This is a genomic window from Variovorax ureilyticus (genome assembly GCF_050632185.1).
Classification (GTDB): Bacteria; Pseudomonadota; Gammaproteobacteria; order Burkholderiales; family Burkholderiaceae_C; genus Variovorax; species Variovorax ureilyticus_A.
Genome location: NZ_CP192579.1, coordinates 2540870 through 2652984, shown reverse-complemented (window position 1 = coordinate 2652984; position 112115 = coordinate 2540870). Strand labels below are relative to the sequence as shown.

At 66.5% G+C, this 112115-nt stretch carries 101 protein-coding genes, 1 tRNA gene and 12 pseudogenes (2 of these 114 running past the window's edge); 60 read left to right on the top strand and 54 right to left on the bottom strand.

The annotated features are described in order from the left end of the window. Window positions 1-853 carry the 3' portion of an acyl-CoA dehydrogenase family protein gene (locus tag ACQ858_RS13090; RefSeq protein WP_431273161.1) on the top strand. 311 nt of this gene lie to the left of the window's left edge, so 853 of the gene's 1164 nt are visible here — the last part of the coding sequence; its start codon lies off the left edge, out of view; the stop codon is at window positions 851-853. Between the two features lie 9 nt (window positions 854-862). On the opposite strand, the gene ACQ858_RS13085 is transcribed toward ACQ858_RS13090, so the two are convergent. From ACQ858_RS13085 to ACQ858_RS13070, 4 genes and pseudogenes are all read right to left on the bottom strand, one after another. Then, window positions 863-1711 carry a carbohydrate ABC transporter permease gene (locus tag ACQ858_RS13085; protein WP_431273160.1) on the bottom strand — a complete coding sequence of 283 codons (849 nt, stop codon included), beginning with the start codon at window positions 1709-1711 and terminating at the stop codon, window positions 863-865. Next, a complete protein-coding gene (locus ACQ858_RS13080) occupies window positions 1708-2577 on the bottom strand; it encodes a carbohydrate ABC transporter permease (RefSeq protein ID WP_431273159.1) in 870 nt (289 codons plus the stop codon). Before ACQ858_RS13080 ends, ACQ858_RS13085 begins: the two co-directional genes overlap by 4 nt. 31 nt (window positions 2578-2608) lie before the next feature. Further along, on the bottom strand, window positions 2609-3913 hold the full coding sequence (locus ACQ858_RS13075) for an ABC transporter substrate-binding protein (RefSeq protein WP_431273158.1): 1305 nt from the start codon (window positions 3911-3913) through the stop codon (window positions 2609-2611). 191 nt (window positions 3914-4104) lie between these two features. After that, window positions 4105-5116 (bottom strand): annotated as a pseudogene (locus ACQ858_RS13070) (ABC transporter ATP-binding protein). A 132-nt stretch (window positions 5117-5248) separates the two neighbouring features. Here ACQ858_RS13070 and phbB point away from each other — a divergent pair. The 3 genes and pseudogenes from phbB to ybaL all read left to right on the top strand — a co-directional run bounded on the left by phbB (window position 5249) and on the right by ybaL (window position 9176). After that, window positions 5249-5986, top strand: a complete 738-nt coding sequence (gene phbB / locus ACQ858_RS13065) for an acetoacetyl-CoA reductase (protein WP_431273157.1) — start codon at window positions 5249-5251, stop codon at window positions 5984-5986. Between the two features lie 135 nt (window positions 5987-6121). Continuing rightward, window positions 6122-7461 (top strand): annotated as a pseudogene (locus ACQ858_RS13060) (dicarboxylate/amino acid:cation symporter). A gap of 38 nt (window positions 7462-7499) precedes the next feature. Then, window positions 7500-9176, top strand: coding sequence for a YbaL family putative K(+) efflux transporter (gene ybaL, locus ACQ858_RS13055; protein ID WP_431273156.1), 1677 nt, complete (start codon window positions 7500-7502; stop codon window positions 9174-9176). Between the two features lie 18 nt (window positions 9177-9194). Here the strand turns inward: ybaL and ACQ858_RS13050 are convergent, their stop codons facing one another. Further along, window positions 9195-9599, bottom strand: a complete 405-nt coding sequence (locus tag ACQ858_RS13050; RefSeq protein ID WP_431273155.1) for a hypothetical protein — start codon at window positions 9597-9599, stop codon at window positions 9195-9197. A gap of 246 nt (window positions 9600-9845) precedes the next feature. Between ACQ858_RS13050 and ACQ858_RS13045 the strand changes: the two genes are divergently transcribed. Beyond that, window positions 9846-10064 (top strand): hypothetical protein, encoded by a 219-nt coding sequence (locus tag ACQ858_RS13045; RefSeq protein WP_431273154.1) that lies wholly within the window; start codon window positions 9846-9848, stop codon window positions 10062-10064. A 29-nt stretch (window positions 10065-10093) separates the two neighbouring features. Beyond that, window positions 10094-10669: a hypothetical protein gene (locus ACQ858_RS13040; protein ID WP_431273153.1), complete on the top strand. Its 576-nt coding sequence runs from the start codon at window positions 10094-10096 to the stop codon at window positions 10667-10669. A 15-nt stretch (window positions 10670-10684) separates the two neighbouring features. Here ACQ858_RS13040 and xylB read toward each other — a convergent pair whose 3' ends face one another. From xylB to ACQ858_RS12990, 10 genes and pseudogenes are all read right to left on the bottom strand, one after another. Continuing rightward, on the bottom strand, window positions 10685-12151 hold the full coding sequence (xylB, locus tag ACQ858_RS13035; RefSeq protein ID WP_431273152.1) for a xylulokinase: 1467 nt from the start codon (window positions 12149-12151) through the stop codon (window positions 10685-10687). Window positions 12152-12160: 9 nt separating this feature from the next. Further along, complete coding sequence (locus ACQ858_RS13030; protein ID WP_431273151.1) at window positions 12161-13099, bottom strand: AraC family transcriptional regulator; 939 nt, start codon at window positions 13097-13099, stop codon at window positions 12161-12163. A 27-nt stretch (window positions 13100-13126) separates the two neighbouring features. Further along, window positions 13127-13915, bottom strand: a complete 789-nt coding sequence (locus ACQ858_RS13025) for an L-iditol 2-dehydrogenase (protein WP_431273150.1) — start codon at window positions 13913-13915, stop codon at window positions 13127-13129. Further along, a complete protein-coding gene (gene dalD / locus ACQ858_RS13020) occupies window positions 13912-15330 on the bottom strand; it encodes a D-arabinitol 4-dehydrogenase (RefSeq protein WP_431273149.1) in 1419 nt (472 codons plus the stop codon). The genes ACQ858_RS13025 and dalD overlap by 4 nt, the downstream gene beginning before the upstream one ends. Before the next feature lie 9 nt (window positions 15331-15339). Further along, a complete protein-coding gene (locus tag ACQ858_RS13015) occupies window positions 15340-16374 on the bottom strand; it encodes an ABC transporter ATP-binding protein (RefSeq protein WP_431273148.1) in 1035 nt (344 codons plus the stop codon). Window positions 16375-16395: 21 nt separating this feature from the next. Then, window positions 16396-17189 (bottom strand): annotated as a pseudogene (locus tag ACQ858_RS13010) (carbohydrate ABC transporter permease). 39 nt (window positions 17190-17228) lie between these two features. After that, window positions 17229-18086 (bottom strand): carbohydrate ABC transporter permease, encoded by an 858-nt coding sequence (locus tag ACQ858_RS13005; RefSeq protein ID WP_431273147.1) that lies wholly within the window; start codon window positions 18084-18086, stop codon window positions 17229-17231. A 114-nt stretch (window positions 18087-18200) separates the two neighbouring features. Next, window positions 18201-19508 carry an ABC transporter substrate-binding protein gene (locus ACQ858_RS13000; RefSeq protein ID WP_431273146.1) on the bottom strand — a complete coding sequence of 436 codons (1308 nt, stop codon included), beginning with the start codon at window positions 19506-19508 and terminating at the stop codon, window positions 18201-18203. A 169-nt stretch (window positions 19509-19677) separates the two neighbouring features. Next, window positions 19678-20844, bottom strand: a complete 1167-nt coding sequence (locus ACQ858_RS12995; RefSeq protein WP_431276849.1) for an MFS transporter — start codon at window positions 20842-20844, stop codon at window positions 19678-19680. Between the two features lie 71 nt (window positions 20845-20915). Beyond that, entirely contained in the window at window positions 20916-22133 is a 1218-nt protein-coding gene (locus ACQ858_RS12990; RefSeq protein ID WP_431273145.1) for an MFS transporter, read from the bottom strand. A gap of 194 nt (window positions 22134-22327) precedes the next feature. Here ACQ858_RS12990 and ACQ858_RS12985 point away from each other — a divergent pair, with 194 nt between their 5' ends. From ACQ858_RS12985 to dusA, 3 genes are all read left to right on the top strand, one after another. Then, window positions 22328-23476 carry a DUF2235 domain-containing protein gene (locus ACQ858_RS12985; protein WP_431273144.1) on the top strand — a complete coding sequence of 383 codons (1149 nt, stop codon included), beginning with the start codon at window positions 22328-22330 and terminating at the stop codon, window positions 23474-23476. A 14-nt stretch (window positions 23477-23490) separates the two neighbouring features. Beyond that, on the top strand, window positions 23491-23889 hold the full coding sequence (locus tag ACQ858_RS12980) for a hypothetical protein (RefSeq protein WP_431273143.1): 399 nt from the start codon (window positions 23491-23493) through the stop codon (window positions 23887-23889). Between the two features lie 70 nt (window positions 23890-23959). After that, a complete protein-coding gene (dusA, locus tag ACQ858_RS12975; RefSeq protein ID WP_431273142.1) occupies window positions 23960-24964 on the top strand; it encodes a tRNA dihydrouridine(20/20a) synthase DusA in 1005 nt (334 codons plus the stop codon). 148 nt (window positions 24965-25112) lie between these two features. Here the strand turns inward: dusA and ACQ858_RS12970 are convergent, their stop codons facing one another. Further along, the gene (locus ACQ858_RS12970; protein ID WP_431273141.1) at window positions 25113-25778 is read right to left on the bottom strand and encodes a GntR family transcriptional regulator; all 666 of its coding nucleotides are present in this window, start codon (window positions 25776-25778) and stop codon (window positions 25113-25115) included. 107 nt (window positions 25779-25885) lie between these two features. On the opposite strand from ACQ858_RS12970, the gene scpA reads away from it, so the two are divergent. Genes scpA through ACQ858_RS12945 form a run of 5 tightly spaced genes read left to right on the top strand, consistent with a single transcriptional unit; the run spans window position 25886 to window position 33228 of the window. Further along, the gene (gene scpA, locus ACQ858_RS12965; protein WP_431273140.1) at window positions 25886-28045 is read left to right on the top strand and encodes a methylmalonyl-CoA mutase; all 2160 of its coding nucleotides are present in this window, start codon (window positions 25886-25888) and stop codon (window positions 28043-28045) included. A 2-nt stretch (window positions 28046-28047) separates the two neighbouring features. Then, window positions 28048-29103, top strand: coding sequence for a methylmalonyl Co-A mutase-associated GTPase MeaB (gene meaB, locus ACQ858_RS12960; protein ID WP_431273139.1), 1056 nt, complete (start codon window positions 28048-28050; stop codon window positions 29101-29103). Window positions 29104-29150: 47 nt separating this feature from the next. Continuing rightward, a complete protein-coding gene (locus ACQ858_RS12955; protein WP_431273138.1) occupies window positions 29151-30683 on the top strand; it encodes an acyl-CoA carboxylase subunit beta in 1533 nt (510 codons plus the stop codon). Window positions 30684-30703: 20 nt separating this feature from the next. Next, entirely contained in the window at window positions 30704-32752 is a 2049-nt protein-coding gene (locus tag ACQ858_RS12950) for an acetyl-CoA carboxylase biotin carboxylase subunit (RefSeq protein ID WP_431273137.1), read from the top strand. After that, window positions 32752-33228 (top strand): VOC family protein, encoded by a 477-nt coding sequence (locus tag ACQ858_RS12945; protein ID WP_431273136.1) that lies wholly within the window; start codon window positions 32752-32754, stop codon window positions 33226-33228. Before ACQ858_RS12950 ends, ACQ858_RS12945 begins: the two co-directional genes overlap by 1 nt. 12 nt (window positions 33229-33240) lie before the next feature. Here the strand turns inward: ACQ858_RS12945 and ACQ858_RS12940 are convergent, their stop codons facing one another. The 4 genes from ACQ858_RS12940 to ACQ858_RS12925 form a co-directional block, all read right to left on the bottom strand. Then, window positions 33241-33876 (bottom strand): LysE family translocator, encoded by a 636-nt coding sequence (locus ACQ858_RS12940; protein WP_431273135.1) that lies wholly within the window; start codon window positions 33874-33876, stop codon window positions 33241-33243. Then, window positions 33873-34484, bottom strand: a complete 612-nt coding sequence (locus tag ACQ858_RS12935) for an RnfABCDGE type electron transport complex subunit B (protein WP_431273134.1) — start codon at window positions 34482-34484, stop codon at window positions 33873-33875. Before ACQ858_RS12935 ends, ACQ858_RS12940 begins: the two co-directional genes overlap by 4 nt. Window positions 34485-34488: 4 nt before the next feature. Next, window positions 34489-35895, bottom strand: coding sequence for a polyhydroxyalkanoate depolymerase (locus ACQ858_RS12930; RefSeq protein ID WP_431273133.1), 1407 nt, complete (start codon window positions 35893-35895; stop codon window positions 34489-34491). A gap of 140 nt (window positions 35896-36035) precedes the next feature. After that, window positions 36036-37232, bottom strand: a complete 1197-nt coding sequence (locus ACQ858_RS12925; protein ID WP_431273132.1) for an amino acid aminotransferase — start codon at window positions 37230-37232, stop codon at window positions 36036-36038. 110 nt (window positions 37233-37342) lie between these two features. Between ACQ858_RS12925 and uvrB the strand changes: the two genes are divergently transcribed. From uvrB to ACQ858_RS12855, 14 genes and pseudogenes are all read left to right on the top strand, one after another. Continuing rightward, entirely contained in the window at window positions 37343-39475 is a 2133-nt protein-coding gene (gene uvrB / locus ACQ858_RS12920; protein WP_431273131.1) for an excinuclease ABC subunit UvrB, read from the top strand. 216 nt (window positions 39476-39691) lie between these two features. Then, the gene (gene iscR, locus ACQ858_RS12915) at window positions 39692-40228 is read left to right on the top strand and encodes a Fe-S cluster assembly transcriptional regulator IscR (protein ID WP_088957541.1); all 537 of its coding nucleotides are present in this window, start codon (window positions 39692-39694) and stop codon (window positions 40226-40228) included. Window positions 40229-40299: 71 nt separating this feature from the next. Beyond that, window positions 40300-41520, top strand: a complete 1221-nt coding sequence (locus tag ACQ858_RS12910; RefSeq protein ID WP_431273130.1) for an IscS subfamily cysteine desulfurase — start codon at window positions 40300-40302, stop codon at window positions 41518-41520. Window positions 41521-41538: 18 nt separating this feature from the next. Next, window positions 41539-41952 carry a Fe-S cluster assembly scaffold IscU gene (gene iscU, locus ACQ858_RS12905; RefSeq protein WP_431273129.1) on the top strand — a complete coding sequence of 138 codons (414 nt, stop codon included), beginning with the start codon at window positions 41539-41541 and terminating at the stop codon, window positions 41950-41952. Window position 41953: 1 nt separating this feature from the next. Further along, a complete protein-coding gene (gene iscA / locus ACQ858_RS12900; RefSeq protein WP_431273128.1) occupies window positions 41954-42277 on the top strand; it encodes an iron-sulfur cluster assembly protein IscA in 324 nt (107 codons plus the stop codon). Between the two features lie 150 nt (window positions 42278-42427). Further along, entirely contained in the window at window positions 42428-42946 is a 519-nt protein-coding gene (hscB, locus tag ACQ858_RS12895; RefSeq protein ID WP_431273127.1) for a Fe-S protein assembly co-chaperone HscB, read from the top strand. A 4-nt stretch (window positions 42947-42950) separates the two neighbouring features. After that, a pseudogene (gene hscA / locus ACQ858_RS12890) lies at window positions 42951-44806 on the top strand (Fe-S protein assembly chaperone HscA). A gap of 11 nt (window positions 44807-44817) precedes the next feature. Continuing rightward, entirely contained in the window at window positions 44818-45156 is a 339-nt protein-coding gene (gene fdx / locus ACQ858_RS12885; protein WP_431273126.1) for an ISC system 2Fe-2S type ferredoxin, read from the top strand. Continuing rightward, on the top strand, window positions 45156-45875 hold the full coding sequence (dnaQ, locus tag ACQ858_RS12880) for a DNA polymerase III subunit epsilon (protein ID WP_431273125.1): 720 nt from the start codon (window positions 45156-45158) through the stop codon (window positions 45873-45875). Before fdx ends, dnaQ begins: the two co-directional genes overlap by 1 nt. Window positions 45876-45912: 37 nt before the next feature. After that, window positions 45913-45987 (top strand) — tRNA-Val (locus ACQ858_RS12875). 146 nt (window positions 45988-46133) lie between these two features. After that, on the top strand, window positions 46134-46280 hold the full coding sequence (locus tag ACQ858_RS12870) for a stereocilin (RefSeq protein ID WP_431273124.1): 147 nt from the start codon (window positions 46134-46136) through the stop codon (window positions 46278-46280). 30 nt (window positions 46281-46310) lie between these two features. Beyond that, window positions 46311-47408, top strand: a complete 1098-nt coding sequence (locus tag ACQ858_RS12865) for an NAD(P)/FAD-dependent oxidoreductase (RefSeq protein WP_431273123.1) — start codon at window positions 46311-46313, stop codon at window positions 47406-47408. Between the two features lie 89 nt (window positions 47409-47497). Then, window positions 47498-47806, top strand: a complete 309-nt coding sequence (locus ACQ858_RS12860) for a glycine zipper domain-containing protein (protein WP_093161775.1) — start codon at window positions 47498-47500, stop codon at window positions 47804-47806. 72 nt (window positions 47807-47878) lie between these two features. Beyond that, complete coding sequence (locus tag ACQ858_RS12855; RefSeq protein ID WP_431273122.1) at window positions 47879-48559, top strand: phage holin family protein; 681 nt, start codon at window positions 47879-47881, stop codon at window positions 48557-48559. 12 nt (window positions 48560-48571) lie between these two features. Here ACQ858_RS12855 and ACQ858_RS12850 read toward each other — a convergent pair whose 3' ends face one another. Further along, window positions 48572-49639, bottom strand: a complete 1068-nt coding sequence (locus ACQ858_RS12850) for a quinone-dependent dihydroorotate dehydrogenase (RefSeq protein WP_431273121.1) — start codon at window positions 49637-49639, stop codon at window positions 48572-48574. Window positions 49640-49679: 40 nt separating this feature from the next. Here ACQ858_RS12850 and rpiA point away from each other — a divergent pair. Beyond that, a pseudogene (gene rpiA / locus ACQ858_RS12845) lies at window positions 49680-50380 on the top strand (ribose-5-phosphate isomerase RpiA). 24 nt (window positions 50381-50404) lie between these two features. Here the strand turns inward: rpiA and ACQ858_RS12840 are convergent. The 5 genes and pseudogenes from ACQ858_RS12840 to ACQ858_RS12820 all read right to left on the bottom strand — a co-directional run bounded on the left by ACQ858_RS12840 (window position 50405) and on the right by ACQ858_RS12820 (window position 57355). Then, a complete protein-coding gene (locus ACQ858_RS12840) occupies window positions 50405-51025 on the bottom strand; it encodes a glutaredoxin family protein (protein ID WP_431273120.1) in 621 nt (206 codons plus the stop codon). Window positions 51026-51083: 58 nt separating this feature from the next. Then, window positions 51084-53135, bottom strand: a pseudogene (locus ACQ858_RS12835) (M3 family metallopeptidase). Window positions 53136-53261: 126 nt separating this feature from the next. Next, a complete protein-coding gene (gene folD / locus ACQ858_RS12830) occupies window positions 53262-54113 on the bottom strand; it encodes a bifunctional methylenetetrahydrofolate dehydrogenase/methenyltetrahydrofolate cyclohydrolase FolD (RefSeq protein WP_431273119.1) in 852 nt (283 codons plus the stop codon). 72 nt (window positions 54114-54185) lie between these two features. Continuing rightward, window positions 54186-54815 carry a response regulator transcription factor gene (locus ACQ858_RS12825; RefSeq protein ID WP_028253580.1) on the bottom strand — a complete coding sequence of 210 codons (630 nt, stop codon included), beginning with the start codon at window positions 54813-54815 and terminating at the stop codon, window positions 54186-54188. Continuing rightward, window positions 54812-57355, bottom strand: coding sequence for a PAS domain-containing sensor histidine kinase (locus tag ACQ858_RS12820; protein WP_431273118.1), 2544 nt, complete (start codon window positions 57353-57355; stop codon window positions 54812-54814). The genes ACQ858_RS12825 and ACQ858_RS12820 overlap by 4 nt, the downstream gene beginning before the upstream one ends. Before the next feature lie 227 nt (window positions 57356-57582). Here ACQ858_RS12820 and aceE point away from each other — a divergent pair. The 4 genes and pseudogenes from aceE to lpdA all read left to right on the top strand — a co-directional run bounded on the left by aceE (window position 57583) and on the right by lpdA (window position 64404). Next, window positions 57583-60298 (top strand): annotated as a pseudogene (gene aceE / locus ACQ858_RS12815) (pyruvate dehydrogenase (acetyl-transferring), homodimeric type). Window positions 60299-60343: 45 nt separating this feature from the next. Beyond that, window positions 60344-62005 (top strand): dihydrolipoyllysine-residue acetyltransferase, encoded by a 1662-nt coding sequence (aceF, locus tag ACQ858_RS12810; RefSeq protein ID WP_431273117.1) that lies wholly within the window; start codon window positions 60344-60346, stop codon window positions 62003-62005. Then, window positions 62002-62592 (top strand): MFS transporter, encoded by a 591-nt coding sequence (locus tag ACQ858_RS12805; RefSeq protein ID WP_431273116.1) that lies wholly within the window; start codon window positions 62002-62004, stop codon window positions 62590-62592. The genes aceF and ACQ858_RS12805 overlap by 4 nt, the downstream gene beginning before the upstream one ends. After that, a pseudogene (lpdA, locus tag ACQ858_RS12800) lies at window positions 62589-64404 on the top strand (dihydrolipoyl dehydrogenase). Before ACQ858_RS12805 ends, lpdA begins: the two are co-directional and overlap by 4 nt. 214 nt (window positions 64405-64618) lie before the next feature. Here lpdA and ACQ858_RS12795 read toward each other — a convergent pair. Further along, window positions 64619-65188, bottom strand: coding sequence for a C40 family peptidase (locus tag ACQ858_RS12795; protein WP_431273115.1), 570 nt, complete (start codon window positions 65186-65188; stop codon window positions 64619-64621). A 253-nt stretch (window positions 65189-65441) separates the two neighbouring features. Between ACQ858_RS12795 and ACQ858_RS12790 the strand changes: the two genes are divergently transcribed. Continuing rightward, window positions 65442-66542, top strand: coding sequence for a PQQ-dependent sugar dehydrogenase (locus ACQ858_RS12790; RefSeq protein WP_431273114.1), 1101 nt, complete (start codon window positions 65442-65444; stop codon window positions 66540-66542). A 50-nt stretch (window positions 66543-66592) separates the two neighbouring features. Next, window positions 66593-67192 carry an isochorismatase family protein gene (locus ACQ858_RS12785; RefSeq protein WP_431273113.1) on the top strand — a complete coding sequence of 200 codons (600 nt, stop codon included), beginning with the start codon at window positions 66593-66595 and terminating at the stop codon, window positions 67190-67192. A 6-nt stretch (window positions 67193-67198) separates the two neighbouring features. Here ACQ858_RS12785 and ACQ858_RS12780 read toward each other — a convergent pair whose 3' ends face one another. Continuing rightward, complete coding sequence (locus ACQ858_RS12780) at window positions 67199-68113, bottom strand: LysR family transcriptional regulator (RefSeq protein ID WP_431273112.1); 915 nt, start codon at window positions 68111-68113, stop codon at window positions 67199-67201. A 77-nt stretch (window positions 68114-68190) separates the two neighbouring features. On the opposite strand from ACQ858_RS12780, the gene ACQ858_RS12775 reads away from it, so the two are divergent. From ACQ858_RS12775 to ACQ858_RS12765, 3 genes are read left to right on the top strand one after another with little or no spacing between them, the layout of a single operon-like run. Next, the gene (locus ACQ858_RS12775; protein WP_431273111.1) at window positions 68191-69570 is read left to right on the top strand and encodes an acyclic terpene utilization AtuA family protein; all 1380 of its coding nucleotides are present in this window, start codon (window positions 68191-68193) and stop codon (window positions 69568-69570) included. After that, window positions 69567-69932, top strand: a complete 366-nt coding sequence (locus ACQ858_RS12770; RefSeq protein ID WP_431273110.1) for an AtuA-related protein — start codon at window positions 69567-69569, stop codon at window positions 69930-69932. Before ACQ858_RS12775 ends, ACQ858_RS12770 begins: the two co-directional genes overlap by 4 nt. A gap of 38 nt (window positions 69933-69970) precedes the next feature. Further along, window positions 69971-70930 carry a Bug family tripartite tricarboxylate transporter substrate binding protein gene (locus ACQ858_RS12765; RefSeq protein ID WP_431273109.1) on the top strand — a complete coding sequence of 320 codons (960 nt, stop codon included), beginning with the start codon at window positions 69971-69973 and terminating at the stop codon, window positions 70928-70930. 17 nt (window positions 70931-70947) lie between these two features. Here ACQ858_RS12765 and ACQ858_RS12760 read toward each other — a convergent pair whose 3' ends face one another. From ACQ858_RS12760 to ACQ858_RS12745, 4 genes and pseudogenes are all read right to left on the bottom strand, one after another. Further along, window positions 70948-71304 (bottom strand): tetratricopeptide repeat protein, encoded by a 357-nt coding sequence (locus tag ACQ858_RS12760; protein ID WP_431276848.1) that lies wholly within the window; start codon window positions 71302-71304, stop codon window positions 70948-70950. Then, window positions 71301-71780 (bottom strand): MerR family transcriptional regulator, encoded by a 480-nt coding sequence (locus ACQ858_RS12755; RefSeq protein ID WP_431276946.1) that lies wholly within the window; start codon window positions 71778-71780, stop codon window positions 71301-71303. Before ACQ858_RS12755 ends, ACQ858_RS12760 begins: the two co-directional genes overlap by 4 nt. Further along, entirely contained in the window at window positions 71777-72694 is a 918-nt protein-coding gene (locus ACQ858_RS12750) for a Ku protein (RefSeq protein WP_431273108.1), read from the bottom strand. Before ACQ858_RS12750 ends, ACQ858_RS12755 begins: the two co-directional genes overlap by 4 nt. A 100-nt stretch (window positions 72695-72794) precedes the next feature. Further along, window positions 72795-73295: pseudogene (locus tag ACQ858_RS12745) on the bottom strand (MarR family winged helix-turn-helix transcriptional regulator); the annotation flags it as partial. Window positions 73296-73443: 148 nt separating this feature from the next. On the opposite strand from ACQ858_RS12745, the gene badH reads away from it, so the two are divergent. The 5 genes from badH to ACQ858_RS12720 all read left to right on the top strand — a co-directional run bounded on the left by badH (window position 73444) and on the right by ACQ858_RS12720 (window position 78834). Next, entirely contained in the window at window positions 73444-74211 is a 768-nt protein-coding gene (gene badH / locus ACQ858_RS12740; RefSeq protein WP_431273107.1) for a 2-hydroxycyclohexanecarboxyl-CoA dehydrogenase, read from the top strand. Between the two features lie 34 nt (window positions 74212-74245). Next, the gene (gene badI / locus ACQ858_RS12735; protein WP_431273106.1) at window positions 74246-75028 is read left to right on the top strand and encodes a 2-ketocyclohexanecarboxyl-CoA hydrolase; all 783 of its coding nucleotides are present in this window, start codon (window positions 74246-74248) and stop codon (window positions 75026-75028) included. 167 nt (window positions 75029-75195) lie between these two features. Next, window positions 75196-76347, top strand: a complete 1152-nt coding sequence (aliB, locus tag ACQ858_RS12730) for a cyclohexanecarboxyl-CoA dehydrogenase (protein ID WP_431273105.1) — start codon at window positions 75196-75198, stop codon at window positions 76345-76347. Window positions 76348-76399: 52 nt separating this feature from the next. Beyond that, window positions 76400-78046 (top strand): cyclohexanecarboxylate-CoA ligase, encoded by a 1647-nt coding sequence (gene aliA / locus ACQ858_RS12725; RefSeq protein ID WP_431273104.1) that lies wholly within the window; start codon window positions 76400-76402, stop codon window positions 78044-78046. Beyond that, window positions 78043-78834 (top strand): enoyl-CoA hydratase, encoded by a 792-nt coding sequence (locus tag ACQ858_RS12720; protein ID WP_431273103.1) that lies wholly within the window; start codon window positions 78043-78045, stop codon window positions 78832-78834. The genes aliA and ACQ858_RS12720 overlap by 4 nt, the downstream gene beginning before the upstream one ends. Window positions 78835-78897: 63 nt before the next feature. Here the strand turns inward: ACQ858_RS12720 and ACQ858_RS12715 are convergent. From ACQ858_RS12715 to ACQ858_RS12690, 6 genes and pseudogenes are all read right to left on the bottom strand, one after another. Next, a pseudogene (locus ACQ858_RS12715) lies at window positions 78898-79437 on the bottom strand (Mut7-C RNAse domain-containing protein); the annotation flags it as partial. 33 nt (window positions 79438-79470) lie between these two features. Then, window positions 79471-79950 (bottom strand): aminoacyl-tRNA deacylase, encoded by a 480-nt coding sequence (locus ACQ858_RS12710; RefSeq protein ID WP_431273102.1) that lies wholly within the window; start codon window positions 79948-79950, stop codon window positions 79471-79473. Between the two features lie 126 nt (window positions 79951-80076). After that, window positions 80077-81008, bottom strand: a pseudogene (locus ACQ858_RS12705) (3-hydroxyacyl-CoA dehydrogenase NAD-binding domain-containing protein). A 23-nt stretch (window positions 81009-81031) separates the two neighbouring features. Further along, window positions 81032-81922, bottom strand: coding sequence for a 3-keto-5-aminohexanoate cleavage protein (locus tag ACQ858_RS12700; RefSeq protein ID WP_431273101.1), 891 nt, complete (start codon window positions 81920-81922; stop codon window positions 81032-81034). Window positions 81923-81972: 50 nt separating this feature from the next. Then, entirely contained in the window at window positions 81973-83340 is a 1368-nt protein-coding gene (locus tag ACQ858_RS12695; RefSeq protein WP_431273100.1) for an MFS transporter, read from the bottom strand. Window positions 83341-83470: 130 nt separating this feature from the next. After that, window positions 83471-84175: a Crp/Fnr family transcriptional regulator gene (locus ACQ858_RS12690; protein WP_431273099.1), complete on the bottom strand. Its 705-nt coding sequence runs from the start codon at window positions 84173-84175 to the stop codon at window positions 83471-83473. A gap of 122 nt (window positions 84176-84297) precedes the next feature. On the opposite strand from ACQ858_RS12690, the gene ACQ858_RS12685 reads away from it, so the two are divergent. Further along, window positions 84298-84711 carry an acyl-CoA thioesterase gene (locus ACQ858_RS12685; protein WP_431273098.1) on the top strand — a complete coding sequence of 138 codons (414 nt, stop codon included), beginning with the start codon at window positions 84298-84300 and terminating at the stop codon, window positions 84709-84711. A 37-nt stretch (window positions 84712-84748) separates the two neighbouring features. Then, complete coding sequence (locus tag ACQ858_RS12680; RefSeq protein ID WP_431273097.1) at window positions 84749-85522, top strand: SDR family oxidoreductase; 774 nt, start codon at window positions 84749-84751, stop codon at window positions 85520-85522. A 60-nt stretch (window positions 85523-85582) separates the two neighbouring features. Here the strand turns inward: ACQ858_RS12680 and ACQ858_RS12675 are convergent, their stop codons facing one another. Next, entirely contained in the window at window positions 85583-86761 is a 1179-nt protein-coding gene (locus ACQ858_RS12675) for an MFS transporter (protein WP_431273096.1), read from the bottom strand. Further along, window positions 86754-87629, bottom strand: coding sequence for an alpha/beta fold hydrolase (locus ACQ858_RS12670; RefSeq protein ID WP_431273095.1), 876 nt, complete (start codon window positions 87627-87629; stop codon window positions 86754-86756). Before ACQ858_RS12670 ends, ACQ858_RS12675 begins: the two co-directional genes overlap by 8 nt. 121 nt (window positions 87630-87750) lie before the next feature. On the opposite strand from ACQ858_RS12670, the gene ACQ858_RS12665 reads away from it, so the two are divergent. From ACQ858_RS12665 to ACQ858_RS12610, 12 genes and pseudogenes are all read left to right on the top strand, one after another. Next, window positions 87751-88656, top strand: coding sequence for a LysR family transcriptional regulator (locus tag ACQ858_RS12665; protein WP_431273094.1), 906 nt, complete (start codon window positions 87751-87753; stop codon window positions 88654-88656). Window positions 88657-88817: 161 nt separating this feature from the next. Then, window positions 88818-89012 (top strand): annotated as a pseudogene (locus ACQ858_RS12660) (helix-turn-helix domain-containing protein); the annotation flags it as partial. Window positions 89013-89015: 3 nt separating this feature from the next. Next, window positions 89016-89639: a transcriptional regulator gene (locus ACQ858_RS12655; RefSeq protein ID WP_431273093.1), complete on the top strand. Its 624-nt coding sequence runs from the start codon at window positions 89016-89018 to the stop codon at window positions 89637-89639. A gap of 188 nt (window positions 89640-89827) precedes the next feature. Next, the gene (locus ACQ858_RS12650; protein WP_431273092.1) at window positions 89828-90979 is read left to right on the top strand and encodes an efflux RND transporter periplasmic adaptor subunit; all 1152 of its coding nucleotides are present in this window, start codon (window positions 89828-89830) and stop codon (window positions 90977-90979) included. Further along, window positions 90972-93104, top strand: coding sequence for an efflux RND transporter permease subunit (locus ACQ858_RS12645; RefSeq protein ID WP_431273091.1), 2133 nt, complete (start codon window positions 90972-90974; stop codon window positions 93102-93104). Before ACQ858_RS12650 ends, ACQ858_RS12645 begins: the two co-directional genes overlap by 8 nt. Next, window positions 93101-94066, top strand: a complete 966-nt coding sequence (locus ACQ858_RS12640; protein ID WP_431273090.1) for an efflux RND transporter permease subunit — start codon at window positions 93101-93103, stop codon at window positions 94064-94066. The genes ACQ858_RS12645 and ACQ858_RS12640 overlap by 4 nt, the downstream gene beginning before the upstream one ends. Before the next feature lie 7 nt (window positions 94067-94073). Continuing rightward, window positions 94074-95594, top strand: coding sequence for an efflux transporter outer membrane subunit (locus tag ACQ858_RS12635; protein ID WP_431273089.1), 1521 nt, complete (start codon window positions 94074-94076; stop codon window positions 95592-95594). Window positions 95595-95785: 191 nt separating this feature from the next. After that, window positions 95786-96004, top strand: coding sequence for a Rid family hydrolase (locus ACQ858_RS12630; protein ID WP_431273088.1), 219 nt, complete (start codon window positions 95786-95788; stop codon window positions 96002-96004). Next, a complete protein-coding gene (locus ACQ858_RS12625; RefSeq protein ID WP_431273087.1) occupies window positions 96001-96345 on the top strand; it encodes a hypothetical protein in 345 nt (114 codons plus the stop codon). Before ACQ858_RS12630 ends, ACQ858_RS12625 begins: the two co-directional genes overlap by 4 nt. Before the next feature lie 49 nt (window positions 96346-96394). After that, entirely contained in the window at window positions 96395-96856 is a 462-nt protein-coding gene (locus tag ACQ858_RS12620) for a methyltransferase family protein (RefSeq protein WP_431273086.1), read from the top strand. Between the two features lie 112 nt (window positions 96857-96968). Then, entirely contained in the window at window positions 96969-97487 is a 519-nt protein-coding gene (locus ACQ858_RS12615) for a hypothetical protein (RefSeq protein WP_431273085.1), read from the top strand. A gap of 64 nt (window positions 97488-97551) precedes the next feature. After that, window positions 97552-97767 (top strand): hypothetical protein, encoded by a 216-nt coding sequence (locus ACQ858_RS12610; RefSeq protein WP_431273084.1) that lies wholly within the window; start codon window positions 97552-97554, stop codon window positions 97765-97767. Window positions 97768-97776: 9 nt separating this feature from the next. Here the strand turns inward: ACQ858_RS12610 and ACQ858_RS12605 are convergent, their stop codons facing one another. Both ACQ858_RS12605 and ACQ858_RS12600 read right to left on the bottom strand, forming a co-directional pair. Next, window positions 97777-98046, bottom strand: a complete 270-nt coding sequence (locus ACQ858_RS12605; protein ID WP_431273083.1) for a hypothetical protein — start codon at window positions 98044-98046, stop codon at window positions 97777-97779. A gap of 92 nt (window positions 98047-98138) precedes the next feature. Further along, the gene (locus ACQ858_RS12600; RefSeq protein WP_431273082.1) at window positions 98139-98351 is read right to left on the bottom strand and encodes a 4-alpha-glucanotransferase; all 213 of its coding nucleotides are present in this window, start codon (window positions 98349-98351) and stop codon (window positions 98139-98141) included. Window positions 98352-98462: 111 nt separating this feature from the next. On the opposite strand from ACQ858_RS12600, the gene ACQ858_RS12595 reads away from it, so the two are divergent. Then, window positions 98463-99744, top strand: a protein-coding gene (locus ACQ858_RS12595) for an IS3 family transposase (RefSeq protein ID WP_431273081.1) whose coding sequence is annotated in 2 segments (ribosomal slippage) — window positions 98463-98803 and window positions 98802-99744 — 1284 coding nt in all. Because the reading frame shifts where the segments join, the coding sequence is not laid out codon by codon here. Here ACQ858_RS12595 and malQ read toward each other — a convergent pair. The 3 genes from malQ to ACQ858_RS12580 form a co-directional block, all read right to left on the bottom strand. After that, on the bottom strand, window positions 99677-101728 hold the full coding sequence (gene malQ, locus ACQ858_RS12590) for a 4-alpha-glucanotransferase (protein WP_431273080.1): 2052 nt from the start codon (window positions 101726-101728) through the stop codon (window positions 99677-99679). The two genes, ACQ858_RS12595 and malQ, sit on opposite strands and share 68 nt — an antisense overlap. Window positions 101729-101743: 15 nt before the next feature. Continuing rightward, a complete protein-coding gene (locus tag ACQ858_RS12585) occupies window positions 101744-103171 on the bottom strand; it encodes a trypsin-like peptidase domain-containing protein (RefSeq protein ID WP_431273079.1) in 1428 nt (475 codons plus the stop codon). A 154-nt stretch (window positions 103172-103325) separates the two neighbouring features. Then, a complete protein-coding gene (locus tag ACQ858_RS12580) occupies window positions 103326-104120 on the bottom strand; it encodes a Crp/Fnr family transcriptional regulator (RefSeq protein ID WP_431273078.1) in 795 nt (264 codons plus the stop codon). A gap of 166 nt (window positions 104121-104286) precedes the next feature. Here ACQ858_RS12580 and ACQ858_RS12575 point away from each other — a divergent pair, with 166 nt between their 5' ends. Then, window positions 104287-104868, top strand: coding sequence for a CBS domain-containing protein (locus ACQ858_RS12575; protein WP_431273077.1), 582 nt, complete (start codon window positions 104287-104289; stop codon window positions 104866-104868). On the opposite strand, the gene ACQ858_RS12570 is transcribed toward ACQ858_RS12575, so the two are convergent. The 9 genes from ACQ858_RS12570 to ACQ858_RS12530 all read right to left on the bottom strand — a co-directional run bounded on the left by ACQ858_RS12570 (window position 104846) and on the right by ACQ858_RS12530 (window position 110749). Further along, a complete protein-coding gene (locus ACQ858_RS12570) occupies window positions 104846-105211 on the bottom strand; it encodes a BON domain-containing protein (protein WP_431273076.1) in 366 nt (121 codons plus the stop codon). The genes ACQ858_RS12575 and ACQ858_RS12570 overlap by 23 nt on opposite strands. Then, window positions 105160-105495 carry a BON domain-containing protein gene (locus tag ACQ858_RS12565; protein ID WP_431273075.1) on the bottom strand — a complete coding sequence of 112 codons (336 nt, stop codon included), beginning with the start codon at window positions 105493-105495 and terminating at the stop codon, window positions 105160-105162. The genes ACQ858_RS12570 and ACQ858_RS12565 overlap by 52 nt, the downstream gene beginning before the upstream one ends. A 32-nt stretch (window positions 105496-105527) precedes the next feature. Further along, window positions 105528-105947, bottom strand: coding sequence for a hypothetical protein (locus tag ACQ858_RS12560; protein WP_431273074.1), 420 nt, complete (start codon window positions 105945-105947; stop codon window positions 105528-105530). Between the two features lie 16 nt (window positions 105948-105963). Beyond that, a complete protein-coding gene (locus tag ACQ858_RS12555; protein WP_431273073.1) occupies window positions 105964-106356 on the bottom strand; it encodes a CBS domain-containing protein in 393 nt (130 codons plus the stop codon). Between the two features lie 9 nt (window positions 106357-106365). Next, on the bottom strand, window positions 106366-107193 hold the full coding sequence (locus tag ACQ858_RS12550) for a universal stress protein (RefSeq protein ID WP_431273072.1): 828 nt from the start codon (window positions 107191-107193) through the stop codon (window positions 106366-106368). Window positions 107194-107243: 50 nt separating this feature from the next. Beyond that, window positions 107244-107795 (bottom strand): universal stress protein, encoded by a 552-nt coding sequence (locus ACQ858_RS12545; protein ID WP_431273071.1) that lies wholly within the window; start codon window positions 107793-107795, stop codon window positions 107244-107246. A 110-nt stretch (window positions 107796-107905) separates the two neighbouring features. Then, the gene (locus ACQ858_RS12540) at window positions 107906-108664 is read right to left on the bottom strand and encodes a hypothetical protein (protein WP_431273070.1); all 759 of its coding nucleotides are present in this window, start codon (window positions 108662-108664) and stop codon (window positions 107906-107908) included. A gap of 46 nt (window positions 108665-108710) precedes the next feature. After that, a complete protein-coding gene (locus ACQ858_RS12535) occupies window positions 108711-109562 on the bottom strand; it encodes an ATP-binding protein (RefSeq protein ID WP_431273069.1) in 852 nt (283 codons plus the stop codon). Beyond that, the gene (locus ACQ858_RS12530; RefSeq protein ID WP_431273068.1) at window positions 109514-110749 is read right to left on the bottom strand and encodes a PAS domain S-box protein; all 1236 of its coding nucleotides are present in this window, start codon (window positions 110747-110749) and stop codon (window positions 109514-109516) included. The genes ACQ858_RS12535 and ACQ858_RS12530 overlap by 49 nt, the downstream gene beginning before the upstream one ends. Window positions 110750-110930: 181 nt before the next feature. Here ACQ858_RS12530 and ACQ858_RS12525 point away from each other — a divergent pair, with 181 nt between their 5' ends. After that, window positions 110931-112115: the 5' portion of an efflux RND transporter periplasmic adaptor subunit gene (locus tag ACQ858_RS12525; protein WP_431273067.1), read on the top strand. It continues 150 nt past the right edge of the window; 1185 of the gene's 1335 nt are visible here — the first part of the coding sequence; it begins with the start codon at window positions 110931-110933; its stop codon lies off the right edge, out of view.

The window sequence follows — 112115 nt, the reverse complement described above, 5'->3', positions numbered from 1 at the left end:
CCATGATCAGAAGCGGCGCTGGCTGCCGCCGCTGATCCAGGGCAGGGATCGCGCCTGCTTCGGCGTGACCGAACCGGACGCCGGGCTCAACACGCTGAAGCTCAGGACGCGCGCGGTGCGCGAGGGAAACCACTACGTGGTGCATGGCCAGAAGGTCTGGATCAGCACGGCGCAGGTCGCGAACAAGATCCTGCTCCTCGCGCGCACCACGCCCGTCGAGGACTGCGAGGGTACCGAGGGCCTGAGCCTCTTCTACACCGACCTCGACCGCTCGAAAGTCGAGGTGCGCGAGATCGAGAAGCTCGGCCGCAAGTGTGTCGATTCCAACCAGGTCTTCATCGACGGGCTCCGCATCCCGGTCGCGGATCGCGTGGGCGAGGAGGGCAAGGGATTCGGCTACATCCTGCACGGGCTGAACCCGGAGCGCATCCTGATCGCGTCCGAGGCGATCGGCCTGGGCCGCGCCGCATTGAAGCGTGCCGCGGGCTATGCCAACGAGCGCGAGGTCTTCGGCCGGCCGATCGGCATGAACCGGGCCATCCAGCATCCGCTGGCGAAGTCATGGATGGAGCTCGAGGCGGCCCATCTCATGGTGCAGAAGGCTGCGTGGCTCTACGACCAGCGCCTGTCCTGCGGCGCGGAGGCCAACAGCGCGAAGTTTCTGGCGGCGGAAGCCTGCTATGCCGCGTGCGAGAACGCGATCTTCACGCACGGCGGCATGGGCTATGCCAAGGAGTACCACGTCGAGCGCTACCTGCGCGAAGCCTGGATTCCGCGTCTGGCGCCGGTGAGCCCGCAGCTCATCCTGTGTTTCATCGCCGAGAAGGTGCTGGGGTTACCGAAGTCCTATTGAGGCTGCGCCTCACTTGATGCCGGCGCGCATGAAGCTCTGAACGAACTGTCGCTGGAACAGCAGGAACGCGATCAGCAGCGGTGCGGAAGTCATCAGCGTCGCCGCGGTGATCACCGACCAGTCGACGCCCTGGTCGACCGACGAGAACACCTGCAGGCCCACTGTCAGCGGCCGCGCGTTCACGCTGTTGGTGATGATGAGCGGCCAGAGGAAGTTGTTCCAGTGGAAGCTGGTGGACACCAGCGCGAACGCGGTGTACACGGGTTTGGCGAGCGGCACGTAGACGCGCCACAGCGTCTGCATCGCGCTCGCGCCCTCGACGCGCGCGGCCTCGTCGAGCTCCTTCGGGATGCCCATGAAGGTCTGGCGCAGCAGGAAGATCGCGAAGGCCGAGGCGAAGTAGGGCAGGCCGATCGCGACGAGCGTGTCGACCAGGCCGAGCCGCGCCATGGTCTTGTAATTCTCGACCAGCAGGATGTCCGGCATGATCATGAGCTGCACCAGCACGAGCGCGAAGGCCACGTTCCTGCCCTTGAACTCATACCGCGCGAAGGCATAGGCGGCCAGCGTGCCCAATACCAGTTGGGCCGCCAGCACCATCGCCACCAGCAGCGTGGTGTTGAGAAAGTAGCGCGCGAACGGGGCGGCTTCCCAGGCGCGGCGGAAGTTGTCGAGCGTGAGCGGCGCCGCGAGCGCGAAGCGCGTCGAGTACTCGGCCGGATGGAACGCGGTCCAGACCGCATACGCCAGTGGGAGAACCCACATCAGCGCAAGCAGCCAGGCGGCCAGCGTGTCGAGCCACGTGGGTTCGTTGAAGGCGAGCCGGCTGGCGCGAGAGGCGGGCGCGGCGGCGCTCATTTGTAGTGCACCCTCTTGTCGAGCACGAAGAACTGGAAGAGCGCGATGCCTGCGAGCACCACCACCAGCACCACGGTGATCGTCGATGCGTAGGCCGTGTCCCAGAAGCTGAAGCCGACCTCGTACAGGTGGTAGAGCAGCAGGATCGATGCATTGTCCGGCCCGCCGCGCGTGAGCACGAACAGGTGATCGACCATGCGGAACGCATTGATGAACGCATTGACCAGCACGAAGAGCGTGGTCGGCATCAGGAGCGGCCACTGCACCCGCCGGAAGAAGTACCAGCGCGACGCACCCTCGATCGCTGCGGCTTCGCGCAGGCTCGGGTTGAGCGTCTGCAGCGCCGCGAGGTAGAAGATCATGAAAAAGCCGGCTTCCTTCCAGATCGCGACCACCGTCACCGCGCCGAGCGCGGTCGACGGACTGCCGAGCCAGTTGTGCGAGGGCAGCCCCAGCGCGCTGGTGATCTGCTCGAGCAGGCCGTACTGCGGCGTGTAGAAGAAGAGCCAGATGTTCGCCACCGCGATCATCGGCAGCACTGTCGGCGTGAAGTAGGCCATGCGCAGGAATGCGCGGCCCGCGATGCGTTCGTTGACCCACAGCGCCATCACGAGCGCGAGCCCGATCGACAGCGGAATGGTCGCGCCGGCGAACCAGAGGTTGTTGCGCACCGCCTTCCAGAACACCGGGTCGCCGACCATCGCCTCATAGTTCTCGAGCCCGACCCACACGCCCGGGCGCTTGCCCTTGGGCGTGGAGAAGAAGCTGTCGATCAGCGTCGAGATGGCCGGCCAATGCGTGAACGCGACCAGCAGCACCAGCGCGGGCAACAGCATCAGCCAGGCGTGGATGGTGCGCGGTCTCATCTGTGATGTCTGGTGCCAGGGCACCTGGGGGTCATTTGAAAGTCTTCAGGATGCGGTCGGCTTCCTTCTGCGAATCCTGCATCGCCTGCGCGGGCGCCTTGGTGCCGGTCAGCGCGGCCTGCAGGCCGTCGTTGAGCGCCTTGGTCACACGCTGGTTGTCATGCGTCGAGAACTCGGCGACCGAGAACGGCAACTGGTCGCGCGCCACCAGCGCGGCCGGGAAGTCGCGGCCGTACTTGCGCAGCGCATCGGTCTCGTAGGCGGCCGGCGAGACCGCGACATAGCCGGTGTCGATGCTCCATTGGGCGGCGCGTTCGGGCTGCGTGATCCACTTGATGAATTTGAACGAGGCCTCCTGCTGCGCGGGCGTCGACTTCTTGAAGATGTAGAAATTGCCGCCGCCGGTCGGCGAGCCCTTGCGCTTGTTGGCCGGGATCATGCCGACGCCGAAGTCGAACTTGGCGTTGGCCTTGATGTTGGTCAGGTTGCCGGTGGTCGTGTAGATGATCGCGGCCTTCTTCTCGAAGAAGTCCTTCGGCGTCGTGCCCCACTCGACCACGCCGGGCGGATGCACGCCGGCCTTGCCGAGATCGACCCAGTACTGCAGCGCCTCGACCACCTTCGGGTCGTCGAACCGGACTGCGGTTCCCGCGTCGTTGGCGAGGATCGCGTCGTTCGGCGTGGTCAGCGTCTGGAAGAGCCAGTACGGGAAGCCGCTCGACGGAATCTGCACGCCCCACTGCGTGACCTTGCCGCTCGCATCCTTCTTCGTGAGCCTGGTCGCGGCGTCCTTCAGTTCGGCCCAGTTGGCCGGTGCCTTGTTCGGGTCGAGGCCCGCTTCCTTGAACAGCTCCTTGTTCCAGTACATCACCACGGTCGAGCGCTGGAACGGAATGCCCCAGGTCTTGCCGCCGGTCTGGCTGTTCATCATGAACGCCTTGTAGAAGCCACCCAGCCAGGCCTTGTCGTCGGCGGTCTTCACGAAGTCGTCGAAGGGCACGATCGCGTCTTCGTCGATCAGCGTGAACATGTCCGTCGACAGCAGCACGGAGGTCACCGGCGGCGTGCCGGACTTGTGCGCGGTCAAGGCCTTGACGATGGTTTCCTGGTAGGTGCCCGCGTAGATCGGCGTCACCTTGATGCCGGGGTTCTCCTTCATGAAACCGGCGGCGAAGCCGTCGATGATCTTCGCGATCGGGCCGCCCACGGCAACGGGATAGTAGAACTGGACTTCCACCGGCGTCTGCGCGTGCAGCACGCCGGGAGCGCCGGCAAAAAGGCTGCCGGCAGCGATGAACTGGGCAGCGAGTGCCCGGATGAAGGTCTTGCGTTGCATGGTCTTCTTCTTCCTCTTGAGTTTGGAATCGAACAAATCAGTGCTTCCCAGCGATTCGAGAAGAACGCATCGCATGAATCCGGCGCGGCCAAGGCCGGGAATCCCGCGGATCCGGCTTGGCCGGGCCACCGGGATTGCCCCCGGAGAGGGGTGCCCGAGCCACACGAAGTGGGCGAGGCTGGGGGTGAGCCTCATAGCCTTTGGCCCGCGGCATCGAAGCCGTGGGCATCTTCCCGGGCCCAGCGCAGGCCAACGTGATCGCCGGTGTCGGCCGGTGCCGGCCATCCACCCGCACCAGCAGGCTCTGGGTGCCGACCCGGCAGCGCAGGACGAGGTCGGCGCCGAGGTACTCCACGCTCTGCACCGTGGCCGGAATGCCCCCGGGTCGAGCGTGATCGCCTCGGGCCGCACGCCCAGGATCGCGGCCGGCACGCCGGTATCGGCGTCGCTGCCGGCGATGCGTCCAGCGTCGAGCGCGACCAGGTTCATCGGCGGCGTGCCGATGAAGCGCGCCGAAAAAGTCGTGGCCGGTCTCGCATAGAGGTCGCGCGGCATCCCGGCCTGCTCGACGCGGCCCTGGTTCAGCAGCACGACCTGGTCGGCCATGCTCATGGCTTCGGCCTGGTCATGCGTGACGTAGACGACCGTGAGGCCGAGCTGCCGTTGCAGCTCGCGCAACTCGCGCCGCATGTCCTGGCGCAACTGCGCATCGAGGTTGGAAAGCGGCTCGTCCATGAGACACACCTTGGCCTGCGCGACCAGCGCGCGGCCGAGCGCCACGCGCTGCTGCTGGCCGCCGGAAAGTTGCCCGGGCTTGCGCTCGAGCAGGGCGCCCAGGCCGAGCAGCCCGGCCGCGTTTTTCAGGCGAAGCGCGGTTTCGGCGGCGGACACCTTGCGCACCGACAGGCCGAAGGTGATGTTGTCGGCCACGCTGAGGTGCGGGAACAGCGCATAGTTCTGGAAGACCATCGCGATGCCGCGCTGCGCCGGTGGCAGCGAGGTGACGTCGCGGCCATCGATGAGCACCTGCCCGCTGGTCGCCGTCTCGAGGCCGGCGACGATGCGCAGGGTGGTCGATTTGCCGCAGCCGGAGGGCCCGAGCAGCACGCAGAAGGAGCCGGGTTCGATCCGTAGGTTGACCGCGTGCAGGGCGGTGCTGTCACCCCAGGACTTGGCGACATCGATCAGCGCGATGGAAGACATCAAACCAGTATATGGAGCAGTTGTGACACCCAGTTGCAAAGAGGGGTCAGTGTTTTCCTGATCGGGCGTTGGTGAGAAACTTCGATAAAGTGGCCAACGCCTGTTCAGGCTTCACCTCTATAAGGAACACTCATGAGCAAGAAAGTCGCATACGTCACCGGAGGCATGGGAGGCATCGGAACAGCCATTTGCCAGCGCCTTTACAAGGACGGTTTCACCGTCATCGCAGGATGTGGTCCGACCCGGGACTACGCCAAGTGGCTGGCGGAACAGAAGGCCCTCGGCTTCGAGTTCCATGCGTCGGTCGGCAACGTCGGGGACTGGCAGTCCACGGTCGAAGCCTTCACCAAGGCCAAGGCAGAGCACGGCCCCATCGACGTGCTGGTCAACAACGCAGGCATCACGCGCGATCGCATGTTCGTGAAGATGACGCCCGAGGACTGGAGCGCGGTGATCGAGACCAACCTCAACAGCATGTTCAACGTGACCAAGCAGGTCGTCGGCGACATGGTGGAAAAGGGCTGGGGCCGCATCATCAACATCAGCTCGGTCAACGGCGCGAAGGGCCGGGCCGGCCAGACCAACTACTCGGCCGCCAAGGCCGGCATGCACGGCTTCACGATGGCGCTGGCGCAGGAGCTCGCCGGCAAGGGCGTGACGGTCAACACCGTGAGCCCGGGCTACATCGGCACCGACATGGTCAAGGCGATCCGCCAGGAAGTGCTCGACAAGATCGTCGGCACCATCCCGGTCAAGCGCTTGGGCGAACCGGGCGAGATCGCCTCGATCATCGCGTGGCTCGCCTCCGATGACGGCGGCTATTCGACCGGCGCGGATTTCTCCGTGAACGGCGGATTGCACATGCACTGAGGAGGCACGCAGCCTCGATGGACCGAAGACCCGCCCTGGCGGGTCTTTTTTGTTGGGAGGGACAAGGAGCCAGAATATGGGTTCAGGCGTGCGCAGTCGCGCCGATCCATAAAAACCAGATCAAGGAGTCCTTTCATGACCCCCGACGCACCGGCGCGCAAGAAGCCAGCGCTCTATCAATCCCTCTACGCACAGGTGATCACCGCGGTGATCATCGGCGTGCTTCTCGGCCACTTCTTTCCGGCGGTCGGCGAGTCCATGAAGCCGCTGGGCGATGCGTTCATCAAGCTGATCAAGATGCTGATCGCGCCGATCATCTTCTGCACCGTGGTGATCGGCATCGCGGGCATGGAGGACATGAAGAAGGTCGGCAAGACCGGCGGGCTGGCCCTCCTGTACTTCGAGATCGTGAGCAGCATCGCGCTGGTGGTGGGGCTGGTGCTGGTCAACCTGCTCAAGCCCGGCGCGGGCATGAACGTCGATCCGGCCTCGCTCGATACGCGCGGCATCGCGGCCTACACCGGGCCGGGCAAGATGCAGGGCACGGTCGAGTTCCTGATGAACATCATTCCGAACACCGTGGTCGACGCCTTTGCCAAGGGCGAGATCCTGCAGGTGCTGCTGATCGCGATGCTGTTCGGCTTCGCGCTGCACCGTTTTGGGGGCGCGGCACGCTGGTGTTCGATGTGATCGAGAAGGGCTCGCACGTGCTCTTCGTGATCATCAACTACATCATGAAGCTCGCACCCATCGGCGCCTTCGGCGCGATGGCCTTCACCATCGGCAAGTACGGCGTGGGCTCGCTCTTCCAGCTCGGCAAGCTGATGGGGACGTTCTATCTGACCTGCCTGCTGTTCATCTTCGTGGTGCTCGGGACGATCGCGCGCTTCCACGGCTTCAGCATCTGGAAGTTCATCAAGTACATCAAGGAGGAACTGCTCATCGTGCTCGGCACCTCGTCGTCCGAATCGGTGCTGCCGCGCATGATGGAGAAGATGGAGAACCTCGGCGCCCGCAAGACGGTGGTGGGGCTGGTGATCCCGACCGGCTACTCCTTCAATCTCGACGGCACCTCGATCTATCTGACGATGGCGGCTGTTTTCATCGCGCAGGCGACCAACACGCCGATGACGCTGATGCAGGAGATCACCTTGCTCGCGGTGCTGCTGCTGACCTCGAAGGGCGCGGCGGGCGTCACCGGCAGCGGCTTCATCGTGCTCGCGGCGACGCTTTCCGCGGTGGGGCATGTGCCCGTCGCAGGGCTGGCGCTCATTCTGGGCATCGATCGCTTCATGTCCGAAGCGCGGGCGCTGACGAACCTCATCGGCAACGGCGTGGCGACGATCGTGGTCGCCAAGTGGACCGATGAGCTCGACATGGCGCGGCTGCAGGCCGGCCTGAACAACGAGACCTGGGTCGAGGCGCAGGAGCCCGAAGACCTCGTCAACGCCCGCGACGAAAAAATGGCCACCTGAAACCGGGGCAAAAGCACCGCTCTGCAGAATGCAAGGCGATGCCCCACAGCGTTTCACTGATCAACACCCTTGCCGCCGGCCTCGGGCTGGCGCTGTTGTTCGGGTTCCTGGCGGCCCGGTTGCGGCTGCCGGCGCTCGTGGGCTATCTCCTCGCAGGGGTCATCATCGGGCCGTTCACGCCGGGGTTCGTGGCCGATGCGGGTATCGCCGCGCAGCTCGCCGAGATCGGCGTGATGCTGCTGATGTTCGGCGTCGGGCTGCATTTCTCGCTCGACGATCTGCTGGCGGTGCGCAGGATCGCGGTGCCCGGCGCGCTGGTGCAGATCGCGGTGGCGACGGTGCTCGGCGGCGCGCTGGCCACATGGTGGGGCTGGAACCTCGGCGCCGCGCTGGTCTTCGGCCTGTCGCTCTCGGTCGCGAGCACCGTGGTGCTGCTGCGCGCCCTGGAGAACCTCGGCCTCCTCGATTCCTTCACGGGCCGCATCGCGGTCGGTTGGCTGGTGGTGGAGGACCTCGCGATGGTTCTCGTGCTGGTGCTGATGCCGCCGCTCGCGAGTGCGTTGATCGGTGTGGACCCCGGGCAGCGGACCGGTCCGGTCTGGCAGACGCTGGGCCTCACTTTGCTGCAGGTCGGTGGGTTCGTTGCGCTGATGCTGGTGGTGGGGCGGCGCGTGTTCCCGTGGCTGCTGTGGCAGGTGACGCGCACCGGATCGCGCGAGCTCTTCACCCTCTGCGTGGTCGCGGCGGCGGTGGGCATCGCCTTCTCGGCCGCGGCGCTTTTCGGCGTGTCGTTCGCGTTGGGCGCCTTCTTCGCAGGCATGGTGATGCGCGAGTCCGAGTTCAGCCATCGCGCCGCGCAGGAATCGCTGCCGCTGCGGGATGCTTTCGCGGTGCTGTTCTTCGTTTCGGTCGGCATGCTGTTCAACCCCGCGGTGCTGGTCGAACGGCCGCTGCAGGTGCTCGCGGTGGTGCTGGTGATCGTGGTGGGCAAGTCGGTGGCGGCGTGCGCGCTGGTGCTGTTGTTCCGCTACCCGCTCGGCACCGCGCTGACGGTGAGCGCGAGTCTCGCGCAGATCGGCGAGTTCTCGTTCATCCTTGCCTCGCTGGGCGGCAGGCTCGGCCTGCTGCCGCTCGAGGGGCAGAGCCTGCTGCTTGCGGCGGGGCTGATCTCCATCGCGACCAACCCGCTGTGGTTCAGCCTGGTCGCGCCGATCCAGAAATGGTTGCACGCGCATTCCTCGTTTGCGCGCGGGCTCCAGGCGCGCGACGATCCGCTGGCCGAGCTGCCGACGAGCACGGCCGCGAAGTACCTGTCCAAGCAGGTGGTGCTGGTCGGCTACGGGCGCGTCGGCCGGCGCATCGCGGCGGCGCTGTCGACCCATGACATTCCCTTTGTCGTCGCTGAGCAGAACCGCGAACTGGTCGAGAAGTTGCGCTCGCAGGGCATGGCCGCGGTCTGGGGCGACGCAGCCGATCCCGGCGTGCTGATCCAGGCGCACATCGCACGCGCCCGGGTGCTGGTGGTGGCGACGGCGGATGCGATCAATGTGCGGCAGATGATCGAGACGGCCCGCACCCTCAATCCGGCCATCGAGACCGTCATCCGCAGCCACAACGAGGACGAGGCCCGCCTGCTCGCGCAGGAGGTCTCGGCCACCGTGTTTCTCGGTGAGCACGAACTGGCCCAGGCCATGGTCCGCGCCGTCTTGAGGTGACTCTCCGCGAGGGAGAGCCTACAAGTCCTCGATCACGAGCGTGCGGTAGCGCTGGGCGATCGAATAGGGCACGGTGCGCACGAACTCCATGAGCCTGTTCGCGGCCGCCTCGTCCCGGGTCCGCACGAGCAGCGCGGTATGTCCCTCGCGCGCGAGCCTGGTGTAGGTCCGCACGGTGGCCGCGTCCGTGCCGGCGGACGGCAGCGGGTTGGCGTCGTCGCGCACCGTGGGCGTGATCTGCTCGATGAGCACGTGCGGCGGGATCAGGTAGATCTCGTCGCCGCTGAAGCCGTGGTCGACGAGCTGGTGGCCCACGCGGCTGGCATCCGCGGCGTCCGGAAACATCACCATCGAATGGCCCGTGGGGTAGAAGGCGCCTCCGACGACGGCCGTCATGTGGGGGTCGAGGTTGAAATGCTTCATGTCTCCTCCTGATCGTGGATAGACATGAACCAGCTTAGGCGCGGCGCCCGCCGAGTGTTGTAGGGAAAGCTTGGTGAGCGCGCCTGAAGGCCGATTCCCGCCCGATTCTGGGCTCTGGTGCATCCAGGGGCTTGCCAAAAGTAAATCTTTTGGTGACATTTGTGACCAATCGTGAAATTGTACTTAGGCATTACTGCCGCGAGTTGACTAGCATCGAACGACCGACGAAGACCCGTGCCTAACCCTATGTCGCAATTGCGAAATATCGCGCTGACCGTTCAAGAACTCGAAGAGGGCGAGTTCTATTGGGTCCTGATGGAATCCACCGACTATGAGGTGGACGACGCCTTGCCTTATCTGCCCATCGAGGCCGCGACCGATCCGTACGTCAGCTATTCCAACGCCCTGGTCGCCGGTGTCGCCGCGATTCGGAAACTGTTCGGCAAGGATGGCCCGCGGAGCTGAGCGGAACGCCATCGATCCCTGAGGAAAGCATGCGAAAAGTTGGAGGAACGGCGATCGGCGCCGGCATAGGATTCCTGGTGGTGGTGGGCTGGTTCTTCCGGCCCACGACGTCGGCCGAATGGGCGGGCTGGGTGCAGACGATCGGTGTGCTGGCGGCCATTTTCTGGTCCGTGCGGCTGCAGTCGACGGCTTCGCGCCAGAGCCTGCGGCAGGCCGGACAGGTGGCCGCCATGTTTGCGAGCCACATGCACTGGGTTTTCCGCGAGCTCAACGATGCCTGCATCAAACGCAGCTGGGCGGATTACAGCGTGCATCGCCGCATCCTCCAGGAAGTGCTCATGCAGGGGCGCGAGGTGACGCTGCAACTGCTGGACGGCCGCTCGCTCGCCATGGTGAGCAGCCTGCGCACCATCGCGGTCGAGGCGCTGGAGAAAACCGAAGGCCACACCGAATCGGGCAACTGGATGCAATTGCAGCTGTATTTCGATCGTCGCCTGCCGAGCATTGCGGCGTGGCTGTCGGCGACCGGCAACCCTCCGGAGAGCAGCGGACCGACGGACTACGCGGGGTTGCGGACGTCGTTCGGGCCGCTCGGCAATCCCTGAGCCGGCAGCCGGGTTTCACGCGCCGGCTGTCGCGAAACCCGCGCGCAAAGCCGCGTACAGCGCCTTGAAGCGCAGGTGTCGCACGGCGTGGATATCCCGCGACGAGGCCTCCGGCTCGAAGCGCTGCCGCACCGGCGGCTGGAGGCAGACGGCCGCTTCCGATCCGCCATCCGCCAGCCGGGCGAGCCGCGCCGCGCCCAGTGCGCCGCCGGCCTCGCCGCCTTCGCACACCGCGAGCGGCACCTGGAGGATGTCGGCGAGCAGTTGTGCCCACCAGGCGCTGCGCGCGCCGCCGCCGACCAGCATCAGGTCGCCGGTGGCCTTTTGAAGCGTGTCCAGTCCGTCGCGAAGGCCGAAGCTCACGCCTTCCACCACCGCGTAGGCGATCTCCGCCGGCCCGTGCGCATGCGTGAGGCCGATGAGCACGCCCTGTGCATTCGCGTCGTTGTGGGGCGAGCGTTCGCCGGACAGGTACGGCAGAAAGATGGGCGCGCGACGCCGGCCGTCCGCGGCGACCGTCGCCGCCGCGGCCAGCAGCGCGCTTTCGTTGCCCAGCCCGAAACTGCGCGCGGCCCAGGTCACCGCACTCGATGCCGAAAGCATCACCGCCATCTGGTGCCACCGGCCCGGCAAGGCATGGCAGAAGGCATGCACCGCGCGCGCCGGATCGGGCGCGAAGCGGTCGCCGCACACGAAGATCACGCCCGAGGTGCCGAGCGAAACGAAGCCCTGCCCGGCCGACACGAGACCCATGCCGACCGCGCTCGCCGCGTTGTCGCCACCGCCCCCGGCGATCGGGATGCCGGCGGGCAGTCCCCAGCGTGCCGCCAGTTCGGGCTTGAGCCTGCCCGCGACCGCGCTGCCTTCGACGAGCGCGGGCATGTGTTGCCCGGCGAGTCCGCATGCGGCGAGGATTTCGTCCGACCAGTCGCGTGCCGCCACGTCGAGCCACAGCGTGCCGGACGCATCGGACATGTCGCTCGCGCGCGTGCCGCTGAGCATGTGGCGCAGCCAGTCCTTCGGCAGCAGGACCGAGGCCGTCCGCGCGAACAGATCGGGCTCGTGCTTGCGCATCCATAGCAGCTTCGGCGCGGTGAAGCCCGGCATCGCGAGATTGCCGGTGATGTCGGCCAGATGCGGCACGAGCGCCGTCAATTCATCGCATTGCGCGGCGCTGCGGCCATCGTTCCAGAGGATCGCGGGACGCAGCACCTGGCCGGCCGCATCGAGCGCGACCGCGCCGTGCATCTGGCCCGAAAGCCCGATCGCCCGCACCGACGCGAGCGAATCCGCGTTGGTCCGCCGCAGCGACGCCATCGCGGTTTCGAGGGCTTCCCACCACTGCGAGGGCGACTGCTCCGACCACAGCGGCTGCGGCCGGCTCACGGTCAGCGGCGCACGCGCGAGTGCCACGATGCGGTGGTCGTCGGCCAGCAGCAGCGCCTTCAGCTCCGAGGTGCCGAGATCGAGCCCGAGGTACATGGTCATCCTTCAGGCGAGATTGCTGTAGCGGCTGTCGCTCTGCCGACGGAACTCGGTCGGCGTCATGCCCTTGATTTCGAGGAATCGCCGATTGAAGTTGGCGACGTTGTTGAAGCCGACCTGGTAGCAGATGTCCGTCACGTAGTGGTCGGTCTGCATCAGCAGGTGGCAGGCGCTGTTGATGCGCACGCGGTTCACGAAGTCGGTGAAGCTGTTGCCCGTCGATCGCTTGAAGAAGCGGCTGAAGCGGCTTTCGCTCATGCCCAGTTCGGTGGCGATGTCGGACATCACGATCGGCTCCGCGAGGTTCGAGGTGATGCGGTTGACGATCACGTTGATCTGGTCGACCTCGGCATCACCTTCGACCCCCTGCATCTGCACGTTGGACAGCAGCCGGTAGTCGGTGCACTTCACCAGTTCGGCCAGGTATTCGAGGAAGCGCGCAAGGCGTTGCAGCCCATGCGTGGCCTTGACTTGTTCCCAGTGCTCGAGCGCGCGGTCCGCGAGACCGAAGAACTCGATGCCGTGCCGCGAGCGCTCCAGCAACTGCAGCACCTCGCGCAGCTCGGGGATGTCGGACGCCGCGCTCTCGATCGGCTCGTGCCGGAACTGGATCACGCGATCGCGCTCGGGCACGCCGCCTTCGGGCGCATCGAGCGACAGCCAGTTGTGCGGCAGCCGCGGCCCGCACAGCACCAGGTGGCCCGGCTGGAAGGGGCCGATCCAGTCGCCCACGAAGGCGCGGCCGGAGGTCTCGGTGATGAGGTGCAGCTCGTATTCTTCGTGGAAGTGCCAGCGCACGAGCGGGCTCGGAACTCCGTGCGCAAGGCACCGCACGAGGCCGGACTCCTCCGGCGCTTCGTAGCCGAGCGAGGGCGAGCGCGTGATCTCGCGCTCCAGCTCGGGCTCGCGGTGGCGGGGAAGGTGACGTTGGCGCGCCGATGTCATGGAACGTTCCCAGGCAGAACCCCTTCATCAATTCATGACGTTACCACCGTCGACATTGAGTGTCTGTGCGGTGATGTAGCGGGCTTCGTCGCTCGCGAGGAATACCGCGGCGCCCGCGATGTCGTCGGGTGCACCCATGCGGCCGAGAGGGACTTCCAGGCCCACCTGCCGCTTCTTCTCGCCGGGCGGGAGGTTCTGGAATTTCGCAAAGAGCGAATCGACATGGTTCCACATCGGCGTATCGACCACGCCTGGCGAGATCGCGTTCACGCGGATGCCGTGCGGCGCCATCGCGAGCGCGGCGCTCTGCGTGTAGCTGATCACCGCCGCCTTGGTCGCGCAGTAGTGCGACACCAGTGCTTCGCCGCGCCGCCCGGCCTGCGAGGCCATGTTGATGACCGAAGCACCTTTCACGCCTTCGTCGATCATGTGCTGCAGCACCCTCTGCATCACGAAGAACATGCCTTTGACGTTGACCGCGAACAGGCGATCGAACGAGGCCTCGTCGCTCTGCAGCAGCGGCGCCATGTCGAAGATCGCGGCGTTGTTGACCAGCGTATGGATCGGGCCGTGGGCCGCGCGCGCCACATGGAGCATGCCGCCGACCGAGGGCGCCTGCGTCACGTCGGTCTCGACGTAGACGAGCGCCTGCGGATATTTGCGGCGCAACCGCTCCACGCCCTCGGAAGGGTTCGCCGGCAAGTCCGCCAACGTGCAGCGCGCACCTTCGGCGAGGCAGGCCGCGGCGATCGCGAGCCCGATGCCGCCGCCCGCACCGGTGATCAGAACATGGCGCTCTGCGAGACGGCCGCTCATGCCGTGCGCCCCCGGATGAAGGCCTGCACCCGCGCATCGGCCTTGCGCAATGCCTCGACCAGCCGCACATCACCGGCCGTCTCGCCCCACAGGGTGCGGTTGGCGGCCAGCGCAGCCACCGGATCGGCGGCATCGCAGATCGCGTGCGCCGCCGCCTCGTCCATGCCCTGATCCTGATAGGCGTACGGCAGCGCGCCCCGGTGCCAACGTTGCAGGAAGGCGAGGAACAGCGCGGGCAGCATCGCGACGCCGTCGATGCGCTCGCCGCGCGCGAGCCGCTCGCGCACCGTCGGTGCGATGAAGCCGGAGGTCTTCGAGAACCCGTCCATCGCCACCCGCTGGTTGGTGTCGCGGATCGCCGGGTTGCCGAAGCGTTCGAGCACCACGTCGCGGTAGGCCGGCAGGTCGACCGGGCTCGGGCGCTCCGGCGAATGCAGGCAGGGGATCACGTCGTCCGTCACGTAGTCGAAGGCCATGCGGCGGATCTCGGCGTCGTAGGTGCCTTCGTGGATGTACCGGAAGCCCGCGAGCGTGCCGGCCCACGCGATGCAGCTGTGGCTGGCGTTGAGGATGCGGATCTTCGCTTCCTCGTAGGGCGCAACCGACTCGACCAGTTGAACGCCGACGCGGCCCCAGTCGGGCCGGCCGTTCGCGAAGTCGTCCTCGATCACCCACTGGATGAAGCTCTCGCCGGTGACCGGCGCGGCGTCGTCCCAGCCGGTGGCCTGCAGCACGCGCTGCCTCAGTTCCGGCGGCGGCCGGGGCGTGATGCGGTCGACCATCGCGTTGGGGCTCGTCGTCTGCGTGCAGACCCATTCGAGGAGTTGGGTGTCCCCCGCTTTCTCGATGAAGGCGAGCAGGCCCTTGCGGAAGCGCTCGCCGTTGTGTCGGAGGTTGTCGCAGTTCAGCAGCGTCACTGCGCCCGCGTTCGCGGCGCGGCGCGCGCGCAGGATTGCGCAGACCGCCCCGTAGATGGTCGTGCCGGCTTCGCCGCGTCGCGCGCGATCGAGGTCGGCTGCGAGATCGGCGGCGCCGAAGTCGAGTCGGTCCGCCGGGTCGAGGTAGTAGCCCGCTTCGGTCACGGTGAACGAGATCACCCGCGTGCGTGGATCGGCCCCGCACGCCGTCACCGCGGCGAGCGACGGGTCGAAGGCGAGCACTTCGCGGATCGATTCGATGCGCTGGTAGCGGTACTCGCCGGCCGGCGACACGGTTTCGAGCGTGTATTGGCCGCCCTGTTTGATGAGTGCGGATTCGACATCGGCCATGTCCGGCCGCAGGTTCGCGCCCGCGAGCGACCAGCGTGTATCGCCTGCGTCGATCAGCGCCTGGAGGTACATGGCCTGATGCGCGCGATGAAATGAGCCGAGCCCGAGGTGAAGCACCACGAGTTCGGAGGGAGCAGGATGGGCCATGGAAGCAGCTCAGGCGGCGACCGCACGGCCGTCGCGGTTGAAAAAGTGGAGCACGGACGGATCGAGCTCGACGCTGACCGCATCGCCGGGCTGGAGTTCGGTGCGCTCGTTCTGCCGCGCGATGAGCGGCACGCCATCGACGTTGACGTGGATCAGTGTGTCTGCGCCGAGCGCCTCGATGAGGTCGACTTGCGCCGACGCGCCACCGCCGTGGCCGTTGCGATGCACATGCAGCTGCTCGGGTCGCACGCCGAGGAACCCGTCCGAAGGAAGCTTTCCGCCCGTGAGCGCCGAGAAGCTCGGGATCGCCTTGGCCTGCACCATGTTCATCGACGGCATGCCGATGAACTGTGCGACGAACTGGTTCGCGGGGCGGTCGTAGAGCTCCATCGGCGTGCCGACCTGCTCGATGAGGCCGTCGCGCAGCACCACCACGCGGTCGGCCAGCGTCATCGCCTCGACCTGGTCGTGGGTGACATAGATGCTGGTTGCACCGAGCGCGCGGTGCAGCTTGTGGATTTCCACGCGCGTGTTGCCGCGCAGGGCGGCATCGAGGTTGGAGAGCGGCTCGTCGAAGAGAAACACCTTGGGTGCGCGCACGATCGCGCGGCCGATCGCGACGCGCTGCCGCTGGCCGCCGGAGAGTTCTTTCGGCGTGCGGCCCAGGTACTGCGTGAGGTTGAGCGTCTTCGCCGCGTACTCCACCTTGCTCTTGATCACGTCCTTCGACACCTTCGCGAGCTTGAGCGCGAAGGACATGTTGTCGTACACGCTCATGTGCGGATAGAGCGCATAGCTCTGGAACACCATCGCGAGATCGCGCTTTCCCGACGGCGTGTGCGTGATGTCCTTGCCATCCAGCGAGAGCTTGCCGCTGGTGATCGATTCGAGCCCCGCGATCAGCCGCAGCAGCGTCGACTTGCCGCAGCCCGAGGGACCGACGAACACGATGAACTCGCCCTTGTCGATCTCGAGGTTCACGCCCTTGATGACGTGCGTGTCGCCGAAGCTCTTCTGGATGTTGTCGAGTTGGAGGTAGGCCATCTTCATGTCCTCTCTGATTCGTTACTTCACTGCGCCGAAGGTCAAACCTTGGACCAACTGCTTCTGGCTGAACCAGCCGAACACCACGATCGGCGCGATCGCCATCACCGAAGCGGCGGAGAGCTTGGCCCAGAAGAGTCCTTCGGGGCTCGAGTACGAAGCGATCATGGTCGCCAGCGTTCCGGCCTTTGCGGAGCTGAGGTTGAGCGCCCAGAAGGCTTCGTTCCAGCTCAGGATCAGGCACAACAGGCCGGTGGAGGCGAGCCCGCCGATGGACAGCGGCAGCACCACGTGGCGGAACTCGGTCCACAGGTTCGCGCCGTCCATGCGCGCGGCTTCGAGGATCTCGGGGGGATGTCCTTGTAGCTCGTGTAGAGCATCCACACCATGATCGGCAGGTTCGAGAGCGTGAAGACGACGGTGAGCGCGGTGCGCGTGTCGAGGAGGCCCGCGGTCTGCGCGATCACGTAGATCGGCACCAGCGCGCCGACGGCGGGCATCATCTTGGTGGAGAGCATCCACATCAGGATGTCGCGTGTGCGCTTCGTGCGGAAGAAGGCCATTGAGTAGGCAGCCGGCGCCGCGATCGCGAGGCCGATGATCGTCGAGCCGATGCTGGTGATGACCGAGTTCTTCGCGAACAGCAGGTAGTCGCTGCGCCGCTGCACTTCGGCGAAGTTCTCCAGCGTGGGCTCGAAGAAGAACAGCGGCGGCACGTGGATCGCCTGCAGCTCGGTCTTGAACGAGGTCAGAACCAGCCAGCCCAGCGGGAAGAAGAGCAGCAGGGTGACGATCCACGCGCCGACGGTGCGCAGGATGAGGGGAGGCGGCTTTCGTCCATGGCGTCCGTCCCTTCAGTCGAGGTTCTTGCCGATGATGCGGATCAGGAAGGCCGCCACGATGTTGGCCAGCACCACCGCGAACAGTGCACCCGCAGAGGCCACGCCCACATCGAAGTTCATCAGCGACTGCTTGAAGATCATGTACGTGAGGTTCGTGCTCTCGTTGCCGGGGCCGCCGGCGGTCGTGATCGCGATCTCGGCGAACACGGAGAGCAGGAAGATCATCTCGATCATGATCACCACCGCCATCGGCCGTGCGAGGTGCGGCAGCGTGAGGTAGCCGAAGCGCTGGACGGCCGTGGCGCCGTCCATGCGAGCGGCTTCCATCTGCTCGCGGTCGAGCGATTGCAGCGAGGTGATGAAGATCAGGCAGGCGAACGGCAGCCACTGCCACGCCACCATCACGATCACCGAGAACAGCGGAAGGTCCGTGAGCCAGTCGATCGGCTCCGCGCCGAAGGTGCGCCACACGTCGGCGAGGATGCCGTAGATCGGGTTCATCATCATGTGCTTCCACAGCAGCGCGTTCACCGTGGGCATCACGAAGAAGGGCGAGATCAGCAGCACCCGCACGATGCCGCGTCCCGGAAAGGGTTCGTTGACCAGCAGCGCGAGCGCCACCCCGAGCACCACCGTGATGGCGATCACGCTGCCGATCAGCATCAGCGTGTTCCACACCGCGGGCCAGAAGTCCGGGTCGGTGATGAAGTACTCGAAGTTGGCAAGCCCGTTGAAGGTGCGCTCGCCGGGCTGCATGAGGTTGTAGTTGACGAACGAAAAGTAGATCGTCATCAACAGCGGCGCCAGCATCCAGAGGACCAGCACCGCCACGGCCGGCGCCATCAATGCGCGGGGCAGCAGGCGGTTCATTGGCGCGTCCAGTGATTTGGTCGGGAGCAGCCGCGGAACCGGCTCCGCCGGTCCGCTGGCTGCGCCCCCGGCAGGGGGTGGAGGAGCGACATGAAATGCGCGGAGCCTGGGGGGTTACTTGTAATACCCGGCCTTCTTCATCTCGCGCTCGGCCGTGGTTTGCGAAGTCTTCAGCGCCTGGTCGACCGTGACCTTCCCCGACAGCGCCGCGCTCATCTGCTGCCCGACTGCCACGCCGATCGCCTGGAACTCCGGAATCGCCGCGTACTGCACGCCGACGTAGGGCGACTTGGGCAGCGTGCTGTCGTTCGGGTTCGCGGTGTCGATCGCCTTCTTCTCGGCCTCGGCGAAGCGCGCGGCCTTGATGAATTCGGGCGAGGCATAGGTCGACTTGCGCGTGCCGGTCGGAACCGACCCCCAGCCTTCTTCCTTCGCGACGAGGTTGATGTAGTCCTTCGACGTGGCCCACTTGATGAAGGTCTGCGCCGCATCGACCTTCTGCGAACCCGCGGGAATCGCGAGCGCCCAGGCCCAGAGCCAGTTCGCACCCTTCGGCGTCACGGCAGTCGGCGCTTGCGCGAATGCGACCTTGTCGGCCACCTTCGACTGCTTCGGATCGCTCACGAACGAGGCCGCGATGGTCGCGTCCACCCACATGCCGCACTTGCCTTCGTTGAAGAGCGCGAGGTTCTCGTTGAAGCTGTTGGCCGAAGCGCCGGGCGGGCCGTAGGCCTTCATCAGATCGACGTAGAAGCTGATCGCGTCATGCCAGGGCTTGGTGTCGATCTGCGGCTTCCAGCTCGTGTCGAACCACTGGCCGCCGTTGGTGTTGACCATGGTAGTCAGGAGCGCCATGTTGTCGCCCCAGCCCGGCTTGCCGCGCAGGCAGATGCCGTAGACGCCGTTCTTCGGGTCGTGGATCTTGCCGGCGAGCTCCTTCACCTGCGTCCAGGTCGGCTGTTCCGGCATCTTGAAGCCGACCTTGTCCGCGAGGTCCTTGCGGTACATGAGCATCGAGCTCTCACCGTAGAACGGCGCGGCGTAGAGCTTGCCGTCGGCGGACAGGCCGTTGCGCATCGCCGGGAGCAGGTCGTCGACGTCGTAGGCGGCATCCGTGGCGATCGGAACCAGCCAGCCCTTCTTGGCCCAGATCGGCGTTTCGTACATGCCGATGGTCATCACGTCGAACTGGCCGCCCTTGGTGGCGATGTCGGTCGTCACACGCTGGCGCAGCGTGCCTTCCTCCAGCGTGACCCACTTCAGCTTGATGTCGGGATTCGCCTGCTCGAAGAACTTGCCGAGCTTCTGCATCTCGATCATGTGGCCGTTGTTCACGGTCGCGATGACCAGTTCGGTGGCCGCATGCGCCAAGCCCGTGCCCGCAATCGCGAGCGCCAGGCCCGCCTTCAGAAAACGCTTCATGTTTGTCTCCTTGGGATCGACGACAGCGGGTCGCCGTGGTCGGATTCTGGAGACTCCGAATTGCGGGTTTGGTACTCGGATAGCCGCTGCCAATACTCAGATGCACCAATTGATTGGTGACTTCCCTAGCTCGAGCAAGCAGGGATGTATCGGAGGTTCGAACGCCGGGTTAGGCGGCCTGCAGCGACGCGGTTGCGCGCTCGCCGAGGCGGCGGCTCCATGCGGCCAGCGCCAGAGCGCCCAGCGTGATCGCCGCGCCGGCCCATGGCAGGTCCGTCAGCGGCACGCCGGCCGCGAGCATGCCGCTGCCGATCCACGCGCCGGCGGCATTGCCGAGATTGAAGGCACCCTGGTTCAGGGTCGAGGCAAGATTCGGGGCCGCGCTCGCGTGATGGACGATGAGCGTCTGCAGCAACGGCACGAGTGCGAAGGACAACGTGGTCCACAGCAGCATCGTCACCACGGTCGGCGCGCGCATCGGGAGCACGAAATGCATCAGCCCGAGCACCGCCGCGTTGAGGCCCAGCACCAGCAGCAGCGAGGGGACGAGCCGCCGGTCGCCGAGCCGTCCGCCGACCGTGCTGCCGATGGTGAGCCCGACGCCCAGCAGAAGCAGGATCGGCGCGACCGCTCCAGTCGAGAAGCCACTCGCCTGCGTGAGCAGTGGCGCGATGTAGGTGAAGACGACGAACAGGCTCGCCGAGGCCAACGCGCTGGTCGCGAGCGCCAGCAGCACGCGCCCGTCCGCGAGCACGGTGAACTCGCGCAGGATGTCGCCCTTCTGCATCTCGATGTGCCGCGGCAGCAGCGCGACGAGCGAGACGACCGCGGCCAGCGCGATCAGCACGATGGCCGCGAAGGTCATCCGCCAGCCGTGGTGCTCGCCGATGATCCGGCCGAGCGGCACGCCCAGCACATTGGCGAGCGTGAGTCCTGTGAACATCAGCGCGATGGCCTGCGCGTGCTTGTTGGGCGCGACCAGTCCGGCGGCGACCACCGATCCGATCCCGAAGAAAGTGCCGTGCGCCAGCGCAGTGACCACGCGCGCGGCCATCAGCAGGCCGTAGTTCGGCGCCAGCGCGCACAGAAGATTGCCCAGCACGAACAGCGAGGCCAGTGCAATCAGCGTGGCCTTGCGCGGCAGGCGCGCGGTCGCGACCGCGAAGACCGGTGCGCCGATGACCACGCCCATCGCGTAGCCGGTGACCAGCAGGCCCGCCTGCGACAGCGTGACGCCGAGGTCGAGCGCCATGTCGGGCAAGAGCCCCATCACGACGAATTCGCTGGTGCCGATCGCGAACGCGGCGGCGGCGAGCGCCAGCAGGGCGATGGGCATGCGGGATGAAGCGGCGGGCGGCGTCTCGGCGGGGGTGGTCATTGGGCAGGGCGAACTAGGGTTAACCCTGATTATCCCGGGAGGCGCTCCGAGACGGCCCGCGAAAGGGCATTCCGGCGGAATTCCGTCGCATAGAACAGCAGCGCCACGACCGCGAAGCCGCCGCCGAGCAGGCTCAGGCCGTTCCAGCCGTGAAAGGCATAGACGGCCGCCGCCAGCCCGGAGGCCACCGCCGCGCACAGAAAGATGAAGGTGAGAAAGAGGCCATTGAGCCGCCCGCGCAATTCGGGCGCGAGCACGTAGAGGCTGCGCAGGCTGAGCACGTTGCACAGCTGCACGGCGCCGTCGAGCAGGATGCCGGCCGCGACCAGTGCGGCCAGCGACCTGAAATGCACCCCGACCGCGCCCAGTGCGAATGACAGCAGCGCGGTGGCCATGGCCCAGCCGGTCGCCGGCCGCGTCAGGCCCCGGTCCGCCAGGCGGCCGGCCCAGGGGGCGGCGAGCGCACCGGCCGCACCCGCGAGCGCGAAGAGCGCGATGCCGGCCTGGCCCATGCCGAACTCGCGTGCGAGCGCCAGCGGTACCGCGGTCCAGAACGCCTGGAAGCCCGCGAACATCATTCCCTGGTAGAACGCCCGGCGCCGCAGCAGCGGCGTGCGCCAGACGATGCCCGGCAGCGATGCCATCGTGCGCGCATAGCCGAACGAGGCATGCGGCCGGCGCTGCGGCAGCGCCCGCCAGAGCACGAGCGCGAGTGCCGCCATCAGCACCGCGGAGATCGCGAACACCGCGCGCCATCCGAGCGCCGAGGCGACGACGCTGGAGAAAGGCCGCGCCAGCATGATCCCTGCGAGCAACCCCGCCATGATGTTGCCGACCACCTTGCCGCGCGTCGCTTCGGGCACGAGATGCGAGGCCAGCGGAACCAGCACCTGCGCCGCCACCGCGCAGGTGCCGACCAGGAAGGACGCGGCGAGGAAGGTCGCCGCGGAATTCGACTGCGTGATCCCCACCAGCCCGAGCACGGCGCCGGCCATCGCGAAGATGATCAACCGGCGGTTCTCCACGACGTCGGCCAGCGGCACGAGCAGCAGCAGGCCGGTTCCGTAGCCGAGTTGGGTCAGGGTCATGATCAGCCCTGCAAGTCCCGCATGGAGCTGCAGCGTCGCGGCGATCGGGCCGATCAGCGGCTGTGCGAAGTAGATGTTGGCGACGCAGAGCCCGCATGCCACGGCGAACAGGAACGTGAGGCCGGTGGAAAGGCCGGTGGGGGTGGCGGTGTGCGGCAAGACGGACTCTTTCGACGCTTGTTGAGGGTTAACCCGAGGGGCCGGCACCTTAGCACTTCTGCCGCCAGCTTGCAGGGCCCCGGACGAACGCGCCGCGAGGCATACAGCGAATGGCGCATGGCCTGCCGCGTACGAAGCGGCGCACACTGCCTGTGCGCCGGGTGCGGCGCACTCAGGATGAAAGGGAGCGCGTCATGTCGAAGAACATCATCTTCTGCGCCGACGGCACATGGAACGGCCTCGGGCAGGGCGACGGCCAGGACGTGCAGGCCGATGCAACCAACGTGCTGCGCCTGTTCGCCACGCTTGCAGGCGACGTCACCGCCGATTCGCTGCGCAGGCAGGACGAGCAGGAAAAGGTCGCCGCCGGCCCCGACGCCAAGGTCACGCAGATCGCCAAGTACCTGCACGGCGTCGGCGATTCGCAGAACCTCATCCGCAAGATCCTCGGCGGCGTGTTCGGCGAGGGCTTCATCGAGCGCATCGTGCGCGGCTACACCTTCATCTCGCGCAACTACGCGCCGGACGACCGGATCTACCTGGTCGGGTTCAGCCGCGGTGCCTACACCGTGCGGGCGCTGGCCGGGATGATCGCCAGGATGGGCCTGCTGCCGCTGGACGCGATGTGCGGAGACGACGGGGCCTACGATTTCGAGAAGGCCTACAAGCTCGGCATCTTCGTGTGGGCACGCTTTCGCAAGGTGATGGGCAAGCAGAGCACGCTGCTCGGCTACCTGGAGGAGTTCAAGTCCGAGAAGATCGACCTGAACCGGCTGGTTCAGAACGTCGGCATCGAGGCCGTCGCCGTCTGGGACACTGTCGGCGCGCTCGGCGTGCCGACCTACGATCTGGCCGATGCGTCGAAGGTCGACATCTTCGAGTTCGCGGACCGGGCGCTGTCGGTCAAGGTCAAGTCGGGCTTCCACGCGCTTGCGATCGACGAGCAGCGCAGCGACTTCGAGCCGACCTTGTGGGACGACCGGGACGGCATCCGGCAGCGCTGGTTCGCCGGCGCGCATGCCGACGTCGGCGGCGGCTATCCGACCTGGGAGCTGCCGACCCTGTCGCTCGACTGGATGATCGCGCGCCTGCGTGACAGCGGCGTCGCGATCTCGCCGCGGTACGAGGCGACCGAGCCCTTCGCCTTCGGGCCGATCCACACGCCGTACCGCGACCCGCCCTTCGACATTCGGCCGCATGCGCCGCGCGTGCTCCCGGCGAATGCGCTGTTTCATCCGAGCGTGCAGGCGTACCTTGTCCAGTTCGCGGCCTACCAGCCGCCGGCGAACCTCGCGCCGCTGCTCAATGGCCGGCAACTCGATCCGAGGTTTGTCAAGGCGTAGGGAGTTCGCGCGTCGTGGCGCTGATTGAGGTACTTTTCGGCATGACCACGAAGAAACTGATCACAGCGGCCCTGCTGGCCCTTGCCGGCCTGACGGGCTCCGGGACCGCGATGGCCCAATGGCACAACAGCCCGCAGTTCGATCGCGATCTCCATTTCTGCAGCCGCAGCCACAACTTCGAGCGCTGCATGTGGGACCAGGGCTGGCAGCGCGGCCAGGGAAGGCGCTGGGTGCGCCGCGGGCCGGGTCAGAACTGGCATCAGCCGCCGCCGAACTGGCACCAGCCGCCGCCGCCCCGGCGCAACCAGCCAAGGCTGAGCGACATGCAGCGGCGAGCTTTGGAAAACTGCAACTTCCTGCCGCCCCAAGATCAGCCGAGGTGCCGCGCCACTGTCTGGTCGACGGTGCACTGAAGCCCGACGCCGGCATGGGCCGGTGCCGGGCTGGGACAATGCGGGGAACTGATCGCTTTTGAATTCCCCGATGATCGACAAGGATCAACCCAATCAACAGCTCGCCGCCATGCGCGTCAGCGTGGCGCCCATGATGGACTGGACGGACCGCCACTGCCGTTTCTTCCATCGCCTGCTCACGCGCCGCGCGCTGCTCTACACCGAGATGGTGACGACGGGCGCGCTGATCCATGGCGACGTTCCCCGTCATCTGCGCTTCAGCGCCGAAGAACATCCGGTCGCCCTGCAACTGGGCGGCAGTGAGCCCGCCGATCTCGCGCATTGCGCGAAGCTGGGGCAGGAATGGGGCTACGACGAGATCAACATCAACTGCGGCTGCCCCAGCGAACGGGTGCAGCGCGGAGCCTTCGGCGCCTGCCTGATGAACGAGCCGGACCTCGTCGCCGATTGCGTGAAGGCGATGGTCGACGTGGTGGACGTGCCGGTCACGGTCAAGCACCGCATCGGCATCGACAAGGTCGAAACCTACGAATTCGTGCGCGATTTCGTCGGCAAGGTGAGCGAAGCAGGGTGCGATACCTTCATCGTCCACGCGCGCAATGCGTGGCTCAAGGGCCTGTCGCCCAAGCAAAACCGCGAAGTGCCGCCGCTGCGCTATGAGATCGTGCACCGCCTCAAGCACGATTTCCCGGCGCTGCGCTTCTCGATCAACGGCGGGCTCAACGACAACGCGCAGATGCGCGCGCATCTGCGGCTGCTCGATGGCGTGATGGTCGGGCGCGAGGCCTACCACAACCCGTGGTGGCTCGCGGAGTGGGATGCGGTCTTCTTCGGCGAAGCACCGTCCGCTCTTACGCGCGAGGAGGTCGAAGCGCAGATGTGCGAGTACATGGCGCGCGAAGCCGCCGAGCACGGCACGCCGTGGTCGAACATCGCGCGCCACATGCTCGGCCTGCGCAACGGCCTCCCCGGTGCGCGGCGCTGGCGCCGGGTCTGGAGCGACCACCGGCTCAAGTCGCGCACGCCGCACGAAGTCATGGCGATCGCGCGCGAGCCGCTCGCGCAGGCCGCCTGAGGCGCACCGCTTCGATCAGGCCGCCATGAGATGTGCCTCGGGAACGTCCTCGATGGCGGTGCGGCGCAGTTCGTCTCGCTCGGTGGTGTCGTCGCGCCGTCCGCGGTGCAGCGTGCTGCTGTTGTCCCACATGGCCGGCTGATCGCGCTCAGCCTGCGGCCTCGAGGCCGTTGCGGAAGTGCTGCTGCATGCGCGCCATCGCAGTCGCCGGGTCGCGTTCCTTGATGGCGGCCATCACGGCGCGGTGCTCCTTGAGCGATTCGGTGATCCGGCCGGACTTGAGCAGCGAGTTGTGGCGGTTGAGCTTCATCACCTTGCGCAGGTCGGCCACGACCTGGTCGCGCCAGCGGTTGTTGGCGATCGCGAGCAGCCGCATGTGAAAGCGCTCGTTGATCGCAAAGAAGTTCTCCCGATCCACCTGGCCCGGCCCGGCCGCGGCTTCGAGTTCCCGATGCAGCGCCTCGAGCTCGGCCAGTTCGGCGTCGGTGGCGCGCTCGGCGACCACGCCTGCGGCGTCGCTCTCCAGCAGGCTCAGCAGGTGGTAGACATCGGCCAGGTCCTTCTCCGACACCTCCGTGACGTAGGCGCCGCGCCGGACCTTCATCGTCACCAGGCCTTCGGCCGCGAGCACCTTCAACGCCTCGCGCAGCGGCGTGCGGCTGATGCCGTATTCCTCGGCCAGCTTGAGTTCGTCGATCCAGCTGCCCGGTTCGAGCTCGCGTTTGAAGATGCGCTGGCGGAGCAGCTCGGCGACCTCTTCATAGAGCGCACGGGGGTAAGGGTGGCGGCTGACATGGTTAGGAATGTAACCCAAAAAATGGGTTTGAATTAATAATTACAGATCGGTTAGACTCGGGTTATTCCGAACAGCGCCTTCGAGCGCTCACCCCCAGACCCGACCGACAACAGCAAGACGGCGCCATGAGCAAACCCGAACCGCAATTTCCCACCGCCACCCTCGAAGCCTGGGCCAAGGCCGCCGCCAAGTCGGCGCCGGGCGGCGACGTGAACGCATTGAACTGGATCACGCCGGACGGCATCACCGTCAAGCCGCTGTACACGGCCGCCGATCTCAAAGAGCTGAAGTACGCCGACACGCTGCCCGGCTTCGAGCCCTACCTGCGCGGCCCGCAGGCCACGATGTACGCGGTGCGTCCGTGGACCATCCGCCAGTACGCGGGCTTCTCGACTGCCGAGGAATCGAACGCCTTCTACCGCAAGGCGCTCGCCGCCGGCGGCCAGGGCGTGAGCGTGGCCTTCGACCTCGCCACCCATCGCGGTTACGACAGCGACCATCCGCGCGTGACCGGCGACGTGGGCAAGGCCGGCGTGGCGATCGACTCGGTCGAGGACATGAAGATCCTGTTCGACCAGATCCCGCTCGACAAGGTCAGTGTCTCGATGACGATGAACGGCGCGGTCCTGCCGGTGCTCGCGGGCTACGTGGTCGCGGCGGAAGAGCAGGGCGTGGCGCAGGACAAGCTCAGCGGAACCATCCAGAACGACATCCTCAAGGAGTTCATGGTCCGCAACACCTACATCTTCCCGCCCGAGCCGTCGATGCGGATCATCGGCGACATCATCGAGTACACGGCCAGGAATATGCCGAAGTTCAACTCGATCTCGATCAGCGGCTACCACATGCAGGAAGCCGGCGCCAACCAAGCGCTCGAACTTGCCTTCACGCTCGCGGACGGCAAGGAATACGTGAAGACGGCGCTCGCCAAGGGCCTCGACGTGGACGACTTCGCGGGGCGCCTGAGCTTCTTCTGGGCCATCGGCATGAACTTCTATCTCGAAGTCGCCAAGATGCGCGCGGGGCGCCTCCTGTGGTGCCGGATCATGAAGGAGTTCGAGCCCAAGAACCCCAAGAGCCTGATGCTGCGCACCCACTGCCAGACCTCCGGCTGGTCGCTCACCGAGCAGGACCCGTACAACAACGTGGTGCGCACCACGATCGAGGCCATGGCCGCGGTCTTCGGCGGCACGCAGAGCCTGCACACCAATGCGCTCGATGAGGCGATCGCGCTGCCGACCGAATTCAGCGCCCGCATCGCGCGCAACACGCAGCTCATCATTCAGGAAGAGACGCACATCACGAACGTGATCGATCCCTGGGCCGGCAGCTACATGATGGAGAAGCTGACGCAGGACATGGCCGACTCCGCCTGGACGATCATCGAGGAGGTCGAGGCCATGGGCGGCATGACCCGCGCGGTCGACAGCGGCTGGGCCAAGCTCAAGATCGAGGCCGCCGCCGCCGACAAGCAGGCGCGCATCGATTCGGGCAAGGACGTGATCGTGGGCGTCAACAAGTACAAGCTCAAGGACGAGGACACGCACGACATCCTCGAGATCGACAACCTCAAGGTGCGCGAAAGCCAGATCGCCCGGCTGAACGCCATCCGCGCCAAGCGCGATGGTGCGGCGGTGCAGGCGGCGCTCGATGCGCTCACCGCGGCGGCGGAAAGCGGCCAGGGCAACCTGCTCGACCTGAGCATCAAGGCAGTGCGCCTGCGCGCCACCGTCGGCGAGATCAGCGACGCGCTCGAGAAGGTCTACGGCCGTCATCGCGCCGATACGCAGAAGGTCACCGGTGTCTACGCTGCCGCCTACGATTCGGCGGAAGGCTGGGAGGCGCTCCAGAAGGAGATCGCCGACTTCGCCGAGGAGCAGGGCCGCCGTCCGCGCGTGATGATTTCCAAGCTCGGCCAGGACGGCCATGACCGTGGCGCGAAGGTCGTCGCCACCGCCTTCGCCGATCTCGGCTTCGACGTCGACATGGGCCCGCTTTTCCAGACGCCCGAGGAATGCGCGCGGCAGGCCATCGAGAACGACGTGCATGCGGTGGGCGTCAGCACGCTGGCGGCCGGCCACAAGACGCTGGTGCCGGCCATCATCGAAGAACTGAAGAAGCAGGGCGCCGACGACATCATCGTGTTCGTGGGCGGCGTGATCCCGCGCCAGGATTACGAGTTCCTGTACAACGCCGGCGTGAAGGGCATCTATGGCCCCGGCACGCCGATCCCGGCCAGCGCCAAGGACGTGCTGGAGCAGATCCGCGCGGCCGTTGCTGCCTGAGCATGCCGGTTCGATCACCCGTCACTGTCGAATCCGTGGTGACGTCGGAAGGGCCTGCGCAGCGCCGAGCGATCGCCAAGACGATCACGCTGCTCGAAAGCACCCGCGCCGACCATCGGGCGCAGGCCGACGAACTGCTGACGGCCTTGCTGCCGCACACGGGGAAGTCGTTCCGCCTGGGAATCTCGGGCGTGCCGGGCGTCGGCAAGTCGACCTTCATCGAGGCGCTGGGGCTGTACCTGATCGGGCGCGGGCATCGCGTCGCGGTGCTGACCATCGACCCGTCGTCGACGGTGTCGGGCGGCTCCATCCTCGGCGACAAGACGCGAATGGAGAAGCTTTCGGTGCACGAGCGCGCCTACATCCGGCCGAGCCCGTCGTCGGGCACGCTCGGCGGCGTCGCGGAGAAGACGCGCGAGGCGATGCTGGTGTGCGAAGCCGCCGGCTACGACATCGTGATCGTCGAGACGGTCGGCGTCGGCCAGAGCGAGACCGCGGTCTCGGGCATGACGGACATGTTCGTGCTGCTGCAGTTGCCGAATGCCGGCGATGACCTGCAGGCGATCAAGAAGGGCGTCATGGAGCTCGCCGACCTGGTCGTCATCAACAAGGCCGATCTGGACAAGGATGCGGCCACCCGCGCGCAGGCGCAGATCACCTCGGCGCTGCGCCTCTTCGGGCACCACGGCAATCCGGCGCATGCGCATGTCGTCCATGGGGCGCACGCCGCACCGGGATCGATCGCACCGGAGGTTCAGTGGCAGCCCAAGGTCATCCAGATCAGCGCGTTGGTCGGCACTGGCGTGGATGCGTTCTGGGATGCCGTTCTCGAATTCAAGTCATTGCAGACCGCCAACGGCCGGCTCGCCGCGCGCCGCGAAAAGCAGGCGCTTGCGTGGATGTGGGAACGCATCGACGCCGGCCTCAAGCAGGCCTTCCGCCAGCATCCGGCGGTGCGTGAGCTGCTGCCCAGGGCCATCGCCCAGGTGGCGGCCGGCACCTTGCCCGCATCGACCGCCGCGCGCAATCTTCTGGCGTCCCAGGCCGGACAGGCGTAGCCTGCCGACCACCTACTCAACAAGATCAACTCCGACAACGAACAGTCATGAAAGAAATCCTCGAAGAACTCGAAAAGCGCCGCGAGCAGGCACGGCTCGGCGGTGGACAGAAGCGCATCGATTCACAGCACGCCAAAGGCAAGCTGACCGCACGCGAGCGCATCGAGCTGCTGCTCGACGACAACACCTTCGAAGAGTGGGACATGTTCGTCGAGCACCGCTCCAGCGACTTCGGCATGGCCGACAACAAGATCCCGGGTGACGGCGTGGTCACCGGCTACGGGATGATCAACGGCCGCCTCGTGTTCGTCTTCAGCCAGGACTTCACCGTCTTCGGCGGCGCGCTCAGCGAAGCGCATGCCGAGAAGATCTGCAAGGTGATGGACCAGGCCATGAAGGTGGGCGCTCCGGTGATCGGCCTCAACGATTCGGGTGGCGCGCGCATCCAGGAAGGCGTGGCCTCGCTCGGCGGCTATGCCGAGGTGTTCCAGCGCAACGTGATGGCCTCCGGCGTGGTGCCGCAGATCAGCATGATCATGGGCCCCTGCGCGGGCGGCGCCGTGTATTCGCCGGCCATGACCGACTTCATCTTCATGGTCAGGGACAGCTCCTACATGTTCGTGACCGGCCCCGATGTGGTGAAGACGGTGACGCACGAGGACGTGACGGCCGAGGAGCTCGGCGGCGCGTCGACCCATACCACCAAGAGTGGCGTCGCCGACATGGCGTTCGAGAACGACGTCGAGGCGCTGATGATGCTGCGCCGCCTCTATAACTATCTGCCGCTCAACAACCGCGAGAAGCCGCCGGTGCGCCCGAGCGGCGACCCGGCGGACCGCGCCGACCTGTCGCTCGACACGCTGGTGCCGGACAACCCGAACAAGCCCTACGACATGAAGGAGCTGATCCTCAAGGTGGTCGACGACGGCGACTTCTTCGAGCTGCAGCCCGACTACGCGAAGAACATCGTGATCGGCTTCGCGCGCATGGAAGGGCAGAGCATCGGCATCGTCGCCAACCAGCCGCTGGTGCTGGCCGGTTGCCTGGACATCAAGTCGTCGATCAAGGCGGCGCGCTTCGTGCGCTTCTGCGATGCGTTCAACATCCCGGTCGTGACTTTCGTCGACGTGCCCGGCTTCATGCCCGGCACCAGCCAGGAGTACGGCGGCATCATCAAGCATGGCGCAAAGCTGCTCTATGCCTACGCCGAGTGCACGGTGCCGAAGATCACCGTCATCACGCGCAAGGCCTATGGCGGTGCGTACGACGTGATGGCTTCGAAGCATCTGCGCGGCGACGTGAACCTCGCCTGGCCGCGTGCCGAGATCGCGGTGATGGGCGCGAAGGGCGCGGTGGAGATCATCTTCCGCGAAGACAAGAACGACCCCGAGAAGCTCGCCGCGCGCGAAGCCGAATACAAGGCGCGCTTCGCCAACCCGTTCGTGGCCGGTGCGCGTGGCTACATCGACGACGTGATCCTGCCGAGCGAAACCCGCAAGCGCATCTGCCGCAGCCTCGTGATGCTGCGCGAGAAGAAACTAGAGAATCCGTGGCGCAAGCACGGCAACATCCCCCTCTGAGCGCGCGAGAGAGAAAGAACATGTTCAAGAAAATTTTGATCGCCAACCGCGGAGAGATTGCCTGCCGCGTCATCAAGACGGCGAAGAAGATGGGCATCCTCACGGTGGCCGTCTATTCCGACGCCGACAAGGAAGCGCGCCACGTCGAGTTGGCCGACGAGGCCGTGCACATCGGCGCGTCGCCGAGCCGCGAGAGCTACCTGCAGGCCGACCGCATCATCGAGGCCTGCAAGAAGACCGGCGCCGAGGCGGTGCATCCCGGCTACGGCTTCCTGTCGGAGAACGAAGCCTTCGCGCGCAAGGTGGAAGAAGAGGGCATCGTCTTCATCGGCCCCAAGCACTATTCGATCGCGGCGATGGGCGACAAGATTGCCTCGAAGAAGCTCGCGGGCGAAGCGCGGGTCAACACCATCCCGGGCTGGAACGACGCCATCGAATCAGCCGAACGCGCGGTCGAGATCGCCAAGGACATCGGCTACCCGGTGATGATCAAGGCCTCGGCCGGCGGCGGCGGCAAGGGCCTGCGCGTGGCCTTCAACGACAAGGAGGCGTTCGAGGGCTTCACCTCGTGCCGCAACGAGGCGCGCAACAGCTTCGGCGACGACCGCGTCTTCATCGAGAAGTTCGTCGAGGAGCCGCGCCACATCGAGATCCAGGTGCTGGGCGATGCGCACGGCAACGTGATCTACCTGAACGAGCGCGAATGCTCGATCCAGCGCCGGCACCAGAAGGTGATCGAGGAAGCGCCGTCGCCCTTCATCAGCGAGACGACGCGCAAGGCGATGGGCGAGCAGGCGGTGGCGCTCGCCAAGGCCGTGAAGTACCAGAGCGCCGGCACGGTGGAGTTCGTGGTCGGCAAGGACCAGAGCTTCTACTTCCTCGAGATGAACACCCGGCTGCAGGTGGAACATCCGGTGACCGAGGCGATCACCGGTCTCGATCTGGTGGAGCTGATGATCCGCGTTGCCGCGGGCGAGAAGCTGCCGCTCGCGCAGCAGGACGTGAAACGCAACGGCTGGGCCATCGAGTGCCGGATCAATGCGGAAGATCCGTTCCGCAACTTCCTGCCCTCGACCGGGCGCCTCGTGCGCTTCCAGCCGCCGAAGGAGACGATGTTCTCGGCCGACACCGAGCACCTCTACGGCGTGCGGGTCGACACCGGCGTGTACGACGGCGGCGAGATCCCGATGTTCTACGACTCGATGATCGCCAAGCTGATCGTCCACGGGCGAGACCGCGCGCATGCGATCGCGATGATGCGCGAAGCGCTCAACGGTTTCGTCATTCGCGGCATCAACAGCAACATCCCCTTCCAGGCGGCGCTGCTGGCGCATCCGAAGTTCGTCGGCGGCGACTTCAACACCGGCTTCATCGCCGAACACTATGGCAAGGGTTTCCATGCGGAGGACGTGCCGCATGATGATTCGGACTTCCTCGTCGCGCTCGCCGCGTACATGAACCGGCGCTACCGCGCGCGTGCCTCGGGCATCAGCGGGCAACTCAATGGGCACGGCGTCAAGGTCGGGGAGCAGTTCGTGGTGGTCGTGCTGAATGAGAGCGGACAGCACGTTCACCAGCAGGTGTCGGTCACCGACTTTCACGGGCAGACGGGTTCGAGCGCAGTGACCGTGGGTTCCAGCAGCTACAAGATCGACAGCAGGGCGCCGCTCGGCAGCATCCGCGTCGAAGGAACGGTCAACGGCCGCGCCTTTACGGCACAGGTGGAGCGCGGCGCGGGCAAGAACCCGCTGGCGCTTCGCATCTCGCACAACGGCACGCAGATCGAGGCGATGGTCCTGTCGCCGCTGGGCTCGCGCCTGCTCAAGCTGATGCCCTACAAGGCGCCGCCGGATCTCAGCAAGTACCTGATGTCGCCGATGCCGGGGCTGCTGGTCGAGGTGTCCGTGCAGCCGGGTCAGCGCGTGCAGGCCGGCGAGAAGCTCGCAGTGATCGAGGCCATGAAGATGGAGAACGTGCTCTTCGCGGCCCAGGATGGCGTCGTCGGCAGCATCGCCGCTGCTAAGGGCGAGTCGCTCTCGGTCGATCAGGTGATTCTGGAGTTCGCGTGATGGAGCGGCCGTTCAAGGTGCTGGGCGTCCAGCAGATCGCGATCGGCGGGCCGGACAAGCTGCGCTTGCGCAAGCTGTGGGTCGAGATGCTGGGACTCGAGGTCACCGGCACTTTCAAGAGCGAGCGCGAGAACGTCGACGAAGACATCTGCGCCATGGGCAGCGGCCCGTTCAAGGTTGAAGTCGATCTGATGCAGCCCTTGGACCCCGAGAAGAAGCCCGCGGTCCACACCACGCCGCTGAATCACGTCGGGCTGTGGATCGACGACCTGCCGAAGGCGGTCGAGTGGCTCACGGCGCAGGGTGTTCGCTTTGCGCCCGGCGGCATCCGCACGGGGGCGGCCGGCTTCGACATCTGCTTCCTCCATCCCAAGGGCAACGAGGAATTTCCCATTGCCGGCGAAGGCGTGCTGGTCGAGCTGGTTCAGGCGCCGCCGGAGGTCGTCCGGGCTTTCGCGGCGCTGGCCGCGGCCTGACGCGGCGCGCGGTCAGGCGCCTGGGCGGCGCCAGACCGCCAGCGTGGCTGCCAGCAGCCACATCCCGGCCGCGCAGCCGCGATTGAGCGCCCGCAGGCTGCGCTGCGACAGCCATCGCACCGCCTGCGTGCCGGCCGTCGCATAGCCGAGCATGACGCAGGTGTCGATGCCGACGAAGATTGCACCGAGGGTCAGGTACTGCACGCCTTGGGGGCGCGACGTATCGACGAACTGCGGCAGGAAGGCCGCGAAGAACAGCAGCGATTTCGGGTTCGACAGCGCCACGGCCAGGCTGCGCGCCAGCGCGAGCCGTCCGCGCAGCGGTTTGGCCGCCGCTGCAGTCAGTTCGGCGGCGACGTCGGTCGGCTGGGTGCGCCAGAGCTTGACGCCGAGCCAGACGAGGTACGCGACGCCGAAGATCCGGATCGCGTTGAAGAGGTATTCCGAAGCGGCGAGTACCGACCCGAGCCCGAGCGCCACCGTGCCGATCACGATGGCACTGCCGAGCGATGCGCCGGCGATGCCCCAGGCCGCCGCCCGCATGCCACCCGCAATCCCGTTGGACATGGCCAGCAGCATCGTCGGGCCCGGCGTGATCGCGAGCGCCAGGGAGGCGATGACGAAGAGGAGGAGGGTGTCGGTGCTCATGGCTTTCCGGATTCGGGGGATTGTCCGGCGCGCGCCCGCGCGAGCGCAGCTTCGATGATCGCGCGCTTGCGGTCCGCCGGGGCGGCGGGCGCCGCTTTCGCAACCGGAGCGGGCTTCTCGCGCCGTCGCTGCCGGGCTTCGTAACGCTGGCGCGCATGGTCTGCCTGTTCTTGCGACCACGCCTGCCAGCCGGTCCTGCCCGGCGTGGCGGATTCGAGCGAGATGCAGTCGACCGGGCACACGGGGATGCAGAGCTCGCATCCCGTGCAGTGCGATTCGATCACCGTGTGCATGCGCTTGTTGATGCCGACGATCGCATCGGTCGGGCAGGCGTCCAGGCAGAGCGTGCAACCGATGCACCAGGTTTCATCGATGACCGCGAGCATGCGCGGCCCCTCGGCGCCGAAGTGCGGATCGACCGGGCCGGCAGGCTTGCCGGTCAATCGCGACAGGCGATTGACTCCTTCGGCCCCGCCGGGTGGGCATTGGTCGATGCCGGCCTCGCCGGCTTCGATCGCCTGGGCATATCCCGCGCAGTCCGGATAGCCGCAACGGGTGCATTGCGTTTGCGGCAGCGCCTCGAGGAGGCGCGCGGCCAGCGGGCTCACAACATCACGGCGATTTGCGCGCGGTCGTGCGGGTCCGTGGCGTGCCGGTCTTGCGTGCCGCGGCGGCCGGCGTCGTACGCTTCCTTGCCGTCGAAGCAGTGGGAACGGCATCTTCCTGGGCCAGCACCGACTGGGGAGCGCGCGTTTGCGGCTGGTCGTGCTCGAGAATGAAGGCCCTCACCTCCGGGTAGACCTTCTCGCGCCAGCGACGGCCGCTGAAGATGCCGTAGTGACCGGCTCCCTTGACCTCCAGGTGCCGCTGTTCGTCGGACACGATGCCGGTGCACAGCTCGTGCGCGGCCCGGGTCTGGCCCGCGCCCGAGATGTCGTCGAGTTCGCCTTCGATCGTCAGCAGCCCGGTCGAACGGATGTCCTGCGGCCGAACCAGTTCCGGAACGCCTTCGGGATTCTTCACGTCCCAGGTGCCGTTCACGAGGTCGAAATCCTGGAACACGGTCCGGATGGTTTCGAGGTAGTAGTCCGCATCCATGTCGAGCACGGCGTTGTACTCGTCGTAGAAGGTGCGGTGCGCCTCGGCGCTCGCATCGTCGCCCTTGATCAGGTTCTTGAAGTAGTCGTAGTGGCTGCTCGCGTGGCGGTCCGGGTTCATCGCCACGAAGCCGGTGTGCTGCAGGAAGCCCGGATACACGCGCCTGCCCTCGCCCGGAAAGCCGTCGGGCACACGGTAGATCACGTTGTTCTCGAACCACTCGAAGCTCTTGTTCATCGCCAGGTTGTTGACCGCGGTCGGCGATTTGCGGGCGTCGATGGGGCCGCCCATCATGGTCATCGAGAGCGGGGTCTTCTCGCCGCGGCTCGCCATGAGGGACACGGCCGCGAGCACCGGCACGGTGGGCTGGCAAACGCTGATGACGTGGCAGTTGCCGTACTCGGCCTGAAGGTAGCGGATGAATTCCTGGACATAGTTGACGTAGTCGTCGAGATGGAATTCACCCTTCGATAGCGGCACGAGTCGGGCGTTGACCCAGTCGGTGATGTAGACCTTATGGTCCTGCAGCATGGTGCGCACGGTGTCGCGCAAGAGTGTCGCGTAGTGGCCCGACAGCGGGGCCACGATCAGCACGACCGGCTGCTTCTTCAGCGTCTGGAGTATGGTGGGCTCGTCGGTGAAACGCTTGAAGCGACGGAGCTGGCAAAAAGGCTTGTCGACTTCGATGCTTTCATGGATCACGACGTCCCGACCGCCCACATTGACGGTCTTGATGCCGAATTCCGGCTTTTCGTAATCCTTGCCGAGTCGGTAGAGAAGGTCGTACCCGGCAGCCATGCGCTGCGCGATGGGCGTCTGGCCGAATACGGCGCCCTGCCCATAGAGTTTGGAAGCGGCCTGCGCGAAGTCCGCAAAGGGCTCCATCAGGGAGCGTTGCGCTTCATAGAGTTGGTAGAGCATCGGAGGGCCCAATTAGTTATTGCGATGCAATATATCAGCAGCTCGGCAAGGGAAATAGAGTGTGCGCCTCACTCGGAAGCCACACTCGTGACATTGAGCCCATGCGAGCGTTTGCAATGCGGGCGCGGCGCCGACGGAACTCAGAGAACCTTCGCGATGCTCTGGCAGACGTAGTCGATGTTCTTGCTGTTGAGCGCGGCCACGCACATCCGTCCGGTGTCGGTGCCGTAGACGCCGAATTCCTCGCGCAGGCGGACCATTTGATCCTTCGTCAGGCCCGAGTAGCTGAACATGCCGATCTGCGAGGTGATGAAGCTCATGTCCCGCTTCACGCCGGCGGCCTTGAGGCCGTCGACCAGCTTCTGGCGCATGGCCTTGATGCGAACGCGCATCTCGGCGAGTTCTTCTTCCCAGACCGCGCGACGTGCCGGATCGTTGAGCACCGCAGCCACCACCGCGCCGCCATGGATCGGCGGGTTGCTGTAGTTGGTGCGGATCGCGATCTTGAGCTGCGACAACACCCGCGCGGCCTCGTCCTTGTTCTCGCACAGGACCGACAGGGCACCGACGCGCTCGCCGTAGAGGCTGAAGCTCTTGGAGAACGACGTCGAGACGAAGAAGGTCAGCCCGGCTTCGACGAACTTGCCGATCACCGCGCCGTCCTCGGAGATGCCATTGCCGAAGCCCTGGTAGGCCATGTCGAGGAAGGCGGTGAGGTTGCGCGCCTTGACGGCGGCGATCACCTGGTCCCACTGGGCGGGGGTGATGTCGTAGCCCGTCGGGTTGTGGCAGCAGGCGTGGAGCACGATGATCGTGCCGGCGGCGGCGGTCTGCAGGGCCGTGAGCATCCCGTCGAAGTTGACGCCGCGCTTGGCGGCGTCGTAGTAGGGGTAGGTTTCGACGGTGAAGCCTGCATTCGTGAAGAGGGCGCGGTGGTTCTCCCAGCTCGGATCGCTGATCAGCACCTTGGCCGACGGGGCGAGCTTCTTGAGGAAGTCGGCACCGACCTTGAGGCCGCCCGTGCCGCCGATCGCCTGGATCGTGGCCACGCGGCCCGACTTCACCGGCTCGCTGTCGGCACCGAAGACGAGTCCCTTGACCGCGTTGTCGTAGGCGGCGATGCCGTCGATCGGCAGGTAGCCGCGGGCGCTGGGCGCCTTCATCATGTCCTCTTCCGCCGCCTGGACGCACTTCAGCAGCGGCAGCTTGCCGTTGTCGTCGTAATAGACGCCAACGCCGAGGTTGACCTTTTGCGGGTTGCTGTCGGCAGCGTATTGCTCGTTGAGGCCCAGAATCGGGTCACGGGGCGCCATCTCGACGGCGGTGAACATAGACATGGAGAAATCCTTAGGGGGTGGTCGATTCGCGTGAACCCGGGCCAGCGTTTAAGCTTTCCGGTTCGCTTGAATTTTACCGGCCGCGCCCGCACCTTTTCCGAGTCCACGCCATGCCAGAAGCCTCCCAAGCCATTCCAGAGTCGCCGCACGCCGAATCCGTGGGCCCGGTGAAGCAGGGCGAGTTCGTCAGGTTTCCCGGGTCGCCGTTCGAGCTCTACCAGCCTTATCCGCCCGCGGGCGACCAGCCCACGGCGATCGCGGGCCTGGTCGAAGGCGTGCAGGACGGTGAGGTTTTCCAGACGCTGCTGGGCGTGACCGGCTCCGGCAAGACCTACACGATGGCCAACGTGATCGCGCGTCTGGGCCGGCCCGCGATCGTATTCGCGCCCAACAAGACGCTGGCGGCGCAGCTCTACAGCGAGTTCCGGGAGTTCTTTCCGAAGAATGCGGTGGAGTACTTCGTCAGCTACTACGACTACTACCAGCCCGAAGCCTACGTCCCCCAGCGTGACCTGTTCATCGAGAAGGACAGCTCGATCAACGAGCACATCGAGCAGATGCGCCTCTCGGCCACCAAGAGCGTGCTGGAGCGGCGCGACACCGTGATCGTCGCGACCGTGAGCGCCATCTACGGCATCGGCACGCCCGAGGATTACACGCAGATGCGCTTCATCATGCGGCAGGGCGACCGGATCGGGCAGCGCGATGTGATCGGCCGACTGATCCGCATGCAGTACACGCGGAACGAACAGGACTTCGCGCGCGGCACCTTCCGCGTGCGCGGCGACACCATCGACGTCTTCCCGGCCGAACACAGCGAACTGGCGATCCGCATCGAGCTGTTCGACGACGAAATCGAATCGCTGCAGCTCTTCGATCCGCTCACGGGGCGCATCCGGCAGAAGATTCCGCGTTTCACCGTCTATCCGTCAAGCCATTACGTCACGCCGCGCGACAAGGTGCTGCATGCGGTCGAGACCATCAAGCTCGAACTGGACGAGCGGCTCAAGTTCTTCGTGGCGGAAGGCAAGCTGGTCGAGGCGCAGCGGCTGGAGCAGCGCACGCGCTTCGACCTCGAGATGCTGGCCGAGATCGGCCACTGCAAGGGCATCGAGAACTACACGCGGCATCTCTCGGGCGCGGCGCCGGGCGAACCGCCGGCCACGCTGACCGACTACCTGCCGAAGGACGCGCTGATGTTCCTCGACGAGAGCCATCAGATGATCGGCCAGCTGAGCGCCATGTACAACGGCGACCGGGCGCGCAAGACCACGCTCGTCGAATACGGCTTCCGGCTGCCGTCGGCACTGGACAACCGTCCGCTCAAGTTCGAGGAGTTCGAAACGCGGATGCGGCAGTGCATCTTCGTCTCGGCCACGCCGGCGCAGTACGAAAAGGACCACGCCGGCAATGTCGTCGAGCAACTGGTTCGGCCGACCGGCCTGATCGACCCCGAAGTCGAGGTCCGCCCCGCGACCCATCAGGTGGACGACGTGCTGCAGGAAATCCGCCTGCGGGTCGAGAAGAGCGAGCGGGTGCTCATCACCACGCTGACGAAGCGGATGGCCGAGCAACTCACCGACTACCTCGTCGACAACGGCGTCAAGGTGCGCTATTTGCACAGCGACGTGGACACGGTGGAGCGGGTCGAGATCTTGCGCGATCTGCGTCTGGGCGCTTTCGACGTGCTCGTCGGCATCAACCTGCTGCGCGAGGGGCTGGATATCCCAGAGGTGTCGCTGGTGGCGATCCTGGATGCCGACAAGGAAGGCTTCCTGCGCGCGGAGCGCTCGCTGATCCAGACGATCGGCCGGGCGGCGCGCAATCTGAACGGCAAGGCGATCCTGTACGCGGACCGGATCACCGACTCGATGAAGAAGGCCATCGACGAGACCCTGCGCCGACGGGCGCGTCAGATCGCCTACAACGAGGCTCACGGCATCACGCCGCGCAGCATCGTGAAGCAGGTGCGCGACCTCATCGACGGGGTCTACAGCGAAAAGTCGAGCAAGGAAGCCGCCAAGCGCGATCTGGAGCGGGCCAAGGTGGAGGACATGTCCGAAAAGGACATCGCGCGCGAAATCAAGCGGCTCGAAAAGACGATGCTGGAGCACGCCCGCGATCTCGAATTCGAGAAGGCGGCGCGGGTTCGCGACCAACTGGCGCTGCTGCGGGAGCAAGCTTTCGGCGGGCCTGGGCACGACAACGTCGTCCCCTCCGCCCCCGGCGAATCCACCGCTTGAGACCGTCCGGAACGGCAATCGGGTTTACCCGAGCACGCGGCAGGGCCTTCTGGTATACTTGACCGAAATACTCAACAAACAAGAAACTTCGCGATGAAGGGCCGACTCCCAACGACAGGTTCTCCGGTCGAGCAGGGGTCGGGCAGGGCGGAGACGACGTCACCAAGGCCCTTCGCCGCGGTGTCATTTCAACGGTAAGCACTCAAGGAGCTTGCGATGCGTCTCACTACCAAAGGCCGCTTTGCGGTGACAGCCATGATCGATCTGGCGCTGCGCCAGAACACCGGCCCAGTCACGCTGGCCGCAATCAGCCAGCGGCAGCAGATTTCGTTGTCCTATCTGGAACAACTGTTCGGCAAGCTGCGCCGGCATGAGCTGGTCGAATCGACCCGCGGCCCCGGCGGTGGCTATTCGCTCGGTCGCAAGGCTTCGGATATCACCGTTGCTGACATCATTGTTTCCGTCGATGAGCCGATCGATGCCACGCAGTGCGGCGGCAAGGAAAACTGCCTCGGCGAAGCCGGCCGCTGCATGACGCACGAACTCTGGGCGTCGCTGAACCAGCGCATGGTCGAGTTCCTCGATTCGGTCACCCTGCAGAAGCTGGTGGACGACCAGATCGCCAAGGGCGTGCAGATCGAGAACAAGCCCGCCGTCAAGCGCGCGATCTCGAGCCAGCCGGTCGTCAAGCCGATCCGGGTCAATGCGCCCAATTCGGTGTTCGCACTGGGCAACGCCTTCGCGAAATCCTGAACCCCGGGGCGCCTTCGGGCGCCGATTCGCCGCACGAAAAGAACCCACCCCCACGACAGCCCGAGCCAGCCATGGACGTCACTCCCCATTTCCCGATCTACCTTGACTACGGCGCGACGACGCCGGTCGATCCGCGCGTCGTCGACGCGATGATTCCGTGGTTGCGCGAGCACTTCGGCAACCCGGCGTCGCGCAGCCACGCCTGGGGTTGGGAAGCCGAGGAGGCCGTCGAAAAGGCGCGCGGCTTCGTGGCGGACCTGATCGGCGCCGATCCGCGCGAGATCGTGTGGACGTCCGGTGCCACTGAGTCGAACAACCTGGCGCTCAAGGGCGCCGCCCACTTCTACAAGGGCAAGGGCAAGCACCTGATCACGGTGAAGACCGAGCACAAGGCGGTGCTCGACACCATGCGCGAACTCGAGCGCCAGGGCTTCGAAGTCACCTATCTGGACGTGCAGGAAGACGGCCTGCTCGACATCGAGGCCTTCAAGGCCGCGATCCGGCCCGACACGATCCTCGCGAGCGTGATGTTCGTGAACAACGAGATCGGCGTGATCCAGGACATGGTCGCGCTCGGCAACATCTGCCGCGAGAAGGGCGTGATCTTCCACGTCGATGCGGCGCAGGCCACGGGAAAGGTCGAGATCGACGTCAAGACGCTGCCGGTCGACCTGATGAGCCCGGCCTCGCACAAGACCTATGGCCCGAAGGGCATCGGCGCGCTGTACGTGCGCCGCAAGCCGCGCGTGCGGCTCGAAGCCCAGATGCACGGCGGTGGCCATGAGCGTGGCATGCGCTCGGGCACGCTGCCGACGCACCAGATCGTGGGCATGGGCGAAGCCTTCCGCATCGCCGGGCTCGAAATGAAGGAAGACATCGCCAAGGCGCGCGCGCTGCAGCAGCGGCTGCTGGACGGCCTGAAGGATGTCGAGCAGGTCTTCATCAACGGCGACCTCGAGCACCGCGTGCCGCACAACCTGAACATGAGCTTCAACTACGTCGAAGGCGAGTCGCTGATCATGGGCATCAAGGGGTTGGCGGTATCCAGCGGTTCCGCCTGCACCTCGGCCAGCCTCGAGCCCAGCTACGTGCTGCGCGCGCTGGGCCGCAGCGACGAGCTGGCCCACAGCAGCCTGCGCATGACGATCGGCCGCTTCACGACCGAGGAAGAGATCGACTATGCGATCTCCACCATCAAGCACAACGTTGCGAAGCTCCGTGAACTGAGCCCGCTCTGGGAGATGTTCCAGGAAGGCATCGATCTCAACACGATCCAGTGGTCGGCTCACTAAAAGTCCAAGAGGTACCCCATGGCTTATTCATCGAAGGTCATTGACCACTACGAAAATCCCCGCAACGTCGGCTCCTTCGAAAAGGGCGACGCCACGGTGGGCACCGGCATGGTCGGCGCACCCGCTTGCGGCGACGTCATGAAGCTGCAGATCAAGGTCAACCCCGAGACGGGCGTGATCGAGGACGCGCGCTTCAAGACTTACGGCTGCGGTTCGGCGATCGCGTCGTCCTCGCTCGTGACCGAATGGGTCAAGGGCAAGACGCTCGACGAGGCCGCCGCGCTGAAGAACGCGCAGATCGCCGAAGAACTGGCGCTGCCGCCCGTCAAGATCCACTGCTCGATCCTCGCGGAAGACGCGATCAAGGCGGCGGTCAACGACTACAAGGCCAAACATGGCGCTGCCACGAAGGCGGCGGAGGCGGCTCACTGAAATGGCTGTGACCCTGACCGAATCGGCCGCGCGCCACGTCACCCGCTACCTCGGAAAACGAGGCAAGGGCGTGGGCGTGCGGCTGGGCGTCAAGACCACCGGGTGTTCGGGCCTGGCGTACAAGCTCGAATACGTGGATGAGCTTTCGCCCGAGGACGTGGTGTTCGAAGACCACGGCGTGAAAGTGATGGTCGACCCCAAAAGTCTTGCCTATCTCGATGGAACGCAGCTTGACTTCGTGCGCGAAGGCCTCAACGAGGGCTTCAAGTTCAACAATCCGAACGAACGCGACCGCTGCGGTTGCGGCGAGAGCTTCCGCATCTGATCCGGAACGGCCTCGAGCCCGAGCCGCCACCATTTCACGTGCTGGCGGCTTTTTTGACAATCATGCTTGCCCCCACGTTCGGCACTTCGTGTCCTCTCTGCCCCCCGAGGGGGCGCAGGCAGGCCTAGGGGCGGCCCGGCGACCTGCCTGATGAAACTGACAGACACCGACTTCGAACTGTTCGCGGTTCCGGCGACTTTCGCGCAGGACCGCACGGCGCTGGACGCCCGCTGGAAGGAACTCCAGCGCGAAGCGCATCCGGACCGTTTCGCCGCCCAGGGCGCCGCCGCGCAGCGGGTCGCCATGCAATGGTCGGTACGCATCAACGAGGCCTACCAGCGGCTCAAGGACCCCATCAAGCGCGCGACGTACCTTTGCGAGCTGAATGGCGCTCCGATCAATGCCGAGAGCAACACCGCGATGCCGTCGGATTTCCTGATGCACCAGATCGCATGGCGCGAGGAGCTTGAGGAAGCGGATGACGATACCCGGATCGAGAAGCTCCGCGGCGAAGTGGAAGCCGGCCGCGCGCGCGCGCTGTCGTCGCTCGATTGGCTCATCGATGAAAAGGGCGACTACCCGGCGGCAGCAAAGCAGATCAGAGCCCTCATGTTCATTGAGCGCTTTGCCGAGGACATCGAAGCCAAGTCGGACCAGTTGGGACAATAACGAGATGTCATTGCTTCAGATTTCAGAGCCCGGCCAGGCGCCCGATCCGCATCAGCGCCGCATCGCCGTCGGCATCGACCTCGGCACCACGCATTCGCTGGTGGCCGCGGTTCGCAACGGGGTGGCCGAGTGCCTGCCCGACGGAGAAGGCCGCGTGCTGCTGCCCTCGGCCGTTCGCTACCTCGACAAGGACCGCCGCCAGATCGGATTCGATGCCCTGGCGGCGCGCGCCGCAGACCCGGCGAACGTCATCACCTCGGTCAAGCGCCTGATGGGCCGCGGCGTGCAGGACATCGAAAACCGCGATGCGATGGCCTACCACCTCACGGACGAGTCCGGCATGGTCCACGTCGTGACCGCCGCCGGCGAGAAGTCGCCCATCGAGGTCAGCGCGGAGATTCTCGCGACGCTGCGCTACCGCGCCGAAGACACTTTCAACGATGACCTGTACGGCGCGGTGATCACCGTCCCCGCGTACTTCGACGAAGGCCAGCGCCAGGCGACCAAGGACGCCGCGCAGCTTGCCGGCCTCCATGTGCTGCGCCTCATCAGCGAGCCGACGGCGGCCGCGATCGCCTACGGGCTCGACAACGCGAGCGAAGGCGTCTATGCGGTCTACGACCTGGGCGGCGGCACCTTCGACATCTCGATCCTGCGGCTGACGCAGGGGTGTTCGAGGTGATCGCGACCGGCGGCGACTCGGCGCTGGGAGGCGACGACTACGACCTCGCGCTGGCCGAGTTCGTCCTCGCGCAAGCGGGGTACAAGGCAAGCACCGATGCCGACAAGGCCGCGCTGCTGGCGGCAGCCCGGTCGACGAAGGAAGCGCTTTCCACGGCCGAGGAGGCCACGTTCTCGGCCGGGCTCCAGGCCGGCGAAATCAAGCTCGAAGTGCGGCGCGAGCAGTTCGAAACCGCAACCGAAAAACTCACCGCGCGCACGATCGCATCGGTCCGCAAGGCGCTGCGCGACGCGCGGCTCCAGCCGGCCGAGCTCAAGGGCATCGTGCTCGTCGGCGGCGCCACGCGCATGCCGCAGATCCGCAACGCGGTCGGCAAGTTCTTCGGCCGCGATCCGCTGATCAACCTGAACCCCGACGAAGTGGTGGCCCTCGGTGCCGCGATCCAGGCCAATCAGCTGGCCGGCAACGGCGGCGCCGATGACCTGCTGCTGCTCGACGTGATCCCGCTTTCGCTCGGCATCGAGACCATGGGCGGACTCGTCGAGCGCATCGTGCCGCGCAACCAGACCATCCCGACCGCGATGGCGCAGGACTTCACGACCTACGTGGACGGGCAGACAGCCCTGGCGCTGCATGTCGTGCAGGGCGAGCGGGACCTCGTTGCCGACTGTCGCAGCCTCGCGCGTTTCGAATTGCGCGGTATTCCCCCGATGGCCGCCGGCGCGGCGCGCATCCGCGTCACCTTCACCGTCGATGCCGACGGGCTGCTGAGCGTCAGCGCGAAGGAGCAGGGCAGCGGCGTGGAGGCAAGCGTCACGGTCAAGCCGTCCTACGGTCTTTCCGACGAGCAGATCGCCACCATGCTGCACGAGAGCTTTTCGACCGCTCAGCAGGATATGCAAGCGCGCGCCCTGGTCGAGGCCCGCGTGGATGCCGACCGGATGCTGCTCGCCACGCAGAGCGCGCTGGATGCGGACGGGGCCCTCCTGTCCGCTGACGAGCGCGAAGCCATCGATGCGCTGATGGATGCGTTGCGCCGCGCGCAGTCGTCCGGCGACGCCGCCGTGATCGAAGCTGCCACCAAATCGCTCGCGGACGGCACCGAAGCCTTCGCGGCGCAGCGCATGAATGCCGGCATCGCGCGTGCGCTCGCTGGTCGCCAGATCGAGTCTCTCTAGACGAACACGTCATGCCCACGATCAAGATTCTTCCCCATGCCGAGTACTGCCCCGAGGGCGCCGAAATCACCGCGCCCGCGGGTACCTCGATCTGCGAGGCCCTGCTCGAGAACAACATCCCTATCGAGCACGCCTGCGAGATGAGCTGCGCCTGCACCACTTGCCACGTGATCGTTCGCAAGGGGTTCGAATCGCTGAATGAAGCGCAGGAGGAGGAAGAGGACCTGCTCGACCGGGCCTGGGGCCTGGAGCCGCAGTCGCGCCTGAGCTGCCAGGCGATCCTTGCACAATCGGACCTCACGGTTGAAATTCCGAAGTACTCCATCAATCACGCCAAAGAAAATCATTGATGACCCGGCAGATCGTCCTCGATACCGAAACCACCGGCCTTTCCGCAGAGAACGGCGACCGCATCATCGAACTGGGATGCGTCGAGCTGTTCAACCGCAAGCTCACCGGCAACGACCTCCACATCTACTTCAATCCCGAGCGCGAAAGCCATGAGGACGCGCTGAAGGTCCACGGCCTGACCACGGACTTCCTGCGCGACAAGCCCAAGTTCGGCACGCTGGCCAACGACATCGTCGAATACCTGCGCGATGCCGAGCTGATCATTCACAACGCGGCTTTCGACGTCGGCTTCCTGAACAAGGAGCTCGAACTGGCGGGGCTGCCGCCGCTGCGCAGTTTTGTTTCGGAGGTCACCGACACGCTGGCGATGGCGAAGTCGGTGTACCCGGGCAAGCGCAATTCGCTGGATGCGCTTTGCGACCGCTTTGGCGTGGACCGTTCCAACCGGACCTTCCACGGCGCGAAGCTGGATGCGCAGCTGCTTGCGGACGTCTACATCAATCTCACGCGCGGACAGGATGCGCTGCTGATCGACGTTGCGACCGACGAGCCGAAGCAGGGCGCCGTCCTGGTCGTCGACCTGCGCACTTTCGAGTTGCCGGTGCTCAGTGCCGCAGAGCATGAACTGGCCGCGCACGAAGAAGTGCTGGTGCAGCTCGATAAAAGTAGCAACGGTCGAACGCTGTTTCGCAAAATCGGCGAAATGGCTGTGGCATAATCGCAGGCTTCGCAGCGCAAGGCATCGCCGGCGCTTCGGGCGGTTAGCTCAGGGGTAGAGCACAGCATTCACACTGCTGGGGTCGCAGGTTCGAAGCCTGCACCGCCCACCAATTTCCCTCCCTTCGATATCTCTGCTTCCTGCGCATGGTTGTGTGCCATGCGAAGCGAATGGCGCTTGTTCGTCCGCAAGCGCGTGCCCAGCCTGTTGCATCTCATCCTCACCTCCCGTAGAACAGAGCGGTTGAAGGAGAACGCCATGGCCACCAGTCCCGATCTTCCGCCTCCCATCACGCCCGAACCGCCGGACGTTCCCGAGCTTCCCGTCGAGCCCGACCAAGGGCCCGCGACGCCGCCCGGCGATCTCGCGCTTCCGAAAATCGCACCTGCTGGCAACGCGGGGTGAGCAGCGGCCCCGCGCCGCTATGCTCCCGACATGGATGAATTCGATTGCGCCGTCATCGGCGCCGGCGTGGTCGGCTTGGCGGTGGCACGGGTCCTGGCTTTGCAGGGGCGCGATGTCATCGTGCTGGAAGCCGAGGGCGCCATCGGCACCGGCACGAGTTCTCGCAACAGCGAGGTGATTCACGCCGGGATCTACTACCCCAAGGGTTCCTTGAAGGCCCGGCTGTGCGTGGAGGGCAGGAGGCTCCTCTACGACTACGCCCACGAGCGCGGGGTGCCGCATCGCCGCTGCGGCAAGCTCATCGTCGCGACTTCAGAGACACAGGTCGAACAGCTCGCCGGGATCATGGCCAAGGCGGCCGCCAATGGCGTGGACGACATGGTCCTGCTCTCCGGCGAAGAGGCGCGCTCGATGGAGCCGCAACTGGCGTGTACCGCCGCGCTGCTTTCCCCCAGCACTGGCATCGTGGACAGCCATGCGTTCATGCTGAGCCTGCAGGGCGACCTGGAGCATGCGGGAGGCGTCGTGGCGCTGAAGTCGGGCGTCGCGAGCGCCAAGTGCGAGGGTGGGGGCATCGTGCTGACGACCGGGGATGGCACGCGCCTGCGCTGCAACGGCGTGGTGAACGCTGCCGGACTCTCGGCACCCGAGTTGGCACGTCGCTTCGAAGGGCTTCCTCCGGAATCGGTGCCACAGGCTTTTTATGCCAAGGGAAATTACTTCACCCTGGCTGGGCGCGCGCCTTTCGGCCGGCTGATTTATCCGGTCCCCGAGGCGGCGGGCCTCGGCGTGCACCTCACGCTGGATTTGGGCGGCCAGGCCAAATTTGGGCCGGACGTCCAATGGGTGGATCGCCCGGACGACCTTATGGTCGATCCCGCCCGCGGCCAGGGCTTCTACGCCGAGGTCCGCAAGTACTGGCCCGGCCTGCCTGACGGCGCGCTTCTGCCCGGCTATGCGGGCATGCGGCCCAAGATCTCCGGCCCGACGGAGGCGGCTGCCGACTTCATGATCGCCGGGCCGGCCGACCACGGCGTTCCGGGTCTCGTCAACCTGTTCGGGATCGAATCACCGGGCCTGACCAGTAGCCCGGCCATCGCACGTCAGGTGGCCCGACTTCTGTCGTAGATGCGCGCGGGCATGTACCATGCTGCGGTGCGTCGCTTGTCGGCGTGAGTTGCCGGCGGTGCCGGCGCGTTGAGGAGGACCTTTTTCAAATGACTGCAACCACCAATCTCGAAGCGGCGGCCAACGCTGTGGCGGAAGACATCGCGAGCGACGTCCGCGGTGTGCTCGCCAGCAAGGATCTCGACTCCGTTCCTCACATCAAGGCCCTTCGCCAGCGCATCGACAGCAAGCTGGCGATCGCCCGCGAGCTGGCTGCCGAAAAGAGCCGCATTGCCGCGAAGAAGGCGCGGGAGGCCGCCACCTCGGCCAACGCCTACGCACACGACGAGCCTTGGCAGATCGCCGGGGCCGCGTTGGCAGTGGGCGTCCTGGTGGGCCTGCTGCTTGGCCGCCGCTGAGTTCATCCGCCTCCGCGTCGCCGAGAAGCGGGCCAGGGTCCGCTTCTGCCGTGAGGTTCGCGGGGCCGGCGCATGAAGCTGTCGTCGCTCTTCGGGATCAAGTCCCAGCTCCGGCGTCTGCGCATCCTGGTCGGCGAAGGCGCTCTGGCGGCCGAAGACCGGGTCGAGCTGCTGCGTTTTGCCTGGGAGGACGAGAAGAAGCGCCTGCGATGGATGCTCGGGCTCGTCATCGCGGTGGTCGGACTCACCACGATCGCGATCGCGCTGCTCTCGGTCGCCATCGTCGTCCACTTCTGGGACACGCCGCACCGCGCGGCCGCCGCGTGGCTGGTGGCGGCGGTCTGGATGGCGCTCTGGCTGGCCTCGGTGGTGGCGCTCCTGTCGATGACCGGCAAGTCGTCGTTAGCGTTCGAGCCGGTTGTTCGCGAGTTCGAACGCGACCGTGCATGGCTCCGTCAAAGCCTCGGAAAGCCGGGTGCGCCCCCGCGGGAGCCCCGACCGCACACACGCGAGGAATTGCTGGCGAGCATCGAAAAGCAGCGCGTGCGTATTGCCACCCTCGAAGCCGCTTCGTCGCACAAGGGAGAGGCGCCCGTACCGAATGAAACCCCCAGCGCCGCCGCGATCCGCATCGCGCGCGAGCACCCGGTCGCGGCCGGCGTGGCTGCCGCGGCGGTGGTGGCCGTCCTCGGGCCGCGCCGCATCGTGCGCTGGGCCAGCGTGATCGTCCCGGTGCTCTGGCGGATGCGCTGACCGCTACGCCGCTCAGGCGTTGCCGCGGCGCAGCGCCTGGGCCACCTGCCGGACCAGTCCCGGCCCGCGATAGATCAACCCGGTGTAGATCTGCACCACGTCCGCGCCGGCGTCGATCTTCGACTTCGCATCGGCCGCGCTCAGCACGCCGCCGACACCGATGATCGGGAACTTGCTCCCCAAGGCGGCGCGCAACTGTGCGATGACGCGATTGCTGGCTTCCCTGACCGGTGCGCCCGAGAGGCCGCCGGCTTCTTCGGCATGCGGCAAGCCCGCCACGGCCTCGCGCGACAGCGTCGTGTTGGTGGCGATGACGCCGTCCATCCCATGCCGAAGCAGCGTCGCGGCGATCACCCTGACCTGGGCTTCGTCGAGATCGGGTGCGATCTTCACGAAGAGAGGCACTCGCTTGCCTTGCCGGGCGGCGAGCGCCTCGCGCTTGTCGGCCACCGCGCCCAGCAGCGCATCCAGGGCCTCGTCGCTTTGTAGCGAACGCAGGTTTGCGGTGTTCGGGCTCGAAATGTTGATCGTCACGTAGTCGGCATGCGGATATACGCCGTCCAGGCCGATGAGGTAGTCGTCCACGGCGCGCTCGATCGGCGTGGCGGCGTTCTTGCCGATGTTCAGGCCGAGCAGCATGGGCTGCTTCGAGGCGTCGCGACGGAAGCGGGCACGTTGCACGTTCGCGATGAAGGTCTCGAGGCCTTCGTTGTTGAACCCCAGGCGGTTGATGAGCGCCTGGCGCTGCGGCAGCCGGAACATGCGCGGCTTGGGATTGCCGGGCTGCGCCTTGGGCGTGACCGTTCCGACTTCGACGAAGCCGAAGCCCATCGCCGCGAAGGCGTCGATGCAGCGGGCGTTCTTGTCGAGTCCGGCCGCGAGTCCGACCCGGTTCGGAAAGGTCAGTCCCGCGAGCGTGATCCGGTCCTCCACGCGCGGCGCGGCGTAGAGGCAGGCGAGCGGCGTGTTCTGCGTGCGCGCAAGCGCATCGAGCGTGATTTCGTGGGCGTGCTCGGGGTCGACACCGAACAGGAAGGGACGTGCAAGTCCATAAAGCGACGAGGGCAAGGGCAGGGGCATCGGATAATTCTCGACTTCAATCAGCCAAGGATTTTCCCCGATGACTTCCCCCGCTCCGGCTCCGGTCCTGACCCAGGACGAACTCAAGGCGCAGGTCGGCCGCGCCGCACTGGATTACGTCGTCGAGGGCGAGATCGTCGGCGTGGGCACCGGCTCGACGGTGAACAGGTTCATCGACGCGCTCGCCACCATCAAGTCGAAGATTCGGGGGCGGTTTCCAGCTCGGTGGCATCGACCGAGCGACTTCAGGCGCTGGGCATCCCGGTCTTCGACAGCAATGAAATCGAGGAACTCGCGGTCTACATCGACGGCGCCGACGAGATCGACGGCCGCGGCTACATGATCAAGGGCGGCGGCGCGGCGCTGACGCGGGAGAAGATCGTGGCCGCCCAGTCCCGGCGTTTCGTGTGCATCGCGGATGCGTCCAAGCTCGTCAATACCCTGGGCGCGTTTCCGCTCCCCGTGGAGGTGATTCCCATGGCGACCCAGCGGGTGATCCGCCAGTTCGCACGCCTCGGTGGACAGGCCCGGGTGCGGCTCGAGGATGGGGCGCCGCTCGTGACCGACAACGGCCAGCACATCGTCGACGTGACCGGACTTCGGATCACCGATCCGCTTGGTTTCGAGACCGAGGTGAACCAGTGGGCCGGGGTGGTGACGGTGGGGGTTTTTGCCCGCCAGCGGGCCAGTGTGTGCCTGCTGGGCACATCGTCCGGCGTGCGGACGATGCGGTTCGGCTGAGGCCCAGGCGGCCTCAAGGCGCGCTTAGAACTTGATGCCGGCGGGATTGCTCGGCGAGGGCGCGTTGGATGGAGCCACAGGTGCCGGAATCGCGGCGGGCGCCGGCGCTGCAGCGGGCTGCGCCGTGGGCGCCAGCGCCACCAGGGGCTGGGCCGGCGGATTCTGATAACTCGCCGGTAGCTGCGAACTCTTCGGATAGCCGGCCGCGTCGAGATACTGCGACCACTCTCTGTCGGAGAAGCCCTTGAGTTGCTGGGAGCCGATCGTGACCAGCGGCAAACCATTCTGCCCGCTCAGGCGCTGCAGGGCGGCGATGTCTTCATTGCTCTTGACCGTGCGTTCGCTGAACGGCACACCCCGCGTGATCAGCAGCGAACGCGCCGCGCCGCATGGGCCGCAGTCATCGCCCGTATAGAGCGTCACAGGATACCGCTGGGTCACCTGCCGCAACTCGTAGGGAAGCCCGACGGCCGAACTGACCGTGTTGCCGGCACGTGGCGTCGTGGACTGCGAAGAGGCCGTCGGCGGCTGGTCGGAGAAGGTGATCCGGCCGTCCTTGTCGACCTGGCGATAGACCGCTTGCGCGAAGGACGAGGCGGCGACCAGCAGGAAGGCGAGGCCGGCGATGGCGGAGCGATGTTTCATCGAGGTTTCCTGGAATCGGATGCCGCCGAGTATCTCAGGCTCCGCCCTGGCCGCAGCCTCAGGCCGGCTGCTGCTGCGACATTCCCTGATGGCGCAGCAAGGCATCGATCTGCGGTTCGCGGCCCCGGAAGGCCTTGAACGACTCCATCGCGGTGCGGCTGCCACCTGCCTCGAGAATGGCTTGCCGGTACTTGCGGCCCGTCTCGATGCTCGGCTCGCCGTTGGCGCCGGCGGTTTCCTCGAACGCGGCGTAGGCGTCGGCGCTCAGCACCTCGGCCCATTTGTAGCTGTAGTAGCCGGCCGCATATCCACCCGAGAAGATATGGCTGAAGGTATGGGGCGTGCGGCTGAAGGCCGGCGACGGCATGACCGCCACTTCCTGGCGCACCGTGCCCAGCAGGGCCAACACGTCGCCCGGCTTCGCCGTCGTGGCGTCGTAGGCGGTGTGCAGCAGTATGTCGAACAGCGAGAATTCGATCTGCCGCAGCGTCTGCAGGCCGCTCTGGAAGTTCTTGGCCGCCGTCATCTTGTCGAACAGCGCGCGCGGCAGCGGCTCGCCGGTATCGACGTGCGAGGTCATGTGCGCGAGAACCTCCCACTCCCAGCAGAAGTTCTCCATGAACTGGCTGGGCAACTCGACCGCGTCCCACTCCACGCCGCTGATGCCGGAGACATCGCGTTCGTTGATCTGCGTCAGCATGTGATGCAGGCCATGGCCGAACTCGTGGAAAAGCGTGGTCACGTCGTCGTGGGTGAGCAGCGGCGGCTTGCCGTCGACGCCCGCGGCGAAGTTGCAGACCAGCTGCGCGACCGGCGTCTGCAGCGCGCCGGTGTCGGGGCGCAGCCAGCGCGCGCGCACGTCGTCCATCCACGCGCCGCCGCGCTTGGCCGGACGCGCGGACGGATCGAGGTAGAACTGCCCGACCTTCTGTCCGTTGCGTTCGATGCGGTAGAACTCGACGCTCGGGTGCCAGACCGGCGCCTCGTCGCGGCGGATCGACACCTCGAACAGCGTCTCGACGATCTTGAACAGCCCCGCCATGACCTTCGGTGCGGTGAAGTATTGCTTGACCTCCTGGTCGCTGAAGGCATAGCGCGCTTCCTTGAGCTTCTCGCCGATGTAGCTCCAGTCCCAGGGTTGCGGATCGGTGATGCCGAGCTGCTCGGCCGCGAAGGCACGCAGGTCGGCCAGATCGCGTTCGCCGTAGGGCTTGGCCCTGGTGGCCGGTCGCGCAGGAAGTTGATCACCTGGTCGGCCGATTCGGCCATCTTCGGCACGATCGAAAGCTCGCCGAAATTCGGGTAGCCGAGAAGCTTGGCTTCTTCCTGCCGCAGTTCGAGGATCTCGCGGATCAGCTCGGTGTTGTCGAAGGCGGGATCACCCAGCTCGCTCGCGCGCGTGACGTAGGCGCGATAGAGCCGCTCGCGCAGCGCGCTGCTCTTGGCGAACTGCATCACCGGAAGGTAGGACGGCATCTTGAGCGTGAGCTTGTAGCCTTCCTTGCCTTCGGCCTCGGCGGCTGCGCGGGCGGCGCTGATCACGTCTTCGGGCAAGCCGTCGAGCTCGCCGATCGACGCATACCAGTGCAAAGGCATCGGTGGCATCGAGCGCGTTCTCACTGAATTTCTGGCTCAGCTCGGCCTGGCGCTCCTGGATCTCGGCGAAGCGAACCTTGGCCGCACCCTTCAATTCCGCACCGCCCAGCACGAAGTTGCGGATCGCGTTGTGGTGCGCCTGGCGCTGCTCCGGGTTGAGCGTCGCGGGATCGATCGCCTTGTACTTGGCGTAGAGGCGCTCGTCGGAGCCGAGCCGCGTCCAGAAGGCAGTCACGCGCGGCATCGCCTCGTTGTAGGCGGCGCGCAGTTCGGGCGTATCGGCAACCGCGTTGAGATGGCCCACTGCGCCCCACGCGCGGCCGAAGCGCTCGGATGCCACGTCGAGCACCCGGGAGATCGCCAGCCAGTCCGACGGAAATTCCGGCGCGGTCACGGTCTGCAGCGCTGCTTCGGCTTCGGCCAGCAGGGCATCGACCGCCGGCGCGACGTGCGCGGGTTTGATCCGATCGAAGAGCGGGAGATCGGTGAAGTCGAGGAGTGGGTTGTCGGTCATGTCAATTCCAGGTCGAGCGTAGCGAAGACCGTTCGGGAGTCACCGCGGAGCCGGCTCTGCCGGGCCGCCGGTGACGCCCCTTGAGGGGAGGCGGCTACACGCAGTGAGCAAGCAACGGGGTGGTCCTTATCTTGCGGCGCGTTCGGCGGCTTCAAGGGTATTGACGAGAAGCATGGCGCGGGTCATCGGCCCGACACCGCCGGGCACCGGCGTGATCCAGCTCGCGACTTCCTTGACGCCGTCGAAATCCACGTCGCCCGCCAGCTTGCCGTCTTCCTTGCGGTTCATGCCGACGTCGATGATGACCGCACCGGGCTTGACCATGTCCGCCGTCAGGATGTTGCGCTTGCCGACGGCGGCGACCACGACATCGGCCTGGCGCGTGATCGCGCCGAGGTCCTTCGTCGCGCTGTGGCAGATGGTCACCGTGGCGTTCTTGGCCAGCAGCATCATCGCCATCGGCTTTCCCACGATGTTGCTGCGACCGATGACGACGGCGTGCTTGCCGCGCAGGTCGTAGCCGATCGATTCGAGCATCTTCATGCAGCCGTGCGGTGTGCACGGCCAGAAGCCCGGCTGGCCGACCATCAGGGCGCCGGCGCTGGCGACGTGGAAGCCGTCCACGTCCTTGGCCGGCGAGATCGCCTCGATGACACGGTGGCTGTCCATGTGCGGCGGCAGCGGCAGCTGGACCAGGATGCCGTGCACCTTGGGCTCCTCGTTGAGCGCGTGGATGCGTGCGAGCAGCTCGGCCTCGGTCATCGTGGCCGGATAGCGCTCGAGATGGGCGACGAGGCCGGTTTCGCTGCTGTCGTTGACCTTGTGCCTGACGTAGACCTGGCTCGCGGGATCGTCGCCGACCAGCACGATCGCGAGCGTGGGTTCGACGCCGCTCGCCTTGAGCGCCGCGATGCGGTCGGAGACATCGGCGCGGATTTTTCGGGACAGCGCATTGCCGTCGATCAGTTGGGCGGTCATCGTTTGGAGTCTTCCAAGTAAAAACGCCCGCTTGCGCAGGCGTGGGATGCGAGAGGGTGATCGGCTGAGCTGCTAGGCCTTGGCGGGGGCCGCTTGGCCGAGGGCGATCTTCAGCAGATCGGCCACGGTGTTCGCGTTGAGCTTTTCCATGATGTTGGCGCGGTGCGCCTCGACCGTCTTGATGCTGATGCCGAGGTCGTCGGCGATCTGCTTGTTGAGCCGGCCCGCCACGATGCGCTCCAGCACCTGCGCTTCGCGGCCGGTGAGCTTGGACAGCAGGGCGTCGCGGCTGGCGGACTGCTGGTGCTGCGCGAAAGCGCCGCGGGCGTGTTCGAGCATCCGCTCGACCAGGGCGACGAGCGCCTCGTCGTTGAAGGGCTTCTGGATGAAATCCATCGCGCCCTTCTTCATGCTGTCGACCGCCATCGGCACGTCGCCGTGGCCGGTGATCACCACGATCGGCAGCGGCGAGCGGCGTTCGATCAGGCGGTCTTGCAGTTCGATGCCGGACATGCCGCCCATGCGGATGTCGACGATCAGGCAGGCGACTTCGCGCGGGTCGTAGCGGGAGAGGAACGATTCGGCCGAATCGAAGCAGCGGACCCGGTAGTCCTTGCCTTCGAGCAACCATTGCAACGAATCCCGAACCGCCTCGTCGTCATCGACGACATACACCGTGCCCTTCTTGGGAATCAAACTCATGCAGGTACCTTCGCCTCGTTGCTTGCTACGGAATCGATAGCGTCTAACACCGGTATCCAGAAGGAAAAACGGCATCCGACCACATCCGGACCATTGTAGATGTTCTCCGCCTGCATCCGACCGCGGTGGGACTCCACGATGGTGCGGCAAAGGTTTAGGCCGATGCCCATGCCTTCGGGCTTGGTGGAGAAGAAAGCCTCGTAGAGGCGGTCCATGACTTCGGGCGAGAGGCCCATGCCGGTGTCCTGGACCGCGAACTCGACTGCGTTGTGGCCGTCGATGATCTTCGGCAGCACCCGCAGCTCCACACTGCGGCGTGCCAGCGGCCGGTTCGCGAGGTCGATGGATTCGGCGGCGTTCTTCAGCAGGTTGACCATCACCTGCTCGATCAGGATCGGATCGACGCGCAGCACCGGCAGGCGCGCGGCCACGTAGTGGTTCAGGCGCACGTTGCGGCGCCGCAGCTCGATGCCCGCCAGTTCGACCGCTTCGCTGACCATCGTCGCGACCTCGGCCGGTGTGCGGTTGGGCTCGCTGCGTTTCACGAAGGAGCGGATGCGCTGGATGATCTGGCCCGCGCGCTGGGCCTGCTTCGAGGTCTTGTCGAGCGCCGCGAGGAGGGCGTCGGAATCGATCTGGTTGCCCTTGATCCGCGACATCATCCCGTTGCAGTAGTTGGTGATGGCGGTCAGTGGCTGATTGAGCTCGTGCGCCACGCTGGAGGCCATTTCACCCATCGTGATCAGGCGGCTGGCGGCATGCGCCCGGTCGGCCTGCGCAGCAGCCAGGTCCTCGGCATCGCGCCGCGGCGTGATGTCGGTCGCGATCACGAGTTGCGCGAGCCGGCCGTCGACCCAGGTCAGGTAGCGCGAACGCACTTCGAGCCACTTGCCGAGTTCGGGGACGAAGATTTCGTTGTTGGCGGGCTGGGCCGCGGTGAGCTGATCGATCGGGAGCCCGGCGAAGGGGTCCACGTCGTCGAGCTCCTCATCGCGCGTATGCGACGCTGGAACGCCGGCCTGCGCCACCATATTCAGGTGGCCGACGGTGTTGGAGCCGAACCAGAGGCGGTACAGCTTGTTCGCGAACACCAGCTCCTCGCTGCCGAGCGGCGCCACCGACACCGAGGCGTCCAGCGCTTCCAGCACGGTGGTGAAGCGCTCGTAGGAGGCCGACAACTGCTCGCGGATGCGCGTCGGCTCGGTGATGTCGGTCATCGAAGTCATCCAGCCGGTCTGGTGGCCGCGCGCATCGATCAGCGGCGAGACGTACAGCCGCGCGTTGAAGACGCTGCCGTTCTTGCGCTTCACGCGAACCTGGAAGCCGCCGGGGAGCGCGCGGCCGTGCAGTTCTTCCTCGAGGCGCTCGTTCATCACCTCGCGGTCGGATTCCAGCCAGTAGGGGAAAGGCGGTGTCTGGCCGACGAGCTCGTTTTCGCTCCAGCCGGTCATCGCGCAGAACGCCGCGTTCACGTAGGTGATGCGGCCTTCGAGATCGAGCACGCGCATGCCGGTGAGCATCGAGTTCTCCATCGCGCGGCGGAAGTTGGTCTCCGCCACAAGCGCCTGCTGCGCCTGGAGACGGCGCCGGGTGTGGCGCCAGGTGCCGATCAGCATCCAGCTCGTCAGCACACTGAGCGCGCCGACCAGCCAGAAGAGCCCGTTGCCCACGACGCCCTGGGAGGTGCGATAGGCCTGCGCGCGCAGCACCAGCGCATTGCCGACCGGCGAGACCGGCACTTCGTATTCGTTGGTCCGCGCCCTCCACGGCAACAGGCGGTTGCCGGCGCTCTTGGGGCTGGCGACGGTGTTGCCGGCGATCAGGCCGCCCTTGGCGTCGAGCAGCGACACCGCGTAGCGCGCCGAGACTTCCGCCGGCATGCCGTAACGCAACAGGCCGTCGATGGAGAACTCGCCGAGCAGCATGCCCGCGAAGAGCCCTTGGTCGAACAGCGGGATGTGAAGCTGCAGCATCGGCGCCGGATCACCCTGCGCCAGCGGTTGCGAGAACACCGGCTGCCGCAACTCGCGCGCCAGGGCGTAGTTGCTCTCGGTGTCGCCGGGTCGCAGCACTTCGCCGACCGCTCGTTGCTGTGCCGGATGCACGCTTGGCGCCGCATAGCTGGCCTTGACGCGGCGACGGTCGTCGAGCCAGGTGACCACCTGGAGTTCGGGGAACTGGCTGACCAGCGACTCGGCGCGGCTGGTGAATTCGGCGGCGTCGATCTCGCGGTTGGAGGCGTCACGCGCCGGGCGCATGAGCTGCTCCTGGCGCTCGAGCAGCCGCAGGCGCACGCGCTGCTGCGCGTACTCGACGTCGCGCCTGACGGATTCCTGGACGCGCTCCATTTCCTCCGCGCGCAGATACCAGAATGCCGAGACGATGGCCGCGAGAAAAAGCAGCACGGCCGCGAGCGGCGCGAGCATCGCCACCGCGTCCTGCAGCATCGGCGTCTGCCGGCGCCACCAGCGGCGCCACCATGAAAGCGGCGAAGCATGCACCGCGCTGCGCGCGACCGCGATCGGGGAGGTTAAGGGCATCGGTCGAGTTTAGGTGATCACCTTTCGGACGGGGTGTCAACCGCCCCATTCACAGATGAGGACGGGAGGGGGAACTCGTGAAAAACCGGCCGAAGTTCTGCCCTCTAATTTCATATTAAGAAAACAGCATGCACTATTTGAAATCGCCGAATTTCTGTGAGAAACTCCCGCGGGCTGCCAATCCGGCACTAAATTACTGCCACAACCCCCTCAAAAAGGAGACAAGCATGTCGGCGAATCCTCAGAACCTCTTCGGTTCGGCCGCTAACGATCAAGACGCGCAGGAAACGCGCGAATGGATGGATGCCCTTTCGGCAGTCATCGAAAGCGAGGGGCCGGAAAGGGCGCATTTCCTGCTCGAGCAATTGCTCGAACATGCCCGTCAGAACAGCATCGACAAACCGTTCTCGGCCAATACGGCCTACGTGAACACCATCGAGCCCGACCAGGAAGAGCGCGTCCCGGGCAACATCGAAATCGAAGAGCGCCTGCGTTCCTACATGCGCTGGAACGCGATGGCCATGGTCGTGAAGGCCAACCGCCACCATCCGCCCGAAGGCGGTGACCTCGGCGGCCACATTGGCTCCTTCGCCTCGCTGGCGACCATGTTCGGCGCCGGCTTCAACCACTTCTGGCACGCAGAGAGCGAAGACCATGGCGGCGACTGCCTCTACATCCAGGGCCACGTCTCGCCCGGCATCTACGCCCGCGCCTACCTCGAGGGCCGGCTGACCGAAGAGCAACTGCTCAACTTCCGCCAGGAAGTGGACGGCAAGGGGCTGTCGAGCTACCCGCATCCGAAGCTGATGCCCGAGTTCTGGCAGTTCCCGACGGTTTCGATGGGCCTCGGCCCGCTGATGGCGATCTATCAGGCGCGCTTTCTCAAATACCTGCACGCGCGCGGCATCGCCAACACCGAGAACCGCAAGGTCTGGGTCTTCTGCGGCGACGGCGAGATGGACGAGGTCGAGTCGCTCGGCGCGATCAGCCTCGCGGCGCGCGAGAACCTCGACAACCTGATCTTCGTCATCAACTGCAACCTGCAGCGCCTGGACGGCCCGGTGCGCGGCAACGGCAAGATCATCCAGGAGCTCGAAGGCGAGTTCCGCGGCTCGGGCTGGAACGTCATCAAGCTGCTGTGGGGCAGCAACTGGGACCCGCTGCTGGCGCGCGACAAGGAAGGCGCGCTGCGCAAGATCATGATGGAGACGAACGACGGCGACTACCAGTCGTTCAAGGCCAACGACGGTGCCTACGTGCGCAAGCACTTCTTCGGCCGCGACCCGCGCACGCTCGAGATGGTCGCCAAGATGAGCGACGACGAGATCTGGGCGCTGCGCCGCGGCGGCCATGATCCGCAGAAGGTCTACGCAGCCTTCCACTCGGCCGTGCACCACAAGGGCCAGCCCACGGTGCTGCTGATCAAGACCGTCAAGGGCTTCGGCATGGGCAAGATCGGCGAAGGCAAGAACACCGTCCACCAGACGAAGAAGCTTGGCGACGAGGACATCAAGGCCTTTCGCGACCGCTTCAACATTCCGATCCCGGACAGCCAGATCGAAGACCTGCCGTTCTACAAGCCGGCCGACGACACCCCGGAAATGAAGTACCTGCACGAGCGCCGCAAGGCCCTCGGCGGCTACCTGCCGCATCGCCGCACCAAGGCCGACGAGAGCTTCACCGTGCCCTCGCTCGAAACCTTCAAGGCCGTGCTCGAGCCGACCGCCGAAGGCCGCGAGATCTCGACCACGCAGGCCTACGTCCGCTTCCTCACGCAACTGCTGCGCGACCGAGGCGCTCGGCCCGCGCGTGGTGCCGATCCTCGTCGACGAGGCGCGCACCTTCGGCATGGAGGGCCTGTTCCGCCAGGTCGGCATCTACAACCCCGCGGGGCAGCAGTACACGCCGGTCGACAAGGACCAGGTCATGTACTACAAGGAAGACAAGTCCGGCCAGATCCTCCAGGAAGGCATCAACGAAGCCGGCGGCATGTCGAGCTGGATCGCGGCGGCGACGTCGTACAGCACGAACAACCGGATCATGGTGCCGTTCTACGTGTACTACTCGATGTTCGGCTTCCAGCGCATCGGCGACCTCGCCTGGGCGGCGGGCGACATGCAGGCGCGGGGCTTCTTGCTTGGCGGCACCTCGGGCCGCACCACGCTGAACGGCGAAGGCCTGCAACATGAGGATGGCCACAGCCACATCCTCGCGAACACGATCCCGAACTGCGTCAGCTACGACCCGACCTTCGCACACGAAGTCGGCGTGATCCTGCACCATGGCCTCAAGCGCATGGTCGAGAAGCAGGACAACGTCTACTACTACCTCACGCTGCTCAACGAGAACTACGCGATGCCCGGCCTCCAGCCGGGCACCGAGGAGCAGATCATCAAGGGCATGTACCTGTGCAAGCAGGCGCCTGCGCTCAAAGCCAAGTCGCCCAGCGTGCAACTGCTCGGCAGCGGCACCATCCTGCGCGAGAGCATCGCGGCGCAGGAACTGCTCGAGAAGGACTGGGGCGTCAGCGCCGGCGTGTGGAGCTGCCCGAGCTTCAACGAGTTGACGCGCGAGGGCCAGGAGGCCGAGCGCTGGAACCTGCTGCATCCGACCGCGGAGCAGCGCGTGCCTTTCGTCGCGCAACAGCTTTCCGCGAGCACCGGCCCGGTGGTCGCTTCGACCGACTACATGAAGGCCTACGCCGAGCAGATCCGCCCCTTCGTCCCGAAGGGCCGCAACTACAAGGTGCTCGGTACTGACGGCTTCGGCCGCAGCGACTTCCGCTCCAAGCTGCGCGAGCATTTCGAGGTCAACCGCCACTTCATCGTGATTGCGGCGCTCAAGGCCCTGGCCGAGGACGGCACCGTCCCCGTGCAGAAGGTGGCCGACGCGATCAAGAAGTACGGCATCAACGCCGACAAGATCAACCCGCTCTACGCATAAAACACCAACCAACAACCTACTGCGCCCTAGGGCGGGAGACACGATATGGCTACAGTGGAAGTCAAGGTGCCGGACATCGGCGATTTCGAGGAAGTCGCTGTCATTGAAGTGCTGGTGAAGGTCGGCGACACGGTCAAGGCCGAGCAGTCGCTGATCACGGTGGAGTCGGACAAAGCCTCGATGGAGATCCCGTCGAGCCAGGCCGGCGTGGTGAAGGAACTCAAGGTCCAGGTCGGCAGCAAGGTCAGCGAAGGCTCGGTCGTGCTGCTGCTCGAGGCTGAAGGCGTGGCCGCTGCGGCTCCCGCGCCAGCTGCGGCGGCCCCTGCGTCCGCCCCTGCGTCCGCCCCGGCAGCTGCTGCCCCGACACCCGTTGCCGCGGCGCCTGCTGCGGCGGCCGGTCCGATCGAAGTCAAGGTGCCCGACATCGGCGACTTCAAGGACGTCGCGGTGATCGAGGTGCTGGTCAAGCCCGGCGACACGATCAAGGAAGAGCAGTCGCTCATCACCGTCGAGTCGGACAAGGCCTCGATGGAGATTCCGTCGTCCGCCGCCGGCGTGCTCAAGGAACTCAAGGTCAAGGTCGGCGACAAGGTCAACATCGGTGACCTGATCGCGGTGATCGAAGGTTCCGGCGGCGGCGCGGCTGCACCGGCTGCGGCCCAGGCGGCCGCAGCGCCTGCGCCGGCGACCGCATCGGTGTCGGCACCTCCACCGGTGGCGGCGCCTTCGGCATCCGCGGTCGCTCCTGCTGCGCATGATCCGACCGTGGCTCCGAGCGGCAAGCTGCCGCACGCATCGCCGTCGGTGCGCAAGTTCGCGCGCGAGCTCGGCGTGCCGCTCGAGGAAGTGAAGGGCAGCGGACCCAAGGGCCGCATCACGCAGGAAGACGTCCAGAACTTCACCCGGGCCGTGATGAGCGGCGCTGCGACCACCAAGGCCGCAGCCGCCAAGGCGCCGGCCGGCGGCGGCGAGGCGCTCGGCCTGCTGCCGTGGCCCAAGGTCGACTTCACCAAGTTCGGCACCGTCGAGCGCAAGGACCTGTCGCGCATCAAGAAGCTCAGCGGCGCGAACCTGCACCGCAACTGGGTGATGATCCCGCACGTCACCAATAACGACGAAGCGGACATCACCGAGCTCGAAGCCTTCCGCGTCTCCACCAACAAGGAGAACGAGAAGTCGGGCGTCAAGGTGACGATGCTGGCCTTCGTGATCAAGGCGGTGGTCGCGGCGCTCAAGAAATTCCCCGAGTTCAACACCAGCCTCGACGGCGACCAGCTCGTCTACAAGCAGTACTACCACATCGGCTTCGCGGCGGACACGCCCAACGGCCTCGTGGTGCCGGTGCTCAAGGATGCCGACAAGAAGGGCATCATCCAGATCAGCCAGGAGATGGGCGAACTCGCCAAGAAGGCGCGCGACGGCAAGCTCGGCTCGGCCGACATGCAGGGTGGCTGCATGTCGATCAGCTCGCTCGGCGGCATCGGCGGCACGCACTTCACGCCGATCATCAACGCGCCCGAAGTGGCGATCCTCGGCCTCTCCAAGAGCGCGATGAAGCCGGTCTGGGACGGCAAGCAGTTCGTGCCGCGGCTGACCCTGCCGCTGTCGCTGTCGTACGACCACCGTGTCATCGACGGCGCGGCCGCCGCCCGGTTCAACGCCTACCTGGGCCAGGTCCTAGCAGACTACCGTCGCATCCTGCTATGACAACGGTCGTGGCCGTCCGCAAAGGCGGTCAGGTCGTGATGGCTGCCGATTCGCTGGTGACCTTTGGCGACACGCGCTTGTCGTTCAATGCCGAGGCGAACCGGAAGCTCTTCATGGTCAATGATGCGGCCGGCCAGACCATCTTCGCGATGGCCGGCGCTGCGGCGCACTACCTCGTGCTGCAGCATGTGCTGGCCGGGCAGCCGGTGGAGGCGCTGCGCTTCGGCGGCAAGGACGAGATCTTCCAGACCTTCACGCGGCTGCATCCGGTGCTGAAGGACTCGTTCTACCTGCAGACCAAGGAAGACGAGCACGAGCCCTACGAGTCGAGCCAGTTCACGATGCTGATGGCCAATTCGAGCGGGATCTACGGCGTCTACAGCTATCGCGAAGTCTTCGAGTTCAAGCAGTTCTGGAGCATCGGCTCCGGCCGCAGCTTTGCACTCGGCGCGATGCATGCCGCCTACGACAGGGCGCGTTCGGCGCGCGACGTGGCCGAGGCCGGTGTGGCCGCGGCCTGTGAATTCGATCGAAACTCGGCCGGACCGGTCGACTCTCTCACACTCAAACTGAAGGTGTCCAAATGAGCGAAGTACAAGTCAAAGTGCCGGACATCGGCGATTTCAAGGATGTCGCCGTCATCGAGCTGCTCGTGAAGGCGGGCGATGCGGTCAAGGTTGAGCAGTCCCTCATCACGGTGGAGTCGGACAAGGCGTCGATGGAGATTCCGTCGTCGCATGCGGGGGTGGTCAAGTCTGTGGCCGTGAAGGTCGGCGACAAGGTGAGCGAGGGCTCGGTGGTGCTGACGCTCGATGCGGCGGAGGGCGCTGCCGCTGCGCCAGCCCCCGCTCCTGCCGCGCCGGCGGCCGCACCGGCTGCCAAGGCGCCGGCCGCTCCGGTCGCGGCGCCGGTTGCATCGACCTATGCCGGCGGCGTCGATCTCGAATGCGATGTGCTGGTGCTCGGCGCCGGCCCCGGCGGTTACTCGGCGGCTTTCCGTGCGGCCGATCTGGGGCTCAAGGTCGTGCTGGTCGAGCGCTACGCGACGCTCGGCGGCGTCTGCCTCAATGTCGGCTGCATTCCCTCGAAGGCGCTGCTGCACGTTGCGGCGGTCATGGACGAGGTCAAGCACTTCGCCGATCTCGGCGTGAGCTACGGTGATCCCAAGATCGACCGCGCGAAGCTGCTGGCCCACAAGAGCAAGGTGGTCGGCAAGCTGACCGGGGGCCTCGCCTCGATGGCCAAGATGCGCAAGGTGACCACCGTGCGCGGCATCGGCGAATTCGTCGACCCGTACCACCTCAAGGTGCAGGAAACTTCTGGCGACGGCAAGGACCTGAGCGGCAAGTCGCAGACCGTGAAGTTCCGCAACTGCATCATCGCTGCGGGCTCGCAGGCGGTGCAGCTGCCCTTCATGCCGAAGGACGATCCACGCATCGTCGATTCCACCGGCGCGCTGCAGCTCGGCATCGAGCCCAAGCGCATGCTGATCCTGGGCGGCGGCATCATCGGCCTCGAGATGGGCTCGGTGTACTCGACGCTGGGCGCGCGCCTCGACGTGGTCGAAATGCTCGACGGCCTGATGCAGGGCGCGGACCGCGACCTCGTCAAGGTGTGGCAGAAGATGAACGCGCCGCGCTTCGACAACATCATGCTGAAGACCAAGACCGTTGGCGCCGAAGCGACCAAGGACGGCATCCGTGTGACCTTCGAGGGTGAGCAGGCGCCGAAGGAGCCGCAGGTGTACGACCTCGTGCTGCAGGCGGTCGGCCGCAGCCCGAACGGCAAGAAGATCGGTGCCGAGAAGGCCGGCGTCGCGGTGAACGATCGCGGCTTCATCCCGGTCGACGTGCAGATGCGCACGAACGTGCCGCACATCTTCGCGATCGGCGACATCGTGGGCCAGCCGATGCTGGCGCACAAGGCGGTGCACGAAGCGCACGTCGCGGCCGAGGTGATCGCGGGCGAGCAGAAGGGCGACCACGAGCTGGCGAGCGCGGCCTTCAATGCGCGCGTGATCCCGAGCGTGGCCTACACCGATCCGGAAGTGGCCTGGGTCGGCCTCACCGAGGACCGAGGCCAAGGCCGAGGGCGTGAAGGTCGAGAAGGGCCTGTTCCCGTGGACGGCTTCCGGCCGTGCGATCGCGAACGGTCGGGACGAGGGCTTCACGAAGTTGCTGTTCGACGCCGAAACGCACCGCATCGTCGGCGGCGGCATCGTCGGCACCCATGCGGGCGACATGATCGGCGAGATCGCGCTGGCCATCGAGATGGGCGCGGACGCGATCGACATCGGCAAGACCATCCACCCGCATCCGACGCTGGGCGAGAGCATCGGCATGGCGGCGGAGATCGCGCACGGGACCTGCACGGACGTGCCTCCGGTGAGGAAGCGCTGACCCCCAGCCTCGCTCACTGCGTGTAGCGACTGTCGGGCGGCCGCCAGAGGCGGCTGCTCTTCGGGCACGTCCAAGCCTGCGCAGGCAGGCTCGGAGCCGCGGCCCTCAGCCCCCTCCAGGGGGCAACCCCAGCGGGCCGGCGAAGCCGGTTCCGCGGGGTTCCCGAAAATAAAAATCCCGCCAGCGGCGGGATTTTTACGGGCGTTTGAAGGGGTCAGTCGCCTGAAGACTTGAGGCTGTCGTCCTGCGCGGAAAGCACGCGGCGTGCGCCGCTGAAGCGGCGCTGCCAGTAGCTGCCGCTCATGTCTTCCAGGCGAACCTGCGCGCCAGGCTTGGGCGAGTGGATGAACTTGCCTTCGCCGACGTAGATGCCGACATGGCTGAACGCACGGCGCATGGTATTGAAGAAGACAAGGTCACCGGGCTTGAGCTCGCTGCGGTCGATCTTCTGGGTCGCTGCGGCCTGCTCCTCCGCGCGGCGGGGAAGCAGATGGCCGACCGTCTGGTTGTACATCGCGCGGACGAAACCGCTGCAGTCAAAACCGGTCTCAACCGTGTTGCCGCCGCGGCGGTAAGGAACGCCCAGGAAACCCATGGTCGTGACCACGAGGTCGGACGTGCGGTCGACGACCGTCTGGCGCACCTGCTGGAACTGGCCCTTCAGGCTCTTGTCGACGACCCCTGCTTCAACGGCGGTGTCATCGCCGAAGTCCGGACGCTGCAGCGGCGCGGCGTGAACCGAGATCGCGAGCAGCAGGCTGGCGGTGAGTAGGATTAAACGCATGGCGCGTAAGGATATGGACGACACCTCAGGGTGTCAATTTGAAGCGAAGTCGCGATTTTGCACGTAACTTCTTGCTGCCCATGGGTTTTTTGATCCTCTCATATCAAAAAATGTAAATGTTTCGGTTATCCCCCATAAGCGTCGCCCAGCGTGTAATGCAAAAGTCTTTCAAATTGGATGGAATGACCAAACGATTGCAAATCCCGTTCCTTCGAAAGATGCGCATGAAATCCTTGTCGATGAATTGCCGCGCATGGGCTGCGTGGCTTCTCTGGGGGTGGCCGCAGCGGCGAGCACGGCGGCCGCGGCGCCGAGGCCGGAAGTGATCGCGTCCGGACTCGAGAACCCGTGGGGCGTGGCTTTTCTGCCGGGCGGCCGGTTCCTCGTGACCGAGCGACCGGGCAGGCTTCGCGTGGTCGGCCCCGATGGCAAGGTCGGTGCGCCGGTGAGGGGACTCCCGCCCATCGCCGCCGGCGGGCAAGGTGGCCTGCTGGATGTGCTGGCCGATTCCGGCTTCGAGAAGAACCGGACTGTCTACTTCTGCTTCTCCGAGCCCGATCCGGACAACAGCGCGGCCAACAGCACCGCGCTCGCCCGCGCCCGGCTGTCGACCGATGGCGGGCAGCTCGAAGACCTCAGGATCATCTTCAGCCAGCAGCCGAAGGTGGTCAGCCGCAACCACTTCGGCTGCCGGATCGTGGAAATGCCGGACGGGACGCTCTTTCTCACGCTGGGCGAGCGCTTCAGCCGCAAGGAGGACGCGCAGAAGCTCGACAACCATCTCGGCAAGATCGTGCGCGTCGGCAAGGACGGTGCGGTGCCGAAGGACAACCCCTTCGTCGGCAAGCCGGGCGTGCTGCCCGAGATCTGGAGCTACGGCCATCGCAACAGCCAGGGCGCGACGCTGGGGCCGGACGGCAAGCTGTGGATGCACGAACACGGCCCGCAGGGCGGTGACGAGATCAACATCCCGCAGGCCGGCCGCAACTACGGATGGCCGGTGATCACGTACGGCGAGAACTACGGCGCCGGCAAGATCGGCGAAGGCATCACGCACAAGGAAGGCATGGAGCAGCCGCTTCACTACTGGGTGCCTTCGATCGCGCCTTCGGGCATGGCGTTCCTGACCAGCGACCGTTACGGGGCAGCGTGGAAGGGCAATCTCTTCATCGGCTCGCTGAAGTTCGGGTATCTCGATCGCATCGAGCTCAAGGACGGCAAGGTGGCCGGCGAGCACAAGCTGCTCGAAGAAGGCCGCGCGCGCATCCGCGACGTCAAGCAGGGGCCGGACGGCCTGCTCTACATCCTGACGGACGAGTCCAACGGCAAGCTGATGCGCTTGCTGCCGGATTAGGGCCCGGGCGCTTGTTCGATAATTCGGCCCTTCCGAAAGACACTCCTCTCATGCTGCTCGACGCATCGCAATCCCAACTGGTTCTGGTCGACTATCAGGTGCGCCTGATGCCCGCGATCTTCGAGGCCGACGCCGTCGCGAAAAATGCGGTGCGCCTCGGCAAGTTGGCGCAACTCATGGGCGTGCCGGTCTTCGGCACCGAACAGAACCCGTCCAAGCTCGGCGAGAACCTGCCGGACATCCGCGCGCTGTGCCAGCGCACGCTCGCCAAGATGCAGTTCAGCGGCGCGGAAGAGGGCCTCGGCGAGTGGCTTCGTGCGCCGGCCAAGGCGCCGCAAGGCAATGCGCGCAGCCTGCCCAAGCACCTTCAGAAGCAGCAGGCGGTCGAGGAACGCAACACCATCGTGATCGCCGGCTGCGAAGCGCATGTGTGCCTTCTGCAGACCGCGCTCGATCTGCTGGAGGACGAATTCGACGTGTGGGTCGTGACCGATGCCTGCAGTTCGCGCACCGAGCGCAACCGCGATGCCGCCTTCGACCGGCTGGCCGGCGCGGGCGCAGAGCTCGTGACCACCGAGATGGTCGGCTTCGAATGGATGCGCACGGCAGAGCATCCGCGCTTCAAGGAATTGCAGGCGCTGATCCGCTGAGCGCGATCAGTCGACCTTCAGCGAGCCCAGCCGCTCCACGATCAGGTCGTGCAGCGACTGCGCAGCGACTGACAGGCTTCCTTCGCGCCGCTGCACCAGATGCACCGTGCGCGTGAGTCCGGCCACCGGAACCGGCCGCGTCACCAGCGTTTCGCGGCGGAAGTGGAACAGCGTGAGCGCCGGCACGATGCTCACGCCGAGCCCGGCCTCGACGAGGCCCGTCACCGTCGCGAGGTGCTCCACCTCGAACACTGCGTCGAGCCGCATCGGATGCAGCGCCGCATCCAGCGACTGGCGCACGCTGCTGTTGCGCGCCATCTGGATGAAGGGCCAGCGCGCGATCTTCCTGAGTGTGAGGCGCGGCTCTTGGGCGAGCGGATGGTCGGCGCGGCACACGAGGTGAAAGCGGTCGGTGCACAGCGTGCGGCTGCGAAGGTCGTTGCCTTCCGACGCGCCAGCGCCTGAAGCTGCAAGCGCGAAGTCCGCCTGCCCGCCGCGCACCAGTGCCAGGCAGGCATCCGACAGCGCATCGTTCAGGTCGATCGTGATGCCCGGCCACTTCTGCATGAATTCGGCGAACACACCCGGCAGCCAGCCTGCCGCGAGCGAGGGCAGGGCGGCCACGCGGACGCGGCCCTTGCGCCGCTCGACATGATCCGCCAGATCGCGGATCGCACCGCCCATGTCCTCGAGCAGCCGACGCGCCGAACCCTCGAAGAGCCGCCCCTCCGGCGTGAGCTGCACGCTGCGTGTGTCGCGGTCGAATAGGCGCGTGCCGAGATCGTCCTCGAGCGCACGGATGAGCGCGCTGAAGGCCGGCTGCGACAAGTGGCAGGTCTCGGCCGCGCGTGTGAAGTTGCGCTGGTCCGCCAGCGCCAGAAAGGCCCGCAGCTGGCGGGTCGAGAGCTCCGGCGTCTTCATGATTGATCCGCCATTTCGATTAATTCATCTGAATTTTCGATTTTACGGATGATGAACGGAGTTCTAGAGTCAGTGGCATGGACAACCCTCCGCTTCTCATCGGCTGCGCCGCGGGCTTCTCCGGTGACCGGATCGATGCCGCCGGCCCGGTGGTCGATACCCTGATTGCGCGGCTCGAAACCGGCCCCGCGGGCCAGCGTGCCTTCCTGATCTTCGAGACCCTGGCCGAACGCACGCTGGCGCTGGCGCAGCTTCGGCGGCGAGCCGATCCGGAGGCGGGCTACGAGCCCTTGCTCGATGCCATGCTGCGGCCCGTGCTGTCGCGCTGTCTCGCGAACGGCATCCGCATCGTGAGCAACTTCGGCGCGGCCAACCCACGCGCTGCGGCGCGGCTCATCGCGCGCCTCGCGCGGGAGCTGGGAGCCGAAGCGCCGCGCATCGCGGTGGTCGAGGGCGACGACCTCTCGTCGCCCGAGCATCTCGCGCTGTTGCGCGAGCGGTTGGGAGCACGGATGGATGGCATCCGCATCGTCAGCGCGAATGCCTACATCGGCGCGGAGCCGATCAGAGAGGCGCTCGATGCCGGCGCGCAGATCGTGGTGTGCGGCCGCGTGGCCGACCCGTCGCTCACGGTCGGGCCGGCCCTGTCGCACTTTGGCTGGCGCAGCGACGACTGGGAGAGGCTCGGCCGCGCCACCATGGCGGGGCATCTTCTGGAATGCGGCGTACAGGTTTGCGGCGGCTATTTCGCCGATCCCGGCTACAAGGACGTGCCGGACCTCGAAGCAGTCGGCTTCCCGATTGCGGTGATCGATGCGGATGGCGGCTGCACGATCGGCAAGGCCGACGGCACCGGCGGGCTGGTGAGCGAGGCGACCGTCAAGGAGCAACTGCTCTACGAAGTGCACGACCCGAGCGCCTATCTGACACCCGATGTGGTCGCCGACATCTCCGAGGCCGAGGTCCATGCGCTCGACCACCGCGACTGCGTGGCGTTGCGTGGCGTGAAGGGCCATCCGAGGCCGTCGCACTACAAGGTCAACGTGTGCCACGAAGGCGGGTGGCTGGCAGAAGGCGAGATCTCCTATGCCGGACCACGCGCCGAGGCGCGTGCCGGGCTTGCGGCGGATGTACTCCGCAAGCGCCTGCCGGCACTGCAACTGCGCGTGGACCTCATCGGCGCGGTCAGCGTGTTCGGCGACGACGCGGGCCGGACGCTCGCTGCCACCGCAGATGAGGGCCTGCGCGACGTGCGCCTTCGCGTGGCCGCAGCCCACGACGATCGCGCGCAGGCCGAGCGGCTCGTGCGCGAAGTCGTGGCGCTCTACACCTGCGGACCGGCCGGCGGGGGTGGCGTGCGGACCGCGCTCACGCCGCGCCTCAGCACCCTCTCGTGCCTGCTGCCGCGCGAGGCGGTGCCGGTGCGCCATGTTTTCATCGAGGAGGTTGCCCAATGAGCGCGCACATCGACGTGCCCCTCTATCGCGCCGCGCACGGGCGCACCGGCGACAAGGGCGATCGCTCCAACATCAGTGTGATCGCATGGCATCCCGACCTCTATCCGCTGCTGGTGGCGCAGATCACGCCCGAGGCCGTCGCCGCGCAATTCCGGCGCCGCCATCCGACCCAGGTGCAGCGCTTTCTGCTGCCGAAGCTGCAGGCGATGAACTTCGTGCTCGACGGCGTGCTCGATGGCGGCGTGAACGATGCGCTGAATCTCGACACGCACGGCAAGGCGCTGTCCTTCCTGCTGCTCGACTTTCCGGTTCGCGTGCCCCTGGCACTCGTCCACAGGCTCGCGGGCCCCGACGAACACTGAATTCCTTTTGCGACCTTCAACCATCCAGGAGACTACCGATGAATCGCTTCACTTCCTTCGCGCTGGCTGCCGTGCTGGCCGCCTCGGCGGCGCATGCCGAGGGCTTTCCGGACAAGCCGATCACCTTCGTCGTGCCGTTTGCAGCGGGCACGGCCACGGACCAGATCGCGCGCGCACTGGGCAACGGCGTGACCGCGGAGACAAAGCAGGCGGTGGTCATCGACAACAAGGCCGGAGCGAGCGGCTTCATCGCGTCGCAGCAGGTGGCCAAGGCGCCGGCCGACGGCTACACGGTGCTCATCACGACCAACACCACGCATGCGGCCAACGAGCATCTGTTCAAGCGGCTGCCCTACGACCCGTTGAAGGACTACGCACCGATCGCCGCGCTGGGCAAGGGCGGGCAGATCATGGTGGTCAATCCCTCGTCCCCTGCGAAGACGGTGGCCGACTTCGTCGCCATGGCGAAGAAGTCGCCGGGCAAGTACAGCTTCGGCAGTGGCAGTTCGTCGAGCCGGATCGCGGGCGAGCTGTTCCAGCAGATGGCTGACATCAAGCTGCTGCACGTCCCGTACAAGAGCAACACGCTCGCGGTCACGGACCTGCTGGGCGGGCAGATCGACATGATGATCACCGACACCGCGACCGGCCTGCCGCAGGTCAAGTCCGGCAAGCTCCGCGCGCTGGGTGTGTCGGGCTCGAAGCGTTCTCCGCTGGCGCCTGAAGTCCCGACGATCGCGGAGGCTGGCGTGAAGGATTACGAGATGGGCTACTGGTTTGCCGCCTACGCGCCCGCCAGGACGCCGCCGGCGGTGGTCAAGCGTCTGAACGAACTGCTGGTGCAGGCCGCGAGGAGCGATGTCGCGAAGGCCGCGTTCTACGAACCGACCGGCACCGACGTCTTCACCACCTCGCCCGAAGACCTCGCGAAGTTCCAGGCTGCCGAGTCGCAGAAGTGGGGCCGCATCGTGAAGGCCGCCGGCATCGAGGCCGAGTAGGCCATGCGCCGATCGGGCTACTTCTGGAGCCGTCGGTAGGCGCTGAAATGCCGGATCGCCTCGCGCCGGTGGCCGAGGTGGTCGTAAAGGCGCCCGACGTTGAAGTGCGCGTCGCCGATGCTCGGGTCGAGATCCAGGCAGTGCTCGTAGGACCGGATCGCTTCGTCGAGCCGCCCCAGGTCTTCAAGTGCCACCGCCCGGTTGAAGTGCAGCAGCGGCACATCGGGGAGCCGGCGCAGCGCGCCGTCGTAGAGCTCGGCGGCCTCGGCCCGGCGGTCGGTTTCGCAGAGGATCGCGCCGAGGTTCAGGTAAGCGTCCGCGTGATCGGGCGCGATCGTCAGGACGGTGCGGTAGGTGGTTTCCGCGGCCTTCATGTCGGTGGATTCGAGCGCTTCCGCACGCGCGAAGAGCTCGTCCGCCGACACGGGGGCGCGGCTGCACGGCGCCGCCGGTCCACGAAGGCGACCGAGCCGCGCGTTGCGGCCACATCGAAATCCATCAGCAACTGGCCCGTCTCGGCTTCCCACTGGCTCTCGCGGTCGCGCACCGCGATGGCATTTCCGACCGCGGTGATACGCAGTCCGGTCAGCGGCAGCTCTTCCGGCAGCGTGGCCTTCAGGCGCTGCAGCGCGCGGAGGATCTTGCGCGTCGGGATGTCGGCCTGCTGCAGATCGTGCGCGGTGCGCAGCAGCACCACGTCACGGAACGAGAAGCGGTAGGTGTTGCGCGGCCCGCGCCTGGGGTTCACGAAGCCGCTCGCGATCAGTCCCGTGATGGCGCTGCGCGAGAGGCCCAGCATCTCCTGGATGCCGCGCAGGGTGTGCGGCGTTTCGTGATGGTCGAGCGTCACTTCCTGGATCGCGCCTTGGCGGGTGGCGCCTCGACTGCGGCCTTGGCGGCCCGCTTGGCGCCCTTGCGTTCGTTCGCGACCATGGGTGTGACGACTTCCTCGGCGGGCGCCCGGGCGGGTCGCTTGCCCGCGCCGGACTTCGCGAGGCTGGCCTTCAGCATTTCGGTGAGGTCGATGATCTGCCCGCTGCTGGCGGCCTCTTCGTGGTGTTCGACCGCGACCACCTGCTTGCCGGCGATCTTCGCGTCGATCGCCGCGAGGATGCGCTTCTTCTCCTCGTCGACGAACTGTGCCGGGTCGTAGCTGTCCTGCGAGATCTGCTCGATGAGCTGCAGCGCGAGCTTCACTTCGGCGTCCGAGGGCGTGACTTCCTCGATCTGGAGTTCCTTCATCGAGCGCACTTCGTCCGCGTAGAGCAGTTGCTGGAGCACCAGGCCGTCCTCGTGCGCGCGCACCTGCACCACGTACTGCTTGCCCTTCCAGGTCCACTTGGCGAGCGCGCACTGGCCGCTCTTGCGCATGGCGGCGAGCAGCAGGGTGTAGGGCTTCGCGCCGCGCTTGTCGGGGGCGAGGTAGTAGGCCTTGTCGTAGTAGATCGGATCGACCGCCTGCCCGGGAATGAAGGCGACGATCTCGATGGCATGGGTCGCGCTGTCCTCGACCGCCTTGAGTTCGTCGGGCGTGAAGATCACGTAGCGGTCCTTCTCGAATTCGTAGCCTTTCACCATCTCCGAGCGAGGCACGACGATCGACGGGTCCTTCTCCGAGACGTACTGCTGCTTGACGCGTGAGCCGTCCTTCGCGAGCAGGTTGAAGCGGACCGTCGCGCTGCTTTCCGTGGCGGAGTAGAGCTTGACCGGGATGGAAACCAGGCCAAAGCTGAGCGACAACGAAGCCAGTGAACGAGCAGCCATGCAGACCTCCGGGGGTGGCGTGGGGGCGAGCCCGGCCCAAGAATGCCACGTTCCACGCCTGCCGGAAAGGCGCGAGGCGAATCCTCCGCACGCTAGTCCCCGGCGTCGCCGACGCCCCCTGCATCTCGTCCACGCGCTGCATGTTCTCCAGCATCTTGAGCAGGTAGTGCAGCGTGTGGGTGATGTCGTTCACCGAGAAGCCCGCGAGTGCTTCCTCGTAATAGTCGTGGATCTTCGGCTGAGCCTCCTTCAGCCACACATGCCGCCCCGATGGGGTCATCGAGATCAGTCGCGAGCGGCGGTCGCGTCCGTCGGGCGCGATGCTCACGTGCCCGTCGCGCTCCATGCGGCTGAGCAGGCCCGACAGGTTCTGCCGGCTGACCATCAGGTAGCGCGCCAGATCCCCCACGCTCATCCCGCCTTCGGCCTGCTCCCGCGACAGTGCGCCGAGCACCGCCCACTGCTGCGTCGTCAGCCCCTGGGCTTCGACCGCCTTCGTCCCGGTTTTATGCAACATATTTGCACATTGATACAGACGAAAGAACACGCGATTGGCGAGTTCCATGCGTGCGGAATCCTTGTTTTCCCTATGTTCTCTCATCGCAATTCTCACAATAAAGGGCTTGCAAAGCACCGACAGTGCTGCCAATAATATGACAACACATTGACGTATTTGCAGGCGGCCATCGGCCGGACTGTTCCGACGATAGCAAGCATTCAAGCATCCAGATGACCCAAGGAGAACCGAAATGAGCAGATTCGAAGGCAAGACCGTGGTGGTGACCGGCGGTGGTGGCGGAATTGGCGGCGCGACCTGCCGCCGCTTCGCACGCGAAGGCGCGAAGGTCGCGATCTACGACCTGAATCCCGATGCGGCCGAAAAGGTCGCCGCGCAGATCCGCGAGGAAGGTGGCCAGGCGATGGCCGTTCGCTGCGACATCACCGACCGCGCGAGCGTCGATGCGGCAGTGGACGCCACGCTCGCGAAACTCGGCCCGATCGACGTGTTGGTCAACAACGCCGGCTGGGATGTGTTCAAGCCTTTCACCAAGACCGAGCCCGCGCAGTGGGACAAGCTGATCGCCATCAACCTGACCGGCGCGCTGCACATGCATCACGCGGTGCTGCCGGGCATGGTGGCGCGCAAGGTGGGGCGCATCGTCAACATCGCTTCCGACGCTGCGCGCGTGGGTTCGTCCGGCGAGGCGGTGTACGCGGCCTGCAAGGGCGGGCTGGTGGCGTTCTCGAAGACGCTCGCGCGCGAGCATGCGCGCCACAACATCACGGTCAACGTGGTCTGCCCGGGTCCGACCGACACCGCGCTGTTCGCCGACTACAAGGAAGGCGCGGGCAATCCCGAGAAGCTGATGGAAGCCTTCACCCGCTCGATCCCGCTCGGCCGCATCGGCCAGCCGGACGACCTGCCGGGCGCGATCCTCTTCTTCGCCAGCGACGACGCCGCCTTCGTCACCGGCCAGGTGCTCAGCGTCTCCGGCGGCCTGACCATGAACGGCTGACCGCCTTCCACCCCTTCATCACCGAAAGAACACCATGGAATTCGAAGACATCCTCTACGAAGTGCGCAACCACGTGGCGTGGATCACCATCAACCGGCCCGAGAAGATGAATGCCTTCCGCGGCCAGACCTGCGACGAGATCATCCGCGCGCTCAACCGCGCTGGCTACGACCGCGAGATCGGCGCGATCGTGCTGGCCGGCGCGGGCGAGAAGGCTTTCTGCACCGGCGGCGACCAATCGGCGCACGACGGCAACTACGACGGACGCGGCACCATCGGCCTGCCGATGGAAGAACTGCACGACGCCATCCGCAACGTGCCCAAGCCGGTGATCGCGCGCGTGCAGGGCTTCGCGATCGGCGGCGGCAACGTGCTGTGCACGATCTGCGACCTGACCATCTGCTCGGAGAAGGCGATCTTCGGGCAGGTCGGCCCCAAGATGGGCTCGGTCGATCCGGGCTATGGCACTGCGTTCCTCGCGCGCGTCGTCGGCGAGAAGAAGGCGCGCGAGATCTGGTATCTGAACAAGCGCTACTCGGGTCAGGAGGCGGTTGCGATGGGCCTCGCCAACATCTGCGTTGCGCCCGAGAAGCTCGACGAGACCGTGCAGGAGTGGGCCGAGACCATCTGCGAGCGCAGTCCGACCGCGATCGCCATCGCCAAGCGCAGCTTCAACATGGACACGGCCCACCAGGCCGGCATCGCGGGCATGGGCATGTATGCGCTGAAGCTCTACTACGACACCGACGAATCCCGCGAGGGCGTGGCCGCGCTCAAGGACAAGCGCAAGCCCGAGTTCCGCAAGTTCATGAAGTGAACATCCCCCTGAGGCGCTTCGCGCCTTCCCCTTCTCTCGCCTCGCTGCGCGAGGCGGAAGGGGACGCCGCCAGTGGCCCGGCGAAGCCGGTTCCACGGCGGCCCTGGTCTGCGGTTGTTTGAGTTCGAAGGCAGAAGCCGACGCTGCTGCTTCTTCAAGGAGACGAGATGAATCCCTACATCGACGAAGACCTCGCGGCGCTGGCCGAGCATGCGCGCCGCTTTGCGGCCGGCCGCGTGGCGCCGGGCTTTCTGGAGCGTGACAAGACGCGCGTGCTCGACCGCGCGCTGATGCGGGAGATGGGCGAGATGGGCTTCATCGCGCCCGAGCTGCCCGAAGAGCAGGGCGGCCAGGGCATGGGCTGCCTCGCGGCCGGGGTGATTCATGAAGAGATCGCGCGCGCCGACCTGAGCCTGAGCTACGTCAACCTGCTGGCGTCGCTCAACGGGCAGATCCTGTCGCACCACGGCCGGCCCGAAGTCGCGCGGCCGTGGCTCGAGAAACTCACGCGCGGCGAGGCGCTGTTCGCCATTGCGCTCACCGAGCCGCGCGGCGGGTCGGACGCGGCCAACCTGCGCCTGCGCGTCGAGCGCGTGGGCAGCGAATACGTCATCAACGGCGAGAAGACCTCGATCTCCGCCGCCGATCAGGCCGATGCCGCGGTGGTCTTCGGCCGCACCGGCACCATCGAATCCGGCGCACATGGCGTGACCGCGCTGCTGGTGCCGATGGACCTGCCCGGCATCACGCGCAACCGCTTCGACTGCCACGGCCAGCGCGCGATCGGGCGCGGCTCGCTCTTCTTCGAGAACGTGCGGGTGCCTGTGGATCATCGCCTCGGCGAAGAGAACAAAGGCTTCGTGCAGGTGATGCAGGGCTTCGACTTCTCGCGTGCGCTGATCGGCCTGCAGGTGCTGGCGGTGGCGCGTGTCGCGCTGGAGGAGACCTGGGAGTACGTCGCGCAGCGCGAGGCCTTCGGCAAGCCGCTGTCGGCCTTCCAGGGCGTGTCGCATCCGCTGGCCGATTTCGACACCCAGGTCGAGGCCGCGCGCCTTCTGTGCCTGCAGACGCTCTGGCTCAAGGACAAGGGCGCACCGCACACCACCGAGGCCGCGATGTGCAAGTGGTGGGCGCCCAAGCTCGCCTACGACGTGATCCACCAGTGCCTGCTGATGTTCGGCCACGGCGGCTACGACCGCGGCCCGATGGAGCAGCGTCTGCGCGACGTGCTCGGCTTCCAGATCGGCGACGGCACCGCGCAGATCATGAAGACCATCATCGCCCGCACCCGCGCCGGACGCGAAGCCGTGCCGGCCTGAGACAGCGACCTTCCTTCGATCCTTCACACCAATCACAACGAGGAGACAAAGCATGGAATTCGACGCCGTACTCATTCCGCCGCGCCGCGCGCGGATGGTCGCGCAGGGCCTCTGGCACGACCGCACCATCAACGACGACCTCGATGCCTGCGTCGCGGCCTGCCCGGACAAGGTCGCGCTCACCGCGCTGCGGGTGGAGGAGGGCGACACCTCCCGCTTCACCTACCGCGAGATGGCGCGGATGGCCGATCGCATCGCAGTGGGCCTCGCGCGGCTCGGTGTGGGGCGCGGTGACGTGGTGGCGTGCCAGTTGCCCAACTGGTGGCAGTTCACGCTGACCTACCTGGCGTGCGCGCGCATCGGCGCGGTGATGAATCCGATCATGCACATCTTCCGCGAGCGCGAGCTGTCGTTCATGCTCAGGCACGGCGCGGCCAAGGTGATGATCGTGCCGAAGCGTTTCCGGGGCTTCGACTTCGAAGCCATGCTCGCGGGCCTGCAACCGGACCTGCCTGATCTGCAGCAGGTGGTGGTGGTCGGCGGCAGCGGCGGCGGCAACAGCTTCGAGGCACTGTTGAGCGGCCCCGCGTGGGAAGAGGCCGCGGACGCGAAGGAAATCCTCACGCGCAGCCGGCCGGGCCCGGACGACGTGATGCAGCTCATCTACACCTCGGGCACCACCGGCGAGCCCAAGGGCGTGATGCACACCGCCAACACCACGATGGCGAACATCATCCCGTACGCCGAGCGGCTGCACCTGGGCAGCGACGACGTGGTGCTCATGGCCTCGCCGATGGCGCACCAGACCGGCTTCATGTATGGCCTCATGATGCCGATCATGCTCAAGGCGAGCGTGGTGCTGCAGGACATCTGGGACCCGGCGCGCGCGGTGGCGCTGATCCGTGCCGAAGGCGCGAGTTTCACGATGGCGTCGACCCCGTTCCTCACCGACCTCACGCGCGTGGTGGCCGAAGGTGGCGGTGCGGTGCCGTCGCTGCGCACTTTTCTCTGCGCGGGTGCGCCGATTCCCGGCCCGCTCGTGGAGCAGGCGCGCAGTGTGCTCGGCACCAAGATCGTCTCGGCCTGGGGCATGACCGAGAACGGCGCGGTCACGCTGATCGAACTCGACGACGATGACGAGCGCGCCTTCAATACCGACGGCCATCCGCTGCCGGGCGTGGAAATCAAGGTGGTCGACGTGGACGGCAAGGTGCTGCCGCCGGGCGAGTCGGGCGAGCTGATGCTGCGTGCGTGCTCCAACTTCGGCGGCTACCTCAAGCGGCCGCACCTCAACGGCACCGATGCCGACGACTGGTTCGACACCGGCGACATGGCGCGCATCGACGAGCGCGGCTACCTGCGCATCACCGGCCGCAGCAAGGACGTGATCATCCGCGGCGGCGAGAACGTGCCGGTGGTGGAGATCGAGGCGCTGCTGTACCGCCACCCGGCGGTGCAGATGGCGGCCATCGTCGCCTACCCGGACGAGCGCCTTGGCGAACGCGCCTGTGCGGTGGTCGTGCCGCGGCCGGGCCAGAGCATCGACCTGCCTTCGATCGTCGACTTTCTCAAGGGGCAGAAGGTGGCGCTGCAGTACATCCCCGAACGCCTCGTGGTGCGCGATGCGATGCCCGCGACCCCGTCGGGAAAGATCCAGAAGTTCAGGCTGCGCGAAATGTTGAAGGGGGACGCCGCATGACGCAAACCACCGTGGCCGAAGCGCCGGTCCTCGTCGAGACGCACGGCCGCGTCGGCCTCGTCACGCTCAACCGGCCGCGCCAGATGAACGCGCTCGACGATGCACTGATGGACGCGCTCGGCGATGCATTGCGCGCCTTCGATGCGGACGAGGCGATCGGCGCGATCCTGATCACCGGCAACGAGAAGGCCTTCGCCGCCGGGGCCGACATCGCGGCGATGGCCGACTGGAGCTACATGGACGTGGTCAAGTCGGAATTCATCACGCGCAACTGGGAGACCATCCGCACCGTGCGCAAGCCGGTGATCGCCGCGGTCGCGGGCTTCGCGATGGGCGGCGGCTGCGAGCTCGCGCTTTCGTGCGACATCGCCATCGCCGCCGAGAGCGCGAAGTTCGCGCTGCCGGAGATCAAGCTCGCGATGCTGCCCGGCGCGGGCGGCACCCAACGCCTGCCGCGCGCGATCGGCAAGGCGAAGGCGATGGACATGTGCCTGTCGGCCCGCATGCTCGACGCGGCGGAAGCCGACCGCTACGGCCTCGTCGCGCGCGTGGTGCCCGACGGGCAACTGATGTCGCAAAGCCTCGCGCTGGCCACGAAGATCGCCGCCTTCTCGCTGCCGGCGCTGATCGCGATCAAGGAATCGGTCAACCGCGCCTTCGAGGGATCGCTTTCCGAAGGCATCGGATTCGAGCGGCGGCAACTGCACGCGCGCTTCGCGAGCGACGATGCGCACGAGGGAATGAAGGCGTTCCTGGAGAAGCGCGCTCCGGCCTTCCGGCATCGCTGAGGCATGGGCGCTACGGCGCGCCCCCGGCGCTTGCACGGGCGGCGGAGGCGTCAGTGGTTCAGCCACCAACTCGTCCACCATGGCGCGCATGCGTCGCCAATGCGAACCCTCCCAGAAGACACGCCGGCACGTGTCGCAGGTGCTGAAGCGCTGGTAGCGTTCGCGCACCATCGCCGGTAAGGTCGGCGCGACCAGCGACTTGTCGATCTCGTGCAAGGGCGTGTTGCAGTCCAGGCATCGCGTGAAGGGCCGCACGCCGCGTGCAAGGTCGAGTCGGCCAAAGATCTCGCGCAACTGTTGCGCAGACCGCAACGCATGCACGTAGCAGCCATGCGTGATGCCCCGACGCTTGAGCAGCTCTCGGTCTCTCGTCAGCACGATGCGTCCTTGCACGCCGGAGATGTGCTCGATCTCTTCGTCACTGAATTGGTTGTCGTACAGGGTGTCGAACCCTGTCATGCGCAGCAGGTGCGCGAGGCCACCCAGGTGCGCGTCCGCGACGAAGCGGGTCACGCGCAATGCACGATCGCGAACGCGCACCAGCGGTGTGATGTCGAGCGCTTCGAACTGCGGAAAGACGGCGACCCGGTCGCCGTCGCGCAGCAGGCTGTCGATCGGCGCACCCGTCGGGCGCCCTCAGAGCTCTGGATTCTTGGAGAAGCTCCCGTGGGGCTGGGCCCGCATCAGCGCATGGAACTGCGCGTGCGACATCCGAAGCAGCCGCTCGTGATCGCCACCTTCCATGTAGACGACGCCATTGGTTTCGAGTTCGTCATCGACGATCGTCGGCATCCCCCATGCCATTCCGACTGGTGGTATGGCGCCGGGGTCGCAGTCATCGAACAGCTCTGCGATCCGGGCCTCGCCGGCCAGCTTCAGCCTGCGGCGACCCACAAAGCGGGAGAACTCCCCGAGCATGACCATCTTGTCGGCGGGAAGGACGGCCATCACGCAGCCGCCCTCGTCCTCGAGGATGACCGATTTGGCCAGTTGACCCGGGCTGACGTTGGCGCAGCGTGCGGTCTCCAGGCTGCTATGGCTGCGTCCGTGCGTGGAGACCTCATAGCGTGCGCCACGACGGTCGAGGTAGCTGGTCAGATGGGAGGCAATGGACATGGCAATCCTCCTTGCGCGCAAACACGGCAGGGTCGCCGTCCTGTGAGTTTGCTCCCGCCGGCTGGGGGTCGCAAGTTCGTCGTGTTCTCCGCCAGAAACGCCAGGGCGCAACGCGAGGCGAGTGCGCTATGGAATCTGCGACTTGGCCGCCTTTGCCGCAATCAGTTGAACCAGCAACTCATCGCGCTGGCGCAGCAGAACCTGGAGATCGCGTCCTTTCAGCTCGGCGTCGACACCTTGCGCAATGGGCTTGATGTAGTCGTCCGTCTCCGGATACCTGCCCAGGTCATACGCCCATTCGCGTTGCGAGGCGCCCAGGTGCTGCAACAGGTGGGTGATTCCTCCGGCCCCACCGGATGCATGCAGATTGATGAAAGGGCCGAGCAACGCCCATCGCAGACCCGGGCCGTACGAAATCGCGGTGTCGATGTCCTCGACCGAGGCGATGCCCGCCTGCACCAGCGAGATGGCTTCCTGCCAGAGCGCCACCTGCAGGCGATTCGCGATGTGGCCCTTGACCTCTTTGCGGATTCGGATGGCCTTCTTTCCCATCGAGGCATAGAGCGTCATCGCCTTCGCGATGTTGTCCTCGCTCGTCAGCTTGCCGCCCCCACCTCTACGAGCGGAATGAGGTACGGCGGATTGAACGGATGCCCCAGAACGATGCGTTCGGGGTGCGTGGCCTTGCCCTGAATCTCGCTGATCTGCAGACCCGACGAGGAGGAAGCGATGATGACGTCGGCCTCCACGGCCGATTCGATGCTCGCGATCAGCGCGTGCTTGACGTCCAGCCTTTCAGGGCCGCTCTCCTGGACGAACATGGCGCCCCGCACGGCCTGCGCAACGTCCGTGCTGAACTCCAGCCGGTCGCGCGACGCCCCTTCGGCGAGGCCGAGAGCCTCGACGGTTGGCCAGCAGTCGTCGATGGACTCGCGCAGGCGCCCCTCGGCGCCGGCGGCCGGGTCCGTCGCGGCGACGTCGAAACCCTGTGCCAGGAAGTGAGTCGCCCAGCCGGCGCCGATGACGCCAGTGCCGACGACAGCGATCTTGCGGTTCATTCGGATGCCCCTGGAGCGCCGTGTCAGCGCAGCGGACGCAGTCCGATGATTTCCCGAGCTTCCGCCGGCGTGGCGGGCTCGTACCCCATTTCGCGCACCAGCCGCACCAGGCGCTCGACGAGCTGCACGTTGGTCGCCAGCACGCCATGCTCGTAGTAGAGGTTGTCCTCCAGGCCGACGCGAACGTGTCCGCCCAGCAGCAGTGAGTTCATGGCCGCGGGCAACTGCGCAGCGCCGATCGCGCTGACATTGAGTACCGTCTTGGCGGGCAGATGGTCGACCATCGTCTGAAGCAGCTTCGGCGTGTATGGCAATGCCCCCTGGAAGGCATTGGCGCCGATGACGATGTTGATGAAGTGGGGTGCGTCGTCCAGGCCTTCGTTGAGAGAGCGCTGCACGTCCTGGACGATGTCCGCCAGTCCGAACACCTCCCACTCGGGCTTGATGCCGCGCTCTTTCATCATCGTTGCGATCTTGCGGATCCACGTGGGCGGTGTCGCGACCAGGATCTCCTTGCCACCGAAGCTGGCGATGACTGTCTGCGCATCGAGGGTGCACATCTCCACGCCTTCGCCCTGCATGCCTTTCAGGCGCTCCTCCCACTGGATCTCCCACAGCCCATTGGGCAGTTCGCGCACCATGTCGCCATTGATGCCGCCACCTGTGGAGTTGTTCAGGATGATGTCGCACTTGTCGCGGATGCGCCGGTTGATCTCCGTGTAGATCGACGGGTTGCAGGTGGCCTCGTCATCGGGCCTGCGCGCGTGCACCGCCACCAGGCTGGCGCCGGCGTTGTAGCAACGGTAGGTGTCGTCGGCGATCTCCTGCGGCTGCGTCGGCAGGTTGGGGTTCATCCTCTTGGTGGCCATGCCACCGGTCGGGGCGATGGTCACGATGACTTTGGGCTTGCTCATGGTTTGTATCCGTTGAAGTCGGGTAAGTTGATTCGGGGTGCCGCGCGCGATCAATGGCCTGTTGCGCGGTCGTCGGTGCCGACGCGCACCGCGCTCTTCGGCAAGGCGATCAGGATCGTCAGTCCGCCCGCGATGACCAGTGCGATCAAGGCGCCCAGGCCCATCTGGATGCTCCCGGTCATGTTCTTGATCCAGCCGATCACCGTCGGGCTGACAAAGCCGCCCAGAATGCCCAGCGAACTGATCACCGCGATGCCGGCGGCCGCCGCGTCGCGGCTCAGGTAGGTCGGCGGGATCGACCAGAACAGCGATCCGCCGCCGAAGATGAAGAACGCTGCGATGCAGAGCAACAGCATGACCGGTGCGAAGCTGGTGCCCAGGAAGGACGTGGCGAACAGCGCCGCGGCACCCGCGACAAGGGTGCCGCCGACATGCCAGCGACGTTCCTTGAAGCGGTCGGAGCTGCGGCTGATGACGAGCACTCCGATGGCGCCGAAGACGTAGGGCACGGCGGTGATCCAGCCGATCGCGCCGATGGACGCGATGCCCAGGTTCTTGATCATCGTCGGCAGCCAGAACGTGATCGTGTAGACGGCGCATGCGCAGCAGAAGTAGACGAAGGCCAGCACGTAGGTCTTGGGGTCCGCCAGCGCGGCGGCGAGCTTGCCGTGGTGGCCGGGCTTCTCGTCGGCCTTGTGGTCGGCATCGAGGACCGACTGCACCAGCGCCTTTTCGCTGGTGCTCAGCCAGGGCGCTTCGGCCGGCTTGTTCGGCAGCAGGCGAAAGAGCAGGAACCCGAGCAGCACGGTCGGCAGCCCTTCGATGAGGAACAGCCACTGCCAGCCGTGCATGCCGCCGAGTCCTTCCATTCCGCTCATGACCATCCCGGACAGGGGGCCGCCCAGCACGCCGGTGATCGGCATGCCGAACAGAAACAGCCCGGTCACGCGGCCGCGGCGGTGGCTCGGATACCAGTAGGTGAGATACAGGATGATGCCGGGGAAGAACCCGGCCTCGAAAAGGCCCAGCAGCAGCCGGACGGCGTAGAACTGCCAGGGCTCGGTGACGAAGGCCGTGGCCGCGGACGTGAGACCCCACAGCACCATGATGCGCAGGAACGTGAGGCGGGCGCCGATCTTCTCGAGCAGCAGGTTGCTGGGGACTTCGAACAGCAGATAGGTGAGAAAGAAGAGGCCGGCGCCCAGCCCGTAGATCGCATCGGAGAAGGCCAAGTTCTGCTTCATCTGAAGCTGCGCGTAGCCGATGTTGATCCGGTCCAGGAAGGCGAAGACGTAGGCGACCAGCACGATCGGCATCACTCGCCAGCTGATCTTGCGATAGACGTTGTCCTCCGCGGACTGGAGCGTCGTTCCGGGGATGCCCGCGACCCCTTGGGCTGCGGACGCTGCGTGATTCATTGCGTGTCTCCTGAGGTGATGGCGCGATGCCATGACCCGGATCATTCCCGGCGGCGCGCATTGCCGCAGTCGACGCGCCGACAGTTGGTATCAGGGTAAACACGGAGTGCCGTGCACCCCGCCGAAACGCCTACTGCGCCAGCTTCTGCAGGCCGGGCAGGTCCAGCACCACGATGCCCCCGTATTCGCTTTGCACGAGCCCGGCGCTCTTGAAGCGCGTCAAGGCGCTGTTGCAGCTCTGGCGCGAGACGGCCGCGAGGTTGGCGAGCTCTTCCTGCGACAGCTGAAGATGCCTTTCGCCGAGAGGGTTCAGCAACGGATGCACCATGCCCACGAGCGCGCGGGCCACCTGGTTGTCGGTGTCCAGCAGGCCGTGCGTCGCGTAGTTGCCCATGAACCAGTGCAGCCGATCATTGACCTGCTGCAGCAGGAAATCGTTGAATGACGGCCTGTTGCGGCGCAGCCAGTCGAAGGTGTCGTAGGGGATCTGTGCGACCCGGCTGTAGCGCAGCGCCACGAGATCCGCCTGGCGCGGCGCGTCGCGGATGAGCGTGCCTTCGCCGAACCAGCTGCCCACCGATTGGCCGCCCAGTGTCACGGTCCGCCCATCAGGTGCGGTAATGGCCCACTTGATCAGGCCCTCGAGAACCCCGAACCAGGCGTGCTGGTGCTCGCCGTGATGACTCAGCGAATCGCCGAGCGCCACGGCGCGTTCGGTTGCGTCGTTGCGAACCTGTGCTCTCGCCGCTTCGTCGAGCGCAGAGAACCACGCAGACTGCGCCAGCAACTCGTCGAGCGTGAGCGATGGGGCGCGGGGACGTTGTGATCGGGTCATTGCTGTGTCTCCTGGCACGCAGAGAAGGGTAAACCCTGATCCCGAGTGTCGATGCGCCGACTGCGGGCATTTGAGCCGGCGTGAACAATCATCATCCCATTCAAGACCGCGCCTTCAAGTCCATGAGCAAGTCCATCATCTACGGCGTCGACGTCCAGTTCGGCGACTGCGATCCGGCAGGGATCGTCTTCTTTCCCAATTTTTCCCGCTGGATGGACGCGGCTTCGCACCACTATTTCACTGCGTGTGGACTGGTGCCCTGGCGGGCCATGGCGGAACTGCCGGGATGCGTCGGTGCGCCGCTGCTCGAGATTCATACGCGGTTCCATATCGCAGCGACCTACGGCGAGCGCATCGAGATCCACAGCCGCATCGAGGAATGGCGCGGCAAGGTTTTCATCCAGGGCCATCGCGTGATGCGTGGCGACGACCTGATCTGCGAAGGGCGGGAGACCCGGGCGCTGTGCGTGCGGGACGACAGCGGCAAGCTCAAGGCGGTTCCGGTGCCGGAGTTCATTCGTTCCGCCTGTGCCTGAGCGCGGCGATCGTGCACCCTCGAACTAGGAGACTTCCATGACAGCACCGAACGGTCAACGCGTCCTGATCACTGCGGGCGCAGGGGGTATCGGCCGCGCCATCGCCATGGCGTTCGCCGCGGCGGGCGCTCGCGTGCACGCCTGCGACATCGACGCTGCGGCGCTGGATGACCTGCGTGCGCAGACGCCGGGCGTCACCACCAGCGTGTGCGACATGGCCGATCGTCGCGCGGTCCAAGGCATGGTCGAGGAAGCCGTGGCTGCGCTGGGCGGGCTGGACGTGCTCGTGAACAACGCCGGCATCGCGGGCCCGACAGCGAGCGTCGCGGACATGGACCCGGATGCCTGGGATGCCGTTCTTCGCGTCAACCTGACCGGTACTTTCACGGTGACGCAGGCTGCCATCGCGCATCTGAAAGGGTCGGCCGCCGGGTCGATCATCGTGATGTCATCGCTGGCCGGCCGCTTCGGCTACCCGAATCGCAGTCCCTATGCCACGACCAAGTGGGGGCTGATCGGGTTCACCAAGACCTTGTCGCGCGAACTGGGCGAATTCGGCATTCGCGTCAACGCCATCCTGCCCGGCGCCGTGAACGGCCCGCGCATCCAGCGGGTTTTCGAGGGGCGTGCATCTGCCAGCGGCCGCAGCGTCGCGCAAGAGGAGGCCGCGGCGCTGGCCAACCAGTCGATCAAGCGCTTCGTCGATCCGGCCGACATCGCGGCGCTCGCCGTCTTCCTGGCCTCCGATGCAGCGCGATCGATCTCGGGGCAGATGATCCCGATCGACGGGGATTCGCAGAGCGCCTCCTGAAGCCGAACCGCCAAAAATGGCGGCGTCGAACAACGAAGCCCTTGTTCGACGCGATGCCTCTCATGCCGCCGTGCACAGCTGCCGCTCGGCCCGCCTCGCAGCACAGATGCGCCGGGAGGCCAACTCGGAGGCGGCCAAGGCGAGCAGCATCGGGACGATGCCGACGAAGCCGAGTCGGTACGGCCCGACGGCGTGAAGTCCCAGCGCGCCGATCACGCCGGCGATCGTGACGCCGACATACGTTCCCGCCGTGTTGAGCCCCAGCAGGATGGGCGCGATGCCCGGGTTGAGCGACACCATCCGATGCTGCTGGGGCACGAGAATGCCCCAGCCGGCACCGCCCCAGACCAGGATGGACAGCGCGGCGGCCCACAGATGATTGCTCGACCAGGGTAGCAACGCGAAGTCAGCCATCAGCGCCGCCAATGCACCGATCACGACCTTGCGCGTTCCCAGCGTGTCGATCAGCTTCCCGGCCATCAGGTTGGACACCGTGCCGGCGATGCCCCACAGCACCAGCAGGCCGCCCAGCAGAACCGCGTTGCCGCCGATGACGCGATCGAACGCGACGGCGAAGTACGTGTAGACCGTGAAGATGCCTGCCATCGCCAGCAGCGTGGTGGCCAGCGTCAGGACGACGCGGGTGTCGGCCAGCGGCGCCACGCGCTTGGCCAGCGAGATCGGCGGCGGCAGCGGCACGTCCGCGAGGAATGCCCAGATGCCCAGGCCCGCGATGCCCGCCAGCGCAGACACGAACACCATCGTCCAGCGCCAGTCGCCCAGGCCGCCGATGACGGCCCCCAGCGGCGATCCCAGCGCGGTCGCGGCAGACAGCCCGGCGACGACGATCGCGAGCGCGCGCCCGCGGCGCTCGGGTGGCACGATCAGCGCGGCGGAACCGGTGGCCGTGGGCGAAAACATCGCGGCTCCGACGCCCGCGACGATCCGCGTGAGCATCGCGATGGCGAAGGTCGGCGCGAGCGCCGTGCCGAGATTGGCGAGCAGGAAGACCGTCAGGCCGGCCAGCAGCATGCGCTTGCGCGGAACGCCCGCCGCGATCGCCGCGATGCTGGGTGCCAGCAGCGCGAAGGTGATCGCATAGACGGTCGTCAGCTGGCCCGCGGTGCCAACGTCGACGCCGAAGGTCCGCACCATCTCCGGCAGCACGCCGGCGATCACGTAGCTGTCCGTGCCGAGCGCGAACATGCCCAGCGCAAGGGTGAGAAGGCGCTTATCCATGATGCGGCTCCTGCGTGAAATGCGCCTTGATTTCGGCGGCGACCTGCGGCGCGTATTCGTCGAGCACGAAGTGGCCGCCATCGAGCCAGACCAGCTTGGCTTCGGGCAGGTCGCCGAGATAGGCCCGTGCGCCCGGCGGGATGAAGAAGGGGTCGTTCTTGCCCCAGACGATCAGCGTGCGCGGCTTGTGCTGGCGGAACGCGGCTTGCCACTTGGGATAGGCTGCGACGTTGGTCTTGTAGTTCTCCAACAGGTCGACCTGGTAGTCCTGCGTGCCCGGGCGATCGAGCAAGGCCTGGTCGAGCACCCAGTTGTCGGGATTGACCGCCGCGGGGTCGCGCACGCCGACCAGCCAGTGGTACTTGGTGCCCTCCGCGCCGACGAACTCGCGTGCGGGCTTCTCGGTCTCGGGCGTACGCTTCTCCCACAGCGGGCCCAGCACGGTCTTCGGCCCGTCGCCGACGCCTTCGATGTAGGCGTTGGCGTTCTGGATCACGAATCCACTCACGCGCTCGGGCTGTCGCGCGAACAGCCGGAAGCCGATCGGGCCGCCGTAGTCCTGCATGTACAGCAGGTAGCTGTCCAGCTCGAGCGCATCGACGAGGCCGGCCACATGCGCGGCGAGGTTGTCGAAGGTGTAGTCGAACTCGTCGCGTGACGGCGCGTCGGAATGGCCGAAGCCGATGTAGTCCGGTGCGACCAGGTGGAACCGGTCGGCCAGCAGCGGCATCAGGTCGCGGAACATCTGGCTGCTGGTGGGCAGGCCGTGCAACAGCAGCATCGTGGGCAGCTTCGGGTCGCCGGCCTCGCGGTAGAAGACGTTGCGGCCGTTGACGAGGGCGCTGCGGTATTGAGTGCGGATGTCCATGGTGTCCTTTCGGGTTGTGGGCGGACACGCACGCCGTGTCCATGGCCGAGATCGTCTGGCTTCGCAGGAAATCTCGGAAGCCGCTAGATTCGAGAACACCTCTCTCGAAAACTGGAAGCCAATGGATCGATTCGATGCCATGTCCGTGCTGCTCGCCGCCGTCGACACCGGCAGCCTGTCCAAGGCCAGTCGCAAGCTTGGCCTGCCGCTGGCCACCGTCAGCCGCAAGGTGGCCGACCTGGAGGCCCACCTGAAGGCGGACCTGCTGATCCGCTCGTCCAGGGGCCTCGAGCTGACTCCGTCCGGCCGGTCGTACGTGGCCGCCGCCAGGGCGATCCTGGAACAGGTCAGCGAGGCCGAGCGCACGGCCGCCGGCGAGTACACCGAGCCGCGGGGCGATCTCGTGATCACGGCGCCGATCATGTTCGGCCGGATGCACGCGCTGCCCGTGGTGACGCAGTTCCTCGCGACCTACCCCGAGGTGTCCGCCGGCCTCATGCTGACCGATCGCGTCGCTCACTTCCTCGACGACCAGGTCGACGTCGCATTGCGCATCGGTCCGCTGCCGGACAGCCGCCTGGTCGCGACGCGCCTCGGCGAAGTGCGGCACGTGGTCTGCGCCAGCCCGGCGTATCTCGCGGCCAAGGGCATCCCCGCCGAGCCGGCGGAGATCGCGCGCCACAGCGTCATCTCGTTCGAGAGCGTGTCGGCGGCGAGCGCCTGGACGTTCCAGACGAACGGCAAGGAAGCGCCGGTGTCGTTCCGCTCGCGCTTCTCCGTCAACACCATCGATGGCGCGATCGACGCGGGCCTGGCCGGCGCGGGACTGACACGCGCCGTCTCGTACCAGGTCAACGAGCACGTGCGAGCGGGACGCCTGCAGGTCGTGCTGCAGGACTTCGAGCCCGCTGCGCGACCCGTTCACCTCGTCTATGCACAGCAGAGCCGCCTGCCGCTGAAGCTGCGCGCGTTCGTGGACTTCGCGGTGCCGAGGTTGCGGGAGCAACTGCGCGCGGCGGCGCTTTGAGCTGCATGAAGCCGAGGCTCAGCGCCGATCGGTGACAGCGAGCGATCGACTCAGAAATACTTGCATGGTGACCTCGAAATCAGATGAGAGGTCCATTCAAGCGCATTGGTCTAGGCTGGTAAATGCGTGACGTTATCCTGTTATAGCGACTACCACCTACCCTGAGCACAGACCTCGCATCGTTCGGCAGCTATCTCCGCAACCGGCGTACCCGCCTGGACCCGGCGGCGTTCGGCTTCTCGACAACTCGAAGGCGCACGCCTGGCCTCAGGCGCGAAGAAGTCGCCCAGCGCGCCAACATCAGCCCGACCTGGTACACCTGGCTCGAGCAGGGGCGCGGCGGAGCGCCTTCGGCCAGCGTGCTCAACAGGCTCGCAGAAAGCCTGCTGCTCACCGAACCGGAGCGCCAGCACCTGTTCATGCTGGCGCTGGGCAGGCCGCCTGAGCTGCGCTACCGTCCGGGCGGGGGCATCACGCCGCGCCTGCAACGGGTGCTGGATGCCTTTCCCACCAGCGCTGCCATCGTGAAGACCGTCAGCTGGGACGTGGTCGCGTGGAACCGCGTCGCGGCCGTGCTGCTCACGGATTACGGCAAGCTCGCCCCGCAGGAACGGAACATTCTGCGCCTCCTCTTCTTCAGCCCGAAGGTCCAGCAGGCGCAGGAGGATTGGAGCAAGCTCGCTCGCGTGGTCGTCAGGGCGTTTCGCGCCGACGTGACCCGTGCGGGGACCAGCGAGGAGGCCTCGCGGCTCATCGATGAACTGTCGAGCGTGAGCGCCGAGTTCAGGGCCTTGTGGGCCGACACCGAAGTGGTGGGCATGAGCGAAGGGGTAAAGCGCCTGCGTCATCCCATTGCGGGCATCGTCAATCTGGAGTTCTCGAGCTTTTCGGTGGAAGGCCGTCCTGAGCTTGGCATGGTCGTATTCACCCCTGCCAGGCCGGATGACATCCGACGGGTACAGACGCTGCTATCAGGAGGATGAGCTCGTCGACACCGCTTGCCGCATGAGCGCTGCGTGACACTTTGATGAAAGACCGTGCCCGCCGGTCGTCTCAGCCAATCGTCAGGTACGTTCGCTTACGCTCGCGCGCCGCCGTGTCAGGACTGCCCGGCAGTCCCCTCATTGGTCTCCCGCTGGGAGTGACTGCAGCCCCCAAGCGTCGAGAACCCGTGAAACAGCCATCCTCCAAGTCTCCCTATGTGTGGAGCGCGATCGTCGTGCTCTGCGCTCTCGCTGCGTTCTGGGCATGGCATGCCATGCGCGCCGAGGCGCCTGCCTCCGCGCCGCGGCCGCGCCCCGAGCTCGTACGAAGTGCGAACCGCCTTTTCGTGCCGGAGAACTCTCCACTGCGCGGTCGCCTGGCCGTGGCACCGGTGGAGGAGGCGACGTCGGCGCACAGCGTGAGCCTTCCCGCGGTGGTCGAGGCAGATCCGGCAAGCACGGTCAACATCCTGGCGCCCGCGACCGGCCGTGTGGTGGCACTGAAAGTGCGCCTCGGCGACGTCGTCAAGCGCGGACAGGAACTCGCGACGATCAGTTCCTCCGACTTCGCCCAGGCCGTCGCGGATGTGCAGAAGGCGCGCGATGCGCTCGATCTGGCTCAGCATGCGCTGACGCGCGCACGCGGTGTCAACGAGGCGGGGTCGAACGCAGCCAAGGACGTGGAAGCGGCCATGAGCGCGGTGGTTCAGCAGACCGCCGAACTCCGCCGCGGCGAAGCCCGCTTGCGCAGCCTCGACGGGGGCAATGCCTCGGGCCGTTCCGGGCCGGCGCAGCTGAGCGTGACCGCTCCGGTCGGCGGCAGCGTGACGACGCTGGCGACCGCGGCGGGCGCCATCGTGAACGACGCAACGGCCACCCTGATGACGGTCTCCAACCTCGATCACGCGTGGGTCACCGTGAACGTGCCCGAAGGACTGATCGGCACGGTCACGAGCGGGCAGGATGTCTCGGTCGTGCTGGCCGCCTTTCCCCGCCAGATCTTCAGCGGAAAGATCGCGTTCGTCGGCACGGTGCTCGACGCCGACACGCGACGGATGAAGGCCCGCATCGCCTTTGCGAACCCGCAGGGGCTGTTCAAGCCCAACATGTATGCGACGGCGAGGATCGCAGTGGCGCAGGCGCCCCAGCCGCAGGTGCCGACGTCGGCGTTGGTGATGAACAACGACAACACCAGCGTCTTCGTCGAAGTCGACCCCTGGACCTTCGTGCGGCGCAGCGTGGAGCTGGGCAGCGAAGACGGCGGCCTTGTGCGCGTGCGCAGCGGCCTCGCAGCGGGCGAGCGGGTGGTCGTGCGCGGGGGCGTGCTGCTGAATGATTAACCTCATCATCACGCAGTTCTTCCGCCGCAGGCATCTGGTCTGGGCGATGTCGGTCATGCTCGTGATCTTCGGCTACTGGTCGTGGACGCAGATGACCGTCGAGGCCTATCCCGACCTCGGCGATGTGAGCGTCCAGGTCACGACGCAGGTCAATGGTCTGGCCGCCGAGGAGATCGAGCAGCAGATCACCACACCGCTCGAGCGCTCCCTGGGCAGCACGCCCGGACTGGCCTGGATCCGATCGAGCAGCACCTTCGGGCTGTCGCTGATCACGCTCACTTTCCAGGACGGCACGGACGACCATTTCGCACGCCAGCGCGTGACCGAGCGGATGGCCCAGGTGACGCTCCCCTCCGGTGCACAGCCCTCGCTCGGACCACTGGCCGGGCCCGCAGGGGAGATCTACCGCTACACGCTGGAATCCGACACCAAGAACCTGATGGAGTTGTCGGAGATACAGCGGTGGAAGGTCATTCCGGCACTGCGCCAGGTGACCGGCGTGGTGGACGTCACCAACTTCGGCGGCTTCACCAAGGAATTCCAGCTGGAGGTGGATCCCGAGAAGCTGCAATCGCGCGGGCTGGCGCTCAGCGACGTGGTCAGCGCGATCAACAACAGCAGCGCCAACGCCGGAGGTGGACGCATCGCACGGGGAGAGCAGAGCTACATCGTCCGCGGCATCGGACTGATCCATTCGCTGGATGACCTCGGCTCGGTGGTCGTGTCGCAGAGCGGCGGGACGCCGGTGCTGGTGCGCGATCTCGGTCTATTGCAATACGGGCACCAGGAACGCGGCGGCATCCTGGGCAAGAACACGAACCCCGACACCCTGGAAGGGATCGTGCTGATGCTCAAGTACGAGAACCCGTCGCGCGTGCTCGAAGGCGTGCATCGCAAGGTGAATGAACTGCAGGCCCAGCTCGCGCCGATGGGCGTGAAGATCGTGCCCTACATCGACCGCGACGATCTGGTCCACCTGACAGTGGAGAAGGTCACGCACACCGTGCTGGAGGGCATGGTCCTGGTGTCGATCGTGCTGGTGCTGTTCCTCGGCAGCCCGCGCAGCGCGCTCGTGGCTGCGGTCGCGATTCCGATGTCGCTCGTCACGGTGTTCATCGTGATGCACCTCACGCGGATGCCGGCCAACCTGTTCTCGCTGGGTGCGATCGACTTCGGCATCATCGTCGATGGCGCGATCGTCATCATGGAGGCCATCCTGCGCCGCCGCGAGGAGGAACCCGAGGCGGTCCTTTCCGAGGCCAACATCCTCGAGACGGTCAGCCCGGTGTCCGGTCCCATCTTCTTCGCGACCCTGATCATCATCACGGCGTACTTTCCGCTGTTCGCCTTCGAGCGCGCCGAGGGCAAGTTGTTCAAGCCCATGGCCATCACCGTGGGCATTGCGCTGCTCGGTGCCCTGCTTTGCGCGCTGACCCTCATCCCGAGCCTGGCCTACGTCGCGCTGCGCAAGCCGCGAAAGCCTTTCGTGAACCGGCCGCTGGTATGGCTGACGAATGCCTACCGGCGCGTGCTGCATCACCTGCTGGAAGCGCCGTCGATCGCCTACGCCCTGAGCGCGCTGGCGCTGGCGGCGGTCGCAGTGCTGGGTGCGACGGCAGGGCGCGAGTTTCTGCCCGACATGGACGAAGGCGCGCTGTGGCTGCAGGTCCAGCTGCCTTCGGGCCTGTCGCTGGACAAGGCCAGCGAGATGGCGGGCGAACTCAGGCATGTGCTGCTCGAATATCCGGAGGTTTCCTACGTCGTGACGCAGCTCGGCCGGAACGACGACGGAACCGATCCGTGGACCCCTTCGCATGTCGAGGTGCCCGTCGGACTCAAGCCCTACAGCGAATGGCCCGAAGGCGTGGACAAGGCTTCCTTCGTGCGCATGCTGAACCAGCGCTTCGCGGAGATGCCCGGCTTCTCCGTGGGCATCAGCCAGCCGATCATCGACGGCGTGAACGATGCCGTCGGTGGGGCCCACAGTCCGCTGGTGCTGCGCATCTATGGCCACGATCTGAAGGAGAGCCGGCGCATCGGCAACGAGGTCGTCGAGTTGCTCGGCCGGATCAGGGGACGGCATCGGCGTCCCTGTTCCAGGAGCCGCCGATCCCGCAAATCGTGATCACGCTCGACCGCGAGGCTGCGGCGCGCGTCGGCGTGAACGCGAATGACGTCGCCAACCTCGTGCAGACAGGCGTCGGCGGCGCTCCGGTGATCTCCGTGTATGTCGAAGACCGCACGTACAACGTGGGCGTGAGGTTCCCCAGGTCGGCCAAGGCCAATCCCGAGGCCCTCGGCGCCTTGCTGCTCAACGGCGCGGGTGGCGCGAAGATCCCGTTGTCGCAGGTCGCCGCCATCAGGCTGCAGACCGGGGAGAGCACGATCTCCCACGAGATGAACGAACGCCAGATCACGGTGCGCATCGACAACCGCGACCGTGACCTGGCCTCCTACCTTGCCGAAGCCGAGAAGCGGATCTCCGAAGAGATCAAGTTCGATCGGAACCTTTTCCGGCTGCAGTGGGCCGGCCAGTTCGAGAACCAGCAGCGCGCACAGGCGCGGCTCGCGATCTCCCTGGCGATCGTCGTGGTGATCATGGCCGTGCTGCTGTTCTTCCAGTTCGGCAATGTCCGGCAGTCGGCGCTGGTCCTGGGCGTGGTGCCGATGGCGATGCTGGGCGGCCTCATCACCGTGCACCTCGCGGGCGAAACGCTGAACGTGGCCACGGCGGTGGGGTTCATCGCGCTGTTCGGCGTCTCGATCCAGAACGGCATCATCATGGTCGCGAACTTCCGGCGCGTGCGAGGCGAGGGCCTCGAGCTCCGGGAATCCGTCCTCGAAGGGGCCAGCGAGCGCCTGCGACCCGTGCTCATGACGGCCACGGTGGCTTCCATCGGCATGTTGCCCGCGGCGCTCGCCACCGGTGTCGGCACCGACGTGCAACGCGGATTGGCCACGGTCGTGGTCGGCGGATTGTTCGTCTCCACGCTGCTGACCTTGTTCATCCTGCCCACGCTGTACTTCTCCCTCGAGCGCATCTCGGAGCGCCGGGGCTGGGGCGCCCGTCTGCGGCGCGATCGTTGAGAGCGCGATGAACACGCTGCGCATACCGTTCCTCGCAATCGTTCGCCGCTTCACGGCCGTGGCCACGCCCTTGCTGCTCGCCGCATGCGCCGTGGGCCCGGACTACGTCCGGCCCGACCTGGCGCTGCCCGATCGCTACCTGGCCCGGCCGGCATCCGGAGACCACGGCGACACGACGACAGCACCCGAAGGGAGCGACGCCAGGCCCCAGCGCCTTTCCGAGTCGACCGATATTCCCGCGCAGTGGTGGCAAGTCTTCCATTCCGAGCCGCTGGACGCCTGGGTCAGGGACAGCCTCGCGCACAACCCGAACGTCGAGGCGGCGCAGGCCGCGTTGCGCGTCGCCAACGAGAACGCGCAGGCGGAAGCCGGCGCCTTGTGGCCCGGCGTGGCGCTGAACTACTCGCCCGTACGGCAGCGCGTGGCGCAGACGCTGGCCAGTCCGGTGTCGACGAACGCCACGTACTACACCCTCCACACCGCGCAGGTGACGGTGAGCTACGTGCCCGATGTCTTCGGCGGCACGCGGCGCACCATCGAAGGCGCGCAGGCGCAAGCAGAAGAGCAGAAGTTCCAGTTGGAAGCGACCAACCTGACCCTGAGCTCCAACGTGGTGGTCGCCGCGATCAACGAAGCGTCGCTTCGCGGGCAGCGCGCTGCCACGCTGGCGATCATCGACATGCAGAAGCAGGTGCTTCAGAAATTCGTCCGGCAGCAGCAGCTCGGGCAGGCCTCCCTGGCCGATGTCGACCTGCAGAAGACCGCGCTCGCGGCCACCGAGGCCAGCTTGCCGTCGATCGACAAGCAGCTTGCGGTGCAGAGAAACCAGCTCCTGGCGCTGGCGGGCCGCTATCCGGCCGACGACGTCGATGCGCGCTTCGATCTCGAGGCGATCGGGCTGCCGGATGCGCTTCCTCTTTCGCTGCCCTCGACGCTGGTCGAGCACCGCCCCGATGTGCGCGCGGCCGAGGCGCAGATGCATGCGGCAAGCGCCGCCATCGGCGCGGCGGTGGCGGCGAGGCTTCCCAATGTGCTGCTCGGCGTCAATGCCTACGGCAGCTCGGCCTTCAGCGTGTCCCAGTTGTTCACCTCGTCGTCGGTGTTCTGGACCCTGGCCGCCAGCGTGACCCAACCAGTATTCGACGGCGGGCTCCTGAAGCACCGCGAGGCAGCGGCGCGGGCCGCCTTCGACCAGAGCACGGCTCAGTACCGCGCGACCGTGCTGGGCGCATTCCAGGATGTGGCCAATGCACTGGAGGCGATTCACGCGGACACACGCGCGCTGCAAGCCGCCATCGATGCCGAACGCGCGGCATCGAGAAGCCTGGGCCGGACCCGCGAGCAGCTGCGCTTCGGGGATGCCAGCGCGCTTTCGGTGCTGCAGGCGGAACAGGCCTGGCAGCAGGCTTCCCTCAATCTTGTCCAGGCGCGGGCCGCACGCTTGTCGGATACGGCCGCCCTGTTCGCGGCGCTCGGGGGCGGTTGGTGGAATCGGCAGGGCGAAGGCGACCGCGCCTCCACGCCTTGATGCCCTCGCACATTTCTTGGAGACACTCCAGATGAACATCATCAGACACGAGATGGGGCGCCGCTTCAGCGAAATGGTCGTCGTCGACCTGGGGACGGCGCGTCTGCTCTATCTCTCGGGGCAGGTGGCCGAGAACGCCTCGCTCGACATCACCGGCCAGTGCCCGGCAGGTTCTGAGCCGCATCGACGAGTTGCTGGCCTTGGAAGGCGCTCGCCGCGAGGACATCGTGAGCGCCACCATCTACCTGCGCACGGTCGGCGACTACGCGGCGATGAACGCGATCTGGGACGAGTGGGTGCCCGAAGGTCACTCACCGGCGCGCGCCACCGTGGGTGCCAAGCTCATCGACTCCGACTACAAGATCGAAATTCAGGTCGTTGCTGCTGCTCGTCACGCGGGCCAGGAATGAAGTCGGCGATTGCCCAACGGGTTTGGCGATCGGTCTTGCTTGCGGCACTTGGCGGGTGTAGCGTCCATGGCATCTATGACCACGCCCACGGCTGGCGTGACGCAGTCGTCGTGGAGATCGGCCGCGAGAGCGAGCTGTCGGTTCTGGCCGACCGGCATTGCCCCGGGGACGCCGCGGCCGACTCGCCCTATCTCGTCGTGCGCTTCCGTGACGGCGGTCTGCATAGCAGGTCGCTCGGGAAATCCGTGAATCCATCCGATGCGCCCTTGCGGATCGGCGACGAAGTACGCGTCAACATCTTCGATTGCGGTGCGCCTATCGGGAAACGCATCCTCGACTAAACCCCGCGCAATGAAGTAGGCTCCCAGGCCCCGTGTCCTCGGTACGCCCATGAATGGTCTCGAACTGAAGGTGCCGCCACCCGCCCTTGCCTTGGTCACGGCGCTGGCCATGTGGGCGGTCTCGCGGTTCACCTTTGCGTTTGAAGTCGATGTCTCGCTGCGCATCGCGATGGCGGTCGCGAGCGCGCTCCTTGGTGCTGTGTTCAGCGTCGCGGGCGTTGCGGCCTTTCGCCGAGCCCGGACGACGCTGAACCCGATGAATCCGGAGGCGGCCTCATCGCTGGTCACCAACGGCATCTACCGATTCACCCGCAATCCGATGTACCTCGGATTGCTCCTGGTGCTCGTCGGCTGGGCCGCGTTCCTTTGCGCGCCGTGGGGCCTCGTCGGACCGGCGGTCTTCGTGCTCTACATGAATCGCTTCCAAATCGCACCCGAGGAGAGAGTCCTCCTGTCGGCATTCGGCGAGGCGTATTCGGCTTACCGGACAAGAGTTCGCCGCTGGCTGTAGGGGTCCGGCAGAGCGGTCAAGTGCGGTCTTGCCCGCACTTTGATGCGCGTCAACGACTGTCCCTGCAGACGCTCTACGATTCATTCGTTACATCCTCTTGGAAGGAAGCGTCATGCGACACGTCTCATCCATCGCCGCGGCCGTCGCAGTCGCGGCTGCATCCTCCCTGATGGTCCAGCCTGCAGCAGCACAAGCGAAGCCACCCAGCGCCGCCACGTCGCCTGCCCCGGACGTCAAGGCCTTCGACCAGCGGACGGCCGAGTTCCAGGAGAAGGTCAAGCTGATGCAGCAGCAGATGGACAGTCTCAGACAGACCCAGGATCCGCAGCAGCGACAGAAGCTGTTGGAAGAACATTGGGCCACGATGCAAAGTGCGATGTCCCTGATGCACGGGATGTGGGGCCCCGGCATGATGGGTGGTCGAGGAATGATGGGTGGCCCGGGAATGATGGGTTGGGGCGGGATGCGCGGGTACTACTCGAGGCTGACGCCCGAACAGGAAAAACAGCGCCAGTACATGGTGGACCAGTACACCTGGATGCAACAGATGATGATGGACCACATGCTCCAGCGTCAGCAGTGGCTGACTCAACCGGCACCTGCGTCATCTCCGCAACCTGCGTCCAAGTAATAATCCGCCCGCCGCCGATGTACAGGCCGCGTACGTCCTACCGTTCTTCTTGAGGAGCGAGAACATGTCCCGACGCCTCTGCAATCTGAAAAATCTCCTCACAGACTTGGAAGCCCGTTACGGGGAACAAGACGATCTGGTTCAACAGGTCAGGTGCGAACTCGCGACTGTCGAGGCCGCGGAGTCCAAGCTGCAGGGCCTGCCCTCCAAAGACGGCAGCGAAACTTTCGGTCCGCCGCGCAGGCACAGTTGGGATGGCTTCTCGACCTTCCCTCACTGAATTTCGCACTCAGCAGACATCGTGCAGAAGCTCGAAGTCCGCTGATTCAAGAAGCACCGGTCGGCCGCCGCTCGCGATGTGGCGCTCGATCGCCAGTGGGTTGATGAGTTCCGCATTCCGCGCGTAGGCCTGGACCAGGCTCTCGCCGCCGCCGTCCGCCCCGAAGAAGTCCCTCAAGGGGTCTTCGCTGATTTCCGCCACGACGCGGACGCCGCCCTCTGGGTGGATCGCGAATCGCACCGTCGCCGTATCGAAGCAATAGATCGCCTCTGCTGACATGGCTGTCTCCGTCTATGGTTGTCGTGGAGCGCAGTCACTGTGCCACCGGCAGCCTCTCGCCGCGAGCGGCGTGACAGATACCCGTGATGCAATCATCGAATGCGCACCATCGCGGCGCCGAGCTTCTGCATCGTCTCGGCGTCCCACAGCGTCTCGACGGGCAGCGCGTACTTGCCGCGCCAGTTCGGATGCTCGACGGTCGTGCCGGGAAGATTCGGCTGCTCGATCTGCGCGAGCGCATCTTCGAGCTGCACCATCAGCAGGCTCGAAGGCGCGCGGGCGAGGAAGGCGTGCAGTGCAGCCACATCGTCAGCTCCCGGCGGCGACTCGGCGGTGCCGGGATCGTGTAGCGATGAGATAGCCCCCTGATTCTCCGGTCCCGTCCTATCGCTTATCTTTCAGATAGGAATAGGACTATGAATACGACTAGGCATACGGAGTCGGTAGAGGTGATTTTGAAAGACCAGCGCCGCAGGCGCTGGTCCCTCCCGGAGAAAGCAGCGCTCGTGCGGCGCACCTACGAGCCGGGCATGAGTGTTTCCCTCGTGGCCCGACAGGAAGGCGTGGCTGCCAGCCTGCTGTTCCAGTGGCGCAAGCTCGAGCGGCAAGGGGCATTGACGGCCGTCTCTGCAGGCGAAGCGGTGGTGCCGGCATCCGAACTCGCAGCCGCCCGTGCGGAAATCGCCAAGCTGCAGCGCGTGCTGGGTAAGAAGACCTTGGAGAACGAAATCCTCAAGGAAGCCGTGGAGTACGCCGCGGAAAAAAGTGGATTGCGCGCTCGCCCTTGTTGCCCGGGGAAGACCAGTGAAGACGGTCTGCCGGACGATGGGGTTGGCGCGCTCGCATATGCGCGACCTGCTGGGACGCGACGAGGACTGGAAGGACGGGCGCGCGCATCGCACGCCCAGCGACGATGCCGGCTTGTTGGCCGAGTTGCGGCAGGAGATTGCCGAGTTGCCGAGCTATGGCTACCGGCGTGCCTGCGCCCTGGTGAACCGCCAGCGCGTGGCCAGGGGCGATGCTCGGGTCAATGCCAAGCGCGTCTATCGTGTGATGGCGCAGGCCGGGCTGCTATTGCCCAAGGCGCCGCGACGACGCCAGTCGGCCCGCACGCACGAAGGCCGCGTGGCTGTGGCGCGCAGCGACCTGCGCTGGTGCTCCGATGGCCTGGAAATCAAATGCGACTCGGGCCAGACGGTGACGGCCACCTTCGCCAAAGACTGCTGCGACCGGGAGGTGATGGCATGGCGGGCCTGGGAAGGTAAGGGACTGCCGGGCGAACCGGTGCGCGAGATGCTTATCGAAGCGGTGGAGCGGCGCTTCGGGGCGGTGGAGGCGCTCCCGGCGGGGCATCGGCTGGAGTTCCTGAGCGACAACGGCGGGGCCTACATCGCGGCGGACACGCGGGCGCTGGCACGTTCGCTGGGCCTGACGCCTATCAACACACCGGTGTGCAGCCCGCAGAGCAATGGCATGGCCGAGAGCTTCGTCAACACCTTCAAACGCGACTACGTGGCGCGCATGGACCTGCGTGACGCACAGACCGTGTTGTCGCAGTTGCCGGCCGCCTTCGAGCACTTCAACGAGGTGCATCCGCACTCATCGCTGAAAATGCGCTCGCCTCGGGAGTTCAGGCGGCAACAGGCCGCACGCGCGCGCCAGGTGCCATCAACAGACCAGGCGCTTTATTGCGAATAGGACGGGGCCGGGAATACAGGGGCAACATCAGCGATTCGTGCCCGTCTGCGCGAACGGCGTCGATCAGCTGCTGCCGGTCACGCCTGCGTTCTTCGCGCAGCCGGTCGAACGCCGCATCGTCGATCAGCCCGAGCGCGTGTCGCTCCTTCAGGTCATGCGCAGACCACCAGCCCGCAAATGGCGGCAGGTCGTGCGTGCTCACGGCGGCGACGGCCTGGGGCGGGTATTCGGCCGGGGCGCGGAATCGGCCCGCCCCGTTGCGCTCGAAGTAAAGCAGCCGGTACGAGAGCACGCCGTAGCGGCCCAGCATGTCGCGTGTCTCCTCGGGCACCGTGCCGAGGTCTTCACCGATCACGAGGCAGCCGTGGCGCCGGCTTTCGAGCGCGAGGATCGCGAACAGCTCCAGAGCCGGGTAGCCCACATAGGTGCCGTCACGCGCGGTGCCCTGCGCGGGAATCCAGAAGAGCCGCATCAGCATCATCACGTGGTCGATGCGGATCGCGCCCGCGCCACGCATGTTGGCGCGCAGGGCCTCGATGAAGATGCGGTATTGCGATTCGCGCAGGCGGTCGGGGCGCAGCGGCGGGAGTCCCCAGTCCTGTCCCCGCGGATTGAACGCATCGGGCGGCGCACCGATGCGCGCGGCGAGCGCGAAGGTGCGGCGATGGCGCCATGCGTCGGAACCCGCGCGGTCCACCGACACCGCGAGGTCGAGATAGAGCCCGAGCCCCATGCCCGCCGCTTTCGCACGCACACCCGCTGCCTCGAATTGCCGCGCGGCCTGCCATTGCAGGTATTCGTAGTAGCCGACGTGCTCGGTGTGCTCGGCCGCGAAGCGAGCCGCTGCGGGCGAAGATGGATCGCGGTATTCCGGCGGCCAATCGGGCCAGCCCTGGATGTCGGTGTCGCCCGCGTGGAAATTCGCCTGGAGTGCCTCGAAAAGCGCGTGCTGATGCAGCGCCTCGCCGCCTTGTTCGCGAAAGCGCGTGAAGGCGGCGGACTCCGCATCGACGGCATCGCGCGTTCGAAAGTGCGTGTACAGCAGTCGCAGCACCTCGTGCTTGGCCGCGGCCACGCCGGCGTGGTCGACCAGCGTGGCGGCACGCAACGCCGACAGCCTTGCCTGGAACGCCTGCGATTGGACGCGCTCGCGGGCCGGGCCGCAATCGTGGAAGTCCGGCACTGCCTCCACGTCGATGTAGAACGCGTTCAGTTGCGCGCGCGACGAGGGGCTGTAGGGGCTCGCGCGCAGCGGGTTGTGGGGGAACAGCGCGTGCAGCGGGTTGAGTCCCACCACGTCGGCGCCTTCGCGTGCGGCAAGTTCGGCGAAGTCCGCGAGATCGCTGAAGTCCCCGATGCCCCAGTTGCGCCGCGAGCGCAGCCCGTAGAGCTGGAGCGTGAATCCCCAGATGCGCGCATCGCCTTCCAGCGCTCCGGGCTGGTGGCAGCGCGCGGGCGCGCAGACCAGCAGGGTCTCGCCGGGAAAACCCACCAGGCTCAACCGGTGATAGCCCTCGGGCAGCGCGAGCATGAGCGGCAATCGGTAGCGCGCGTAGGCCTCGTCGTCGAAGGTCGCGCGGTCGATGGCTTCGAGCCGATCGGCGCGCACTGCGCCTTCGTGGCGCCCACCGCTCTCGTCGACCACGCGCCACTTGACGTGCGCGAGGTGGCTGGGCAGTCGGACGTCGATTTCGAACGCATCGGCGCCGGATGCGACGACCTGTACCGGCGGCAGCGGGTGACGCCGGGCATCGCGCGCTGCCGTCGCCACGGCGGCTGCGAAGGGCAGATCGCTGCCGGAAGCGGCCTCGGACCCCGAATGCGCGACGAAGCCCGCATCGGCGAGCAGCGCGGCGAGCGCCTCGTGGGACACGGCGTGGCGGTGGCCGAAGGCATCCACGTAGTCGGTGGCGACGCCGTGACGCTGACAGAGCGCGAGAAGCGCCTGGGCCTCGTGCGGCGGCAGCAGGCCCGACTCGTTCACGCGGCGCCCTGTCGCTCAGCTTGCAGGCTTGAGGACACGCTCCGGCAGCCGCACCGGCACGTAGGCCAGCCGCCGGTCGCGCATGACCAGCAGCGCGACGCTGCGGCCCGGCGAGACGGCCGAGAGGCTGCGCTGGAAGTCCTCGACGCGTTCGAGCCGGGTGTCGTTCACCGCGACGATGAGATCGCCCGCGCGGATGCCTTCGCTGCGGGCCGCGCCCGAGGCTTCGCGCACCATGAGGCCGCCGTCGACGCCGAGTTGCTGGCGCTGGCCGGATGTCAGCTCGCCCAGGCTCAGGCCGAGGCCGTCGCCCCATTCGGCCGCGACGCTCGACCGCAGGGTGCTGCGCGGCGCCGGCTCTTCGGACAAGACGACCCAGAGCGTGTGTGCAGCGCCGCGCCGCCACACCTCCATGGTGTTGCGGCTGCCGGGCCGGCCTTGCGAGATCCGCTGTTGCAGATCGGCGGAGCGCGCGACCGGCTTGCCGTCGAAAGCGGTCACCACATCGCCGCGCAGCAGCCCGGCGGATCGCGCGGTGCCGTTCGCATCCACGCCGACCACGAGGGCGCCGGTCGCTTGCTTCAAGCCGAAGGACTGCGCCAGCGCGGGCGTCATTTCCTGGAAGTCGGCGCCGATGCGTGCGCGCTGGACGCGCCCGGTGGACTTGAGCTGCCCCGCGATCCTCATCGCTAGATTGATCGGCACCGCGAAGGACAGGCCCATGTAACCGCCGCTGCCGCTGTAGATCATCGAGTTGATGCCGACCACTTCGCCGCGGCTGTTGAACAGCGGGCTTCCGGAACTCCCCGGATTGATCGCCACGTCAGTCTGGATGTAGGGCACCTCGCCGCCACCGGCGACATAGCGGTCGATCGCGCTCACCACCCCCGCCGTGACGCTTCCATGAAAGCCGAAGGGCGTGCCGATCGCCGCCACCCAGTCGCCCGCTGCGAGGCCGCTGGAGTCGCCGATGACCGCGGTCGCAAGGCCGCTCGCGTCGATCTTCATGAGTCCCACATCGGTGCGCCGGTCGACGCCGACCACGCGCCCCGGGAAGCGCCGGCCATCGTCAAGGCGGACCTGCGCTTCGTCCACGCCGGCGATCACGTGCGCGCTGGTCAGGATCAGGCCGTCGCTCGTGAGGATCACGCCCGAGGCGAGATCGCGGGTCTGGCTCAGCCGCACGCTGGCCGGCAGGGGCGAGGCGAGCCGGTCGGCGAAGTCCAACTCGGGGGCGATTTCCAGTTCGACCGCCCTGTCGTCGATTCCTCCGATGCGCAGCGTGCTGATGTCGACAACGCTGGCGCTGCGACTGGCGACGAGGGAGGAGAAGGCGGGGGCGGGTGCCGCAGGCGTTGATGACGCGCTGACGAACGAGATCGAGTCGCGCGGCTGGAATGTGGACGCGCACGCGCCGAGGAGGAGGCTGGCCAGGCCGAGCATGACAACACGCCCGAGCGAGCGGCTCGGCGCTCGACCCCTGCGGACTTGACACCGCCCCGGCGTGATGAACGGACACATGACGATCAGTTTGACCGGCGCGGCGGCAGGCTGGTTCCTGCCGAGATACGTGCCCCGCAGAAAGTCGATGCAGGCCCTAGTGAAATGCCCTCGCACCCGATGGCGCCGCCACCTGCGCGATGAAGCTCGTCAGGGCTTCGACGCGGGGGATATGGATTTCGCGCCGACCCTTTTCGATGAAGCGGATGACATCGCTGCGGGCCAGGCGGGACAGCGCGCGGCTGACGGTCTCGAGCGTCATGCCCAGGTAGTTTCCGATTTCCGCACGCGTCATGCGCAGGGAAATCTGGTCGGTGCGCAATCCCCGTCTTGCCATTGCTTCGGCCCAGTACTGCAGGAACGCTGCCACCCGGGCATCGGCCGGCAGCGCGCACAGGGACTGGAGCGACTCGTGATCGCGTGCAAGCTGCCTGCTCATCGCCTCGTGCAGCGCGGTCAGCAGCGCCGGCGTCCGGAGTGCTGTGCGCAGGAGGTCGTCGTACCGGAACGACCAGACCTCGCCCGTGTCCATGGCAACCGCATCGCAGCCATAGCGTCCGCCGGCGATGCCGTCCAGACCCAGCCAATCGCCACGGAAGTGCACTGCAACCACCTGTTCGCGGCCTTCGCTCGAAAGATTCACCATCTTGACCAGGCCCGAATTCACGACATACAGCGAGCCGAATTCCTGGCCGACCTGATAGATCGTGTCGCCGGCGTGAACCATGCGCCGCTGCACGGGCAGTGTCTTCTGCACCAGCTGGAGGGTGTCGGCAATTCGCTGTGCGAACGAGATTTCATCCACTGCCTGCCGATCGAGTTCCTGTGTCATTGCATTGCTCCTGCGCCGAATGAATGACCGTGAGCCTATGCTTGCGATGAAACAGTTCACGAAATGGACGAATCGATTGCGTAACGCTGCGTGAACGCTCTGTAAACGCCAGGGTGCAATGGGTCGTGGTGCTGGGCCCGAAACCGCCTCGATTGATCTGCGTCATGTCGCTACCGTGCGTGCTGCCTAGAGTGGAAACCCTCTACACACCCACTACGGAGTCCCCATGAACATCGCCAGTCTGTGCCATCGCGAAGTCGTTGCCGTTCCCACCTCGGCTTCGCTCCCGCAAGTCGCTGCCCGCATGGCCGAGGAGCACGTCGGCTCGCTCGTCGTCGTATCCGGGGACGATCCGCCGAGAGTCGTGGGCATCCTCACCGATCGCGATCTCGCGCTGGATGTCGTCGGGAGCGGCCAGTCGGGCAGCAATCTGAGCGCGGGCGATCTCGCCAAGAAGCCGCTGGTCGCCGTGCCCGCCGGCGCCAGCCTCCAGGAGGCGACCGCCGCCATGGCAAAGGCCGGCGTGCGTCGGGTGCTCGTGGTCGACGACGCGGGCCGGGTGACCGGGCTCGTGGCCGCCGAGGATCTGATGGCAGCGATTTCCGACGAACTGGCCCAGCTCGCGAGCGCCTTGCGAGGCGGCATCGAGCGCGAAAAAGCGAGCGCAGTGCGGCCGCAACGCCAGCCGGACCCCGCCCTGTGTTTCCCTCTTTCGGTACCGGCGTCAAGTAAGAAAAGACCTCAGGCCGCGGCCGGCGCTCGCACGCCGGCCGCGGCAGTCCGTGTCAGTCGATCACAAGATCATTGACCACCGAGCTCACGCCGGGCGCCGACCAGGCCGCACCCTGCACCGCGTTGAGTTCCGCCCAGGAGTGGACCTTTCCGGTCAGGCGGACCTCGGAGCCCTCCACGGCGACCTGGATGTGGCCGGCTTCGCGGTCGGCCTGGCGCGACAGGGCGTCGTGAAGCCGCTTCTCGATGTCGACCACCTTGACCTTCGGAATGATCTTGATGTCGTTCGTGACGCCGGTGACGCCCATGAGGTTGCGCACCGCCTTCTCGGCGGCTCTGCGCTGGTATTCCCACTCGACTTCGCCGTTCAGGGTGACCCAGCCGTTCTCGACCTTCGGCTTGACCTTGGCGGCCGGCACGAGCGCCGACCATTCAAGGCCGCGTTCGGCCGCGAGGGCGATGTCGGCGTCGGTCCGCGTATCGTCGATGGGCAGCTTGACGGTGATTTCGACCGCGAGTGCCTTGACCCCCTGACGCGCCGGGCCGCGGCTTCGGCGGCGTGCTTCTCTGCATGGCTGGCGACGTGGCCCGTCAGCGTGACGATGCCGTCCGCGGCGATCACGCCGATCTGCGTCGAGTTGATCGCGGGATCCCAGTCCAGCTCGGCCTGGACGTCGCTCCTGAGTTGTGCATCGGATCGCATGTGACTTCCTTTCGTTGGGTGATGGCGGCCGTTCAGTCGGGCAGGATGGGCCAGTAGAGGGTGGCGATGGCGGCCTCCCTGCCGATGCGCACGTTGATCGAGCGGGCCAGGCCGCGGTAGGTGGCCCGCACACGGTAGGCGCCGGGGTTCAGAGCCATGTACAGCAAGGGGCCGGAGTCCTTGAAGGGACCGTACGTCGGCCCCGGCTGGAGGGGCTCGACGACGACATCGACGCCCGAGAGATAGGCGCCGGTGCCCGCCTCGGAAAAAGTGAGCCGCAGGTTGTAGAGGCTCTGGCTCAGTTGCATGCGATGCTGGTCTTCCTCTCCGATGCCGCCGGTGGTGTGCGTCCCGGGGCGAAGGAGGGGCGATGCAGACGCAGGCATCAGGGCGCCCATGCAGAGCGTCCCGAGGAACAAAGCGGTGGCGAGGCGGGATGCGGGCGTTCGCATGATGCGAGCCGGCCGGTCAACGAAGGCCGTCGGGCACGAAGGTCCGCACGAAGTCCAGCGACGAGACGACGCCGACGATGCCGTTGCGGTCGCTTACGGCCACGTGGTGAATGCCGCGCTCGACCATGAGCGCCGCCACCATGGCGACCGGCGTCCCGGCGTCCACCACGACCGGCTTGTAGGTGCACATCTGCCAGGCGCGCGTGGTGGTGGCATCGCGGCCCTGCGCGTGGAAGGCCACGAGATCCGAGGCGCTGATGACCCCGGCCACTTCGCGCTTCGTCGGCTCGAGCACGGGGACCCAGGTGAGCCGCTGGCTGGAGAGCAGTTCCTCCACCTGGGCCACCGTATCGTCCATGCCCGCGCTGACGACAGGACGTCGCATCAGGGAAGTAATGACTTGGCTCATGATGACCCCTCAATGTGCCATGAGGACCGGGAGCGTCATCGAATCCAGGACGGTCCGCGTCGCCCCGCCGAGCAGCAGTTCGCGCGCGCGGCTGTGTCCGTAGCAGCCCATGACGAGCAGGTCGGCATCGCAGTCGGAGGCGATCGAAAGGAGCGCCTCGCCGGCGCTGTCGGGGGTGAGCCTTGCGTGCTCGTGGACCCGCTCGATGCCATGCAGGCGCAGATAGTCGCGCACGTCGATGGGCACGGACTGCCATTCGGCCCCGTCTTCCTCGACCAGATGGACGTGGCGTGCCTTCTGCAGGAAGGGAATCGCTGCCGCGAGCGCGCGTGCGCACTCGCGCGTGGGCTTCCACGCCACCAGTGCGACATCCGGCGAATCCGCGATCTCGCCTGCAAAGGGAATGATCAGCGCCGGACGCCCGCTGCCGATCACCACCGATTCGACGAAGTCGGCAGGGACGTCGAAGCCCGCCGTATCGTTCGGATCGCGCTGGCCCAGGAAGAGCAGATCGGCAAGGAGCGCCCGGCGGGTGAAGGCCTCGATGACCGGATCGCCGTCCAGTTCGAGCCATTCGCTCGGCTGGCTCGCAAGGGCACAGGAGCGATCGTAGGTCGCCAGCGCACTGCGCCGATGCTCGGCCTCGGCTCGGGCGTCCGGCGGCAGCGGCGGAATGCCGGGGCCGACCGGCAGCAGGGGCAGGTAGCTTCGAGCAACGGCAAACAGCGCGCTGACGCGGGCCTGCCAGGGATGTGCGAGTCGCAGCGCGAAGTCCAGGCGCGCTGCGGCGCGCGCGGTGCCGTCCAGGTGCACGAGAAACGATTGAAGCGCGGTCATGGTCATTCCCGTTCCGGGCTTTCCAGGCAAGGGCCTCGTCTTCCCCGGGGCTACTCGAACGCCAGCGCCGCGCTCGGCTGGTGGATGCGAGTCGCCTCGTCTTTCGTGTCCGCCTGCTTCTGTTCGTCCTGCGCGCGCACCAGCAGGACCGGCACGGGCGCAAGGCGAAGAATCCGTTCCGCGCTGCTGCCCATGAAGAGTCGCGAGACGCCGCGACGCCCGTGCGTCCCGAGCACGATCAGGTCGGCCCCCCATTGCGTGGCTTCCGTGATGACGACGTCCTGGACCGGGGACTCGGCGATGACCGCGGGGTATGCGGTGGCACTGTAGCGCTCGTGCAGCGCGGTCTCGACCTCGACGCCGGCCGCCTGTGCACTGCGCTTCGCGTCCTCGAGAACACGCGCGCCGTCGTCGCGTGCGGCCTGAAGCCACTTTCCAGGGGTGGCGGACTGTGCGTCCATGGCGAGCGCCAGCGACAGTTCGTCGATGACATGGACCAGCCGGAGTCGGCCATGGGTCAGTTGGGCGAGGCGGATGGCCTCCTCGAGTCCGCGCTGCGAAACCGGGCTGCCGTCGACGGGGACCAGGATGCGTTGGTACATGGAGGGTCCTTCGGTGCAGATGATGCGATGCGTCCAGTATCGAAAGGGCGGCGATGGAAGCACTTGATCTGGCGCAAACGACGGTCAACGGGTGCCGTCTGGCGCGAGGCTCAGGCTCGGCGCAAGGCGTGGACCAGCACGGCCTGCATGATGCGCCGGTGGTTCTCCTGTGCGGCCTCGTCGTCGACCGCCATGTCGCCGATCCACAGGGCCCAGCGCCCGGGTCCGGAGGCGTCCGCGATCGCCGGCATCTTTTCGCCGCCCTTCTCGGCGCGGTTCCTCCTGAGGATCGCGACGCCCATCGCGCGGGCTGCCGCCATGAACATCCGGGCTCGCGGCCTGCGTTCGTTTCCGATGAAGACGATCCGCCGATCGCCGGGACCCTGGTGCTCGCAGAGCGTCCACAGGTCCGCGATCGCCCGGGCCGGATGGGTATCGAGTTCCAGGCCCGGGAACACCGGCACGCCGGCGTGCGACTCGATCAACTGCCGGACCGAAGCCTGGAGATCGTCGCAATCGATGCCGTCGTACATGCGACCGAGCAGACGGGCCAGCGTGCCGATCTCGTCGTTCGCCTCACGGGTCCTGGAAGGGCGGGGAAATTCCAGCAAGGCCACGCGGGCGCCGATTTCCTCGGCGGCGTGTTGCAGCCTCGACGGACTGGTGGAGGCTTTCGGTCGCAGCAGCGCAAGGTTCTTGCCGCGCAACGGACGCGTGGCCGCGGGCTGCCGCAATTGCTCGGCAGTTGCTATGAGGGAGGCGATTCCGGTCGAAGACAAGGGGTCGGCCACCGGAGGTCGCGCGGCATGAAAGGCGATCACGCGTCCAACGCTACGCCAGTTGCCATCGGTGGACTTGACGCCGCTCAATATCGCAGCGTCCTCGCGAATGACAGCGACAGGCGTGGGCCGCGCCTCACTGAGCCTGGCTGATCACCCGTCCGATCGCCCGCTCGAGTTCGTCGAGGGTGTAGGGCTTGCGAAGCACCTCCCAGCTGCTCGGGCTGTCGAGCAGCTCGCCCGAATAGCCTGACATCAGCAGGACCGGCAGGCGCGGATGGCGCCGTCGGGCCTCGGCTGCCAGCTCGGTGCCGCGCACGCCGGGGCCCAGGAAGACGTCCGTCAGCAGCAGGTCGATCGCCTGCTGTTCCAGCACGTGCAGGGCCCGGCCGCCATCGGCGCACGGGACCACCTCGCATGCCAGCGACCCGAGAAAGCGCTGCACGACGGCAGTGACTTCCGGATCGTCCTCGACGAGCAGGACCCTCAAGCCGCTGGGCACGTGGGATGGACGCCCTGCGTCCTGCGTCCGTGCCTGGTCATCGTTTGCACGCACGCGCGGAAGGTACAGGGTGAGGGTGGTGCCGCGGCCCTGCGCGCTTTCGAGTGTGACGGCACCGCGGGACTGCCGCGCGAAGCCGTACACGGTGGACAGGCCGAGCCCGGTGCCGCGCCCGCTTTCCTTGGTCGTGAAAAAGGGCTCGAAGGCCCGCTCGCGGATGGCGTCCGGCATGCCTTCGCCGGTGTCCGTGATCGCGATGGCGATGAAGCCCTCGCCGCCGTCTTCCGAAACATCGAACTCCGGCGGCAAGGTCAGCACGGTGCGGCAGCGGAATCTCAGCGCGCCACCCCGCGGCATGGCGTCGCGCGCATTGATGGCGATGTTCAGGAGTGCCGACTCGAGCTGCATGGGGTCGGCCATGCAGAGCAGGCCGACGATCAGGTCGAGTTCGATCGCGATCCGCTGGTCGAGCGTCCTGCGCAGCATGCCCGTGAGGGAGCGCAGGAGGGCGGTGACGTCCACCACGCTCGGCTGGAGCACCGGCGGCGCGAGAAGGCCAACAGCTTGCCGGTGAGCTCGGCGCCGCGCTGGGTCGCGCGCATGGCGGCATCGACCAGGGGCTGCACGAGCGGGTCGGAAGCGCAGGCCGGCACGTCGCGCAGGATCTGCAGGTTGCCCGAGATCACGGTGAGCAGGTTGTTGAAGTCGTGCGCGATGCCCCCGGTGAGCTGGCCCACCGACTCGAGGCGCTGGGCATGGTTCAGCGCATCCTCGCTGCTGGTGCGCTGCAGGACGGTGGCCAGCATGCTCGACAGCGACTCGAGGAAATGCAGCTCGTCCTCCCCGAACGTGCGCCGGGTGCGCGACCGCACGGCCAGCGCGCCGATCGTGCGCCCCCGGTCCGACAGCGGCACCAGCAGCTTGCAGACCACCCCGGACTCGCGATCGGCGGCCGGCAATTCAAAGGCCGGCTGGCCGTGCCCGTCGTGGTCACCGGCCAATGCGGCCTTGCCCAGTGTCAGCACGACCTCGAGGGCCGAGCCCGGTTCGATCGCGAGGCGTTGCCCGATCCGTTGCGCCGCATCGGGACCGATGGCCGCGGCGATCCGGACCTCCAGCCCGTTCGGTTCCAGCAAGCGGATCTCGGCCATCTCGATGCGCAGCGCATCCGCCGCCACGGCCGGCACCTGGGTCAGGAGCTTTTCCGATTCGGATGCATCGACCGCGAGGCGCCCGAACCTGGCCAGGTGCTCCGCGTAGCGCGCGCGCTGAAGTGCCTGCTTGACGCGCGGGTATTCCGAGACATTGCGGATGGCCGCGACCACGTAGGGCAATCCGTGGTCCTGCAGCGGGCTCAGGGCGATCTCGACCATGACCTCGCGGCCGTCGCGCCGCTTGGCCACCAGGTCCATCTGCGTCCCCATCGGGCGGGGCCGCGGTTGGGCGGCGTAAGCGTCCCGGTAGGCCGCGTGGCGCGGGCGGATCGCGTCAGGCACGAGGGCGTCGACGGACAAGCCCCGCAGTCCGTCGGCCTCATAGCCCAGCAGCGTGAGCGCGGCGGGATTCGCGAGGTGGATCACACCTTGCTGATCGACCAGCAGCAGTGCATCCGGATAAGCAGCGAAGAGCGACCGGAACACCGTGCTTTCGTCGAATTCGGGCGCTTCTTTCATCAGGGAAAACTCCTCCGGAACCGCACGCCCATCGGCCGCAGGCGGCGGGCGCGCGTCCGGGCAGCCGCGGGCGTGGAACCGGCTGCCGCGAGGATGGTATTCGCCTGTCCGGGGGCATACAACAGCAAGGTGGTTTGATCTGCGTCATGCGGGCCTTCTGCATGCTGCCTAGAGTTGCGGCATGAAGCTTGATCCCTCGTCGGCGGATGTTCGCCCCGGCGACCCTGGTCCGCGGGCCGCCGCGCAGCCGACACCTCCCGGCCCCGCGCATCCTCCGCAACCGCGGGTGCTCGCGGCCATTTGGCGCCGTGCACCCGCGGCGCTCGCCGTGCTGGCGCTGGTCGCCTTGGCGCTCTTGTTCGGTCCGCGCGTGCTGTGGGGGCCGCGCGTCGCGGTCACGCCGGTGCTGCGCGGCGACTTCGTCCAGTCGGTGGTCGCCAGCGGACATGTCGAGGCGCCTCACCGGGTCAGCATCGGCGCGCAGCTTGCCGGCGAGGTGAGGGCGGTGCCGGTGGAAGAGGGGCAGGAGGTCATGGCGGGCCAGGCGCTCATCCAGTTGGTCGACGCTGAATGGGTTGCCGCCGCAGCGCAAGCCGACGCGGCCGTCCAGCAGGCCGAAGCGCGCCTGAGGCTGCTGCGCGAAGTGCAGGCGCCGGTGGCCGCGCAGGCCTTGCGGCAGGCCGAGATCAACGCGGGGAACGCGCGTGCGCAGTGGGGCAGGAACGTGACGCTGCGCGAGCAGGGCTTCATTGGCCAGGCTGCGCTGGACGACTTGAAGAAAGCGCTCGATCTCAGCGAGGCGCAGGTGCTCACGGCCCGAAGCCAGCTCGCGAGTGCGCAGCCCGGCGGCAGCGACCATGCGGTGGCGACCACGGCCCTGGCCGAGGCGAGGGCCGCGGCGGCGGCGGCGCACGCGCGTCTGAACTACACGGCGATCACGGCGCCTGTGGCCGGCACGCTGATCGACCGCTCGGTGGAGCCGGGCGACGTGGTGCAGCCCGGCAAGACGCTCATGGTGCTCTCGCCGGCCGGCCAGACACAGCTCGTGGTGCAGATCGACGAGAAGAACCCGGCATTGCTCGCGCCCGGCCAGCAGGCGGTGGCGTCGGCCGATGCCTATGCCGACCAGCACTTCGCCGCCGAGCTGGTCTACATCAATCCCGGCGTGGACGTTCAGCGCGGCTCGGTCGAAGTCAAGCTGGCCGTGCCGCATCCACCGGCCTACCTGCGTCAGGACATGACCGTATCGGTGCAGATCCGGACGGCTTCCCGCAGTCAGACGCTGCTCCTTGCGAGCGATGCAGTGCGCGATGCCGATCGCGGCGAGCCCTGGGTGCTGAAGGTCGATGGGCACCATGCCAGGCGC

What these genes read in the sequence shown, in the direction of transcription:
- ACQ858_RS13085 (WP_431273160.1), bottom strand. Translation starts at nt 1,711, where the DNA reads ATGAGCGCCGCCGCGCCCGCCTCTCGCGCCAGCCGGCTCGCCTTCAAC.
- ACQ858_RS13080 (WP_431273159.1), bottom strand. Translation starts at nt 2,577, where the DNA reads ATGAGACCGCGCACCATCCACGCCTGGCTGATGCTGTTGCCCGCGCTG.
- ACQ858_RS13075 (WP_431273158.1), bottom strand. Translation starts at nt 3,913, where the DNA reads ATGCAACGCAAGACCTTCATCCGGGCACTCGCTGCCCAGTTCATCGCT.
- phbB (WP_431273157.1), top strand. Translation starts at nt 5,249, where the DNA reads ATGAGCAAGAAAGTCGCATACGTCACCGGAGGCATGGGAGGCATCGGA.
- ybaL (WP_431273156.1), top strand. Translation starts at nt 7,500, where the DNA reads ATGCCCCACAGCGTTTCACTGATCAACACCCTTGCCGCCGGCCTCGGG.
- ACQ858_RS13050 (WP_431273155.1), bottom strand. Translation starts at nt 9,599, where the DNA reads ATGAAGCATTTCAACCTCGACCCCCACATGACGGCCGTCGTCGGAGGC.
- ACQ858_RS13045 (WP_431273154.1), top strand. Translation starts at nt 9,846, where the DNA reads ATGTCGCAATTGCGAAATATCGCGCTGACCGTTCAAGAACTCGAAGAG.
- ACQ858_RS13040 (WP_431273153.1), top strand. Translation starts at nt 10,094, where the DNA reads ATGCGAAAAGTTGGAGGAACGGCGATCGGCGCCGGCATAGGATTCCTG.
- xylB (WP_431273152.1), bottom strand. Translation starts at nt 12,151, where the DNA reads ATGTACCTCGGGCTCGATCTCGGCACCTCGGAGCTGAAGGCGCTGCTG.
- ACQ858_RS13030 (WP_431273151.1), bottom strand. Translation starts at nt 13,099, where the DNA reads ATGACATCGGCGCGCCAACGTCACCTTCCCCGCCACCGCGAGCCCGAG.
- ACQ858_RS13025 (WP_431273150.1), bottom strand. Translation starts at nt 13,915, where the DNA reads ATGAGCGGCCGTCTCGCAGAGCGCCATGTTCTGATCACCGGTGCGGGC.
- dalD (WP_431273149.1), bottom strand. Translation starts at nt 15,330, where the DNA reads ATGGCCCATCCTGCTCCCTCCGAACTCGTGGTGCTTCACCTCGGGCTC.
- ACQ858_RS13015 (WP_431273148.1), bottom strand. Translation starts at nt 16,374, where the DNA reads ATGGCCTACCTCCAACTCGACAACATCCAGAAGAGCTTCGGCGACACG.
- ACQ858_RS13005 (WP_431273147.1), bottom strand. Translation starts at nt 18,086, where the DNA reads ATGAACCGCCTGCTGCCCCGCGCATTGATGGCGCCGGCCGTGGCGGTG.
- ACQ858_RS13000 (WP_431273146.1), bottom strand. Translation starts at nt 19,508, where the DNA reads ATGAAGCGTTTTCTGAAGGCGGGCCTGGCGCTCGCGATTGCGGGCACG.
- ACQ858_RS12995 (WP_431276849.1), bottom strand. Translation starts at nt 20,844, where the DNA reads ATGCCCATCGCCCTGCTGGCGCTCGCCGCCGCCGCGTTCGCGATCGGC.
- ACQ858_RS12985 (WP_431273144.1), top strand. Translation starts at nt 22,328, where the DNA reads ATGTCGAAGAACATCATCTTCTGCGCCGACGGCACATGGAACGGCCTC.
- dusA (WP_431273142.1), top strand. Translation starts at nt 23,960, where the DNA reads ATGATCGACAAGGATCAACCCAATCAACAGCTCGCCGCCATGCGCGTC.
- scpA (WP_431273140.1), top strand. Translation starts at nt 25,886, where the DNA reads ATGAGCAAACCCGAACCGCAATTTCCCACCGCCACCCTCGAAGCCTGG.
- meaB (WP_431273139.1), top strand. Translation starts at nt 28,048, where the DNA reads ATGCCGGTTCGATCACCCGTCACTGTCGAATCCGTGGTGACGTCGGAA.
- ACQ858_RS12955 (WP_431273138.1), top strand. Translation starts at nt 29,151, where the DNA reads ATGAAAGAAATCCTCGAAGAACTCGAAAAGCGCCGCGAGCAGGCACGG.
- ACQ858_RS12950 (WP_431273137.1), top strand. Translation starts at nt 30,704, where the DNA reads ATGTTCAAGAAAATTTTGATCGCCAACCGCGGAGAGATTGCCTGCCGC.
- ACQ858_RS12945 (WP_431273136.1), top strand. Translation starts at nt 32,752, where the DNA reads ATGGAGCGGCCGTTCAAGGTGCTGGGCGTCCAGCAGATCGCGATCGGC.
- ACQ858_RS12940 (WP_431273135.1), bottom strand. Translation starts at nt 33,876, where the DNA reads ATGAGCACCGACACCCTCCTCCTCTTCGTCATCGCCTCCCTGGCGCTC.
- ACQ858_RS12930 (WP_431273133.1), bottom strand. Translation starts at nt 35,895, where the DNA reads ATGCTCTACCAACTCTATGAAGCGCAACGCTCCCTGATGGAGCCCTTT.
- ACQ858_RS12925 (WP_431273132.1), bottom strand. Translation starts at nt 37,232, where the DNA reads ATGTCTATGTTCACCGCCGTCGAGATGGCGCCCCGTGACCCGATTCTG.
- uvrB (WP_431273131.1), top strand. Translation starts at nt 37,343, where the DNA reads ATGCCAGAAGCCTCCCAAGCCATTCCAGAGTCGCCGCACGCCGAATCC.
- iscR (WP_088957541.1), top strand. Translation starts at nt 39,692, where the DNA reads ATGCGTCTCACTACCAAAGGCCGCTTTGCGGTGACAGCCATGATCGAT.
- ACQ858_RS12910 (WP_431273130.1), top strand. Translation starts at nt 40,300, where the DNA reads ATGGACGTCACTCCCCATTTCCCGATCTACCTTGACTACGGCGCGACG.
- iscU (WP_431273129.1), top strand. Translation starts at nt 41,539, where the DNA reads ATGGCTTATTCATCGAAGGTCATTGACCACTACGAAAATCCCCGCAAC.
- iscA (WP_431273128.1), top strand. Translation starts at nt 41,954, where the DNA reads ATGGCTGTGACCCTGACCGAATCGGCCGCGCGCCACGTCACCCGCTAC.
- hscB (WP_431273127.1), top strand. Translation starts at nt 42,428, where the DNA reads ATGAAACTGACAGACACCGACTTCGAACTGTTCGCGGTTCCGGCGACT.
- fdx (WP_431273126.1), top strand. Translation starts at nt 44,818, where the DNA reads ATGCCCACGATCAAGATTCTTCCCCATGCCGAGTACTGCCCCGAGGGC.
- dnaQ (WP_431273125.1), top strand. Translation starts at nt 45,156, where the DNA reads ATGACCCGGCAGATCGTCCTCGATACCGAAACCACCGGCCTTTCCGCA.
- ACQ858_RS12870 (WP_431273124.1), top strand. Translation starts at nt 46,134, where the DNA reads ATGGCCACCAGTCCCGATCTTCCGCCTCCCATCACGCCCGAACCGCCG.
- ACQ858_RS12865 (WP_431273123.1), top strand. Translation starts at nt 46,311, where the DNA reads ATGGATGAATTCGATTGCGCCGTCATCGGCGCCGGCGTGGTCGGCTTG.
- ACQ858_RS12860 (WP_093161775.1), top strand. Translation starts at nt 47,498, where the DNA reads ATGACTGCAACCACCAATCTCGAAGCGGCGGCCAACGCTGTGGCGGAA.
- ACQ858_RS12855 (WP_431273122.1), top strand. Translation starts at nt 47,879, where the DNA reads ATGAAGCTGTCGTCGCTCTTCGGGATCAAGTCCCAGCTCCGGCGTCTG.
- ACQ858_RS12850 (WP_431273121.1), bottom strand. Translation starts at nt 49,639, where the DNA reads ATGCCCCTGCCCTTGCCCTCGTCGCTTTATGGACTTGCACGTCCCTTC.
- ACQ858_RS12840 (WP_431273120.1), bottom strand. Translation starts at nt 51,025, where the DNA reads ATGAAACATCGCTCCGCCATCGCCGGCCTCGCCTTCCTGCTGGTCGCC.
- folD (WP_431273119.1), bottom strand. Translation starts at nt 54,113, where the DNA reads ATGACCGCCCAACTGATCGACGGCAATGCGCTGTCCCGAAAAATCCGC.
- ACQ858_RS12825 (WP_028253580.1), bottom strand. Translation starts at nt 54,815, where the DNA reads ATGAGTTTGATTCCCAAGAAGGGCACGGTGTATGTCGTCGATGACGAC.
- ACQ858_RS12820 (WP_431273118.1), bottom strand. Translation starts at nt 57,355, where the DNA reads ATGCCCTTAACCTCCCCGATCGCGGTCGCGCGCAGCGCGGTGCATGCT.
- aceF (WP_431273117.1), top strand. Translation starts at nt 60,344, where the DNA reads ATGGCTACAGTGGAAGTCAAGGTGCCGGACATCGGCGATTTCGAGGAA.
- ACQ858_RS12805 (WP_431273116.1), top strand. Translation starts at nt 62,002, where the DNA reads ATGACAACGGTCGTGGCCGTCCGCAAAGGCGGTCAGGTCGTGATGGCT.
- ACQ858_RS12795 (WP_431273115.1), bottom strand. Translation starts at nt 65,188, where the DNA reads ATGCGTTTAATCCTACTCACCGCCAGCCTGCTGCTCGCGATCTCGGTT.
- ACQ858_RS12790 (WP_431273114.1), top strand. Translation starts at nt 65,442, where the DNA reads ATGGGCTGCGTGGCTTCTCTGGGGGTGGCCGCAGCGGCGAGCACGGCG.
- ACQ858_RS12785 (WP_431273113.1), top strand. Translation starts at nt 66,593, where the DNA reads ATGCTGCTCGACGCATCGCAATCCCAACTGGTTCTGGTCGACTATCAG.
- ACQ858_RS12780 (WP_431273112.1), bottom strand. Translation starts at nt 68,113, where the DNA reads ATGAAGACGCCGGAGCTCTCGACCCGCCAGCTGCGGGCCTTTCTGGCG.
- ACQ858_RS12775 (WP_431273111.1), top strand. Translation starts at nt 68,191, where the DNA reads ATGGACAACCCTCCGCTTCTCATCGGCTGCGCCGCGGGCTTCTCCGGT.
- ACQ858_RS12770 (WP_431273110.1), top strand. Translation starts at nt 69,567, where the DNA reads ATGAGCGCGCACATCGACGTGCCCCTCTATCGCGCCGCGCACGGGCGC.
- ACQ858_RS12765 (WP_431273109.1), top strand. Translation starts at nt 69,971, where the DNA reads ATGAATCGCTTCACTTCCTTCGCGCTGGCTGCCGTGCTGGCCGCCTCG.
- ACQ858_RS12760 (WP_431276848.1), bottom strand. Translation starts at nt 71,304, where the DNA reads ATGAAGGCCGCGGAAACCACCTACCGCACCGTCCTGACGATCGCGCCC.
- ACQ858_RS12750 (WP_431273108.1), bottom strand. Translation starts at nt 72,694, where the DNA reads ATGGCTGCTCGTTCACTGGCTTCGTTGTCGCTCAGCTTTGGCCTGGTT.
- badH (WP_431273107.1), top strand. Translation starts at nt 73,444, where the DNA reads ATGAGCAGATTCGAAGGCAAGACCGTGGTGGTGACCGGCGGTGGTGGC.
- badI (WP_431273106.1), top strand. Translation starts at nt 74,246, where the DNA reads ATGGAATTCGAAGACATCCTCTACGAAGTGCGCAACCACGTGGCGTGG.
- aliB (WP_431273105.1), top strand. Translation starts at nt 75,196, where the DNA reads ATGAATCCCTACATCGACGAAGACCTCGCGGCGCTGGCCGAGCATGCG.
- aliA (WP_431273104.1), top strand. Translation starts at nt 76,400, where the DNA reads ATGGAATTCGACGCCGTACTCATTCCGCCGCGCCGCGCGCGGATGGTC.
- ACQ858_RS12720 (WP_431273103.1), top strand. Translation starts at nt 78,043, where the DNA reads ATGACGCAAACCACCGTGGCCGAAGCGCCGGTCCTCGTCGAGACGCAC.
- ACQ858_RS12710 (WP_431273102.1), bottom strand. Translation starts at nt 79,950, where the DNA reads ATGTCCATTGCCTCCCATCTGACCAGCTACCTCGACCGTCGTGGCGCA.
- ACQ858_RS12700 (WP_431273101.1), bottom strand. Translation starts at nt 81,922, where the DNA reads ATGAGCAAGCCCAAAGTCATCGTGACCATCGCCCCGACCGGTGGCATG.
- ACQ858_RS12695 (WP_431273100.1), bottom strand. Translation starts at nt 83,340, where the DNA reads ATGAATCACGCAGCGTCCGCAGCCCAAGGGGTCGCGGGCATCCCCGGA.
- ACQ858_RS12690 (WP_431273099.1), bottom strand. Translation starts at nt 84,175, where the DNA reads ATGACCCGATCACAACGTCCCCGCGCCCCATCGCTCACGCTCGACGAG.
- ACQ858_RS12685 (WP_431273098.1), top strand. Translation starts at nt 84,298, where the DNA reads ATGAGCAAGTCCATCATCTACGGCGTCGACGTCCAGTTCGGCGACTGC.
- ACQ858_RS12680 (WP_431273097.1), top strand. Translation starts at nt 84,749, where the DNA reads ATGACAGCACCGAACGGTCAACGCGTCCTGATCACTGCGGGCGCAGGG.
- ACQ858_RS12675 (WP_431273096.1), bottom strand. Translation starts at nt 86,761, where the DNA reads ATGGATAAGCGCCTTCTCACCCTTGCGCTGGGCATGTTCGCGCTCGGC.
- ACQ858_RS12670 (WP_431273095.1), bottom strand. Translation starts at nt 87,629, where the DNA reads ATGGACATCCGCACTCAATACCGCAGCGCCCTCGTCAACGGCCGCAAC.
- ACQ858_RS12665 (WP_431273094.1), top strand. Translation starts at nt 87,751, where the DNA reads ATGGATCGATTCGATGCCATGTCCGTGCTGCTCGCCGCCGTCGACACC.
- ACQ858_RS12645 (WP_431273091.1), top strand. Translation starts at nt 90,972, where the DNA reads ATGATTAACCTCATCATCACGCAGTTCTTCCGCCGCAGGCATCTGGTC.
- ACQ858_RS12635 (WP_431273089.1), top strand. Translation starts at nt 94,074, where the DNA reads ATGAACACGCTGCGCATACCGTTCCTCGCAATCGTTCGCCGCTTCACG.
- ACQ858_RS12625 (WP_431273087.1), top strand. Translation starts at nt 96,001, where the DNA reads ATGAAGTCGGCGATTGCCCAACGGGTTTGGCGATCGGTCTTGCTTGCG.
- ACQ858_RS12620 (WP_431273086.1), top strand. Translation starts at nt 96,395, where the DNA reads ATGAATGGTCTCGAACTGAAGGTGCCGCCACCCGCCCTTGCCTTGGTC.
- ACQ858_RS12615 (WP_431273085.1), top strand. Translation starts at nt 96,969, where the DNA reads ATGCGACACGTCTCATCCATCGCCGCGGCCGTCGCAGTCGCGGCTGCA.
- ACQ858_RS12610 (WP_431273084.1), top strand. Translation starts at nt 97,552, where the DNA reads ATGTCCCGACGCCTCTGCAATCTGAAAAATCTCCTCACAGACTTGGAA.
- ACQ858_RS12605 (WP_431273083.1), bottom strand. Translation starts at nt 98,046, where the DNA reads ATGTCAGCAGAGGCGATCTATTGCTTCGATACGGCGACGGTGCGATTC.
- ACQ858_RS12585 (WP_431273079.1), bottom strand. Translation starts at nt 103,171, where the DNA reads ATGCTCGGCCTGGCCAGCCTCCTCCTCGGCGCGTGCGCGTCCACATTC.
- ACQ858_RS12575 (WP_431273077.1), top strand. Translation starts at nt 104,287, where the DNA reads ATGAACATCGCCAGTCTGTGCCATCGCGAAGTCGTTGCCGTTCCCACC.
- ACQ858_RS12565 (WP_431273075.1), bottom strand. Translation starts at nt 105,495, where the DNA reads ATGCGATCCGATGCACAACTCAGGAGCGACGTCCAGGCCGAGCTGGAC.
- ACQ858_RS12560 (WP_431273074.1), bottom strand. Translation starts at nt 105,947, where the DNA reads ATGCGAACGCCCGCATCCCGCCTCGCCACCGCTTTGTTCCTCGGGACG.
- ACQ858_RS12555 (WP_431273073.1), bottom strand. Translation starts at nt 106,356, where the DNA reads ATGAGCCAAGTCATTACTTCCCTGATGCGACGTCCTGTCGTCAGCGCG.
- ACQ858_RS12550 (WP_431273072.1), bottom strand. Translation starts at nt 107,193, where the DNA reads ATGACCGCGCTTCAATCGTTTCTCGTGCACCTGGACGGCACCGCGCGC.
- ACQ858_RS12545 (WP_431273071.1), bottom strand. Translation starts at nt 107,795, where the DNA reads ATGTACCAACGCATCCTGGTCCCCGTCGACGGCAGCCCGGTTTCGCAG.
- ACQ858_RS12535 (WP_431273069.1), bottom strand. Translation starts at nt 109,562, where the DNA reads ATGCTGCGCAGGACGCTCGACCAGCGGATCGCGATCGAACTCGACCTG.
- ACQ858_RS12530 (WP_431273068.1), bottom strand. Translation starts at nt 110,749, where the DNA reads ATGAAAGAAGCGCCCGAATTCGACGAAAGCACGGTGTTCCGGTCGCTC.